The 111821-nt window shown below is 66.7% G+C and carries 106 protein-coding genes, 2 tRNA genes and 1 other RNA gene (1 of these 109 only partly in view); 64 read left to right on the forward strand and 45 right to left on the reverse strand.

From position 1 onward, the window contains the following. From LRH25_RS13105 to LRH25_RS13120, 4 genes are all read right to left on the reverse strand, one after another. On the reverse strand, positions 1-298 hold the 5' portion of the coding sequence (locus LRH25_RS13105) for a serine/threonine protein kinase (RefSeq protein WP_231011338.1). Its footprint begins 1283 nt before the window's first position; 298 of the gene's 1581 nt are visible here — the first part of the coding sequence; its start codon is at positions 296-298; its stop codon lies beyond the left edge, outside the window. A gap of 18 nt (positions 299-316) precedes the next feature. Next, positions 317-1060, reverse strand: a complete 744-nt coding sequence (locus LRH25_RS13110) for a metallophosphoesterase family protein (RefSeq protein WP_141287399.1) — start codon at positions 1058-1060, stop codon at positions 317-319. A 246-nt stretch (positions 1061-1306) separates the two neighbouring features. After that, positions 1307-2269: an ornithine carbamoyltransferase gene (argF, locus tag LRH25_RS13115; RefSeq protein ID WP_141287400.1), complete on the reverse strand. Its 963-nt coding sequence runs from the start codon at positions 2267-2269 to the stop codon at positions 1307-1309. Further along, positions 2266-3459 carry an aspartate aminotransferase family protein gene (locus LRH25_RS13120; RefSeq protein WP_141287401.1) on the reverse strand — a complete coding sequence of 398 codons (1194 nt, stop codon included), beginning with the start codon at positions 3457-3459 and terminating at the stop codon, positions 2266-2268. Before LRH25_RS13120 ends, argF begins: the two co-directional genes overlap by 4 nt. Before the next feature lie 388 nt (positions 3460-3847). On the opposite strand from LRH25_RS13120, the gene LRH25_RS13125 reads away from it, so the two are divergent. Then, positions 3848-4189 (forward strand): DUF3579 domain-containing protein, encoded by a 342-nt coding sequence (locus tag LRH25_RS13125; protein ID WP_141287402.1) that lies wholly within the window; start codon positions 3848-3850, stop codon positions 4187-4189. A gap of 71 nt (positions 4190-4260) precedes the next feature. Here LRH25_RS13125 and rpsT read toward each other — a convergent pair whose 3' ends face one another. Next, positions 4261-4557: a 30S ribosomal protein S20 gene (rpsT, locus tag LRH25_RS13130; protein ID WP_141287403.1), complete on the reverse strand. Its 297-nt coding sequence runs from the start codon at positions 4555-4557 to the stop codon at positions 4261-4263. A gap of 143 nt (positions 4558-4700) precedes the next feature. Here rpsT and murJ point away from each other — a divergent pair, with 143 nt between their 5' ends. The 8 genes from murJ (at position 4701) to LRH25_RS13170 (ending at position 12836) form a co-directional block, all read left to right on the forward strand. After that, positions 4701-6257 (forward strand): murein biosynthesis integral membrane protein MurJ, encoded by a 1557-nt coding sequence (murJ, locus tag LRH25_RS13135; RefSeq protein ID WP_141287404.1) that lies wholly within the window; start codon positions 4701-4703, stop codon positions 6255-6257. Between the two features lie 61 nt (positions 6258-6318). Continuing rightward, the gene (locus LRH25_RS13140) at positions 6319-7188 is read left to right on the forward strand and encodes a SirB1 family protein (protein ID WP_141287405.1); all 870 of its coding nucleotides are present in this window, start codon (positions 6319-6321) and stop codon (positions 7186-7188) included. 178 nt (positions 7189-7366) lie between these two features. Continuing rightward, positions 7367-8122, forward strand: a complete 756-nt coding sequence (gene hda, locus LRH25_RS13145; RefSeq protein WP_141287406.1) for a DnaA regulatory inactivator Hda — start codon at positions 7367-7369, stop codon at positions 8120-8122. Next, positions 8103-8777, forward strand: a complete 675-nt coding sequence (locus LRH25_RS13150; RefSeq protein WP_141287407.1) for a histidinol-phosphatase — start codon at positions 8103-8105, stop codon at positions 8775-8777. The genes hda and LRH25_RS13150 overlap by 20 nt, the downstream gene beginning before the upstream one ends. Beyond that, positions 8774-10411, forward strand: coding sequence for a polynucleotide adenylyltransferase PcnB (gene pcnB, locus LRH25_RS13155; protein WP_231011344.1), 1638 nt, complete (start codon positions 8774-8776; stop codon positions 10409-10411). Before LRH25_RS13150 ends, pcnB begins: the two co-directional genes overlap by 4 nt. Then, positions 10401-10904, forward strand: a complete 504-nt coding sequence (gene folK / locus LRH25_RS13160; protein ID WP_231011345.1) for a 2-amino-4-hydroxy-6-hydroxymethyldihydropteridine diphosphokinase — start codon at positions 10401-10403, stop codon at positions 10902-10904. The genes pcnB and folK overlap by 11 nt, the downstream gene beginning before the upstream one ends. Positions 10905-11158: 254 nt before the next feature. Beyond that, positions 11159-11806, forward strand: coding sequence for a DUF47 domain-containing protein (locus tag LRH25_RS13165; protein WP_141287535.1), 648 nt, complete (start codon positions 11159-11161; stop codon positions 11804-11806). A 19-nt stretch (positions 11807-11825) separates the two neighbouring features. Continuing rightward, on the forward strand, positions 11826-12836 hold the full coding sequence (locus LRH25_RS13170) for an inorganic phosphate transporter (RefSeq protein WP_141287534.1): 1011 nt from the start codon (positions 11826-11828) through the stop codon (positions 12834-12836). A 42-nt stretch (positions 12837-12878) separates the two neighbouring features. On the opposite strand, the gene LRH25_RS13175 is transcribed toward LRH25_RS13170, so the two are convergent. Beyond that, on the reverse strand, positions 12879-13340 hold the full coding sequence (locus LRH25_RS13175) for a hypothetical protein (RefSeq protein WP_141287533.1): 462 nt from the start codon (positions 13338-13340) through the stop codon (positions 12879-12881). Further along, entirely contained in the window at positions 13337-13888 is a 552-nt protein-coding gene (locus LRH25_RS13180) for a GNAT family N-acetyltransferase (protein WP_141287532.1), read from the reverse strand. Before LRH25_RS13180 ends, LRH25_RS13175 begins: the two co-directional genes overlap by 4 nt. A gap of 268 nt (positions 13889-14156) precedes the next feature. On the opposite strand from LRH25_RS13180, the gene rpsP reads away from it, so the two are divergent. The 6 genes from rpsP (at position 14157) to LRH25_RS13210 (ending at position 18318) form a co-directional block, all read left to right on the forward strand. Then, the gene (rpsP, locus tag LRH25_RS13185; protein WP_141287531.1) at positions 14157-14414 is read left to right on the forward strand and encodes a 30S ribosomal protein S16; all 258 of its coding nucleotides are present in this window, start codon (positions 14157-14159) and stop codon (positions 14412-14414) included. A gap of 29 nt (positions 14415-14443) precedes the next feature. Next, positions 14444-15121: a ribosome maturation factor RimM gene (gene rimM, locus LRH25_RS13190; RefSeq protein ID WP_141287530.1), complete on the forward strand. Its 678-nt coding sequence runs from the start codon at positions 14444-14446 to the stop codon at positions 15119-15121. 58 nt (positions 15122-15179) lie between these two features. Then, positions 15180-15932, forward strand: a complete 753-nt coding sequence (gene trmD, locus LRH25_RS13195; protein WP_141287529.1) for a tRNA (guanosine(37)-N1)-methyltransferase TrmD — start codon at positions 15180-15182, stop codon at positions 15930-15932. Positions 15933-16053: 121 nt separating this feature from the next. Further along, positions 16054-16407, forward strand: a complete 354-nt coding sequence (gene rplS / locus LRH25_RS13200) for a 50S ribosomal protein L19 (RefSeq protein ID WP_141287537.1) — start codon at positions 16054-16056, stop codon at positions 16405-16407. Between the two features lie 152 nt (positions 16408-16559). Next, a complete protein-coding gene (locus LRH25_RS13205; protein ID WP_141287536.1) occupies positions 16560-17255 on the forward strand; it encodes a CoA pyrophosphatase in 696 nt (231 codons plus the stop codon). Positions 17256-17322: 67 nt separating this feature from the next. Continuing rightward, entirely contained in the window at positions 17323-18318 is a 996-nt protein-coding gene (locus LRH25_RS13210) for a CobD/CbiB family protein (RefSeq protein WP_141287528.1), read from the forward strand. A 2-nt stretch (positions 18319-18320) separates the two neighbouring features. Here LRH25_RS13210 and rsgA read toward each other — a convergent pair whose 3' ends face one another. Further along, positions 18321-19262, reverse strand: coding sequence for a ribosome small subunit-dependent GTPase A (gene rsgA, locus LRH25_RS13215; protein WP_141287527.1), 942 nt, complete (start codon positions 19260-19262; stop codon positions 18321-18323). Beyond that, positions 19259-20536 carry a M48 family metallopeptidase gene (locus LRH25_RS13220; protein WP_141287526.1) on the reverse strand — a complete coding sequence of 426 codons (1278 nt, stop codon included), beginning with the start codon at positions 20534-20536 and terminating at the stop codon, positions 19259-19261. Before LRH25_RS13220 ends, rsgA begins: the two co-directional genes overlap by 4 nt. Before the next feature lie 55 nt (positions 20537-20591). On the opposite strand from LRH25_RS13220, the gene orn reads away from it, so the two are divergent. Next, the gene (gene orn / locus LRH25_RS13225) at positions 20592-21152 is read left to right on the forward strand and encodes an oligoribonuclease (protein ID WP_141287525.1); all 561 of its coding nucleotides are present in this window, start codon (positions 20592-20594) and stop codon (positions 21150-21152) included. Positions 21153-21246: 94 nt separating this feature from the next. On the opposite strand, the gene LRH25_RS13230 is transcribed toward orn, so the two are convergent. Beyond that, a complete protein-coding gene (locus LRH25_RS13230) occupies positions 21247-22287 on the reverse strand; it encodes a quinone-dependent dihydroorotate dehydrogenase (protein ID WP_231011346.1) in 1041 nt (346 codons plus the stop codon). 179 nt (positions 22288-22466) lie between these two features. Between LRH25_RS13230 and rpiA the strand changes: the two genes are divergently transcribed. Together rpiA and LRH25_RS13240 are read left to right on the forward strand one after the other, a co-directional pair. Continuing rightward, on the forward strand, positions 22467-23129 hold the full coding sequence (gene rpiA / locus LRH25_RS13235) for a ribose-5-phosphate isomerase RpiA (RefSeq protein ID WP_141290797.1): 663 nt from the start codon (positions 22467-22469) through the stop codon (positions 23127-23129). A gap of 137 nt (positions 23130-23266) precedes the next feature. After that, positions 23267-23461 carry a hypothetical protein gene (locus LRH25_RS13240; protein ID WP_141290799.1) on the forward strand — a complete coding sequence of 65 codons (195 nt, stop codon included), beginning with the start codon at positions 23267-23269 and terminating at the stop codon, positions 23459-23461. A 29-nt stretch (positions 23462-23490) separates the two neighbouring features. Here the strand turns inward: LRH25_RS13240 and mnmC are convergent, their stop codons facing one another. From mnmC to earP, 5 genes are all read right to left on the reverse strand, one after another. Beyond that, positions 23491-25515, reverse strand: coding sequence for a bifunctional tRNA (5-methylaminomethyl-2-thiouridine)(34)-methyltransferase MnmC2/FAD-dependent 5-carboxymethylaminomethyl-2-thiouridine(34) oxidoreductase MnmC1 (gene mnmC / locus LRH25_RS13245; RefSeq protein WP_231011350.1), 2025 nt, complete (start codon positions 25513-25515; stop codon positions 23491-23493). Beyond that, positions 25512-26486, reverse strand: coding sequence for a heme-dependent oxidative N-demethylase subunit alpha family protein (locus LRH25_RS13250; protein ID WP_141288114.1), 975 nt, complete (start codon positions 26484-26486; stop codon positions 25512-25514). The genes mnmC and LRH25_RS13250 overlap by 4 nt, the downstream gene beginning before the upstream one ends. 78 nt (positions 26487-26564) lie before the next feature. Further along, positions 26565-27443, reverse strand: a complete 879-nt coding sequence (locus LRH25_RS13255) for a glycosyltransferase family 2 protein (RefSeq protein WP_141288115.1) — start codon at positions 27441-27443, stop codon at positions 26565-26567. 88 nt (positions 27444-27531) lie between these two features. Beyond that, entirely contained in the window at positions 27532-28086 is a 555-nt protein-coding gene (gene efp / locus LRH25_RS13260; protein ID WP_141288116.1) for an elongation factor P, read from the reverse strand. 210 nt (positions 28087-28296) lie between these two features. Beyond that, complete coding sequence (earP, locus tag LRH25_RS13265; protein WP_141288117.1) at positions 28297-29385, reverse strand: elongation factor P maturation arginine rhamnosyltransferase EarP; 1089 nt, start codon at positions 29383-29385, stop codon at positions 28297-28299. Positions 29386-29462: 77 nt separating this feature from the next. Between earP and uvrC the strand changes: the two genes are divergently transcribed. The 8 genes from uvrC to LRH25_RS13305 all read left to right on the forward strand — a co-directional run bounded on the left by uvrC (position 29463) and on the right by LRH25_RS13305 (position 36621). Then, positions 29463-31550, forward strand: coding sequence for an excinuclease ABC subunit UvrC (gene uvrC / locus LRH25_RS13270; RefSeq protein ID WP_141288118.1), 2088 nt, complete (start codon positions 29463-29465; stop codon positions 31548-31550). Further along, positions 31537-32157 (forward strand): hypothetical protein, encoded by a 621-nt coding sequence (locus tag LRH25_RS13275; protein WP_231011351.1) that lies wholly within the window; start codon positions 31537-31539, stop codon positions 32155-32157. The genes uvrC and LRH25_RS13275 overlap by 14 nt, the downstream gene beginning before the upstream one ends. Before the next feature lie 59 nt (positions 32158-32216). Next, entirely contained in the window at positions 32217-32783 is a 567-nt protein-coding gene (pgsA, locus tag LRH25_RS13280; protein ID WP_141288119.1) for a CDP-diacylglycerol--glycerol-3-phosphate 3-phosphatidyltransferase, read from the forward strand. Positions 32784-32871: 88 nt separating this feature from the next. Next, positions 32872-33729 carry a DMT family transporter gene (locus tag LRH25_RS13285; RefSeq protein WP_231011352.1) on the forward strand — a complete coding sequence of 286 codons (858 nt, stop codon included), beginning with the start codon at positions 32872-32874 and terminating at the stop codon, positions 33727-33729. 349 nt (positions 33730-34078) lie between these two features. Beyond that, complete coding sequence (locus LRH25_RS13290; RefSeq protein WP_141287698.1) at positions 34079-34351, forward strand: HU family DNA-binding protein; 273 nt, start codon at positions 34079-34081, stop codon at positions 34349-34351. Positions 34352-34369: 18 nt separating this feature from the next. After that, a tRNA-Val gene (locus LRH25_RS13295) sits at positions 34370-34445 on the forward strand. A 127-nt stretch (positions 34446-34572) separates the two neighbouring features. Then, complete coding sequence (locus LRH25_RS13300) at positions 34573-36486, forward strand: SurA N-terminal domain-containing protein (RefSeq protein WP_141287695.1); 1914 nt, start codon at positions 34573-34575, stop codon at positions 36484-36486. 59 nt (positions 36487-36545) lie between these two features. Further along, positions 36546-36621: transfer RNA gene (locus LRH25_RS13305), tRNA-His, on the forward strand. Positions 36622-36794: 173 nt separating this feature from the next. Here the strand turns inward: LRH25_RS13305 and LRH25_RS13310 are convergent. From LRH25_RS13310 to LRH25_RS13320, 3 genes are all read right to left on the reverse strand, one after another. Continuing rightward, positions 36795-39101 carry a sensor histidine kinase gene (locus LRH25_RS13310; RefSeq protein WP_141287694.1) on the reverse strand — a complete coding sequence of 769 codons (2307 nt, stop codon included), beginning with the start codon at positions 39099-39101 and terminating at the stop codon, positions 36795-36797. 71 nt (positions 39102-39172) lie between these two features. Continuing rightward, positions 39173-39928 (reverse strand): LuxR C-terminal-related transcriptional regulator, encoded by a 756-nt coding sequence (locus LRH25_RS13315; RefSeq protein ID WP_141287693.1) that lies wholly within the window; start codon positions 39926-39928, stop codon positions 39173-39175. A 124-nt stretch (positions 39929-40052) separates the two neighbouring features. Beyond that, complete coding sequence (locus LRH25_RS13320; RefSeq protein ID WP_141287692.1) at positions 40053-41030, reverse strand: NADPH:quinone oxidoreductase family protein; 978 nt, start codon at positions 41028-41030, stop codon at positions 40053-40055. Between the two features lie 135 nt (positions 41031-41165). On the opposite strand from LRH25_RS13320, the gene surE reads away from it, so the two are divergent. The 4 genes from surE to rlmD all read left to right on the forward strand — a co-directional run bounded on the left by surE (position 41166) and on the right by rlmD (position 45209). After that, positions 41166-41948 (forward strand): 5'/3'-nucleotidase SurE, encoded by a 783-nt coding sequence (gene surE / locus LRH25_RS13325; RefSeq protein WP_141287691.1) that lies wholly within the window; start codon positions 41166-41168, stop codon positions 41946-41948. Then, positions 41945-42772: a protein-L-isoaspartate(D-aspartate) O-methyltransferase gene (locus tag LRH25_RS13330; protein WP_375140576.1), complete on the forward strand. Its 828-nt coding sequence runs from the start codon at positions 41945-41947 to the stop codon at positions 42770-42772. Before surE ends, LRH25_RS13330 begins: the two co-directional genes overlap by 4 nt. A gap of 25 nt (positions 42773-42797) precedes the next feature. Then, positions 42798-43703 (forward strand): peptidoglycan DD-metalloendopeptidase family protein, encoded by a 906-nt coding sequence (locus LRH25_RS13335; RefSeq protein ID WP_375142170.1) that lies wholly within the window; start codon positions 42798-42800, stop codon positions 43701-43703. 93 nt (positions 43704-43796) lie between these two features. Beyond that, a complete protein-coding gene (gene rlmD / locus LRH25_RS13340; protein WP_141284832.1) occupies positions 43797-45209 on the forward strand; it encodes a 23S rRNA (uracil(1939)-C(5))-methyltransferase RlmD in 1413 nt (470 codons plus the stop codon). A 42-nt stretch (positions 45210-45251) separates the two neighbouring features. Here the strand turns inward: rlmD and LRH25_RS13345 are convergent, their stop codons facing one another. Then, a complete protein-coding gene (locus LRH25_RS13345) occupies positions 45252-45950 on the reverse strand; it encodes a Bax inhibitor-1/YccA family protein (protein WP_141284830.1) in 699 nt (232 codons plus the stop codon). A gap of 249 nt (positions 45951-46199) precedes the next feature. Here LRH25_RS13345 and LRH25_RS13350 point away from each other — a divergent pair, with 249 nt between their 5' ends. The 7 genes from LRH25_RS13350 to LRH25_RS13380 all read left to right on the forward strand — a co-directional run bounded on the left by LRH25_RS13350 (position 46200) and on the right by LRH25_RS13380 (position 54707). Next, positions 46200-46625, forward strand: coding sequence for a post-PEP-CTERM-1 domain-containing protein (locus LRH25_RS13350; protein WP_141284828.1), 426 nt, complete (start codon positions 46200-46202; stop codon positions 46623-46625). After that, the gene (locus LRH25_RS13355; RefSeq protein WP_231011354.1) at positions 46618-48063 is read left to right on the forward strand and encodes a PA domain-containing protein; all 1446 of its coding nucleotides are present in this window, start codon (positions 46618-46620) and stop codon (positions 48061-48063) included. Before LRH25_RS13350 ends, LRH25_RS13355 begins: the two co-directional genes overlap by 8 nt. A gap of 387 nt (positions 48064-48450) precedes the next feature. Further along, on the forward strand, positions 48451-49638 hold the full coding sequence (gene carA, locus LRH25_RS13360; protein ID WP_141284825.1) for a glutamine-hydrolyzing carbamoyl-phosphate synthase small subunit: 1188 nt from the start codon (positions 48451-48453) through the stop codon (positions 49636-49638). A gap of 36 nt (positions 49639-49674) precedes the next feature. Further along, entirely contained in the window at positions 49675-50319 is a 645-nt protein-coding gene (leuE, locus tag LRH25_RS13365; RefSeq protein ID WP_141284823.1) for a leucine efflux protein LeuE, read from the forward strand. Between the two features lie 36 nt (positions 50320-50355). Beyond that, on the forward strand, positions 50356-53613 hold the full coding sequence (carB, locus tag LRH25_RS13370) for a carbamoyl-phosphate synthase large subunit (RefSeq protein ID WP_141284821.1): 3258 nt from the start codon (positions 50356-50358) through the stop codon (positions 53611-53613). 156 nt (positions 53614-53769) lie between these two features. Further along, positions 53770-54246 (forward strand): transcription elongation factor GreA, encoded by a 477-nt coding sequence (greA, locus tag LRH25_RS13375; RefSeq protein ID WP_141284819.1) that lies wholly within the window; start codon positions 53770-53772, stop codon positions 54244-54246. Next, positions 54243-54707 (forward strand): DUF4149 domain-containing protein, encoded by a 465-nt coding sequence (locus LRH25_RS13380; protein ID WP_231011355.1) that lies wholly within the window; start codon positions 54243-54245, stop codon positions 54705-54707. Before greA ends, LRH25_RS13380 begins: the two co-directional genes overlap by 4 nt. A gap of 19 nt (positions 54708-54726) precedes the next feature. Here LRH25_RS13380 and LRH25_RS13385 read toward each other — a convergent pair whose 3' ends face one another. Continuing rightward, positions 54727-55206 carry a YhbY family RNA-binding protein gene (locus LRH25_RS13385; protein WP_141284817.1) on the reverse strand — a complete coding sequence of 160 codons (480 nt, stop codon included), beginning with the start codon at positions 55204-55206 and terminating at the stop codon, positions 54727-54729. Between the two features lie 20 nt (positions 55207-55226). On the opposite strand from LRH25_RS13385, the gene LRH25_RS13390 reads away from it, so the two are divergent. From LRH25_RS13390 to phoR, 11 genes are all read left to right on the forward strand, one after another. Beyond that, positions 55227-55901 (forward strand): RlmE family RNA methyltransferase, encoded by a 675-nt coding sequence (locus LRH25_RS13390; RefSeq protein WP_141284815.1) that lies wholly within the window; start codon positions 55227-55229, stop codon positions 55899-55901. A 189-nt stretch (positions 55902-56090) separates the two neighbouring features. Continuing rightward, complete coding sequence (ftsH, locus tag LRH25_RS13395; protein WP_141284813.1) at positions 56091-57995, forward strand: ATP-dependent zinc metalloprotease FtsH; 1905 nt, start codon at positions 56091-56093, stop codon at positions 57993-57995. An 89-nt stretch (positions 57996-58084) separates the two neighbouring features. Next, on the forward strand, positions 58085-58915 hold the full coding sequence (gene folP / locus LRH25_RS13400; protein WP_141284811.1) for a dihydropteroate synthase: 831 nt from the start codon (positions 58085-58087) through the stop codon (positions 58913-58915). A gap of 66 nt (positions 58916-58981) precedes the next feature. After that, on the forward strand, positions 58982-60325 hold the full coding sequence (gene glmM / locus LRH25_RS13405) for a phosphoglucosamine mutase (RefSeq protein WP_141284809.1): 1344 nt from the start codon (positions 58982-58984) through the stop codon (positions 60323-60325). A gap of 189 nt (positions 60326-60514) precedes the next feature. After that, entirely contained in the window at positions 60515-61549 is a 1035-nt protein-coding gene (gene pstS, locus LRH25_RS13410; RefSeq protein ID WP_141284807.1) for a phosphate ABC transporter substrate-binding protein PstS, read from the forward strand. 128 nt (positions 61550-61677) lie between these two features. After that, positions 61678-62655, forward strand: coding sequence for a phosphate ABC transporter permease PstC (gene pstC / locus LRH25_RS13415; protein WP_211361280.1), 978 nt, complete (start codon positions 61678-61680; stop codon positions 62653-62655). Then, positions 62652-63518, forward strand: a complete 867-nt coding sequence (gene pstA, locus LRH25_RS13420) for a phosphate ABC transporter permease PstA (RefSeq protein ID WP_141284803.1) — start codon at positions 62652-62654, stop codon at positions 63516-63518. The genes pstC and pstA overlap by 4 nt, the downstream gene beginning before the upstream one ends. Before the next feature lie 18 nt (positions 63519-63536). Next, on the forward strand, positions 63537-64322 hold the full coding sequence (gene pstB / locus LRH25_RS13425; RefSeq protein ID WP_141284801.1) for a phosphate ABC transporter ATP-binding protein PstB: 786 nt from the start codon (positions 63537-63539) through the stop codon (positions 64320-64322). 38 nt (positions 64323-64360) lie between these two features. After that, complete coding sequence (phoU, locus tag LRH25_RS13430; protein WP_141284799.1) at positions 64361-65077, forward strand: phosphate signaling complex protein PhoU; 717 nt, start codon at positions 64361-64363, stop codon at positions 65075-65077. Positions 65078-65093: 16 nt separating this feature from the next. After that, positions 65094-65801, forward strand: a complete 708-nt coding sequence (gene phoB, locus LRH25_RS13435; RefSeq protein ID WP_141284797.1) for a phosphate regulon transcriptional regulator PhoB — start codon at positions 65094-65096, stop codon at positions 65799-65801. 58 nt (positions 65802-65859) lie between these two features. Next, on the forward strand, positions 65860-67197 hold the full coding sequence (gene phoR, locus LRH25_RS13440; protein ID WP_231011356.1) for a phosphate regulon sensor histidine kinase PhoR: 1338 nt from the start codon (positions 65860-65862) through the stop codon (positions 67195-67197). Between the two features lie 7 nt (positions 67198-67204). Here phoR and LRH25_RS13445 read toward each other — a convergent pair whose 3' ends face one another. The 4 genes from LRH25_RS13445 to trxA form a co-directional block, all read right to left on the reverse strand. Next, positions 67205-68917, reverse strand: a complete 1713-nt coding sequence (locus tag LRH25_RS13445; protein WP_231011358.1) for an ArnT family glycosyltransferase — start codon at positions 68915-68917, stop codon at positions 67205-67207. Between the two features lie 166 nt (positions 68918-69083). Next, positions 69084-69344, reverse strand: coding sequence for a type B 50S ribosomal protein L31 (locus LRH25_RS13450; protein WP_141289814.1), 261 nt, complete (start codon positions 69342-69344; stop codon positions 69084-69086). 184 nt (positions 69345-69528) lie between these two features. Then, positions 69529-70794, reverse strand: a complete 1266-nt coding sequence (gene rho, locus LRH25_RS13455) for a transcription termination factor Rho (RefSeq protein WP_141289815.1) — start codon at positions 70792-70794, stop codon at positions 69529-69531. A gap of 274 nt (positions 70795-71068) precedes the next feature. Then, a complete protein-coding gene (gene trxA, locus LRH25_RS13460; protein ID WP_141289816.1) occupies positions 71069-71398 on the reverse strand; it encodes a thioredoxin in 330 nt (109 codons plus the stop codon). 321 nt (positions 71399-71719) lie between these two features. Here trxA and LRH25_RS13465 point away from each other — a divergent pair, with 321 nt between their 5' ends. From LRH25_RS13465 to LRH25_RS13475, 3 genes are read left to right on the forward strand one after another with little or no spacing between them, the layout of a single operon-like run. Beyond that, the gene (locus LRH25_RS13465) at positions 71720-73537 is read left to right on the forward strand and encodes a serine/threonine protein kinase (protein WP_231011360.1); all 1818 of its coding nucleotides are present in this window, start codon (positions 71720-71722) and stop codon (positions 73535-73537) included. Positions 73538-73565: 28 nt separating this feature from the next. Next, positions 73566-75923 carry a protein kinase domain-containing protein gene (locus LRH25_RS13470; protein WP_231011361.1) on the forward strand — a complete coding sequence of 786 codons (2358 nt, stop codon included), beginning with the start codon at positions 73566-73568 and terminating at the stop codon, positions 75921-75923. Positions 75924-75949: 26 nt separating this feature from the next. Next, the gene (locus tag LRH25_RS13475) at positions 75950-77281 is read left to right on the forward strand and encodes an MFS transporter (RefSeq protein WP_211361314.1); all 1332 of its coding nucleotides are present in this window, start codon (positions 75950-75952) and stop codon (positions 77279-77281) included. A gap of 112 nt (positions 77282-77393) precedes the next feature. Here the strand turns inward: LRH25_RS13475 and LRH25_RS13480 are convergent, their stop codons facing one another. Together LRH25_RS13480 and lexA are read right to left on the reverse strand one after the other, a co-directional pair. Continuing rightward, the gene (locus tag LRH25_RS13480; RefSeq protein WP_141286035.1) at positions 77394-77732 is read right to left on the reverse strand and encodes a helix-hairpin-helix domain-containing protein; all 339 of its coding nucleotides are present in this window, start codon (positions 77730-77732) and stop codon (positions 77394-77396) included. A gap of 53 nt (positions 77733-77785) precedes the next feature. Beyond that, positions 77786-78457: a transcriptional repressor LexA gene (gene lexA, locus LRH25_RS13485; protein WP_141286037.1), complete on the reverse strand. Its 672-nt coding sequence runs from the start codon at positions 78455-78457 to the stop codon at positions 77786-77788. Positions 78458-78527: 70 nt separating this feature from the next. On the opposite strand from lexA, the gene LRH25_RS13490 reads away from it, so the two are divergent. Further along, positions 78528-79487, forward strand: coding sequence for an asparaginase (locus tag LRH25_RS13490; protein ID WP_141286039.1), 960 nt, complete (start codon positions 78528-78530; stop codon positions 79485-79487). Between the two features lie 98 nt (positions 79488-79585). On the opposite strand, the gene LRH25_RS13495 is transcribed toward LRH25_RS13490, so the two are convergent. The 3 genes from LRH25_RS13495 to LRH25_RS13505 form a co-directional block, all read right to left on the reverse strand. Then, complete coding sequence (locus LRH25_RS13495; RefSeq protein ID WP_141286041.1) at positions 79586-80947, reverse strand: esterase-like activity of phytase family protein; 1362 nt, start codon at positions 80945-80947, stop codon at positions 79586-79588. 131 nt (positions 80948-81078) lie between these two features. After that, on the reverse strand, positions 81079-81504 hold the full coding sequence (locus LRH25_RS13500) for an organic hydroperoxide resistance protein (protein WP_141286043.1): 426 nt from the start codon (positions 81502-81504) through the stop codon (positions 81079-81081). A 41-nt stretch (positions 81505-81545) separates the two neighbouring features. Further along, on the reverse strand, positions 81546-82040 hold the full coding sequence (locus tag LRH25_RS13505) for a MarR family winged helix-turn-helix transcriptional regulator (RefSeq protein ID WP_141286045.1): 495 nt from the start codon (positions 82038-82040) through the stop codon (positions 81546-81548). Between the two features lie 107 nt (positions 82041-82147). On the opposite strand from LRH25_RS13505, the gene dnaE reads away from it, so the two are divergent. The 3 genes from dnaE (at position 82148) to LRH25_RS13520 (ending at position 87593) form a co-directional block, all read left to right on the forward strand. Continuing rightward, positions 82148-85678, forward strand: coding sequence for a DNA polymerase III subunit alpha (gene dnaE / locus LRH25_RS13510; RefSeq protein WP_141286047.1), 3531 nt, complete (start codon positions 82148-82150; stop codon positions 85676-85678). A gap of 125 nt (positions 85679-85803) precedes the next feature. Further along, the gene (locus LRH25_RS13515; protein ID WP_141286049.1) at positions 85804-86316 is read left to right on the forward strand and encodes a hypothetical protein; all 513 of its coding nucleotides are present in this window, start codon (positions 85804-85806) and stop codon (positions 86314-86316) included. A gap of 92 nt (positions 86317-86408) precedes the next feature. After that, on the forward strand, positions 86409-87593 hold the full coding sequence (locus LRH25_RS13520) for a patatin-like phospholipase family protein (protein ID WP_141286051.1): 1185 nt from the start codon (positions 86409-86411) through the stop codon (positions 87591-87593). Here LRH25_RS13520 and LRH25_RS13525 read toward each other — a convergent pair. After that, positions 87590-87910: a ComEA family DNA-binding protein gene (locus LRH25_RS13525; protein ID WP_141286053.1), complete on the reverse strand. Its 321-nt coding sequence runs from the start codon at positions 87908-87910 to the stop codon at positions 87590-87592. The two genes, LRH25_RS13520 and LRH25_RS13525, sit on opposite strands and share 4 nt — an antisense overlap. Positions 87911-87968: 58 nt before the next feature. Between LRH25_RS13525 and LRH25_RS13530 the strand changes: the two genes are divergently transcribed. Further along, positions 87969-88805, forward strand: coding sequence for a glycosyl transferase (locus LRH25_RS13530; RefSeq protein ID WP_141286055.1), 837 nt, complete (start codon positions 87969-87971; stop codon positions 88803-88805). Between the two features lie 18 nt (positions 88806-88823). Here LRH25_RS13530 and LRH25_RS13535 read toward each other — a convergent pair whose 3' ends face one another. From LRH25_RS13535 to gyrA, 12 genes are all read right to left on the reverse strand, one after another. After that, complete coding sequence (locus tag LRH25_RS13535) at positions 88824-89912, reverse strand: glycosyltransferase (protein WP_170200765.1); 1089 nt, start codon at positions 89910-89912, stop codon at positions 88824-88826. After that, positions 89909-90658, reverse strand: coding sequence for a glycosyltransferase (locus LRH25_RS13540; protein WP_141286059.1), 750 nt, complete (start codon positions 90656-90658; stop codon positions 89909-89911). Before LRH25_RS13540 ends, LRH25_RS13535 begins: the two co-directional genes overlap by 4 nt. After that, on the reverse strand, positions 90658-91806 hold the full coding sequence (lapB, locus tag LRH25_RS13545) for a lipopolysaccharide assembly protein LapB (RefSeq protein ID WP_231011362.1): 1149 nt from the start codon (positions 91804-91806) through the stop codon (positions 90658-90660). The genes LRH25_RS13540 and lapB overlap by 1 nt, the downstream gene beginning before the upstream one ends. Before the next feature lie 11 nt (positions 91807-91817). After that, on the reverse strand, positions 91818-92132 hold the full coding sequence (locus tag LRH25_RS13550; RefSeq protein ID WP_141285400.1) for a LapA family protein: 315 nt from the start codon (positions 92130-92132) through the stop codon (positions 91818-91820). Positions 92133-92223: 91 nt separating this feature from the next. Beyond that, positions 92224-92556, reverse strand: coding sequence for an integration host factor subunit beta (locus LRH25_RS13555; RefSeq protein ID WP_141285402.1), 333 nt, complete (start codon positions 92554-92556; stop codon positions 92224-92226). Between the two features lie 124 nt (positions 92557-92680). Then, positions 92681-94396 (reverse strand): 30S ribosomal protein S1, encoded by a 1716-nt coding sequence (gene rpsA, locus LRH25_RS13560; RefSeq protein ID WP_141285404.1) that lies wholly within the window; start codon positions 94394-94396, stop codon positions 92681-92683. A 146-nt stretch (positions 94397-94542) separates the two neighbouring features. Beyond that, complete coding sequence (locus LRH25_RS13565) at positions 94543-96561, reverse strand: bifunctional 3-phosphoshikimate 1-carboxyvinyltransferase/cytidylate kinase (protein ID WP_141285406.1); 2019 nt, start codon at positions 96559-96561, stop codon at positions 94543-94545. Positions 96562-96568: 7 nt separating this feature from the next. Continuing rightward, positions 96569-97444, reverse strand: a complete 876-nt coding sequence (locus LRH25_RS13570) for a prephenate dehydrogenase (RefSeq protein WP_141285408.1) — start codon at positions 97442-97444, stop codon at positions 96569-96571. A 14-nt stretch (positions 97445-97458) separates the two neighbouring features. Beyond that, positions 97459-98601 (reverse strand): prephenate dehydratase, encoded by a 1143-nt coding sequence (gene pheA / locus LRH25_RS13575; RefSeq protein WP_141285410.1) that lies wholly within the window; start codon positions 98599-98601, stop codon positions 97459-97461. After that, on the reverse strand, positions 98594-99697 hold the full coding sequence (gene serC, locus LRH25_RS13580; RefSeq protein ID WP_141285412.1) for a 3-phosphoserine/phosphohydroxythreonine transaminase: 1104 nt from the start codon (positions 99695-99697) through the stop codon (positions 98594-98596). The genes pheA and serC overlap by 8 nt, the downstream gene beginning before the upstream one ends. 69 nt (positions 99698-99766) lie before the next feature. Next, the gene (locus LRH25_RS13585; protein ID WP_141285414.1) at positions 99767-100378 is read right to left on the reverse strand and encodes a DUF2059 domain-containing protein; all 612 of its coding nucleotides are present in this window, start codon (positions 100376-100378) and stop codon (positions 99767-99769) included. Continuing rightward, positions 100375-103014: a DNA gyrase subunit A gene (gene gyrA / locus LRH25_RS13590; protein WP_141285416.1), complete on the reverse strand. Its 2640-nt coding sequence runs from the start codon at positions 103012-103014 to the stop codon at positions 100375-100377. Before gyrA ends, LRH25_RS13585 begins: the two co-directional genes overlap by 4 nt. A gap of 257 nt (positions 103015-103271) precedes the next feature. Between gyrA and ompA the strand changes: the two genes are divergently transcribed. From ompA to LRH25_RS13630, 8 genes are all read left to right on the forward strand, one after another. Next, positions 103272-103922 carry an outer membrane protein OmpA gene (ompA, locus tag LRH25_RS13595; RefSeq protein WP_141285418.1) on the forward strand — a complete coding sequence of 217 codons (651 nt, stop codon included), beginning with the start codon at positions 103272-103274 and terminating at the stop codon, positions 103920-103922. Between the two features lie 70 nt (positions 103923-103992). Next, entirely contained in the window at positions 103993-104694 is a 702-nt protein-coding gene (gene ubiG / locus LRH25_RS13600; protein ID WP_141285420.1) for a bifunctional 2-polyprenyl-6-hydroxyphenol methylase/3-demethylubiquinol 3-O-methyltransferase UbiG, read from the forward strand. Next, complete coding sequence (gene gph / locus LRH25_RS13605; RefSeq protein ID WP_141285422.1) at positions 104691-105368, forward strand: phosphoglycolate phosphatase; 678 nt, start codon at positions 104691-104693, stop codon at positions 105366-105368. The genes ubiG and gph overlap by 4 nt, the downstream gene beginning before the upstream one ends. Positions 105369-105380: 12 nt before the next feature. Next, positions 105381-105752: a transfer-messenger RNA gene (ssrA, locus tag LRH25_RS13610) on the forward strand. Between the two features lie 211 nt (positions 105753-105963). Then, positions 105964-106149 (forward strand): hypothetical protein, encoded by a 186-nt coding sequence (locus LRH25_RS13615; RefSeq protein ID WP_141285424.1) that lies wholly within the window; start codon positions 105964-105966, stop codon positions 106147-106149. Further along, positions 106146-106946, forward strand: coding sequence for a M4 family metallopeptidase (locus tag LRH25_RS13620; protein ID WP_141285426.1), 801 nt, complete (start codon positions 106146-106148; stop codon positions 106944-106946). The genes LRH25_RS13615 and LRH25_RS13620 overlap by 4 nt, the downstream gene beginning before the upstream one ends. A 185-nt stretch (positions 106947-107131) precedes the next feature. Continuing rightward, entirely contained in the window at positions 107132-108304 is a 1173-nt protein-coding gene (locus tag LRH25_RS13625) for a hypothetical protein (RefSeq protein WP_141285428.1), read from the forward strand. 325 nt (positions 108305-108629) lie between these two features. Then, positions 108630-109853: a hypothetical protein gene (locus LRH25_RS13630; protein WP_141285430.1), complete on the forward strand. Its 1224-nt coding sequence runs from the start codon at positions 108630-108632 to the stop codon at positions 109851-109853. Between the two features lie 121 nt (positions 109854-109974). On the opposite strand, the gene LRH25_RS13635 is transcribed toward LRH25_RS13630, so the two are convergent. From LRH25_RS13635 to LRH25_RS13645, 3 genes are all read right to left on the reverse strand, one after another. Then, the gene (locus LRH25_RS13635; protein WP_141285432.1) at positions 109975-110442 is read right to left on the reverse strand and encodes a nuclear transport factor 2 family protein; all 468 of its coding nucleotides are present in this window, start codon (positions 110440-110442) and stop codon (positions 109975-109977) included. A 95-nt stretch (positions 110443-110537) separates the two neighbouring features. Then, complete coding sequence (locus LRH25_RS13640; RefSeq protein WP_141285434.1) at positions 110538-111254, reverse strand: response regulator transcription factor; 717 nt, start codon at positions 111252-111254, stop codon at positions 110538-110540. 137 nt (positions 111255-111391) lie between these two features. Continuing rightward, entirely contained in the window at positions 111392-111580 is a 189-nt protein-coding gene (locus LRH25_RS13645; protein WP_231011363.1) for a hypothetical protein, read from the reverse strand. Between the last annotated feature and the right edge of the window lie 241 nt (positions 111581-111821).

A 111821-nucleotide genomic window follows, 5' to 3' on the forward strand; every position in this document is an offset into this window, starting at 1 on the left:
CGTGCGGGCCGGAGAGGGTCGGCATGATCATGCGCTCGACCTCGAAGCCGACGATGGCGGCCGGGTCCTCGCCGCCCTTGATGCGCGGCACCTTCATGATCAGAGGCATGGTGCTGTCGGCCACCGGCAGCGCGTCGGCCCCCACCCGGGTCACCCGCCACAGGCTGGCCATGCCGCCCTGGTGCAGGCGTTCCTCCAGCCGGAAGCCATCGATCACCTGGCCGATGCGCAGCGCCGAGCCGTGGGCGTCAGCGCCGCGGTAGCGGCTGGGTCCCTTGAAGGAGGCAGTGCTTTCCATCCAGGCCCGCCGGCGGGTTCAGTGGCCTTGGGCCAGGCGCTCTGCCAGGCGCTCCGGCAGACCGGCGGCGCGGATCTTGTCGCCGGTCATTTCGTGGTCATAGGGCACGCGCTGGAAGGTCAGCGTCTGCTCGGTGGTGTCGAAGATCGCGTAGCAGGCAGCTGGGTTGCCGTCGCGCGGCTGGCCGGCCGAGCCCGGCACGATCAGCCACTGGCGCAGCGGCGGAATCGGAATGGGCACGCCGGGCGAAGGGATGAAGTCGCCCGCCTTGCCGGTGCCTGAAAGGTGGAACAGCTTGGGCTCGTGCATGTGGCCGCAGAAGGTGTAGTGGCAGGTCGTGGCATGCAGGCTGCGCACGGCCTCGATGCGGCCCTGGATGTACTCCCACTCGGCCGGTGCAAACGCATTGGCATGCACGAACAGCATGTCGCCCTCGGTGACGGACAGCGGCAGCCGCTTGAGGAAACCGATCTGCGCGTCGTCCAGCTGCGAGCGGGTCCACTCCACGACCTGGCGCGCTTCGGGGCGCATCGACGGCGAGATCACGTCGGCCACACCCGAGTCGTGGTTGCCGCCCACTGCGATCGCGCCATTGGCCACGTATTCGCGCACCGTGTCGATGACCCAGCCCGGGTCGGCTCCGTAGCCGACGTAGTCGCCGAGGAAGGCATAGCGCTCGGCGCCTTGCGCTGCGGCATGGTCCAGCACGGCCTGTACCGCTTCGCGGTTGGCGTGCAGGTCTGTTACCAGGGCCAGTTTCATCGGGATGGGCAGTGCAGGACGGGACGGGAAAGGGCGGGGCGATTGTCGGTCACGTTTGGCCAGGGGGCAGCGTGGCCACCGGTGCAGGCTACTACCAGAACGCCGAGGTGCGCATCGACACCAACCAGAACGCCTGCCGCAACGGCGGCGCCTCAGGTTGGCGGCAACCCGGCGGTCAGAGGCGCCGCGGCCGGGGTCGGCCTCTTGCAAAAGGGGGCAAAGGGGGTTGCAGGGAAGCGTTGAGCCTCAGCCGATGCGCCCGAGCAAGAGGTACTCCATGAGCGCCTTCTGCACGTGCATGCGGTTCTCGGCTTCGTCCCAGACCACCGACTGCGGCCCGTCGATCACTTCGGCGCTGACCTCTTCGCCACGGTGCGCCGGCAGGCAATGCATGAAGAGGGCGTCGGGCTGGGCCACGGCCATCATCTCGGCGTCCACGCACCAGTCGGCAAAGGCCTTCAGGCGTTCGGCGTTTTCGGCTTCGTAGCCCATGCTGGTCCACACATCGGTGGTGACCAGGTGGGCGCCGCGGCAGGCTTCCAACGGGTCCTTGAAGACCTTGTAGCAGTCGCTGCGGGAAATGCCGGCGACTTTCGGGTCGACCTCGTAGCCGCTGGGCGTGCTCACGTGCACCGTGAAGCCCAGGATCTCGGCGGCCTGCAACCAGGTGTTGGCCATGTTGTTGCCGTCGCCCACCCAGGCCACGACCTTGCCCTTCAGGCAATCCAGGTCATAGCCGCGGGCATGCACCGGCGCACGGTTTTCGAGGTAGGTCAGCAGGTCGGCCAGGATCTGGCAGGGGTGGAATTCGTTGGTCAGGCCGTTGATGACCGGCACCCGCGAGTGCGCGGCGAAGCGCTCGATCTTGGTCTGCTCGAAGGTGCGGATCATCACGATGTCGACCATGCGGCTGATGACGCGGGCCGAGTCCTCGATCGGCTCGGCGCGGCCGAGCTGGCTGTCGCCGGTGGTCAGGTGCACGACCGAGCCGCCCATCTGGTACATGCCGGCTTCGAAGCTGACGCGGGTGCGCGTGCTGGCCTTCTCGAAGATCATGGCCAGCGTGCGGTCGGTCAGCGGCTGGTAGCGCTCGTAGTTTTTGAAACGCTGCTTGATGACGCGGGCGCGTTCGAACAGGTAGGCGTATTCCTCGGCCCGAAAGTCCTTGAACTGCAGGTAGTGCTTCATGAGGCTGAAACCCGGTTTCATGCGGAGGGTTCCGCGAGGAAGGCCTTGATCAGCGGCACCAGCAGGCTGACGATCTCGTCGGCTTCGGCCGTGCTCAGGATCAGCGGCGGCAGCAGGCGCACCACGCTGTCGGCCGTCACGCTGATCAGCAGCCCGGCTTCGGCCGCGCGGCCCAGCAGCACGCCGCAAGGGCGGTCCAGCTCGATGCCCAGCATCAGCCCATGGCCGCGGATTTCCTTGACGCCCGGCAGGCTGCCCAGTTCGCGCTCGAAGGCCTGCTTCAGGCGGCTTCCCACCTCGGCGGCATGCGCCAGCAGGCCGTCGGCTTCCATCACGCCAATGGTTTCGATGCCGGCGCGCATGGCCAGCGGGTTGCCGCCGAAGGTGCTGCCGTGGTTGCCCGGGCCCAGCACATCCTTGGCCTTGGGGCCGACCAGGATTGCGCCGACCGGCACGCCAGAGCCCAGGCCCTTGGCCAGTTGCATCACGTCCGGCTTGATGCCGGCCCACTGGTGGGCAAACCACTTGCCGGTGCGGCCAAAACCGCTCTGCACTTCGTCGAACATCAGCAGCCAGTTGTTCGCGTCACAAATTGCACGCAACTCGCGCAGGTAGTCCAGCCGTGCCGGCACGATGCCGCCTTCGCCCTGGATGGGCTCGACCAGCACCGCGACGATGTTCGGATGCGTGGCGGCGGCACTGTGCAGCGCGTCCACGTCATTCAGCGGCAGGCGCACGAAGCCTTCGACCAACGGGCCGAATCCTGCCTGGATCTTGGGGTTGCCGGTGGCCGACAAGGTGGCAATCGAGCGGCCGTGGAAGGACTTGTCGAAGACGATGATCTCGGGCCGGTCCACGCCGCGGTCATGGCCGAATTTGCGGGCGATCTTCAGTGCGCCCTCGTTGGCTTCCAGGCCGGTGGAGCAGAAGAACGCGGCCGACATCTGGGCGCGTTCGCAGAGCAGCTCGGCGAGCTTTTCCTGCAGCGGGGTCTGATAGTAGTTGCTGGTGTGGATCAGCTTGGTGAGCTGGTCCTGCAGCGCGGGTACCAGCACCGGGTGGTTGTGGCCCAGCGTGTTGACGGCAATGCCGCCCAGCGCGTCCAGGTAGCGTCGGCCCTCGGTGTCCCAGACGGTGCAGCCTCGGCCGTGCGACAGCGCAATGGGCAGTCGGCCGTAGGTGTTCATCACATGGGGCATGGGGGCGGACATGGGCAGGCTCCGGGTCGGTATGAGCAAAGGAAGAAGTGGAGAAAACAAAGGGCGGCTGTGTCTTGTCGATCACAGGCTGCCCCGGGGTGAATTCTAAAGGCCGGCATGGGGCATGCCACCGCTTCTCAAGCCTTTGGCTGCCGTGCCGAAAACAGGGCTGGAAGGTGGGCGGCAGACGCCGTGCCGGAGGCCGTCCAGGGCTTCTGGCCGGCCTGCGCTGCCCTTCGCAAATCCTTGCATGCTGCATCGCAGCACCCGCAAGGCACAATACGCTGTTCGCGCCAGCCGCTACCGGTTGCCGAGCAGGCGTTGAGCCCGCGTCGAGACGCGAACGTCGTTGTCAAAACTGCAGGCCGGCCTTGCCGGCCGGCGTCCCGCCACGTCACCCATGTCATTGTCCAAGCCGCGCGAAGTGTTCATCCAGGGTCTCACCATGGAAGGCCGCACGTTTCGCCCCAGTGACTGGGCGGAGCGGCTGGCAGGCGCGATGTCCTGCTTCCGCCCCGGCGGCAGCAAGGCCGGCATTGGCGCCTTCATCGGCTATTCGCCGTATTGCGTGCCGCGAGTGATCAACGGCGTGAAGTGCGTGATCGTCAACGAGGCGCTGAAGGACATCGAGCCGATGGCCTGGGACTTCGTGATGAACTTTGCCCGCGACAACAATCTGCAGGTCACCGATGCGTGCCTCTTGCCCGAGGCGCCGGCAGCCGGCGGCGAGAAGAAGGCCTGATCGCCAAAGTCGCCCGGCCATGAAAAAAGCCCCGCGACGCGGGGCTTTTCACTTTCCACCTGGAGGTTGCGTCAGGCGGCGAGCGCCTTGACTTTGGCTGCCAGGCGGCTCTTGTGACGAGCTGCCTTGTTCTTGTGGAAGATGCCCTTGTCAGCGATCGAGTCGATCACGCTTTGGGCGGTCTTGAAGGTTTCGGCAGCCTGTGCCTTGTCGCCGGTGGCAACAGCCTTCAGGACGCTCTTGACGGAGGTGCGGAACTTGGAGCGCAGCGAAGTGTTCGCGGCGTTCAGGTGAACGTCCTGGCGGGCGCGCTTGCGGCCCGAGGCCAGGCGCACGGTGCGCTTCTTGGCTTTGGAGGAGGTGGCCATGCTGTATGGTTTTCCAGGTGGGGAAAGACTGTCGAGTATATCTGATATCTCCTACACAAGGCAAGCTGGCGCCCGCTTGTGCTGCAGGCTCCCCCATAATTCGCGGTTTCGCCTGCTGCCGGCGCCCAGGTGCCGGCCCTCCCATGAATCTGTTGAAGGCTGCGTCCACTGTTTCGCTTTGGACCTTGTTGTCTCGCATCACCGGGCTGGTCCGGGACCAGTTGATTGCCGCGAGTTTTGGCGCCAGCGCGGTGACCGATGCCTTCAACGTCGCGTTCCGCATTCCCAATCTGCTGCGCCGCCTGTTTGGCGAGGGCGCTTTTTCCGCGGCCTTCGTGCCCATCCTGGCGGCCACCCGCGAGCGCGAGGGTGATGAAGTCACCCGCCGGCTGATTGACGCGGTCGGCACGGTGCTGCTGTGGGTGCTGGTGGCGACCTGCGTCGTTGGCGTGCTGGCGGCGCCGGCAGTGGTCTGGCTGTTCGGCGCCGGGCTGGAGGAATTCGACCTGGCGGTGGTGTTGACACGTTGGATGTTCCCGTACATCGGCTTCATGTCGCTGGTGGCGCTGTCGGCCGGCGTGCTCAACACCTGGAAGAATTTTGCGCTGCCGGCCGCCACGCCAGTGCTGCTGAACGTGGCGATGATCGGCTGCTCGCTGGGGCTGACGCCTGTGCTGAGGTCGCATGACATTCAGCCCATTCACGCACTGTCGGCCGGCGTGCTGCTGGGTGGCGTGCTGCAGCTGGCGGTGCAGATCCCGGCGCTGGCGCGCATTGGCGCCTTGCCGCGCATTGGCGTGCTGCCGGGCGCGCTGCTCGCTGCCTGGCGTCACCCTGGCGTGCACCGCGTGCTCAAGCAGATGGCGCCGGCGCTGCTGGGCGTGTCGGTCGCGCAGGCGTCGCTGCTGATCAACACCCAGATCGCTTCGCACCTGCGCCCGGGTGCGGTCTCGTGGCTGGTTTATGCCGACCGGCTGATGGAATTCCCCACCGCGCTGCTGGGCGTGGCGCTGGGCGTGGTGCTGATTCCCGGGCTCTCGGCGCTGCGGGCGCGTGGTGACCACGCAGGGTATTCGGCCCAACTGGACTGGGGGCTGCGGCTGATGATGCTGCTGGCCACGCCGTGCGCGGTGGCGATGCTGGTGTTCGCCAAGCCGCTGGTGGCGGTGCTGTTCCACTATGGCAAGTTCAGCTCCGAAGCGGTGGACATGACGGTGCTGGCATTGCGCGGCTACGGCTGCGGCCTGTTGGGTTTGGTGGGCGTCAAGGTGCTGGCGCCCGGGTTTTTTGCCCAGCAGGACTTGCGCACACCCGTGCGCATCGCGGTGATGGTGCTGATCTGCACCCAACTGATGAACGTGATCTTCGTGCCCTGGCTGGGCCACGCCGGCCTGGCCTTGTCGATCGGCCTGGGCGCCATGGTCAATGCTGGCTGGTTGATGGTCGGCCTGCAAAAGCGCGGGCTTTACAGTCCCGGGCCGGGCTGGCCGGTCTACCTGGCGCGGCTGGCGCCGGCCAATCTGGCGCTGGGGCTGTGGCTGGGCTGGAGTGCGCAGGCGGTTGGGTGGCTGGACCTGCAGGCGCACGCGGGTCAGCGGGCAGGGCTGCTGGCCGGCGTGATCGGCGTGGGTGCGCTGCTGTATTTCGGCGCCTTGCGCCTGGCCGGCCTGCCGCTGAAGCAGTTCCTGCGACGGACTTGAGGCCGACGCCGCGCGGCAATTTGCAAACCCGCGCTGGCCGCTTCGGCCTACACTCCGCGGCATGAGTGTGCCCCTGAGCCTCGTGCCCCAAAGTGCGCTGGACTATTTCTCGGCACTGGTGACCCGGGACGATGAATTTGCGCTGCTGGAAGCGGCCATCCTGCTCGGGCAGGATGCCCATCCTGCCCTGGACGTGCAGGCCGTGCTGGCCGAGATCGACCGGCTGGGCGAGCAACTGCGCCGCCGCCTGCCCGGCGATGCCGCGCCGCTGCACCGGCTGCGGGTGCTGAACCGCTATTTCTTCAATGAGCTCGGTTTTGGTGCCAATGCCAACCATTTCTACGACCCGGACAACAGCTACGTGCACCGCGTGCTGGTCACGCGGCGCGGCATACCCATTTCGCTGGCGCTGATCTTCATCGAGCTGGCCGAGCAGATCGGCCTGCAGGCGCGTGGCATTTCCTTCCCCGGGCATTTCCTGGTCAAGCTGCGCATGCCGGCGGGTGAGGTCATCCTGGATCCGATCAACGGCCGCTCGCTGTCGCGCGAGGAGCTGGAGGAGCGCCTGGAGCCCTTTGTCCAGCAGCAAGGCCTGATTGGCGAGTTCGAGACGCCGCTGGGCCTGTTCCTGCAGGCCGCGGCGCCCCGCGACATGCTGGCCCGCATGCTGGGCAACCTGAAGGCCATCCACCGTCAGTCCGAGGACTGGGTGGCGCTGCTGGCGGTGCAGCAGCGCCTGGTCTGCCTGCTGCCCGAGCAATGGGAGGAGCGGCGTGACCGTGGCCTGGTCTACGCCGAGCTGGGGCAGGCCGGCGCCGCGCTGAGCGACCTGGTGGCCTATCTTCAGCATTGCCCGGCAGCGCCGGACGTGCCAGCGCTGGAGGCGCGGGTCGAGGCCTTGCGCGGCAGCCCGCGCCCGCTGTTGCACTGAAGCATGCGGCTGGCGGCGCGTGTTGGCGTCCGTCCTACAATCCGGCGCCCGGCCGCGCTGCTCGTGCAGCAGGCCTTCCTTCCGTTCTCACCATGAACCGCTCCGCAGAACTTTTCGCGTTGCGCGGCCGGCCGCTGGCTGGCGGCGATGCCTGGTTGCGTGCTGCGGCGGGCCGCGCATGAAGCAGATGCCGCTGGCCATCGGCCTGGAGGCCGAACCCGATTTCCAGAACTTCGTGCCCGGCGACAACGGCCTGGCAGCCCAGGCCATGCGTGACCTGGTGCTGCCGGGACCGCCGGTCTACCTGTGTGGCCCGGCCGGCAGCGGCAAGACGCATTTGCTTTCAGCGCTGGCGCACCAGGTGCACGCCCAGGGTGGTCGCAGCGGCTGGTTCGATGCCGACCATGCCTTGCCCTGGACCTTCGATGAAGGCTGGTCGCTGATCCTGATCGATGGCGCCGAGCGGCTGGATGCGGCACGCCAGCATGCCGCCTTCACGTTGTTCGTCGAAGCGGCCACGCACGGTGTGCAAATGGCTTCCGCTGGCCGGCTGCCGCCGGTTGACCTGCCGGTGCGCGAAGATTTGCGCACCCGTTTCGGCTGGGGGCCGGTTTTTGCGCTGCAGCCGCTGGGCGACGACGGCGTGCGCGAGGTGCTGGTCCGCGAGGCCCGTCACCGTGGCCTGGCGCTTTCCACCGAGGTGCTGGACTACCTGCTGACCCATTTTTCGCGCGAACTCGGCTCGCTGATGGCCTTGCTGATCCGGCTGGACCGTTTCTCGCTCGCGGAAGGCCGGGGCTTGAGCGTGCCGCTGCTGAAGAAAATGCTGGCCGAGGAGCCCGGGCAGCGCTCGCAGCCGGTCACGATCACCGCTCAACCTGACCCGGACCCCGCTTCGCTGGACCTGTTCCCCGATGAAACTCGCGCTTTTTGACCTCGACGGCACGCTGCTGCCCAACGATTCCGACCACGCTTTTGGCGAGTACATGGTGAATGTCGGCTGGGTTGACGGCGATGCCTGGCGCCGCCGCAACGACGGCTTTTATGCCCAGTACCAGGCCGGCACGCTGGTGCTGGCCGATTACCTGGACTTTGCGACTGCCGCCTGGCGTGAGCGGCCCACGGCCGAGGCCGAGGCCATGCGCGCGCGCTTCATGCAGGACGTGATCGAGCCGGTGCTGCACCCTGCGGCGCGTGAACTGGTGCAGGGGCACATCGACGCGGGTGATCTGGTCGCCGTGGTCACCGCCACCAATGAATTCGTGACCCGGCCGATTGCCACCGCATTTGGCGTCGAGCACCTGCTGGCCGTCGAGCTGGAGCGCGATGCGCAGGGCCGCGTGACCGGCAGGGTGCACGGCGTGCCAACCTTCCGCGAAGGCAAGGTGACCCGTGTGGATGCCTGGCTGACCGAGCTGGGCCGCGCCTGGCAGGAATTCGACGAGGTGCTGTTCTACAGCGATTCCACCAATGACCTGCCGCTGCTGGAGCGTGTGAGCACGCCGGTGGCCACCAACCCCACGCCCGCGCTGGCCGCGATTGCCCGCGAACGCGGCTGGCGCATCCTGAATCTATTCGAGACCCCATGATCCGCAAATTCATTGACAAGCTGCTGGGCAAGCCGGCAGACGGCTCGGCCAAGGCGGCCAAGCCCGCCAAGACCGGCGGCATTCCGCTGGGCAAGCGCACCGAGGTGCCGGAAAGCGAGCATGGCATCGACGCTTCGCTGCTGGACGAGCGCGCGGTGCGCGTCGTCACCACGCTGCAGCAGGCCGGTTACGAGGCCTACATCGTCGGCGGCGCGGTGCGCGACCTGATGGTCAACCGCCGGCCCAAGGACTTCGACGTGGCGACCAACGCCACCCCCGAGCAGGTCAAGGGCCTGTTCCGCCGCGCCTTCATCATCGGCCGGCGCTTTCGCATCGTGCACGTGATCCATGGCCGGGGGCGCGACCACGAGGTCATCGAAGTCTCGACCTTCCGCGCCTACATGGACAACAGCGCTGCCGAGCAGGTCGAGGGCAACGAGAAGACCTCGCGCGACGAAATGGCCGGCAAGAGCCATGTGGTGGATGCCAGCGGCCGGGTGCTGCGCGACAACGTCTGGGGACCGCAGATCGAGGATGCCGCGCGGCGCGACTTCACCGTCAACGCGATGTATTACGACCCGTCGACGCGCATCGTGATCGACTACCACGGCGGCATCAAGGACTCGCAGGCGCGGGTGCTGCGCATGATCGGCGACCCCGAGACGCGCTACCGTGAAGACCCGGTGCGCATCCTGCGCGTGGTGCGATTTGCCGCCAAGCTGGGCTTCACGATCGAGGCCAAGACGCAGAAACCACTGAAGGCGATGGCCGCGACGCTGGCCAACGTGCCGGCCTCGCGCATGTTCGACGAGATGATCAAGCTGCTGCAGACAGGTCACGCGCTGGACAGCCTGGCGCAGCTGAAGGCGCAGGGCCTGGACCGCGGCCTGTTCCCGGTGCTGGACGCGGTGCTGACCCATGCGACCGCCGGCAGCCCGCGCGAGAAATTCGTGCACCTGGCGCTGAAGGACACCGACCGCCGCGTCGCCGAAGGCAAGGCCGTGGCGCCGAGCTTCATGCTGGCCTGCATGCTCTGGCACGACGTGCAGGAAAACTGGACCCGGTTGCGCGACGCAGGCGAACACCCGATGCCGGCGCTGTCCCAGGCCATCGACGCGGTGTTCGACGCCCGCATTGGCGACATTTCCGGCCGCGGCAAGCTGGCGACCGACATGCGCGAGATCTGGATGATGCAGCCTCGCTTCGAGCGCCGCACCGGCGCCCAGGCCTACGGGCTGGTCGAGCAGCCGCGCTTCCGTGCCGGGTTCGACTTCCTGCGCCTGCGCGCCGACGTGGGCGAAGCCGCGGTTGATCTGGCCGAGTGGTGGGAGGACTTCTCGCTGGGCAACGACGCCGAGCGCGAGGCGCTGGTGGACGCCGTGCGCGATGCGCCGCGGCCGCGCCGCGCTGCCAAGCCGCGCCGTGCCCCAGGCGATCAGGCGGAAGGCAGCACGCCAGCCGAGGCTTCGGATGAGCCGGGCGAGGACGAATCAGACGAGCTGGAGCCGGCCGAGCCCGGCGCCGGCGACGCGCCGCGCAAGAAGCGCCGCCGCCGTCGCAAGCCTTCCGGCGCCCGGACTGGCGCGCGCAGTGGCGAGGCGGGCGGTGGCCCGGCCGGCGGTGGTGAGGCCTGAGCCAGCGCGCGCCTATGTGGGCCTGGGTGCCAACCTGGGTGATGCCCGCGGCCAGCTGAGCCTCGCCTTGCAACGCCTGGCGGCATTGCCGGGCGTGCAAGGGCTGCGTGCCTCGTCGTTCTACCGCAGTGCGCCGGTCGACGCGACCGGCCCTGACTACGTCAACGCCGTGGCCGAGCTGGACACCACGCTGGCGCCGGGTGCGCTGCTGGCCGAGTTGCAGGCCCTGGAGCAGTTGGCTGGCCGCGAGCGTGCCTACCGCAACGCGCCGCGCACGCTGGACCTGGACCTGCTGCTGCATGGTGAACAAGTGCGGACCGACCCGCTGCTGACGCTGCCGCACCCGCGGCTGCACCTGCGCGCCTTCGTGCTGCTGCCCCTGGCCGAATTGGCACCCGGTTTGCGCCTGCCTGGCCTTGGGCTGCTGGCCGATTGGTTGCCCGGGGTGGCAGACCAGGCCATTGAGCGCATGAACAAGGATGTGACCGCGTGATCCAGATGCTGAGCAATCTGCGGTTGGTGATGCCGAGGCAACACTGTAAGCGCGGGTTTACTACAATGCGCGTTTTGACTCGCCGATGACAAATCGGTGAAGTTTTCGTGACGCCACGGCAGGCGGGCAGGGTGCTGGCAAGCTAGCCGGCACCGTATCACCGCTGCACCGTGGCGTTTTGTCGCGCCGGCTGCCCATTCATCGGGCCTGCTGCCGGGCGGCTGCGAACCCCGCGCACCCATCAGGAGATCCGGATGATTTTCGGCAAGCTGTTGCCCCAGGACGGCAACTTCTTCGAGCTGTTCAACGAACACGGCAAGTACATCGCCGAAGGTGCGCGCGCCTTCCTGGCCATGATCCAGTATTACGACACGCCGGATCTGCGCGAGAAATACGCGGGCGAGGTGGATGCCAACGAGCATGCCGCCGACAAGGTCACGACCGAGGTCAACCGGCTGCTGCACCGCACCTTCATCACGCCGATCGACCGCGAACAGATCCACAGCCTGATCAATGCGATGGACGACATCATCGACCTGATGCAGGACTCCTGCGAGGTGATGGCGCTGTACGACGTGCAGCGTGTCAACGAGGACGTGCGCCGGCTGGGTGAGATTTCGCTGAAGTGCTGCGAGCGCGTCCAGCATGCGGTGACGCTGCTGCCCAGGCTGAACCAGGCCGAGGTGACCGAGGCCGCGCTGAAGACCTGCGAGGAAATCGACCGTCTGGAGTCGGACGCCGACCGGGTGATGCGCAGCGCGATGTCACGCCTGTTCCGCGAGGAGCAGGACACCCGCGAACTGATCAAGATGAAGGCCATCTACGAGCACCTGGAGACCATCTCCGACCGCTGCGAAGACGTGGCCAACCTGATCGAGGGCATCGTCCTCGAGAACTCCTGAACGGCGAGGCGCAGTTCGCATGGCATCGGTTTCGATAGCGCTGTGGGTCGTCGGCTTGCTGGTGATCCTGGCACTGCTGTTCGACTTCATGAACGGCTTCCATGACGCGGCGAATTCCATTGCCACCGTCGTTTCCACCGGCGTGCTCAAGCCGCAGCAGGCGGTGTTGTTCGCGGCCTTCTTCAACGTGGTGGCCATCGGCATCTTCCAGCTGAAGGTGGCCAGCATGATCGGCAAGGGCATCGTCGAGCCCGGCGTGGTGGACCACCACGTGGTGTTCGGCGCACTGATCGGCGCCATCACCTGGAATGTGATCACCTGGTGGTACGGCATTCCGTCGTCCAGCTCGCACGCGCTGATCGGCGGCATCATGGGTGCGGTGATGGCCAAGGCCGGTGTCAGCAAGCTGATTGCGGGTGGCATCCTGAAGACGGTGCTGTTCATCTTCGTCTCGCCGCTGCTGGGCTACCTGTTCGGCTCCCTGATGATGGTGGCCGTTGCCTGGATCTTCAGGCGAACCTCACCGATCAAGGTCGACCGATGGTTCCGCCGCCTGCAACTGGTCTCGGCCGGGCTGTATTCGCTGGGCCACGGCGGCAACGATGCACAGAAGACCATCGGCATCATCTGGATGCTGCTGGTGGCCGGCGGCTACATGGCGAGCGACGCCAGCGCTCCGCCGACCTGGGTGATCTTCTGCTGCTACATCGCCATTGGCGCCGGCACCATGTTCGGCGGCTGGCGCATCGTCAAGACCATGGGCCAGCGGCTGACCAAGCTGAAGCCGGTGGGCGGCTTCTGCGCCGAGACAGGTGGCGCGGTGACGCTGTTCATTGCCACAGCGCTGGGCATCCCGGTGTCGACCACTCACACCATCACCGGTGCCATCGTCGGCGTAGGTTCGGTGCGCAGCCCGTCGGCGGTGCGCTGGGGCCTGGCCAGCAACATCGTCTGGGCCTGGATCTTCACGATCCCCGCCGCGGCCTTCGTGGCCGGCATGTTCTACTGGCTCAGCATGTCGCTGTTCTGAATCGGCAGCTCAGCATCAAGTGGCTCGCTTCGGCGGGCCTTTTTACTTGCTGGGCTCGGCCTCGGCCTGCAGTTGTTGCCATTCGAAGAACTTCTGTCCGCCAAAGGCGATCGTGCCCATCAGCACCGCGCCGCCGATCAGCAGCGCGACGATCACGCCCAGCACAGGTCCCCAGGCGGTGGCCTGCATGGGTTGACCGGCGCCATGCCGCTCAGCCCAGCGCTCGTCCGGCGTCAGCCCGATGACGATGGCGCTGACCATGCCCCATGAGAGCATCAGTCCCAGGAAAGGGATCAGCACCCAGGACAGCATGTCGTCCTGGCCCAGGTTGCGCATGCGCACCACGCCGGCCAGGCCGATCAGGGTGGGCCACGGGTGTAGCCATGCCAGCCAGTCCTTGTGGCCGTAGAGGTAGAACCGCTGGGCGCCAAGCGCGCCGCCGGCCACGGCCAGCCAGGTCGCCAGTGTCTTGGACCGGGGCTGGCGCAGCGGCGCGGTGCTCATTGGCCGGCCGCTGGCGGCAGGCTGTCGCCGTTGCCCAGGGCTTTTTGCATCATCACCACGTCCAGCCAGCGGTCGAATTTCCAGCCGGCGCTTTTCAGCAGCCCGGTGTGCTCGAAGCCAGCGCGGCGGTGCACGCCGACCGAACCCAGATTCTGGCTGTCACCGATCACCGCGACCATCTGCCGCACACCCAGGGCCTGGCAGCGTGCCATCAACTCGGCCAGCAGCAGCGAGCCCAGGCCCTGACCGCGGGCGTCGGGGTGCAGGTAGATCGAATCCTCGACGCAGAAGCGGTAAGCGCGGCGCGGCCGGAAGTGGTTGGCGTAGGCATAGCCCAGCACCTGCGCGCCGCGCTCTGCCACCAGCCAGGGCAGTCCCTTGCCCAGCACTTCAGCCCGGCGCTTGCCCATCTCGGCTTCGTCCTGCACTTCCAGCTCGAAGGTGCCGGTGCCGTTCAGCACAGCCTCGGCGTAGATCGCGGTGATCTGGGGCAGGTCGGCGTCGGTGCTCGGGCGGATCAACAGGCGGGCAGATGAAGGCTCGGACATGGCAACTTGGATGTTTCTGTTCAGCCGCTTATAATCTCATGTTTCGGTCACGGTCGACGTCTTGGCGCGCGCTTGTTCTGGCAACTCCAGGGGGCGCACAACGCGGGATGCACGGCGTATCTACGGGGCCGGAAAAACATGCAACGTGCCGCACGTTGGCGAGGGGTTTCGGGTGAAACACCATCGTGTGCGGCAGATGGCCAGCTTTGTCTTGCGGTGTCTCCTGGGCAAACGGTCGACCTTATTTTTGATCCTGAAGGAACGACAAATGGTCGTGATTCGTCTTGCTCGTGGCGGCTCCAAGAAGCGCCCGTTCTACAACATCGTCGTCGCTGATTCGCGCGTCCGCCGTGACGGCCGCTTCATCGAGCGCGTCGGGTTCTACAACCCGATGGCCAAGGAAAGCGAAGAAGGCCTGCGCGTGGCCCTCGACCGCGTGACCTACTGGCAAGGTACCGGCGCCCAGGCGTCCGAAACCGTGACCCGCCTGCTGGCCACCGCCAAGGCCAAGGTCGTCGCAGCCTGATGGCTGTTGCCGGCGAGCGCATGAGTCCGATGCCGTCTCAAGACCTCTCGGACGCGGTCGCCTGGCCCGAGGATGCAATCGAGGTCGGTCGCATCCTCGACGCCTGGGGCATCAAGGGCGGATTCAAGGTCCAGCCTTTTTCCGCCGACCCCCAGGCCCTGTTTTCTTCCCGCCGCTGGTTCCTGAAGCCAGCCGCGGAAACGGCGCGCCGCCCCACGGGCGTGCCGCCGGTGGGCAAGGCTGCCAGCAAGCTGGCTTCGGCTGCCGCAGCGGCCAAGCCCGCGAAGGTCGTGGCCGCTGCGGTCGCGCCTTTGCCCTCGCTGCTGAAGATCACGCATGCCAAGGAGCAGGGTGACGTTGTTGTCGCCCAGGCCCAGGAAGTGCTGGATCGCAATGCGGCCGAGGCCTTGCGTGGCGCCAGGGTGTTTGTCTCGCGCAGCAGTTTCCCCACCGCCGACAGCGACGAGTTCTACTGGATCGACCTGATCGGCCTGAACGTCGTCAACCGCGAAGGCGAATCGCTCGGTGTGGTCTCCGACCTGATCGAAACCGGGCCGCACTGCGTGCTGCGCATTCGACGTGACGATGCGACGCCCGAGATGAAGCCCGACGAGGCGGAACGCCTTGTGCCGTTTGTGGCGGCCTTCATCGACAACGTGGACCTACCCGGTCGCCGCATCACGGTCGACTGGGGCCTGGACTACTGAGGCCGCCTGCGCAGTTGCCCATGGGGCTCTGCGTATTTTTCCTTGCGCCGGAGCCTGCATGCGTTTCGACGTCATCACCTTGTTCCCCGACCTGTTCGGTCCGTTCCTGCAGCAAGGCATCACGCGCCGCGCGTTTGAGTCGGGCCAGGTGGACGTGCACCTCTGGCCGCTGCGCGACTTTGCCGACGACAACTACCGCCGCGTCGACGACCGGCCCTATGGCGGCGGTCCCGGCATGGTGATGCTGGTTGAGCCGCTGGAGCGGGCGCTGGCGGCGGTGCGTGCGCAGGCCGGCGCGGCGCCGGTGATCCATTTCAGCCCGACCGGCCGCAAGATGGATCAGGCCTTGCTGCGCGAGATGGCCGGCGGCCCTGGCGCCGTGCTGCTGTGCGGCCGCTACGAAGGCATTGACCAGCGTTTCCTGGACCGCCATGTGGACCTGGAGCTGAGCCTGGGCGACTTTGTGCTCTCCGGTGGTGAGTTGCCCGCGCTGGCGCTGCTGGACGGCATTGCGCGCCTGCAGGCCGGCGTGCTGTCGGACGCGCGCTCGCATGAGCAGGACAGCTTCGAAGATGGCATGCTGGACTGCCCGCACTACAGCCGGCCCGAGCAACTCACCACGCCGGAGGGTCAAAACCTGCCGGTGCCGCCGGTGCTGCTGTCGGGCCACCATGCCCAGATCGCGCAGTGGCGACGCGAGCAATCGTTGCAGCTGACGGCTCGGCGCCGGCCTGACCTGATTGCGGTTGCCAGGGCGGCGGGGCGCCTGTCCAAGGCCGATGAGCGGTTCCTGGCAACGCTTGTGCTATGATCAAAGGCTTTTCGATCCTCTGCCGGGCGAAATTGACAAGCAACAGGGGCCTTTTCCTGTTGCGGGCGACTTCGATGCGCCACACCACCAACCGCGCCGGCATGATCCTTTGGAGAACCCTGTGGACCTGATCCAAACCCTTGAGCAAGAAGAAATTGCTCGCCTGAACAAGACCATTCCGGTGTTTGCCCCTGGCGACACCGTGATCGTCAGCGTGAACGTCGTCGAAGGCACCCGCAAGCGCGTGCAGGCCTACGAAGGCGTCGTGATTGCCAAGCGCAACCGCGGCCTGAATTCCAGCTTCATCGTGCGCAAGATCTCCAGCGGCGAAGGCGTGGAACGCACGTTCCAGCTGTACAGCCCGCTGATCGCGTCGATCGAAGTCAAGCGCCGCGGCGACGTCCGCCGCGCCAAGCTGTACTACCTGCGCCAGCGTTCGGGCAAGTCGGCACGCATCAAAGAGAAGCTTTCCTGAGCATTGCTCAGCTGCAGCCCTCGGCTGCCTGCGGCCCAGCACCGCACACAAAAGCCGCCGTCGAGCGGCTTTTGTTTTTTCTGACGTAAGCTTCCCGGGTGACCGAATCCCAGCCCCCGGCGACCGGCTCGCCAGCCGAACCCTCGGCGACCTTGTCCCGGCCCACGGCCATCCTGGACCCCAGCGCCTGCCCGGTGACGCGCAGCGACGCCGACCTGCCGCCAGTGCCTCCAGAGCGCCTGCAACCGGCCTGGCTGCGCCAGCATCTGGCCGCCAGGGCACACACCACGCCCTTCCTGCAAGGCGACGGTCCCAGGCCGGATTTCATGCCTGACCGCAGTCCTGCCGCCGCTTCGGTGCTGGTGCCGTTGGTGCAGCGCCCGGACGGCCTGCAGGTGCTGCTGACGCGGCGCACCGCGCATCTGCGTTCCCACGCCGGCCAGATCAGCTTCCCCGGCGGCAGGCAGGAGCCCGGCGACGCCGACGTGGTCGCCACTGCGCTGCGCGAGGCGCAAGAGGAAATCGGGCTGCTGGCAAACGAGCTGGAAGTCATTGCGAGGCTGCCGGTGTATGCCACCGTGACGCGATTCCAGGTCACGCCCGTTGTGGCGCTGGTCTCGCCGGACCACACGCTGCAGCTGGACGCCTTCGAGGTGGCGGCAGCTTTCGAGGTGCCGCTGGCTTTCCTGATGACGCCGGCCCATCACCAGCACCACAGCTTCGACAACGGCGGCTTGCAGCGCCAGTTCCTTTCCATGCCCTGGCAGTCACCCGGTGGAGAGGAATACTTCATCTGGGGCGCGACCGCGGCCATGTTGCGCAACCTCTACCACTTGCTCGTCGTCTGACCCCGCCGGTAGATTCCGACTGCTGCCGCGACGGGAAACATACGGCCGGTGGTTATCATGCTCGGCGATGAGCTTTTTCGCCGTTCTCCTTGCGTTGCTGCTCGAGCAGATCAAACCCCTGCCTCGGGACAACTGGGTCCATGACGCGTTGGCTTCGTGGGTGCGGTGGGCCGGGCGCAATTTCGACGCCGGCAAGCCGCACCATGCCAAGGTCGTCTGGTTTGTTACCGTGATCCTGCCGGCCGCGCTGGCTGCCGGCCTGCACTGGGTGTTGGCGCGCTACATCAGCTTCATGCTGGCGTTGGCCTTCGACGTGACCATGCTCTACCTGACGCTGGGCTTCCGCCAGTTCAGCCACTTCTTCACCGACATCCGCGAAGCGCTGGAGCGCGGCGACGAGGACCAGGCGCGCCGGCTGCTGGCCGAATGGCGCCACCTGGACGCCAGCGAGCTGCCGCGCACCGAACTGCTGCGCCATGTGATCGAGCATTCGCTGCTGGCCGCGCACCGACACGTGTTCGGCGTTTTCTTCTGCTATGTGGTGTTCTCCGCGCTGGGCCTGGGTCCGGCGGGCGCTGTGGCCTACCGCATGGCCGAGTTCGCCAGCCGCTATTGGACCTACGAGAGCCGCTCGCTGGGCCTGGCGGTCAACGAAGGCTTGCGCGACCTGTCGCAGCAGCTGTTCAGCCTGATCGACCACGTGCCGGCCCGGCTGACGGCCTTCGGCTTTGCAGTCGTTGGCGACTTCGAGGAAGCCGTGGCAGGTTGGCGGCGCGACGCCGAGCTGTGGAAGCGGGCCAACGAAGGCATCATCCTGGCCGCTGCGGCGGGCGCCGTAGGCGTGCAGCTGGGGGGCGCGACCGCACCGGGCGTCACGCCCGACCGGTCGATGAGCTTCTCTGCCGGCGCCGCCGAGACCGATGCAGCCGACGCCACCGGCTCCACGCCTGGCCTGCCGCCACAGCTGGGCCACCTGGGCAGCGTGGTCGGCCTGGTGTGGCGCTCGGTCGTGCTGTGGATGCTGCTGTTGGCGCTGCTGAAGCTGGCGAACCTGATCGGCTGAACTCAGCCCTTTTGCTGACCTTCCGACAACTCGGCCCACAGGCCTTCGTACAGCCGGTAGCGTGACGGGCTGATCTCGCCGCGCTCCACCGCGCTGCGCACACCGCAGCCCGGTTCGTGCAGGTGGGTGCAGTTGTAGAAGCGGCACTCGCCCAGGTGCTTGCGCAGGTCTGGCATCAGCTCAGGCAGGCGCTGGGGCGTGATGTGCATCAGGCCGAATTCCTGGAAACCGGGCGAATCCAGCAGCGCGCCGCCGTTCGTGCGGTCGTCTGCGTCCAGCCAGTACCAGGTCGTCGTCGTCGTCGTGTGGCGGCCGGCATTCAGCGCCTGCGAAATCTCGCCGACCTGGGCCTGCGCCAGCGGCAACATCAGGTTGATCAAGGTGCTCTTGCCCATGCCGCTGGCGCCCAGCACCAGCGTGGTCTTGCCGCCCAGGGCCGGCGTGAGCAGCGCGATGGAGGCTTCAGGCTGCGTGGTGAGCGCCGTCTCCAGCACCGTGAAACCCATGGCCTTGTACGGCAGCAGGCGTTCGCGGGCCAGCGCTGCGGTCGGCAGGTCGATCTTGTTGAGCAGCAGCGTGGCGGAAATGCCGGCGTCTTCGGTGGCGATCAGCGCGCGCGTGAGCTGCGATTCGCTGAACATCGGCTCGCCCGACAGCACGACCAGCAACTGGTCCAGGTTGGCCGCGAAGGACTTGCTGCGCCATTCGTCCTGGCGCATCAGCAGGTTGCGCCGCGGCACCAGCGCCTCGACCACCGCTTCGTCGCCCGCGGGCTGCCACTGCACCCGGTCACCCACCACACAGGCGGACTTTTTGCCGCGTGCATGGGCCAGCATGCGCTCGCCCGAAGGGGTTTCGATTACCACGTGGCGCCCGTGCGCGCCGACCACCAGCGCGGTGTCGCCTGTCGCCGCCGCCTTGGCCTTGCTGCCCGCGGGCTTCATGTGCGCGCCAGCGCAGCCAGGCGCTCGGAGGCGGGTGGATGCGAGTAGTAGAAGCGAGCGTAGATCGGGTCTGGCGTCAGCGTCGAGGCGTTGTCCTCGTAGAGCTTCAGCAGCGCGGACGACAGCTGGCGGCCGCTGGCCTGCTGGCAGGCATAGGCATCGGCCTGGAACTCGTCCTTGCGCGAGGAATGCGCCATCAGCGGGGCGACGAAGAACATCAGCGGCGGCGTGGCCAGCATGAACAGCAGCAGCGCCAGTGCGTTGTTGGGCGCCGCCTGGGCGTCGACCAGGTTGGGCGTGACGCCCAGGCCCTGGTAGAAACCGGCCTGGCCAGCCAGCCAGCCCAGCGCGGCCATGCCCAGCCCGCTCATCGCGATCACGGTCCACATGCGGTTGCGCACATGGCGGTGGTGGAAATGGCCCAGCTCATGGGCCAGCACGGCTTCCACCTCGGCCGGCTGCAGGCGCTCCAGCAGCGTGTCGAAGAAGACCACCCGCTTGGCGCGGCCCATGCCGGCGAAATACGCGTTGCCATGCGCCGAGCGGCGGCTGCCGTCCATCACGAACAGGCCGCGCGACTGGAATCCGCAGCGCTGCATCAGCGCCTGCACGCGCTCGGCCAGCTCGTTGTCGGCCAGTGGCTTGAATTTGTTGAAGATGGGCGCGATGACGGTCGGGTACAGCACCTGCATCAGCAGCATGAAGCCCACCATCAGCCCCCAGGCCCACAGCCACCACCAAGTCCCGGTGGCGGCCATCACCCACAGCACGGCAGCCAGCAGCGGCAGGCCGATCACGGCGCCCAGCAGCGTGCTCTTCAGCATGTCGGCCAGGAACAGCCCAGGCGTGATGCGGTTGAAACCGAAGCGCTGCTCCAGGCGGAAGGTGCGATACCACTCGAAGGGCAGGTCCAGCAGCCCGCTGATCAGCCCGAAGCCGGCAAACAAGGCCAGCTGGTAGGCCATGCCGCCCCAGTGCGGCGCGATCCAGTCGCGCAGGAAGCCGTTCAGCAGGTCCAGCCCGCCGAGCAGCGTCCAGCCCAGCAGCGTGAGCACGCCGAAGGCCTCGGTCAGCAGGCTGAAGCGGTTGCGGGCGACGGTGTAGTCGGCTGCCTTCTGGTGCGCCGGCAACGGGATCACCGCGTCAAACGGCACCGGCACCGCGTCGCGGTGCTGGTGCACATGGCGCATCTGGCGCGTGGCGAGCCAGAACTTGACGCCCAGCGAAGCGAGCAGGGCGGCACAAAAGGCCAGGGAAACGACGGCGGCTTGCATGGGGGCGAAGTGTATGTTGTCGGACAATGGCAGCCGCCCCGTATCAAGGAATCCCATGAGCACCGACACGCTGAGCAAGAACGACCAGAACCTGATCTGGATCGACCTGGAAATGACGGGCCTGAAGCCCGAGTCGGACCGCATCATCGAGATCGCGGTTGTCGTGACCGATCCGCAACTCACCGTGCGCATCGAAGGCCCGGTCTTCGCAGTCCATCAGAGCGACGCGGTGCTGGACGGCATGGACGCCTGGAACAAGGGCACGCATGGCCGCAGCGGGCTGATCGACCGGGTCAAGGCCTCGACCATCAGCGAAGCCGAGGCCGAGGCCCGCGTGATCGAATTCCTGGCCGCCTACGTTCCGGCAGGCAAGAGCCCGATGTGCGGCAACTCGATCTGCCAGGACCGGCGTTTTCTCGCCAACTACATGCGCGGCCTGGAAGCCTTTTTCCACTACCGCAACCTGGACGTCAGCACGCTGAAGGAACTGGCCCGGCGCTGGAAGCCGGCGGCGATGGAAGGCTTCAAGAAGGCCCAGGCGCACACCGCACTGGCGGACATCAACGAGTCCATCGACGAACTCATCCACTACCGCACCCACCTCCTCGCGGTCTGAGGCACCCGGCTTCGTGAGTAACCGAAGCCACCCGCCGAGCGGGTGGCGGGGCCGCTTGGGAGCGGCCCGGCGCTGGCCCCGCTGACGGCCGCGTTCAGCCGCGGGCCATCGCGCTGGCCGCCTCGGTCACCAGCGGCGGGCCGGCGTAGATGAAGCCGGTGTAGACCTGCACCAGGTCGGCACCGGCGGCCAGCTTGGCGCGGGCGTCCTCGCCGCTCATCACGCCGCCGGCGCCGATGATGGGGAAGCCGGCGCCGAGTTCGCTGCGCAGCGCGCGGATCACCTGGTTGCTCATCTCGCGCACCGGCGTGCCCGAAAGGCCACCGGTTTCCTCGGCGTGGCGCAGGCCCTTGACCGCGTCGCGGCTCAGCGTGGTGTTGGTGGCGATCACGCCGTCCATGCCGTGCTTCTTCAGCGTCGCGGCAATCACGCGGATCTGCGTTTCGTCCAGGTCCGGCGCGATCTTCAGGAACACCGGCACGCGCCGGCCATGCTGCGTGGCCAGTTCGGCCTGGCGCGCCACCAGCGCGCCCAGCAGGCCGTCCAGCGCTTCGTCGCTCTGCAGCGCACGCAAGTTCTTGGTGTTCGGGCTGGAGATGTTGACGGTGACGTAGTCGGCATGCGGGTAGACGCCGGCCAGGCCGATCAGGTAGTCGTCGATCGCGTTTTCGATCGGCGTGCTGGCGTTCTTGCCGATGTTCAGGCCCAGCACGCCGCCGCTGGCGCGGAAGCTGTGGGCGCGGCGCACATTGGCAATGAAGGCATCCAGGCCGTCGTTGTTGAAGCCCAGCCGATTGATCAGCGCCTGCTGCTCGGGCAGGCGGAACATGCGCGGCTTGGGGTTGCCCGGCTGCGCCTTGGGCGTCACCGTGCCGACCTCGATGAAGCCGAAGCCCATTGCGCCAAAACCATCGATGCAGCGGCCGTTCTTGTCCAGCCCTGCGGCCAGGCCCAGCCGGTTCGGGAAGCGCAGCCCGGCAACCGTCACCGGGTCCGCCACTCGGCGCTGTGACCAGGCCAGCCGCGCGGGGGTGTGCTGCAGCCTGGCAATGCTGTCCAGCGTCAGTTCGTGGGCGCACTCCGGATCCAGGCCGAACAGGAACGGGCGGGTCAGGGCGTAGGGAATCAGGGCCATGGACGAGGGCGGGCAATGCGGTGAACGGGGCCGCGATTGTCTCAGACGGTGTGTTCTTGGCGCCCCCAGGGCCGGGCTGCGCCCAGCCCGCCCCCCGTGGGGGTCAAGGAACCTTGGGGCGGCCCTGCGGTTCCTCGCGCCTCGGGGCTTGCCTGGAGGTGGCGGCGATAATCGCGCCTATGACGCAAGACGAATTGAAGGCCCTGGTTGGCCAGGCCGCTTTGGCCTATGTGGTGCCTGGCAGCATCGTTGGGGTGGGCACCGGCTCCACCGTGAACTGTTTCATCGACGCGCTGGCGACGATGAAGGACCAGATCCGCGGCGCGGTGTCCAGCTCGGTCAAGAGCACCGAGCGGCTGCTGGCGCATGGCATCCCGGTGCTGGAAGCCAGCGAGGTCGAATCGCTGCCGGTCTACATCGACGGTGCGGACGAAATCGACCCGCAAGGCAACATGATCAAGGGTGGCGGTGCGGCGCTGACGCGCGAGAAGATCGTGGCCGACCTGGCCGAGCGCTTCATCTGCATCGCCGACGCATCCAAGCTGGTTGACGTGCTGGGACGCTTCCCGCTGCCGGTCGAGGTCATTCCGATGGCCGCCGCCCAGGTCGCTCGCCGCTTTGCCAAGGCCTACGGCGGGCAGGCGACGGTGCGCGAAGGTGTGTTGACCGACAACGGCAACCTGATCCTGGACGTGCGCGGCCTGCAGATCCGCGAGCCGCTGGCGATGGAAGCCGAGGCCACGCTGTGGCCGGGCGTCGTGACCGTGGGCATCTTCGCGCGCCACAAGGCCGCAGTCTGCCTGCTGGGCACGCCAGAAGGTGTGCGCACGCTGCAGTTCTGAACGTCTTCGGCCCAGCAAACCCGGGCTTGCAGGGCCCGTGCATTCCGGCGTTTTCAGGCCGTGGGTGTATCGTCGGGCCGACACCGTTCGCACGATCCCACCGTGCGGGCGTTTTTCTCAGATCAAAGGATTCACTGATGGCCACTCCGAACTATTCCTACGAAAAGCGCCAACGTGAACTTGCGAAGAAGCGCAAGAAGGAAGAGAAAGCCCAGCGCAAGGCCCTGGGGCTGCCGCCGGAACCTGAAGACGGCGAGGCGGAGGCCGGCGCCGAGGGTGGACCCGCAGAAGGCGGCGCACCCGCCGCGGAAGGTGGCTCACCCGCCGCTTGAACAGCCAGGCAGGGCGACTCGCTCTGCCTTCAGCCGCCGCGCCTTGCGGCCCGCGCCACGAAGCGCGCCGGGTCTATCGCATCCAGCAGGCTGGACGACAGTGGCACCGGTGCGCCGGTGATCCACGCAGCCAGCACCTCGCCCAGCAGCGGCGACAAGGTGATGCCGCGCGAACCCAGCGCGGTCAGCAGGTAAAGCCCCGGCACCCGGGGCACCTGCCGGGGTTGCTCCAGCCGGCGATGGCCGACGAGCAGCTCGGCTGGCAGCGGCACCGGACCGGTCACAGGCATGCGGTCATCCGCAGTCAGCCGCCAACCCACGCGACCTCCCAGCGTCGGCGCCATCTGTTCGCGCATGGCCACTTCCGTGTCCGACGCTTCGCGGCCCAAAAGTCGGTCCAGCTGGGCCAGGTTCGCCAGATGATCCACCGCACGCGGTGAGGCGTCACGGTCTGCGTCGTCGCTCAGCTGGTTGGTGGCGCCGCACAGCAGGCCGTTCGGCCCGAGGTCCAGCAAATACGCACCGCTGGCCACCGGATGGGCTGGCGCTGCAAGGCCCAGTGCAGCAGCCTGCTGGCGGTCCAGCTGCGTGACCTGGCCGCGGCGGCGGTTCAAGGTCCAGCTCGTGTGATCGGTCCACGGCGCCAGCAGTGGCAGCGCATCTGCCGCGCCAGCCAGCACCACCACATCGGCCTCGGCCAGGCTCTGGCCTGGCATGTCCTGCGCGTGCCAACGGGCATCCTGCCGGCTGAGCCGGGCAACGGCCTGGCCGGTGCGCAGCGTCACGCCAGGCGTGGCCAGCCAGTGCCGCACCAGTGCGGCCGGGTCCACCCAGCCGCCGCCGGGATACCACCAACCCGGTCCCGGCAAGGCCAGCTGCGCCAGCGCGGACGCCTGCGCTGTCGACAGCGCCTGCACGTACGCGGCAGGCAGGCCCTGGTGCTCGGCCATGGCGAGCATCGCGGGCAGGTCTTGTTCGTCGCTGCCGGTGCGCAGCAGGCCGTCCGCCTGGCCAGGCAACTGGCCGCTGGCGACCAGCGGCGCCAGCACCTGGGTGGCACGCAGGGCCGCGGCACGCAGCAACTGCGCATGCGCGCCATCTTGCGGATGCAGCACACCGTGGAACAGCCCGGCTGCGTTGCCCGAGGTTTCGCTGGCGGGTGCGGGCTGGCGCTCCAGCACGGTCACCTGCAGGCCTTGACGTGCCAGCGCCGCTGCAGCCGAAGCACCGGCCAGGCCGGCGCCGATGACCAGCGCCTGGGCGGGCCGCGCGCTGCGCGGGGGCAGCGCGGCGCCGCGGCGGCCAGGCGGTGGTGCGAGCAGGCGCGCAGGCGCATCTGGCAGTGGGCGACGGCGCGCGCTCAGCATGTCGCGCTTGGTGCCGAAACCGGGGCGCCGTTCCGGCACGAAGCCGGCGGCGGACAGGCCGTCGCGAACCGGGCGAGCCCAGGTCCAGGTGGCGAGCGTGGTGTCGGCCGTGCCCAGGCGGCTGCACTGACGCCACAGCGCCGGCTCCCACATCGCGGGGTTGTTGGCGGGCGAAAAGCCGTCGAGGTAGAACGCATCGACCAGCGCCACCCATTCGGACATCCAGGTCGCCACGTCGCCCAGGGCCAGCAGCAGTTGCACCCGGCCTTGCTCGAAGCTCAGCGTGTGCATGTCCGGCGTGGCGGGTGGCCATTGGGCCAGCAGTTCGGCGGCCAGTGCGGGCTGCGGGCAGGCGGCGTGCGCCTGGGCCAGGTCTTCGCGCCGGGCCGGGTGTTTCTCGACCGAGAGGAAGACCAGCTGGTCGCAGCGCGCCGGATCTTCGCGCCACGCGGCCCAGGTGGCGAGGAAGTTGTTGCCCAGGCCGAAGCCGGTTTCGAGGATCACGAAGCGCGTGCGGCGCTGCCAGCGCGCCGGCAGGTCGTTGCCTGCCAGGAAGACATGGCGCGCCTGCTGCCAGGCGCCAAGGCGCGCATGGTAGGCGTCGCCGAAGTCGGGCGCGTAGGCCTGGCCCGGGTGTGCAGGGTCGTTGAAGACGATGTGCGCCTGCTGCAGTGGCTCGGTCTTCACGGCTCGGCGGCTTGCTTGTCGCAGAAGGCCAGCAGGCGGGCCTGGGCACTCGCCAGCCCGCGGTAGGCCAGCACGGCAGGGCTCATGGTCGCGATGGCAGCGCGCAGCAGCGCAGCTTTGCGGGGATCGGCCACCGCTTCGCAGAGCGGATGGGTCTGCACGTGGATGGTGAACACGGCTTGCTGCAAGTCGGGCAGTGGCAGGAAGGTCTGGCGTTCGGTGCGGAACCAGGCCATGGCGGCGAGTTGGTCTGCATCTGCGTGCTCGGGCCAGCCGGCGGGCGTCTCGCCTGCGGCCTGCGCTGCGACCAGGCGGCCGGGGTGCTGGTCCAGCAGGGCGTGCGGCGTGATGTTCCAGACGAAACGCTCCCAACGCTCCGGACCGCAGACCATGCGCAGCAGGTGCTCGCCGGCGGCCACCAGCACCCGGTTGTCAGCCACCGGCGCATGCACCTCGGCGAAGTGCCTGCCCAGCTTGTCGGCCGGCGCCCAGTGCGAAGGCAGGGCCACGGCCAGCCAGGGCAGGGCGGCGCAGCTGCCGTCGACGATGGCCAGGTCTTCTTCCAGTGCCAGTGCAAGCAGCCCGGCCAGGCGCCATTCAGCAGACAAGGCTTGCAGGCACGGGTGGACTTCAGGCGACGACGTGTCTGTCGGCGGCAGCAAATCCCCCTGGCCATTCACCGCCACACCCAGCCAGCGCGCCTGAAGTCCACCGTCTGGCAGCGCCGTGAACGCGTCCGGATGCTCCGCGGCGAGCTGCGCCACCACGGCTGCCAGCGCCGGGCCGGAATCGAAGCCCTCGATCTGCATCAATGCTGCCAACGGCGTGCTGCTCAGCACGCGCAGCTTGGCCGCCAGGTGATGCGTGCCGGAGCGGTTGGGGCTGAACTGCCGCGCGCCGGGCGCTAGGCGGCGCAGGCCGGGTTGCATGCGAAACGGGGCGGTGACGGCGTGATCGAAATCGAAGGCCATGGGCAACGGGTTGGACAAGAAAAAGCACCCGAGAAGGCGCCGGCATGATCGCGGGGATCCGGCTCGGCGGTTGGTGGCTCAGGTTTGCGGCGTTTTGTCAGTGCCTGCCTGCACCAGCTGTGCCAGACGCGCGATCTCCTGTTGCAGCAAGGGCTGGCGGCGTTGCAGGCTGAGCTCGCGCTGGCGGTTCTGGTTGTGCGCGCGGAACTTGTTTTCGGCGTAGTGGTACTTGATCTCCGGCTTGTTCTGGCCGATGCCGCCACGGCCGCGCGCGGCCTTGTGCTGGTATTCCTCCAGCGTCTTGCCGTAGTAGTGGTTCAGCTGGGCCACCGAAAATTCGATGCGCCGCGAACGCCCCGGCATCTCCATCGTCTCCATCGGCAGCCCGGAGGCATGCACCACCCGGCCTCGCGTGCGCCACAGGTGGATCTGCGCGGGCGGCAGCGCGGCCGCCACGCGCACAAAGCTTTTCACATGGTGCTGGACCGGGAAATCGTCGGCCGCGGCCATCTGGAAGCGTTCAGTCACCGGGCGGGGGTCGTAGATCGCGAGACCGTTGTCACCGAACAGCCGCCAGTTGACGACGACCACGCCTATGCCCAGGTCGGCATGGTGATCGGCAAGGAATTCAGCCACGGTTTCGTGCTGATGCAGCACCAGGAACTCATCGGCATCGATGAACAGCATCCAGTCGGTTTCGGACCGGGACAGCGCATCTGCATAGGCGGTGGTCTGCGGCGATTCAGTGGCACCCAGCGACCACAGGCGCCTTTCCAGCAGGCCGTGCTGCTGCAGCGGTGCGAGCAGCGCTGCGGTGTCGTCATCGCTGTCGTTGTCGTAGATGACGATCCGGTCAAAGCCCAGCAGCCGGTGATAGGCCACCCATTCGAGCAGGTAGCGCCCTTCGTTTTTCGCGATCAGGCACAGGGTGCAACTCGCGCGGTTCGCAGCGTTCATGGGTGACAGCGAGAAGGCTAGAAGCGGGGGCACCAAGACAAAGGGCACCCGAAGGTGCCCTGATGATGCCGTTGAATCCGAAAGAGGATCAGACGCGCTTGCGGTATTCGTGGGTGCGGGTGTCGATTTCGATCTTGTCGCCGTTTTCCACGAACAGCGGCACGGCGATCTCGAAACCGGTGCCGACGATCTTGGCCGGCTTCATGACCTTGCCCGAAGTGTCGCCCTTGACGGCCGGCTCGGTTTCGATCTCGCGCACCACGCTGGTGGGCATTTCGACCGAGATGGCCTTGCCGTCGTAGAACACCACTTCGACGGTCATGCCGTCTTCCAGGTACGAGATCGCGTCGCCCATGTTCTCGGCTTCGACTTCGAACTGGTTGTACTCGTCGTCCATGAAGACGTACATCGGCTCGGCGAAGTAGGAGTAGGTGCAGTCCTTCTTGTCGAGGACGATCTGGTCCATCTTGTCGTCGGCCTTGAAGACGGTTTCAGCGCCGAAGCCGCTGAGCAGGCTCTTCATCTTGATGCGCACGGTGGCAGCACCGCGGCCACCGCGGCTGTATTCAGTCTTGAGCACGACCATCGGGTCCTTGCCCTGCATGATGACGTTGCCGGCGCGGATTTCCTGAGCGAGTTTCATGGTGATATTCCAGTAAGGGCGGCGCCACGCTGCACAGGGCACCCAAATGCATCGGGTGCGCGCCATGCCTGCAAAGCCGGGGTGCTGAAGCGTCTGAAGCTTGCCAGCCATTCCCGATCCACAGGGCATCGCAGGGCCTGCGGCGCCGCGTGAGAGTTAGGGTTGTCGGAAATCCAGGCCGCCGGGCTGATTTCCGCAAAGCCTTGAATTTTAACGCTTTCCGGCGACGAAATCGAGCAGCTGCTCGACAAGAGGGGGCTGGCCGAACAAATGTGCACGCCAATGCAGCACTCCTGCCTGCCAGTCCGGCAGTGTTGGGAGTGCAGGAAAAGGCCCTGCCGGCGCCAGACCGTTCCAGGCCCACATGGCCTGCCGCACCTGGGTGGCCAGCGCTTCGGGCGCTGCAGCCAGATGCTGGTCCAGGAAGGCGGCCAGCTTGCCGGCATGCACGCCGTCGTCCTGCGGGTAGATCTGCCACAGGAAGGGCCGGCCGGCCCATTGGGCGCGCACGAAGGAATCTTCGCCGCGCACCAGGTTCAGGTCGCCGGCCCACAGCAGCCGGTCGTATTCGGGCTGGCTGAGCCAGGGCAGGGGCTGCCAGCGCAGGTTGGCCGGCAGCACCAGGCCATCGCAGCCTTCGGTCGCGGGGCCGGGCGCCGTCAGCAGCAGCGTGGGCTGTTCGGCCAGGCGGGTGAGCAAGGGCTGCAGTTGCGGGTTCTCGTAGCAGAACAGGCTGACCAGGCGCTCATCCGGTCGCGGCGCAATGCCGTGTGCGGCCAGCCAGGTTGCGGCGTCGAATCGTGCCTGCTCGGCGTCCAGGCCGGGTTCACGCAGCAGCCCACCGGTCGCCGCGGTGAAGCCCGGGTAGAAAAACCATTTGTCCAGCCACAGGTCATCAGCCAGGCGCTGCGGTGAGCGCAGCCGGTGCGAGCGCTCGACATAGGCTTCGGCGCTGAGGTATTCGAGGTTGATCCAGACGGGCGCCCGGCCAGCGGCCGCGGCCTGGGCGATGCGGTCTTTCAAGGCAGGCGGCGGGTCGCAGCCGAAGGCTTCGACGACGACATCGCCCGGCGAGCCGTCGAACAGTGCCGGCAGGTGCTCACCCGTCGGCCAGGGCAGGACCTGCAAGCCGGGCGGCGGACCGTCGGGTGCCATCCAGCGCAGTGCGCGTTCGTCGTCCAGCCACAGCCGCACGTGGTGGCCGCGGGCGACCAGGTCGCGCGCCAGCCGCCAGCACACCCCCAGGTCGCCATGGTTGTCGATCACGCGGCAGAGCAGGTCCCAATCCCATCGCGGCATGCGGCGCATTATCGGCAGGGCCTGCCAGGTCCACCACGCAGTGAACGGCACAATGCGCAGCCTAGCCTTCGCCACCCATGACGTCCCAGGATTCCGACCCTTCCGTTCCAGGCGCAGCCGATCTGCCACCAGTCGCGCTGCCAGCGCCGCCATCTCCCGTCGATGCAGCGGAGCAGCGCGCCCGCTTGCTGCTCGAAGTGGCGGCGCTGCCTGGCTTGCCCGGCGTGTACCGCTATTTCGACGCCCACGGCGGCGTGCTGTATGTGGGCAAGGCACGCGACCTGAAGCGCCGCGTGTCCTCGTATTTCCAGAAGGACCATGGCGGCACACGCATCGGGCTGATGGTCTCGCGCATCGTGCGCATGGAGACCACGGTGGTGCGCAGCGAGGCCGAGGCGCTGCTGCTGGAAAACAACCTGATCAAGGCGTTGAACCCGAAGTTCAACATCCTGTTCCGGGACGACAAGAGCTACCCGTACCTGAAGATCACCGGTGCCCGAGGGCCGGACAGCGGGCTGGTGCCGCAGGCGCAGCGCTTCCCGCGTGTCGCGTATTACCGCGGCGCGGTGGACCGCAAACACCGCTATTTCGGCCCTTATCCCAGTGCCTGGGCGGTCAAGGAGACCATCCAGCTGATCCAGAAGGTCTTCCGGCTGCGCACCTGCGAAGACACGGTCTTCAACAACCGCTCGCGGCCCTGCCTGCTGTACCAGATCCGGCGCTGCTCCGGGCCTTGCGTGGGCCTGGTTTCGAACGAGGACTATGCCCGCGACGTGCGCGACGCCGAGCGTTTCCTGCTGGGCGAGCAGCAGCAGGTGGTGGACGAACTGCAGTCGCAGATGATGGCTCACGCCGAGATGCTGGAATTCGAACGCGCGGCCGAGTTGCGCAACCGCATTGCCGCGCTGGCCAAGGTGCAGCACCAGCAGTCGGTCGACGAAAGCAGCCTGTCCAGCACCGGCAAGGACGTGGACATCCTGGCCGTCAAGGTGGCCGGCGGCCGGGCCTGCGTGAACCTGGCCATGGTGCGCGGCGGCCGGCACCTGGGCGACCGTGCGTTTTTCCCGACGCATGTGGAAGAGGCCATCGCGCTGGCGGCCGACGAGGCCACGGCGGAAGTCGTCGAGGCGGCGGCGGACGATACCGAGGCAGGTAGCGCGCCGGTGGAGCCGTTGGAATTGCTGACGGCCGAGCAGCAGGTGCTGCAGGCCTTCATGGCGCAGCACTACCTGGGCACTGCGCCGCCGCCGCTGCTGGTGCTCAGCCACCCGGTGCAGCGCACGCTGCTGCAGGCGCTGAGCACGCAGGCGGGCATCAAGCTCAATGCGCTGCACCAGCCGCGCGAGCAGCGCCGCATCTGGCTGGACATGGCGATCAAGGGCGGCGAACTGGCGCTGGCGCGGTTGTTGGCCGAAGAGGGCTCGCAGCGCGAACGCACGCGGGCGTTGGTCGACGCGCTGGACCTGGCGGTCGACAACCTGGAGCTGTTCCGGGTCGAGTGTTTCGACATCAGCCACACGGCCGGCGAGGCCACGCAGGCCTCCTGCGTGGTCTACGAGGACCACAAGATGCAGAACAGCCTTTACCGACGCTTCAACATCGAAGGCATCACCGGCGGCGACGACTACGCCGCAATGCGCCAGGTGCTGACGCGCCGCTACGAGAAGCTGGCCGCGCTGGTGGCCGAAGGCCCGCTGCCGCCGGACGCCAAGACGCGGCTGCCGGACCTGGTGCTGGTGGACGGTGGCCGCGGCCAGGTGGCGATGGCACGCGAGGTCTTCCAGTCGCTGGGGCTGGACCTGTCGCTGATCGCTGGCGTGGAAAAAGGCGAGGGCCGCAAGGTTGGGCTGGAAGAGCTGGTGTTTGCCGACGGGCGCGAGAAGCTGACGCTGGCGCCGGACTCGGCTGCGCTGATGCTGGTGGCGCAGATCCGCGACGAGGCGCACCGCTTCGCCATCACCGGCATGCGGGCCAAGCGTGCCAGCGTTCGGACCGGCGGCAGCAAGCTGGAAGACATTCCAGGCGTGGGGCCGAAAAAGCGTGCGAAGCTGCTGCAGCGCTTTGGCGGGGTGCGCGGCGTGGCCCAGGCCGGCGTCGACGATCTGGTCACGGTCGAAGGCATTTCGAGGGATTTGGCGGAGGAGATCTACCGTGCATTGCATTGAGCCGCAAGACGACGACGAGATGCCTGGCGACACGGCCGATGTTGCCGATCCCGGGGCCTGGCGCATCAGTCCCGGCGCGTGGCGCGGCGGCTGGGCCACCACCATCAGCGTCACGATGATGGCCGGCCTGGTCACCAGCTTGCCAGGCGTGCTGACCGGTTGCACCACGCTACTGCCCGCCCCTGTGCCCAGCACCGAGGCAGCCGAGGCCACCAGGAGCGGCAAGGCGGTGGACGCGCCGGTGGCGGGCAACGCTTCGCCCTCCGTGCCGCTGCCGCCAGCCCGGAACTGGGACGAATACCGCGAGCGGGCCGCGCGCAGGCTGGTCGAAGCCAACCCGGAGCGCATCTACCACGGGGCGGTGCCCGAACCCTTGCTGGCCATTCCGGTGTTGGAGATCGAGTTGAAGGCCGATGGCCAGGTGGTCCACATCAATGTCCTGCGCCAGCCCAGCCAGGCCAGGGACACGGTGAAGATCGCGATGGATGCGGTGTACAAGGCAGCACCCTATGGCGACGTGCACAAGCTGCCCAAGCCATGGAAGTTCACCGAAGTCTTCCTGTTCAACGAAGACCGCCAGTTCAAGCCGCGCACGCTGGATCAGTGACATCCCGAGATTGAGGTGTGTCGCCCGCGGCAGGCACCAAATGCAGGCAGAATCGACAGATGTTTTTCACGATACCGACGTTGTTGACATGGGCCCGCATCGTGGCCATTCCGCTGATCGTCGGTGTGTTCTACCTGCCGTGGGAGGCGCCCACGCGCAACCTGCTGGCCACGGTGATGTTCATCGTGTGCGCGCTGACCGACTGGCTGGACGGCTACCTGGCGCGCAGGCTGAACCAGAGTTCGTCGTTTGGCGCCTTCCTGGATCCAGTGGCCGACAAGTTCCTGGTCTGCGCGGCCTTGCTGGTGCTGGTCGAACTCGGCCGCGTGCATGCGCTGATCGCACTGGTCATCATCGGCCGCGAGATCGCCATTTCTGCCTTGCGCGAGTGGATGGCGCAGATTGGCGCTTCGCGCAGCGTCGCGGTGCACATGCTGGGCAAGCTGAAGACGACGGTGCAGATGATCGCCATCCCGTTCCTGCTCTATGACGGCGAACTCTTCGGCCTGCTGCCCACGCGCATCTGGGGCACGGTGCTGATCCTGGTGGCCTGTGTGCTGACGATCTGGTCCATGGTGTACTACCTGCAGAAGGCATTGCCGGAGATCCGGGCCAAGGCCCGTTGAGCCTGCAGGGCGCCAGCGTTGGCGCTCTTTCCGCATGCGCCTCACGCCCTCTCCCGCACCTTCTGCGAACACTCGCCTGATTGCGGCGATGCCCTGGGTCTTCGTGCTGATCTGGAGCACCGGCTTCATCGTCGCGCGCTTTGGCATGCCGCACTCGCCGCCGCTGAGCTTCCTGGCCTGGCGCTACGCCTTGTCGGTGCTGGCCTTTGGCATCTGGGTCAGCGTTTCGGGTGCCAACTGGCCGCAGGGGCGGGCGCAGTGGGGTCACCTGGCGGTGACCGGCTTGCTGATGCAGGCGGGCTACCTCGGCGGCGTCTGGTCGGCCGTCAAGCTGGGCATGGGCGCTGGCACGATTGCGCTGCTGGTCGGCCTGCAGCCGGTGTTGACGGCGCTGTGGCTGGCCTCGCGCAGCGCTGCGGGGCCGGCGCGAAGCCCAGGTGCTGCGCGCAGGCAATGGCTGGGCCTGGGCTTGGGGCTGCTGGGGCTGTTCCTGGTGGTACGCCACAAGCTGGGCGCCGGTGAACTGCACGCGGCCAACCTGGCGCTCGCGCTGCTGGCGCTGGCCGGCATCACCGTGGGCACCTTGTATCAAAAAGCCCATGTGGCGGCTTGCGACGTGCGCAGCGCGGGACTGGTGCAGATGGGCGCTGCTTTCCTCGTCACCTTGCCGCTGGCGCTGCTGGAGCCCGAGGTCATGGACTGGGGCTGGCCGTTGGTGGCGTCCATGGCCTGGTCGGTTGGCGTGCTGACGCTGGGCGGCAGTTCCTTGCTCTACCTGCTGATACAGCGCGGTGCGGCGACGCAGGTCACCAGCCTGATGTACCTGGTGCCGCCTTGCACGGCCTTGATGGCCGCGCTGCTGTTTGGCGAGCCGCTGAGTGCCGACATGCTGGCCGGCATGGTGCTGACGGCGCTGGGCGTGGCGCTGGTCGTGCGGCAGCCCTGAAGGCTTGACGAAGGCCGGCTGGCATCGTCCTCTGGAGAACGGGTGTTTACGCATAGAATCCGCATCCGCGCTTGACACCGCCACGGGTGGACGCTGTAATGATTTTTTGCCCGGACAGCGGTTTTTCCCCAAGGCTTTTTCTCTCTCGTCTCGCCCCTTTCTTCTCTGGTCTGCATGGCCTGCAGCAACCGGGTCTGGTCAGGTTCTGGCCTGTCTTGGCAGCGGAAGCACTGGTGACAGGAGCAGCGCAAGCACGGCGCCTGCAGCCCAGCCGCTGAGCCGGTGGGGCAGCATGAAACCGATTGTTGTCCGGCGTCGTTGCTGCACCATTGAGAGAGGGGGTACTTTCGTGAACAAGTCTGAAATGATCGAGCACATCGCCCTGCAGGCCGACATCTCCAAGGCAGCCGCCACGCGCGCGCTGGAGGCGATGATCGGTGGGGTGAAGACCACCTTGAAAAAAGGTGGCAGCGTGTCGATCGTTGGGTTTGGCACCTTCGCGGTGACAAAGCGCGCTGCCCGCACCGGCCGCAATCCGCGTACGAGTGAGCCAATCAAGATCAAGGCGGCCAAGGTGCCGAAGTTCCGTCCAGGCAAGGGCCTGAAAGACGCGTTGAACTGAAGAATTTGTTGAAGCTGCGGGTGCTTAGCTCAGTTGGTAGAGCGGCGCCTTTACACGGCGTAGGTCGGGGGTTCGAGCCCCTCAGCACCCACCACCGCAGCGCCCCGCCGGGCATTGATTAGAATCCCGCGCGACGTGCGCAGCCAGGAACAAAAGGCGAACTCAACGGTTCGCCTTTGTTGTTTCCGGCGAGCGCCGTATTCCACCAAGGCACAAGTCACATGTTCGATTTCGTCCGTTCGCACAACCGCCTGCTGCAAGGCCTGCTGGTGTTGCTGATTTTTCCGTCCTTCGTCTTCTTCGGATTGCAGGGCTACTCCAGCTTCACCAGCGACGCCGCCGCCACGGTGGCCAAGGTGGACGGCCGTGCCATCAAGCAGAGCGAGCTCGATGCCGCGCACCGCCAGCAGATCGAGCAGATGCGCGAGCGCATGCCCAACATCGACGTGAAGTTGTTCGACACGCCCGAGATGAAGCGCCAGACGCTGGACGAGTTGGTGCGCGAGCGCGTCATGGAGACGGCAGTCGCCAAGCAGAACCTGGGGGTTTCCGACCTGCGGCTGCAGCAGCTGTTCGTGGCAGACCCGCAGTTCGCGATGCTGCGCAAGCCCGACGGTTCCCTGAACAAGGAATTCCTCGCGGCGCAAGGCATGACCGCGACCCAGTTCCAGGAACGTGTGCGCCAGCAATATGCGATGCGCCAGGTGTTGGCCGGCGTGAACGAGTCTGCCGTTACCGGCAAGGCCTTGCTGAGCGCCAATGTGAACGCCTTGCTGGACCAGCGCGAGGTGCAGCTGCAGCGCTTCGAGGCCGGCGCCTACATGGACAAGGTCAAACCCACCGATGCCGAGATCGAGGCCTTCTACAAGGCGCATGGCAGCCAGTTCCATTCGCCGGAGGTCGCCAAGATCGAGTATGTGGTGCTGGACCTGGCGCAACTGCAGAAGCAGGTCCAGGTCAGCGAGGAAGACCTGAAGACCTACTATGAGCAGAACAAGGCCTTGCGCTACACCGCACCGGAAGAGCGCCGCGCCAGCCACATCCTGATCGCGGCTGCCAAGGATGCGCCGGCCGCCGAGCGCGCCAAGGCCAAGGAAAAAGCCGAGGGCCTGCTGGCTGAGCTGAGCAAGCAGCCTGAGCGTTTTGCCGAACTGGCCAAGAAGAACTCGGCCGACCCCGGCTCTGCAGAGAAGGGCGGCGACCTGGATTTCTTCGGCCGTGGCGCGATGACCAAGCCGTTTGAAGATGCCGCCTTCGCGATGAAGAAGGACGAGCTGAGCAAGGTGGTCGAGTCCGACTACGGCTTTCACATCATCAAGCTGACCGATGTGCGCGGTGGGCAGGTCAAGCCTTTCGACAGCGTGCGCGCCGAGATCGTGGACGAGGTGAGCAAGCAGGCGGCGCAGAAGAACTATGCGGCCGCAGCCGAAGAGTTCTCCAACACCGTCGAAGACCAGAGCGACTCGCTGCAGCCTGTCGTCGACAAGCTCAAGCTGACCAAGCTCAACGCCTCGGTCCGGCGCCAGCCGGTGCCGAATGCCGCTGGCCCGCTGGCCTCGGCCAAGCTGCTGGATGCGGTGTTCGGCAACGAAGTGCTGAAGAACAAGCGCAACACCCAGGCGATTGAAACCGGCCCCAGCCAGATGGTCGCGGCCCGCGTCACCGAATACCAGCCCGAGCACCTGCGCCCCTTGGCGGAGGTGCATGACGACGTGCTGAAGCAGGTGCAGGCCGAGCAGGCCGCCGCGGCGGCCCGCAAGGAGGGCGAAGCCCGCGTGGCTGCGCTGAAGCAGAACCCGGCCGAGGCCTTGCCGCAAGCCGTGACCGTCTCGCGCGCCAAGGACCAGGGCCTGCCGCGCCAGGTGGTGGACGCAGCGCTGGCGGCTGACCTGAGCAAGGCACCTGCCGTTGTGGGCGTGGACCTGGGCGCCCAGGGTTTCGCGGTGCTGAAGGTGCTCAAGAGCTTGCCGCGCATTGCAGGCGACGCCGATGTCGCCAGCGCCCAGCCCGCCGTGGCCCGGGCCCTGGCCAGCGCCGAGACGGCGGCCTACTACGAGGCACTGAAGCGCCGCTACAAGGTCGACATCAAGCTCAAGGCCCCGGAGCCCGCGGCTTCCGCCGCCGAGGCAAATTAATTCGCCGCTGGCCTCTGCCAAGGGGCTAGATTGATGGCTATAATCATAGGCTTCCGGTGGTGGCTATAGCTCAGTTGGTAGAGTCCCAGATTGTGATTCTGGTTGTCGTGGGTTCGAGTCCCATTAGCCACCCCACCCAATGAGAAACGGCGACAAGATTCAGTTCTTGTCGCCGTTTTGCTTTGTGGCTTTGCATCCCCGCGAGGGCGGGTGCCCCAAAACGCAGGCCAGCGCCGGGCCGCTCCCAAGCGGCCTGCGTAACCCGCTCGGCGGGTGGCTTCGCGTACCCGCGAAGCCGGGTGTCCCAACTAATCGGGTCGGACGAGTTGTGGGATGTCTACGCTGCACAACGTGCCCACCGGGTCGCGCTCCTGCCAGCGCACGGTGCCGTTCAACAGCTTCACGCGCTTGCGAATGCCGCCCAGGCCCAGGCCGTGGGACCATTTGGCCGGTTCGCGGCCCACGCCGTCATCGGCCAGCTCGAAGCTGAAGCGGCCGTTGTGCAGCCGGCACTCGATGCGCACGTGCGAGGCCTTGGAGTGCGAGATCACGTTGCTGACCAGTTCGCGCAGGATGCGGGTCAGCGAGGACCACTGGATCATGCTCAGCGTCACTTCCTGGTCGAAGTGGGCATGCCATTCCAGTTCGCAGCGCACGGCTTCCAGCCGGGTCGTGATGTCGGTCTTCCACTCGGCAGCGGCCAGTGCCAGCGGGTGGTGCTTGGCGGCAAGGCCGCGGGTCAGGGTCTTCAAGTCCTGCAGCGTGTGCCGCACGTACTCTTCCATTTCCTTGCTCTGCGACTTGTACATCAGCGTCAGCAGGCGGGCGCCAATGTCGTCGTGCAGGTCTTGCGCGATGCGGGTGCGCTCTTCGCTGCGGCCGCGCTCGACCGCACGGTCGTGTGCCAGCGCGCGCATCAGCTGTTCCAGCACGCGGTCGGCCAGGCGCGCGTCTTCCTGCGTGAACAGGCGCTTGCCGCGCTCGGCAAAGCGCAGCGAGACCATGCCATCCACTGTCGGGTTGTCGGTCAGGTTGGGCAGCGGCACCTGCAGCACGGCGCCGTTGCCGGCAATCCGGCTTTGCTGTGCGCGGCCGGCACTGCGGTGGGTTTCCAGTGGTTCGAAGACATTGCGCAGCAGCTCGATCATGCGGTCTGCCGCGCGCTCTGGCCGCGCCTCCACCTCGCGCGCAATGCGGTACAGGTGCTGGAACATGCGCTCGGTGGTCAAGGCGCGCGCGCCCATCATCTGGCTTACCAGCCACTGGCGGATGGCCGCGTACGCGCCCAGCGCGAGGAACAGCGACAGCGTCAGCGAGGTGAACTGGCTGAACGAGAAGACTGCGACAAACAGCAGGTCCACCGAGGTGGCAATGGTGCTGATGCCGGCCAGCATCGCGAACTCACGCATCACGTTCTGCGAGCGCGAGATGAAGGGCACCAGCAGCACCACCGAGGCGAAGAACACGCCCCAGATCACCGGCCCGACCGAAGCCACCGGCTGCACTTCCGGTGGCAGGTGCGGGCGCATCGAGACGGCCAGCGTCAGCAGCGCCAGCGTGGCCACGGTGACCACGCAGAAGCGGCGCATGACCACCGCAAATGGATGCGGCTCGTTGCGGTGGGACCAGCTCAGCAGCGCGATGCACACCAGCCCGTCGCTCAGCAGCAGCGATTGGCCCCACCACCAGTCGTGCGTCAGCGTGCCGGACAGCGAGGGCAGGGCGTAGGCCAGCGTGGCGGCCCAGGCGGCCGCGGCGATCAGCCAGCGGCCTTTCAGCCGGGCCGGATGCAGGGACGCGGCATGCACGATGGCGGCGCCAGTGACGGCCTCCAGCACCGCGTGCACACTGGATTCACGCAGCACCATCAGCGACGGCAGCGCCAGCGCCGGCACCGAGGCGACGGCAGCCAGCAGCAGCTGCGCGGCCTGCGCATGCGCCATCACCGCGTACAGCAGGTTGCGCAACTGCGGTTGCACCAGCGGCACGATCCAGCCGACCAGGAACAGCACCATCGCAAAAGCGCTCATCAGCCAGAACATCGCGCCCAGGCTGCCGTAGCCACGTGGGCGTGGCTTGAGTTCGACCTGTGCGCCATCACGAAAGCGCAGCGTGACCTGGCCCGCTTCCAGCGATTGCGCCGTGGCCAGCCGCACCTTCACCAGGTCGCGCCGCACGGCGTCATCGGTGATCCAGCGGGCCGAATGCGAGATGGTCAGCACGCCGAACGGCAGCACTTCCCCGTCCGGCGATACCACTGCGTCCAGTTCGCGGCCGACAAAGGGCTTGAGCGAGAGCAGCGGCGTGTCGGCGAGCTCCAGGTGGCCGCTGGCCGTCGTGCGCCACTCGGCAGCGATGTGCGGGTTGTTGGCCATCGCGCGTGCCAGCATGAAGACCGTCAGGCAGCCGATCACGGCAGCCAGCAGCAGCGCCTGTCGCCGCCACGCGATGCGCTGGGTCCGGCCCGGGCCACCGTTGTCAGCCGGCGGTCGCTCAAGCTCCAGCGGGGGCAGGACCGAGGAGGGACCCAGCGAGTCGGACCAGTTCGTCGTGTTCATCGCGGTGGGGCCGGCGTTGCCTTGCGGTGCCAGCACCACGGCGGCCAGGCCGTACAAGGGTCAGAGGGTGGGCAACCCCAGATGGGGCGGCAGGAAGGGCGAGGCGGGGCTGCCGGCTCGCCGCTGCGTCATACCAGGCCTTGCTTGCTCGCCAGCACGGCGGCTTCTGCGCGGCTGGAGACGTTCAGCTTGCGGTAGATCGACTTGATGTGGTCGTTCACCGTGAACCACTTGATGCCCATCAGGTTCGCGATCTCTTTGATCGTGAAGCCCTTGCTCAGGTAGGTCAGGACCTCGATCTCGCGCGGCGTGAGGTGTGGCATTTCCACCGGTCGCTCGATCGGCACCGGCGGCTTGCTGCTGGCAGCCGGCGCGTTGACTGGCGGGTTCATCGGCGTGGTCAGCGGCGCGGGGGCCTGCGGGTCCACTGGCGTGCCGCTGAAGCGGAAGTGGGTCAGCAGCCGGCGGGCAATCGCCGGCGACAGCGGTGGCTGGCCCAGCACGATCTTGCGCAACTCTTCGACCAGCACCTCGAAGCGGTCTTCCTTCAGCAGGTAGCCGTCGGCCCCGCACTGCAGCGCCGGGAAGAGATGCTCGTCGTCGGAATACAGCGTGGTGACGACCTTGGTCGCCGGGTAGTTGGTGAGCTCGGCCAGCAGCTCCAGGCCATTGCCGTCGGGCAACTCGAGGTCCACCAGCATCAGCTTGAACGGATCGGCTCCGTGCAGGCCTTGCGGACCGGTCAGCGCGATCTGCGCGCGCGCGGTTTCCAGATCGCCGGCCTCGGTGATCGAGATCGGATCGCTGAAGCTTTCCCGCAGCACACGCGACAGGAAGTCGCGTGCCACCGGGTTGTCTTCGAGGATCAACACCTTGACTGACATGAACGAATCTCCCTGATGACTCCAAATACCACTGCGCATGCTAGCAGGCGCAGTGGTGGCACTTGCCCTCGATTGTGGGGGCTGCAAGCGGAGACCAGGGCGGAACAATGCCGCGGTCGGGGCGTCAATCCAGCGTCATCACCAGCTTGCCACGCACTTCGCGGCCGGCCATGCGGCGGTAGGCCCGCGGCAGTTCGGAGATCGGCAGCAACTCGTCGATCACCGGCTTGACCTTGCCTTCGGCATACCACTGGCTCAGCTCGGCCAGCGCACGCGCGCTGTTGCCGGGTTCGCGCTTGACGAAGTCGCCCCAGAACACGCCGACCACCGAGGCACCCTTGAGCAGCGGCAGGTTGAACGGCAGCGCCGGAATGCCGCCGGCGGCAAAGCCGATCACCAGGTAGCGGCCGCGCCAGGCAATGGAGCGAAAGGCCTGCTCGGCCAGGTCGCCGCCAATCGGGTCGTAGACCAGGTCCGGGCCCTTGCCGCCGGTCAGCGCGGCCAGCGCATCGCGCAGCTTCTCGCGGCCGTAGTTGATGGTGGCGTCGGCGCCCAGTGCTCGGCATGTTTCGCACTTCTCGTCGGTGGACGCGGCGGCGATCACGCGCGCACCAGCGGCCTTGGCGATCTGGATGGCTGCCGTGCCCACGCCGCCCGCAGCGCCCAGCACCAGCACAGTTTCGCCGGCCTGCAGCGCGCCGCGGTCGATCAGCGCGTGGTGCGAGGTGCCGTAGGTGAATGCAAAGGCCGCCGCGTCTTCCAGCTTGAAGCCGGGCGGCAGCGGCAGCACCTGGGCAGCCTTCACGCACGCGTGGGTGCCGAAGCCGCCAGTGCCGGCAATCGCCGCGACCGGCATGCCGGGCTGCAAGTGGCTGACACCGGGGCCGACCTTGTCCACGATGCCAGCGTATTCGGCGCCCGGCACAAAGGGCAGCGGCGGCTTGAACTGGTACTTGCCCTGGGTGATCAGGATGTCCGGGAAGTTCAGGCTGGCGGCCTTCACCGCGATGCGCACCTCGCCTTCGCCGGGCTCGGGCGTGGGGGTTTCCTTCCAGACCAGGGCCTCGGGACCGTCGGTGGTTTCGCAAAGCCAGGCATGCATGTCGTGTCTCCAGTGGATGAATGTGATGGCTCGGGCAGGTCTGCGGACCGCCTGCCGTGCAATCCTCGAACGATCATAGTCAGCAGGGTGCGACCCCAGCGTCTCGCAGGTGACGCGCTGCCTACAATGCGCCGCATGCGAATCCTGATTGCCAATGACGATGGTTACCTCGCGCCCGGCCTCGCCGCGCTGGCCGAAGCCTGCCGTGGGCTCGGCGAGATCGACGTGATCGCGCCCGAGCAGAATGCCAGTGGCACTTCCAACGCATTGAGCCTGAACCGGCCGCTGTCTGTCTACGAGGCGGTGGGCACGCAGCAGGCGGGTTTTCGCTATGTCAATGGCACGCCGTCGGACAGCGTGCACGTCGCGCTGACAGGGCTGCTGCCGCACCGGCCCGACCTGGTCGTTTCCGGCATCAACCAGGGTGCCAACATGGGCGACGACACGCTGTACTCCGGCACCGTTGCGGCGGCGATGGAGGGCTACCTGTTCGGCGTGCCGGCCATTGCGTTTTCGCAGGCCGAGAAGGGCTGGACCCACCTCGACGCCGCAGCCCGCGTGGCGCGCGCGGTGATCGAGTCGGTGCTGCCGCTGATCAAGCCAGGCGAGCCGCTGGCCGTGCCGTGGCTGCTGAACGTCAACATCCCGAACCGGCCCGACGCCGATCAGCTGCCCTGGGTCACGACCCGCCTGGGCCGGCGCCATGCCAGCTCGCCGGTGATCCACCAGACCAATCCGCGCGGCGAGCCGATCTACTGGATAGGCCCGGCCGGCGATGCGCGCGAAGCCGGCCCCGGCACCGATTTCCACGCGGTGGCCAACGGCCAGGTCTCGATCACGCCGCTGCAGGTCGACCTGACCGACCATGCCGCGCTGCCCGGCTGGCAGGCGCAGCTGAGCCGGATCGGCCGGCTGTGAACAAGCCGAAGGATCCGACCGACCGACCGAGCGCCAGATTTCCTGCGTCCTTGCACCAGGCCAAGCCTGCCGCCGCCAAAGCCAGGCCCGAACTGCTGCGGCCACAGCGCCTGCTGCACGAAGCGGCCCGTGATGCGCGCTTGCTCAGCACCCCTTCCGGCCTGGGGCTGGACAACCCGGCGGTGCGCGAACGCATGGTGCAGCGGCTGCGTGGCGAGGGCGTGCGCAGCGAGCCGGTGCTGCAAGCCATGCTTCGCGTGCCCCGGCACCGCTTTGTCGATTCGGCGCTGGCGGCGCAGGCTTATGAAGACACCAGCCTGCCCATCGGCCTGGGGCAAACCATCTCCAAACCTTCGGTGGTTGCGCGCATGCTGGAGTGGCTGTTCCTGGGCGAGTCGGCGCGCGGGCATGGTCACCTCGGGCGCGTGCTGGAGATCGGCACCGGTTGCGGCTACCAGACCGCGCTGCTGGCCGAAGTGGCGCAGCAGGTGGTGTCGATCGAACGCCTGCGCGCGCTGCATGACGTGGCGGTGCGCCAACTGGCCGGCTTGCAGACGCCGCGCTGCGAGTTGCTGTACGGCGACGGCATGCTGGGTCATCCGCTGCGGGCGCCCTACGACAGCATTGTCGCGGCGGCCGGTGGCGAGGACCTGCCGCAGGCCTGGCTGCAGCAGCTGGCGGTGGGGGGCAGGTTGATCGCACCGGCGCGCGCGGCCGATGGCCGCGGGCAGGTGCTGGTGGTGGTGGATCGGACCCCTCAAGGCTTTCGCCGGACCTTGGGCGAGGCGGTCCAGTTCGTCCCCTTAAAATCCGGCATCAGTTGACTCAGGGAAAAGAATCGCCATGACCATGTTCCGTGGCTGCCGTTGGTCCACGTGGCTTGCATTGGTGGCCGTCACCACGCTTGCGGCGTGCACCACCACCAAGAATCAGGCGCCGGTCGAAGATCGTGGTGCGGGTCGGGGCTCCGCTGCCTACAGCGCCAGTGCCGCCGCAGATCCGTCCAAGAGCGGCAGCGTCGTGCCGCCGGCCGAGGCCAAGCCCGGTACCTACATCGTGAAGCCTGGCGACACGCTGATGCGCATCGCGCTGGAAACCGGCCAGGCCTGGCGTGACCTGGCGCGCTGGAACAGCATGGACAACCCGAACGTGATCGAGGTGGGCCAGGTGCTGCGCGTTGTGCCACCAGGCCAGGAGCCCGGTGCTGCCGCGACCAAGCCGGTGGCGGCCGCCAAGGTCGAGACCCGGCCGCTGGACGGCAAGCCGGCTTCGGCGCCTGCCTCGGGTGCGGCATCCGGCGCCATCGTGCCTGCCTCGGGTGCGGGCATGGCCACGCCGCCGACCGCCAGCGGTTCGGCGGCCGCGGCTGCAGCCGCCGCTGGCGACGACGACGTGCAGTGGGCCTGGCCCGCAGCCGGCAGTGTGATCACCGGTTTTGACGACACCAAGAGCAAGGGCCTGGCGATTGGCGGCAAGGCGGGCGACCCGGTGCTGGCCGCGGCCGATGGCCGCGTGGTCTACGCCGGCTCCGGCCTGCGCGGCTATGGCAACCTGATCATCGTCAAGCACAACGCGACCTACCTGACCGCCTACGCGCACAACCAGACGCTGCTGGTCAAGGAAGACCAGGCGGTGCGCAAGGGCCAGAAGATTGCCGAGATGGGCAACTCTGATGCGGACCGGGTGCAACTGCACTTCGAGATCCGCCGCCAGGGCAAACCGATCGATCCTGCCAAATTATTGCCTCCAAGATGAGTTGAGCCTGGCGGCGACAAAGTGCCGCCTCGTCATGACCCACAGCCGCCTCAGGGCGGCTGTCCTCTTTCTCCGCCCGGATAATGCCGCCCCATGACACAGAAGGATGAATGGCTGAAGGTCGAGTCGCTCGACATGGAAGCCCAGGGCGTGGCCCGCAACAGCGAAGGCAAGGTGGTGTTCATCGACGGCGCCTTGCCGGGTGAGGAAGTGCTGGTCGAGGTGGGCCGGCGCAAGAACCAGTGGGAGCAGGCGACCATGGTTGCGATGCGCCGCGAGAGCGCGCAGCGCGTGCGCCCGGGCTGCCCGCACTTCGGCCTGCATGCGGGCGCCTGCGGCGGCTGCAAGATGCAGCACCTTCATGCTTCGAGCCAGGTCGCGATCAAGCAGCGTGTGCTGGAAGACAACCTCGCGCACCTCGGCAAGGTCAAGGCCGAGCGCCTGCTGCGGCCGATCGAAGGCCCTGCCTGGGGTTACCGCTTCCGGGCTCGGCTGTCGGTGCGCTACGTGGCAAAGAAAGGCACCGTGCTGGTCGGCTTCCATGAGCGCAAGTCCCGCTACGTGGCCGACATGAAGCAGTGCGAGGTGCTGCCGCGCCATGTCAGCAACATGCTGATGCCCCTGCGCGAGCTGATTGCCAGCATGCAGCAGCGCGACAGGCTGCCGCAGATCGAGCTGGCGATTGGCGACGGCATTACCGCGCTGGTGCTGCGCCACCTGGAGCCGCTTTCTACTGGCGACGCGCAAAAGCTGCGCGACTTCGCGACCGTGCACCAGGTGCAATGGTGGCTGCAGCCCAAGGGGCCCGACACGGTGCACCTGCTGGACGATGGCGGGCCGGTACTGGGCTACCGGTTGCCGGAATTCGGCGTGCACATGCCGTTCAAGCCGACCGATTTCACCCAGGTCAACCACGAGATCAACACCGTGCTGGTCGGCCGCGCGCTGCGGCTGCTGCAAGCCGGCAAAGGCGAACGCGTGATCGACTGGTTCTGCGGCCTGGGCAACTTCACGCTGCCCATTGCGACGATGGCGCGCGAGGTGCTGGGCGTGGAGGGCAGCGAGACGCTGGTGGAGCGCTCACGCCAGAACGCCAAGCACAACGGCTTGAGCGAGCGCACAAGCTTCGAAGCGCGCAACCTGTTCGAGATCACGCCCGATGACCTGGTCGCCTTCGGCTCGGCCGACAAGTGGCTGGTGGACCCGCCGCGCGAAGGTGCGTTTGCGCTGATCAAGGCGCTGGCCGACCTGCGCCAGAACCCGCGCGACGGCTGGACCGGGCCCGAGCGCATCGTCTATGTCAGTTGCAACCCGGCGACGCTGGCGCGCGACGCCGGCCTGCTGGTGCATGTGGCGGGCTACCGCTGCGTGTCGGCCGGCGCGGTGAACATGTTCCCGCATACGGCGCACGTGGAAAGCATGGCGGTGTTCGAGCGAGGCGAGGTACCGCCGCCCAGGGAGCTGCCCCAGGTTGAGGTATCTGAATCGCTTTCAGAAATGGAATGAAAAAGGGCGCCGAAGCGCCCTTTTTTCAGGCAGCAGCCCGTCTCAATCGCGGTCGCCGCCAAAGATGCCAAGAATCGCCAGCAGGCTCTGGAACACGTTGTAGATGTCCAGATAGAGCTCCAGCGTGGCGCTGATGTAGTTGGTCTGGCCGCCGTCGATCACGCGCTTGATGTCGTAGACCATGAAGGCCGAGAACAGGCCGATGCACAGCACCGACATCGTCAGCATCGCGGCGCTGGACTGCACGAAGAAGTTGATCAGGCCGGCGACCAGGATCACCAGCGCGCCGATGTACAGGAACTTGCCCATGCCCGACAGGTCGCGCTTGATCACCGTGGCAAGCGAGGCCATGCCGAAGAACACCAGTGCGGTGCCGCCGAAGGCGGTCATGATCAGCGAAGTGCCGTTCGAGAAGCCGAGGATCACAGACAGCAGGCGCGACAGCATCAGGCCCATGAAGAAGGTGAAGGCCAGCAGCACGGCCACGCCGACGCCCGATTCCTTGGTCTTCTCGATTGCGAACATGAAGCCGAAGGCGCCAACCATGAAGACAATCAGGCTCACCCCGGGCGTCATCATCGAGGCGATGCCGGTGGCCACGCCGATCCACGCACCCAGCACCGTCGGCAGCATAGAGAGCGCCAGCAGCCAGTAGGTGTTGCGTAGCACGCGCTGGCGCTGGGTGGCCAGCCCGTCGGCGCCGATGCTCGCGCCGTTGTAGGTTTGCAGGCTTTCGTTCATGAGGACCCTCCAAGGGGAAACAGAAAACAGCGGGCTGCAGCTTCTTGCCGCATGCCCCAGGCTAGGACGTTTTGCGACCCATTCTAGTTCCGTGGCCCAGGCCGCGGGCCGAAACGGGGCATGCGCCAGGCTGGCCTGCGAATCCCCCTAGATTGAACGGCGTAAAGGCAAACGTTACCAATTGATGAAGACAAATCGGCCACCTAGACTGGTCTTTCACTACTTCCTTCCCTATTCGGAGTTGTTTGAATGTCAGCTAGTTTTACCCTGTCGATCAGGGCGCTCATCGGCGCTTCCCTGATGGCGGTCGCGGTGGGCGCATCGGCCCAAGGCGACCTCGACACCTCGGCTTCTCAAGCCCCGATGGACGGCATGCGCGTCAGCATCGATCCGGTGACCAAGCAGCTGCGGCCGGTCACGGCCGCTGAAAGCAAGGCCCTGGACCAAGCCTCCGTGAGCGTGCAGCGCTCGGTGGCCAAGCCGCAGGCGATTGCCTCGCGCACCGTGGGCGCCAAGGGCCTGCGCCTGGGCGAAGAGCACCTGTCGTACTCGCGTGCCGCTGTCGGCGCCGATGGCAAGCTGGTGATGGACTGCGTGGAAGGCGATGAGGCTGCCTCGCTGCAAGCTCGCCCGGTTGCACAGAGCCTGAAGTCGTCGGAGGCGGAAAGTGAATAAGTTGTTCAAGCAAACCCTGCTGGCCCTGGCCGCGACCGTTGCCACGGTCGGCGCATCTGCCGCCACCATCAAGATCATCAACGCTGACCCGGCCGGTGTCGGCTTCAACGACACCACGCCGGCAACGCCGGTGGGTGGCAACGAAGGCACGACGATCGGCGAGCAGCGCATGAACGTCTACAAGAAGGTGGCCAAGACCTGGGGCAAGGTTCTGCCCGAGGGCCCGGCGATCAAGATCCAGGCGACCTGGGAAGCGCTGAGTTGCACCTCGACCTCGGCCGTGCTGGGTTCGGCTGGTGCTGTCAGCGTCTGGCGTGATTTCCCGAATGCGCCGGCGGCGGGCACCTGGTATTCCGCCGCGCTGGCCAACACCCTGGCGGGCAGCGACCTGGACGAAGGCACCGAGCCGGAAATCATCTCGCGCTTCAACGTCAACCTGGGCGCGGCCAACTGCCTGGCTGGCCAGAGTTTCTACCTGGGGCTGGACGGCAACGCGCCAACCGGCCAGATCGACTTCGCCGTCGTGCTGACCCACGAAGTGGGCCACGGCCTGGGCTTCCAGGCGCTGACCAGCGGTTCCACCGGTGCCCGCATTGCGGACGAGACCGGCGTCGCCTTCCCCTCGCAGTGGGAACGGATGATGTTCGACAACACCGCCGGCAAGACCTGGTTCGACATGACGGACGCCGAGCGCGCAAAGTCCGCCATCAACCCGCGTGGCCTGGTGTGGACCGGTGCCAACGTCACGACCGACATGCCCTCCGTCCTGAGCAAGGGCACGCCCATCCTGACCGTCAAGTCGGACAAGTTCCCTGCCATCGCGGGCGCCTACCAGGTCGGCCCGGCTTCGTTCGGCCCAGCCCTGAGCTCGTCGGCCATCAAGGGCACTATTGCCCGCGTGATCGACCAGGCCGACGGCGTGACGGGCCTGGCCTGCAATCCGCTGAGCGCCGAGAACGCCGCGCTGGTCGCCGGCAACGTGGCCCTGGTGGACCGCGGAACCTGCTCGTTCACCATCAAGGTGAAGAATGCGCAGGACGCTGGCGCGTTGGCCGTGATCGTGGCCGACAACACGGCAGGCGGCCCGCCGGCTGGCCTGGGCGGTGCAGATGCCACGGTGACCATTCCGTCGGTGCGCATCACGCTGGACGACGGCATCAAGCTGAAGACCGTGCTGACGCCCACCGACCCGGCCAAGCACGCCGTGCGCGCCGTGCTGGGCGTGGACAAGGCCTTCTACGCGGGTGCTGACGCCGCTGGCCGGGTGATGCTTTACACGCCGAACCCGTACCAGTCGGGCTCGTCGGTCTCGCACTGGGACACGCTGGCCACGCGCAACCTGCTGATGGAACCGGCCATCAACGCCGACCTGCCGACCTTCAAGGTCTCGGCACCGAAGGACCTGACGCTGGAACTGCTGAAGGACATCGGCTGGTAAGCCATGGCGCCGAGGTTGGGCCGTCAACCGGCTGAACCTCGGGCCACCTCGAACTGGTGGTTTCGGCCGCCGCTCCCAACAGCCCGCCAGGCTTGCCTGGCGGGCTGTTTCCATTGCTGTGGCGGCGTGGGCGCAGAAGGCGCCGGAAGGTCCGCCAAGCGCGGCACATGACGCACGAACACTTGGGTTGGCGCCAGGGTCGGGATCGCCTGATCGCGGACGATGGGTTATGATCGACGGGTTTACCCCAAAACAAAGCCGCCCAGCGAAACCTCGTTTCCCTTTTCCTTGCCGAGCCCTTCCAAACCGTTTTCGCTGCGCTGCTTGCGCCGGCCTGAACCTTGGCCAGGGCCCACGGGCTGGGCGCGCGAACACCGGAGTTCCCCCTTGCTGCCCGTCCTGCCCCCCGCAATCCTTGCACTCGCAGACGGCACGGTCTTTTCCGGCACCTCGATCGGCGCGCCCGGTCACACGGTTGGCGAAGTGGTGTTCAACACCGCGCTGACCGGCTACCAGGAAATCCTCACTGACCCGAGCTACTGCCGGCAGATCGTCACGCTGACGTATCCGCACATCGGCAACTACGGTGTCAACGTCGAGGACGTCGAGGCGTCTCAAGTCCATGCCGCTGGCCTGATCATCAAGGACCTGCCAGTCCGAGTCTCCAACTTCCGCCAGTCGCAGTCGCTGGACGCGTACCTGAAAGACCAGGGCACGGTGGCGATTGCCGACCTGGACACGCGCCGGCTGACCCGGGTGCTGCGCACCACCGGTGCCCAGAACGGCTGCATCAGCACCTTCCCGGCGGGCCATCAGGTGACCGAAGCCGACAAGGCCGATGCTGTGGCCCGTGCGCAGGCGGCGCCCAGCATGGCTGGCCTGGACCTGGCGCAAGTCGTCAGCAAGACCGAGCCCTACGAGTGGACCCAGACCGAGTGGCGCCTGGCACGCCCCGAAGGCGGCGACGGTGCCGGCACGCCGGGTTACGGTACCTTGGGCGACGCGAAGTTCCATGTCGTGGCCTATGACTTCGGCGTCAAGTTCAACATCCTGCGCATGCTGGCCGAACGCGGCTGCCGCGTCACCGTGGTGCCGGCGAAGACGACCGCGGCCGAGGTGCTGAAGCACCAGCCCGACGGCATCTTCCTGTCCAACGGCCCGGGCGACCCGCAGCCCTGCGACTACGCGATTGCTGCCGCCAAGGACCTGATCGCCAGCGGCATCCCGACCTTCGGCATCTGCCTGGGCCACCAGATCATGGCGCTTGCCGCAGGTGCTGGCACCTACAAGATGAAGTTCGGCCACCACGGCGCGAACCATCCGGTCAAGGACCTGGACACTGGCCGGGTGTCCATCACCAGCCAGAACCACGGCTTCGCGGTCGACGAGAAGACGCTGCCGGCCAACCTGCGCCCCACGCACATCAGCCTGTTCGACGGCACGCTGCAAGGCCTGGCCTGGACCGACCAGCCGGCTTTCTGCTTCCAGGGCCACCCGGAAGCCTCGCCAGGCCCGCACGACATTGCGTACCTGTTCGATCGCTTCACCGGCCTGATGGCCGAGCGCAAGCGTTGAAGATGGGCTGAAGGCGCGACAAGGGAAGAACAGACCATGCTGCTGGGCGTCACCGACATCTGGACCTATGTGCTGGGCACGATGGCCATCGTGCTGCTGCCGGGGCCGAACTCCATCTTCGTGCTCTCGGTGGCCGCGCGGCGCGGCGTGCGCCACGGCTATGCCGCGGCCTGCGGTGTGTTCGTGGGTGACGCCGTGCTGATGACCCTGGCGGCCCTTGGCGCTGCCTCGCTGCTGCGCACCGTGCCGGCGCTGTTCTTCGCCGTGAAGATGGTCGGCGCGGTCTACCTGGGCTGGGTCGGCATCCAGCTGCTGCGTGGCGCCGTGCGGCGCTGGCGTGGCGAGCTTGCCGCGGCGCAAGCGTCTGACGCCGAGCTGAGCCAGCCGTTTCGCAAGGCGCTGTTCATCAGCCTGCTGAACCCCAAGGCCATCCTGTTCTTCGTGTCCTTCTTCATCCAGTTTGTCGACCCGACCTACCCCTGGCCCGCGCTGAGCTTCCTGGTGCTGGGCAGCATCGCCCAGGCCTTCAGCGCGCTGTATCTGACCGTGCTGATCTTCTCCGGCGCACGCCTGGCTGCAGCCTTTGCGAAGCGGCGCCGTGCCGCCAGCCTGGCTTCGTCGGGCGTTGGTGCCCTGTTCCTCGGCTTTGGCGCCAAGCTCGCCACCGCCAGCCTGGGCTGACCCACAGCCAGTCCAGCCAGATCTCAAGAAAAGACCATGCCCAAGCGTTCCGACCTCAAAAGCATCCTCATCATCGGCGCCGGCCCGATCATCATCGGCCAGGCCTGCGAGTTCGACTATTCCGGCGCCCAGGCCTGCAAGGCGCTGCGCGAGGAAGGCTACAAGGTCATCCTGGTCAACAGCAATCCGGCGACCATCATGACCGACCCGGCCACGGCCGATGTCACCTACATCGAGCCCATCACCTGGCAGGTGGTCGAGAAGATCATCGCCAAGGAGCGGCCGGATGCGGTGCTGCCGACCATGGGCGGCCAGACGGCGCTGAACTGCGCGCTGGACCTGCACAAGCATGGCGTGCTGGCCAAGTACAAGGTGGAGATGATCGGTGCCAATGAGCAAGCGATCGAGAAGGCCGAGGACCGCCTGAAGTTCAAGGACGCGATGACCAAGATCGGGCTGGGCTCTGCCAAGTCCGGCATCGCGCACACGCTGGAAGAAGCTTGGGGCGTGCAGAAGAGCATCCAGGCCGACATTGGCGGCTCGGGTTTCCCGATGGTCATCCGCCCCAGTTTCACGCTGGGCGGCACCGGCGGCGGCATCGCCTACAACCCGGAAGAGTTCGAAGAAATCTGCAAGCGCGGCCTGGACCTGTCGCCGACCAACGAGTTGCTGATCGAGGAATCGCTGATCGGCTGGAAAGAGTACGAGATGGAAGTGGTCCGCGACAAGGCGGACAACTGCATCATCGTCTGCTCGATCGAGAACCTGGACCCGATGGGCGTGCACACCGGCGACTCCATCACCGTGGCTCCGTCGCAGACGCTGACAGACAAGGAATACCAGCTGCTGCGCAACGCCTCGATCGCGATCCTGCGCGAGATCGGCGTGGACACCGGCGGCTCCAACGTGCAGTTCTCGATCAACCCGAAGGACGGCCGCATGGTCGTCATCGAGATGAACCCGCGCGTGTCGCGTTCGTCGGCGCTGGCCTCCAAGGCCACCGGCTTCCCGATCGCCAAGGTCGCCGCCAAGCTGGCCGTGGGCTACACGCTGGACGAGCTGAAGAACGACATCACCGGCGGCGCCACGCCGGCCTCGTTCGAGCCGTCCATCGACTACGTCGTCACCAAGATCCCGCGCTTCGCGTTCGAGAAGTTCCCGGCTGCCGATTCGCGCCTGACCACGCAGATGAAGTCGGTCGGCGAGGTGATGGCCATGGGCCGCACCTTCCAGGAGAGCTTCCAGAAGGCGCTGCGCGGCCTGGAAACCGGCATTGACGGCCTGACCGAGCGTTCGACCGACCGCGAGGAAATCATCCAGGAAATCGGCGAGCCCGGCCCGGAGCGCATCCTGTTCGTCGGTGACGCTTTCCGCATCGGCATGTCGCTGGACGAAGTCTTCGCCGAGACGGCCATCGACCCGTGGTTCCTGGCCCAGATCGAGCAGTTGGTGACGACCGAAGGCCAGCTGGCCGGCCGCACGCTGGACGGCCTGTCGCGCGACGAATTGGTGTACCTCAAGCGCAAGGGCTTCTCGGACAAGCGCCTGGCCAAGCTGCTGGGCACCAACCAGCACCTGGTGCGCGCTGCGCGCTGGAAAGCCAATGTGCGCCCGGTGTTCAAGCGCGTGGACACCTGCGCCGCCGAGTTCGCCACGCAGACCGCCTACCTTTACTCGACCTACGACGAGGAGTGCGAGGCTGAGCCGACGAACAACAAGAAGATCATGGTGCTGGGCGGCGGCCCGAACCGGATCGGCCAGGGCATCGAGTTCGACTACTGCTGCGTGCATGCGGCACTGGCGATGCGCGAAGACGGCTACGAGACCATCATGGTCAACTGCAACCCCGAGACCGTGTCGACCGACTACGACACCTCGGACCGCCTGTACTTCGAGCCGGTGACGCTGGAAGACGTGCTGGAGATCGTGGCCAAGGAGAAGCCGGTTGGCGTGATCGTGCAATACGGTGGCCAGACCCCGCTGAAGCTGGCGCTGGACCTGGAGCGCGCTGGTGTGCCCATCATCGGCACCAGCCCGGATTCCATCGACGTGGCCGAGGACCGCGAGCGCTTCCAGCAACTGCTGCACGCGCTGGGCCTGAAGCAGCCGCCGAACCGCACCGCGCGCACCGAAGAGGCGGCGCTGCGCCTGGCGCAGGAAATCGGCTACCCGCTGGTGGTGCGCCCGAGCTATGTGCTGGGCGGCCGGGCGATGGAAATCGTGCACGGCGACAAGGACCTGGAGCGCTACATGCGCGAAGCGGTGCGGGTCTCGGAAAAGTCGCCGGTGCTGCTGGACCGTTTCCTGGACGACGCGATCGAGGTCGATGTCGACTGCATCAGCGACGGCGTCGACGTGATGATCGGCGGCATCATGGAGCACATCGAGCAGGCAGGCGTGCACTCCGGTGACTCGGCCTGTTCGCTGCCGCCGTACTCGCTGAGCCCCAAGCTGCAGGACGAGCTGCGCCGCCAGACGGCCGAGATGGCCAAGGCGTTGAAGGTCATCGGTCTGATGAACGTGCAGTTCGCCATCCAGGGCGAGGGCGATGAAGCCGTGATCTACGTGCTGGAAGTCAACCCGCGGGCTTCGCGCACCGTGCCGTTTGTCTCCAAGGCCACCGGCCAGCAACTGGCCAAGATTGCCGCGCGCTGCATGGCCGGCCAGAAGCTGGTGGATCAGAAGGGCATGGGCGGCAAGCCGCCGCACGAAGTGATTCCGCCGTACTTCAGCGTCAAGGAGGCCGTCTTCCCGTTCAACAAGTTCCCCGGCGTGGACCCGATCCTCGGCCCGGAAATGCGTTCGACCGGCGAGGTGATGGGCGTGGCCTACAGCTTCGGCGAAGCGATGCTGAAGAGCCAGCTGGGCGCAGGCTCGCGCCTGCCCTCGCAGGGCACGGTGGTCATCACGGTCAAGAACAACGACAAGGACCGCGCCGTGAAGATTGCCGGCGACCTGGTCGACCTGGGCTACAAGGTCGTGGCGACCAAGGGCACGGCAGCTGCGATTGCCGCCGCCGGCGTGCCGGTCACCGTGGTCAACAAGGTCAAGGACGGCCGGCCGCACATTGCCGACATGATCAAGGGCGGCGAGATCCAGCTGGTGTTCACCACCGTGGACGAAACCCGTACCGCGATTGCCGACAGCCGCTACATCCGCACCGCAGCCCTGGCCAACCGGGTGACGTACTACACCACCATGGCCGGCTGCGAAGCCGCTGTCGAGGCGCTCAAGCACCAGGACGACCTGCAGGTGCTGTCGCTGCAGGAATTGCATCTGGCGCTGAACAGCTGAGCGGCCGGCGGCCCGAGCCTTGTCGAAGGCTCGGGTGTTTCACTGGCCTGATCGGCCGCGGGTTGTGCTCTAAAATCCCGTTATCCGCATCCGCCGCCCTCGCGCCGTCCTGGCGTCTTGGCGGCGGATTCGTTTTGTCTGCCAAGGAGGGCCGCGATGGCCACGATTCCCCTCACCAAGCGCGGTGCAGAAAAACTCAAAGAAGAGCTGCACCAACTCAAGACCGTGGAACGCCATGCGGTGATCCAGGCGATTGCCGAGGCACGTGCCCAGGGTGACCTGTCGGAAAACGCCGAGTACGACGCGGCCAAGGACAAGCAAGGCTTCATCGAAGGCCGCATCCTGGAACTGGAGAGCAAGCTGGCCGCAGCACAGGTCATCGACCCGAGTTCTCTGGACGCAGGCGGCCGCATCGTCTTTGGCACCACCGTGGACCTGGAAGACGAAGATTCCGGCGCCAAGGTCACCTACCAGATCGTCGGAGACGACGAGGCGGACCTGAAGCTGGGCCTGATCTCGATCAGCTCGCCGATCGCGCGGGCCTTGATCGGCAAGGAATCCGGCGACGTGGCCGAAGTGGTTGCGCCCGGTGGCCTGCGCCACTACGAAATCGTCGGGGTGCGTTACCGGTGAATGGCTGGCGTGAGCGCCTGCGCTGCGCCTTGCCCGGTGTTTGGCTGGGCGGGTTGGCCTGCCTGGCGTTCGTGGCCACGCCGGCACCGTTTGCCACACTGCCCACGCCCGCCGAAGCCGGCAAGGTAGTGGGTTTCATGTTCGCGCGCGAAGCGCCCACCAGCCTGGTGCTGGCGGTGTTGTTGCTGTTGCTGGAGCGGGCCGCCGCGGCCGAACGGGCCGAGCGAGGCACAGGCTCGGGTTTCAGCGTCAACATGGGTTTGGTGCTGGGCGCCGTGGCCTGCACGGTGATTGGCTACTACGTGCTGCAGCCGATGATGGCGCCCGCCCGCTCAGGGCTGGGGCCGCTCAGTTTTGGCCAGCTGCATGGCCTCAGCTTTGGGCTCTTCGGGGTGAAGATGCTGCTGGTGCTGGCCCTGGCCTGGCGTGCAGGCGGCAGCAGGCTGGCCAAGGCGGGCTGATGACCGCCTGCCGCCAGGTTCAGTCCTGGCTTTGTGCGCGCTTCTTGACGCTGGTGACGCGGTTCTTCTGGCGCTTGACCATGCCGCCCGCCGTCACCCGTTCATTGCCGTGCACCTGCACCTTCTTCACCGTCGGCCGGCCGCTGCCGTTCTTGGAGAAGGTGACCAGCTTGACCACGCGTGAGCCCGGCTTGCGGTCTTCCACGACGGGCGCGGTTTTTTCGGGCATTGGGCGCCACAGCACCAGCAGCTTGCCGATGTGCTGAATCGGCGCGGCCGAGAGTTCGTCGGCCAGCTGGGCCAGCATGGCTTCGCGGGCTACGCGGTCGTCCGAGAAAACGCGGACCTTGATCAGGCCGTGGGCCTTCAAGGCCACATCGGCTTCCTTCACGATGGCAGGGGTCAAACCCTCGCCGCCGATCATCACGACCGGGTCGAGGTGGTGGGCTTCGCCCCGCTTTTCCTTTCGGGCAGCGGGTGTCAATTGAATCGCAGGCATCGCCGTATTATCCCCTCAACATGAAAACCCAGACCAAAAGCAAAAAGGTCAACAAGGCGTGGCTGCATGACCATGTCAACGACACCTATGTGCGCCTGGCCAAAAAAGACGGCTACCGGGCGCGCGCAGCCTACAAACTGAAGGAAATCGACGAGACTTTCCAGCTGATCCGCCCCGGCCAGGTGGTGGTTGACCTGGGTGCCTGCCCCGGCGCCTGGAGCCAGTACCTGCGGCGGCGCTTTGCCCCCAAGGTGGCTGGCGTGGGGGGCGCTGCCAGCGGTGAGCTCGACGGCACCATCATCGCGCTGGACATGCTGGATTTCGAGCCGATCGACGGCGTGACCTTCATCCAGGGCGATTTCGGCGACGACGCCGTGTTGCAGCAACTGGAAGCGGCGCTGGCCGGCCGGCCGGTGGACCTGGTGGTCTCGGACATGGCGCCCAACCTGTCGGGCATTGCCAGCACGGACGCGGCGCGGATCGAAAACCTGGTCGAGCTGGCAGTGGATTTCGCCGCCAGGCACCTCAAGCGCGACGGCGCGCTGGTCGCCAAGGTCTTCCACGGCGCGGCGCACGACCCGCTGGTCCAGCTCTTTCGTGACACCTTCCGGGTCGTGAAACCCGTCAAACCCAAGGCTTCGCGCGACAAGTCGTCGGAAACCTTTCTGGTCGGCATGGGTCTGAAAACCCGATGAGCCGCATGGCGCAAGGCCATTGGGCAAGCGACAGGCCGGCTGGTGGCCGGATTAAGCCGGTTTTCCTCCCGCAGACACGCGGCCAAAGTGGCCTATTGACTGCCTTAGAATCGACCCTATATGCGGTTAAGCAGCCGTGCCGGCATTTTCCGGCCGGTAGCGAGCGATGGATCATATGAAGGAGCCGCGGTGAACAATCAGTGGATTTCGAAGATCGCCGTTTGGCTGGTGATCGCCTTGGTGCTTTTCACCGTGTTCAAGCAATTCGACCGTGCGTCGGTGCAGGGCAGTCAGGTGGGCTACTCCGAGTTCCTGGAGCAGGTGCGCAACAAGCACGTCACGAACGTGAAGATCCAGGAAGGCCCGGGCAGCGTCGAGATCGAGGCTGTCACGACCGATGGGACGAAGATCCGCACCACCGGCACGCTGCTGGATCGGGGCCTGACCGGCGACCTGATCAACAACGGCGTGAAGTTTGAAGTGCGCCCACGTGAGGAGCCGTCGCTGTTGACCAGCCTGCTGCTCTCCTGGGGCCCGATGCTGCTGTTGATCGGCGTCTGGGTGTATTTCATGCGGCAGATGCAAGGCGGTGGCAAGGGCGGAGCATTCAGCTTCGGCAAGTCCAAGGCCCGCATGCTGGATGAAGCCAACAACTCGACCACCTTTGCCGATGTCGCAGGCTGCGATGAAGCCAAGGAAGAGGTCAAGGAACTGGTCGACTTCCTGAAGGATCCGCAGAAGTTCCAGAAGCTGGGCGGTCGCATTCCGCGTGGCGTGTTGCTGGTCGGCCCTCCGGGCACCGGCAAGACCTTGCTGGCCAAGGCGATTGCCGGTGAAGCCAAGGTGCCGTTCTTCTCGATCTCGGGTTCCGACTTCGTTGAAATGTTCGTCGGTGTCGGTGCCGCCCGCGTGCGCGACATGTTCGAGCAGGCCAAGAAGAGCGCGCCCTGCATCATCTTCGTCGACGAAATCGACGCCGTTGGCCGCCACCGTGGTGCCGGCCTGGGCGGCGGCAACGACGAACGCGAGCAGACGCTGAACCAGATGCTGGTCGAGATGGACGGCTTCGAGACCAACCTGGGCGTGATCGTGATGGCCGCCACCAACCGGCCGGACATCCTGGACCCCGCGCTGCTGCGTCCGGGCCGTTTCGACCGCCAGGTCTACGTGACCCTGCCGGACGTGCGTGGCCGCGAACAGATCCTGAACGTGCACATGCGCAAGGTGCCGGTCGGACAAGACATCCGCGCCGACATCCTGGCCCGTGGCACGCCTGGCTTCTCGGGTGCCGACCTGGCCAACCTGGTCAACGAAGCCGCCTTGTTCGCCGCGCGCCGCAATGGTCGCGTGGTCGAGATGGTCGACTTCGAGAAGGCCAAGGACAAGATCATGATGGGCCCGGAGCGCAAGTCCATGGTCATGGACGAGGAAGAGCGCAGGAACACCGCCTACCACGAGGCCGGTCACGCCATCATTGCGCAGTTGCTGCCGAAGCTGGACCCGGTCCACAAGGTCACCATCATTCCGCGTGGGGGTGCCCTGGGCGTGACGATTTCGCTGCCCGAGAAGGACCGCTACAGCGTCGACAAGGTCCGCATGCTGAGCCGCATCTCGATGCTGTTTGGTGGCCGCATTGCTGAAGAAGTCTTCATGGACCAGATGACGACCGGTGCCAGCAGCGACTTCGAACGCGCCACGCAAACGGCCAAGGACATGGTGATGCGCTACGGCATGACCGACGCGCTGGGCCCCATCGTGTACTCGGAAAACGAAGGCGAGGTGTTCCTCGGTCGTTCGGTCACGAAGACGACCAACATGTCCGAGGAAACCATGCGCAAGGTGGATGCCGAAGTTCGCCGCATCATCGATGAGCAATACAACATTGCGCGCAGGCTGATCGAGGACAACGCCGACAAGATGCATGCGATGGCCAAGGCGCTGCTCGAATGGGAGACCATCGACGGTGATCAGATTGCCGACATCATGGGTGGCAAGCCGCCGCGTCCGCCCAAGGACTGGACGCCTTCGGCCAGCAAGACCGGCACCGGCCCGACGCCGCCAGTCAATCCTGACAGCGCGCCTGCAGCCGCCTGAGCTTCATCGCACGGCGCATGACTTGTGCGCCAGACCTTCAACGGGGCTTCATGCCCCGTTGTGCGTTTCCGGACCGGAGTTCATCGCCCATGCCCTGGCAAACCACCCGCTTCCTGATCGACCTGCAGCGTCCGCAGGTGATGGGCATCGTCAACGTCACCCCGGACTCGTTTTCCGACGGCGGCCACCATGCTGCGCCCGAGCAGGCGATGGCCCACTGCGAGTTGCTGCTGGCCGAGGGGGCGGACATTCTGGACATTGGCGGAGAGTCGACCCGACCCGGTTCCGTCATGCCGAGTTGGCAGGATGAGCTGGCTCGGGTGCTGCCGGTGGTGCGCCATGCGGTGACGCTGGGCGTGCCGGTGTCGGTCGACACCAGCCGGCCCGAGGTCATCGCCGAGGTGCTGGCCGCGGGGGCCGACATCATCAACGATATCCGCTCGCTGACCTGGCCAGGCGCGCTGGCCTGCGTGGCCCAGGCGCCGCAGGCCGGCATCTGCGTGATGCACATGCAGGGCCAGCCCGGCACCATGCAGTTGCAGCCGCACTACGACGATGTGCTGGCCGACGTGCGGGCGTTTCTCGCTGAGCGCGTGCAGGTGCTGCGCGAGGTGGGTGTGGCCGACGCGCGCATCGTGCTCGACCCGGGTTACGGCTTCGGCAAGACGGCCGAGCACAACTGGGCCTTGCTGCGCGGCCAGGCCCAGCTCCTGGACCTGGGCTTTCCCCTGCTGGCCGGCTGGTCACGCAAAGGCACACTCGGCCAGCTGACCGGCCGGCCGGTTGGCGAGCGCATGGTCGCCAGCGTGGCCGCGGCGCTCGCTGCCGCAGCACACGGTGCACGTGTGCTGCGGGTGCACGACGTGGCAGCCACGGTCGATGCAGTGAAGGTCTGGCAGGCTGCCGGTCTGGTTGCGTGAAGCGGCGCTAATTTTTTTCTTCTCATCTCCATCAAGACGCTGCTTTCACGGCGCGGGAACACCTCCATGGCACGACAGTTTTTTGGCACCGACGGCATTCGCGGTACCGTGGGCACCTATCCGATCACCGCGGACTTTTCGCTGCGCCTGGGCCATGCCGTTGGGCAGGTGCTGGCCGCCGCCAGCCCGGGCCGCCAGCCGACGGTGTTGATCGGCAAGGACACGCGCATTTCCGGCTACATGATGGAGTCTGCGCTGGAGGCGGGTTTTGTCTCGGCCGGCGTCAACGTGCTGCTCACCGGGCCGTTGCCGACCCCCGGTGTCGCTTACCTGACGCGGGCGCTGCGCCTGGACCTCGGGGTGGTCATCAGCGCTTCGCACAACGCCTTTCCCGACAACGGCATCAAGTTCTTCTCGGCCCGCGGCGAGAAGCTGCCCGATGCGTGGGAAGAGGCGGTTGAACAGGCACTGGCGCAGCCGCCGGCCTGGGCCGACTCGGCGCACCTGGGGCGCGCCCGCCGGTTGAGCGACGCGCAAGGCCGTTACGTCGAGTTCTGCAAGAGCACGGTCAGCGGCGAGCTGACGCTCAAGGGCCTGAAGATCGTCGTTGACGCAGCGCACGGTGCCGCGTACCAGGTCGCGCCAGCCGTGTTTCACGAACTTGGCGCCGAGGTGATCAGCATCGGCGTGTCGCCCAACGGCATCAACATCAACGCCAACGTTGGCGCTACCGCGCCGGCAGCGCTGGTCGCCGCGGTGCAGCAACATGGCGCCGACTATGGCGTGGCGCTGGACGGTGACGCCGACCGGCTGCAACTGGTGGATGGGGCAGGGCGGCTGTTCAACGGCGACGAACTGCTGTTCCTGCTTGCCCAGGACCGGCAGGCGCTGGGCGAAGCGGTGCCGGGGGTGGTTGGTACGCTGATGACCAACATGGCGGTCGAGCTGGCGCTGGCCGAAAGCGGCATCGAGCTGGTGCGCGCCAAGGTGGGTGACCGTTACGTGCTGGAAGAACTGGGCCGGCGCGGCTGGCTGCTGGGTGGTGAAAGCTCGGGCCACCTGCTGGTGCTGGACTGCCACAGCACCGGTGACGGCATCGTCAGTGCGCTGCAAGTGCTGCAGGCGGTGCAGCGCAGTGGACGCAGCCTGGCCGAATTGGTTGCCCCGGTTCAGCTGTTCCCGCAGACCATGATCAATGTGCGGCTGGCCGACGGCAGCGACTGGCGCGCCAACCGCGTGCTGGCAGACGCAACCGAAGCCGCTGAAAAGGCGCTGGGTCGCAGCGGGCGGGTGCTGATCCGTGCTTCCGGCACCGAGCCGGTGCTGCGCGTGATGGTGGAGGCACGCGACCCGCACCAGGCTCGCCAGACCGCAGAGCAACTCGCCGCAGCGGCGGTTCAAGCCGCCTGAGACGCTGGCAAGCCGTTGTTTTGTCGAGGTTTTCTCCAGGAAGTAGGCGTTTCATGACGGTCTGGTGACGGCTTCGTGGCGTCGCCGGATCATTGTCATGAATGTCACAGCGGTGTCACAGACCGTTTCTACAGTGCAGGCATCGCGGGGCATTGCGCCCCGATTCCCCACTGACGAAGGGTCTGTTCCATGGTTTCCACTTTCGTTCGTTTCTCGCTGGCCAGCGCTGCGCTGGCATTTGCCTCCACCGCCTTTGCGCAAGACGTGACCGGCGCAGGCGCCTCGTTCCCCGCTCCGGTGTACGCCAAGTGGGCGGACCTCTACAGCAAGGCCAGCGGCGCGCACATCAACTACCAATCGGTGGGTTCGGGTGCCGGCATCAAGCAGATCAAGGCCAAGACGGTGGACTTCGGTGCCTCCGACGCGCCGCTGAAGGACGAAGAACTCTCCGCTGACGGCATGGTCCAGTTCCCCACCGTGATCGGCGGCGTCGTGCCGGTGGTCAACATCAAGGGCATCGCCCCGGGCCAACTGAAGCTGACGGGCCAGGTGCTGGGCGACATCTACCTGGGCAAGGTCACCAAGTGGAACGACGCTGCCATCGCCGCGCTGAACGCCGGTGTGGCGCTGCCGGACGCCGAGATCGCCGTGGTCCGCCGCGCTGACGGCTCGGGCACCAGCTTCATCTTCACGAACTACCTGTCCAAGGTGAATGCCGATTGGAAGGCCAAGGTTGGCGAAGGCACTGCCGTCAACTGGCCGACCGGCGCCGGCGGCAAGGGCAACGAGGGCGTGTCGTCCTACGTGCAGCGCCTGCCGAACTCCATCGGCTACGTCGAATACGCCTATGCCAAGCAGAACAAGATGGCGTTCGTGATGCTGAAGAACAAGGACGGCCAGTTCGTCGGCCCGGATGACCTGAACTTCAAGGCCGCCGCCGCGGGTGCCGACTGGTCCAAGAGCTTCTACCAAGTGCTGACCGAGCAGGCCGGCAAGGACAGCTGGCCCATCACTGGCGCCACCTTCATCCTGATGCACAAGGTGCAGGACAAGCCGGCCCAGGCTGCTGCCGCGCTGAAGTTCTTCGACTGGGCCTACAGCAATGGCGACAAGCCGGCGATGGAGCTGGAATACGTTGCGCTGCCCGACTCGCTCAAGGCCTTGATCCACAAGCAGTGGGCCGAGATCAAGGACGGTTCCGGCAAGGCCATCGCCTACAAGTGATCCTGCACTGAGCGCACAGCAGGGCGCGGCGGCCGGTGGCCGCCTCCGCCCCGCCTGTGCGCCGTGCCACTGGAGCCTCCAAAGTGACTGCTACGATGCCTGCACACTCACTGCCTTCCGACATCGAGATGGTCCGAACCTCTCCTGCGGGCCGTCCCGGTTCGCGGCGCATGCGCGCGCCCTGGGCCGATCGGCTGTTTTCACTGGCCGCCCATTCGGCTGCCTGGCTGACGCTGGCCCTGCTGCTGGGCATCCTGATTTCTCTTGTGGTGGGCGCGATGCCTGCCATCCGTGAATACGGGTTCTCGTTCCTCTGGCGCACCGAATGGGACCCCGTTGGGGACCACTACGGCGGCCTGGTGATGATTTACGGCACGCTGATGACCTCGGTCATCGCGCTGCTGATCGCCGTGCCGGTGAGCTTCGGCATCGCGCTGTTCCTGACAGAACTCTCGCCGAACTGGTTGAAGCGGCCGCTGGGCATCGCGGTCGAGTTGCTGGCGGCTGTGCCGTCCATCGTCTACGGCATGTGGGGCCTGCTGGTCTTCAGCCCGCTGCTGGCCACTTATGTGCAGCAACCGCTGCAGCACCTGTTCAAGGGTGTGCCCGTGCTGGGTGCGTTTTTCTCCGGCCCGCCGGTGGGCATCGGCCTGCTGTCGGCCGGCATCATCCTGGCGATCATGATCATCCCGTTCATTGCCTCGGTGATGCGCGACGTGTTCGAGGTGACGCCGCCGATGCTCAAAGAATCGGCCTACGGACTGGGCTCGACGACCTGGGAAGTGATGTTCAAGGTCGTGCTGCCGTTCACCAAGACCGGGGTGGTCGGCGGCATCATGCTGGGCCTGGGCCGTGCGCTGGGCGAGACCATGGCGGTCACCTTCCTGATCGGCAATGCGAACCAGCTGAACTCGCTGTCGCTGTTCGAGCCGGCCAACAGCATCACCTCTGCGCTGGCCAATGAGTTCGCCGAAGCCGGCGAGGGCCTGCACCAGGCCTCGCTGATCTACCTTGGCCTGGTGCTGTTTTTCATCACGTTCGTGGTGCTGGCCTGCTCCAAGCTGCTGCTGGCCCGCCTCAAGAAGAATGAAGGGAGCCGCACATGAGCTTGGCGACTCTGGACGCTGGCCGCCTGGCCATGCACAAGCGGCGCCAGCGCGTCAACACGGTGGCGCTGACGCTGTCGCTGGCGGCCATGGCCTTCGGCGTGTTCTGGCTACTGTGGATCCTGTTCGAGACCTTCCGGCTGGGCATTGGTGGTCTGAATCTGGCCGTGTTCACCGAAATGACACCGCCGCCGCAGGACGAGGGCGGGGGGCTGGCCAATGCCATCTATGGTTCCCTGATGATGGTGACCTTGGCCACCTGCGTCGGCACGCCGATCGGCATCCTTGCTGGTATCTACCTGGCCGAGTACGGCCAGAAGGCCTGGCTGGGCCGCATCACCCAGTTCATCAACGACATCCTGCTGTCGGCACCGTCCATCGTGATCGGGCTGTTTGTCGGCTGGGTCGTGGTGGTGCAGTTCAAGAGCTATTCGGGCTGGGCAGGCGTTGCCGCGCTGTCGCTCATCGTGATCCCGGTGGTCATCCGCACCACCGAGAACATGCTGACGCTGGTGCCGCATGCGCTGCGTGAAGCGGCCTACGCGCTGGGCACACCGAAGTGGAAGGTGATCTTCTCGATCACGCTGAAGTCGGCCCGTGCCGGCGTCGTCACCGGTGTGCTGCTGGCCGTGGCCCGCATTGCAGGGGAAACCGCGCCGCTGCTGTTCACCGCGCTGTCCAACCAGTTCTGGTCGTCCGACCTGAGCAAGCCCATGGCCAGCCTGCCGGTGACGATCTTCAAGTTCGCGATGAGCCCTTACGAGAACTGGCAGAAGCTGGCCTGGGCCGGCGTGTTCCTGATCACGATGGGCGTGCTGGCACTGAACATCCTCGCGCGGGTCTTCTTCCGCAAACAACACTGATTTCTGGCGAACACCATCATGGATGCAAAAGTCGAACTTCCCGTGACCGAGAAAGCCAAGATCACGGTGCGGGACCTGAACTTCTACTACGGCAGCTTCCACGCGCTCAAGCGCATCAACCTGGACATTCCCGAGAAGAAGGCCACGGCATTCATCGGTCCGTCGGGTTGCGGCAAGTCCACGCTGCTGCGCACCTTCAACCGCATGTTCGAGCTCTACCCCGAGCAGCGCGCCGAAGGCCAGATCCTGGTCGACGGCGAGAACGTGCTGGACAGCAAGCTGGATGTGTCGCTGATCCGTGCCAAGGTTGGCATGGTCTTCCAGAAACCCACGCCCTTCCCGATGTCGATCTACGACAACATCGCGTTTGGCGTGCGGCTGTTCGAGAACCTGTCGCGCGTCGAGATGGACGAGCGGGTGGAATGGGCGCTGAAGAAGTCCGCGCTGTGGACCGAGGTCAAGGACAAGCTGGGCCAGAGCGGCTCGGGCCTGTCGGGCGGCCAGCAGCAGCGGCTGTGCATTGCGCGCGGCATCGCGATCAAGCCGGAAGTGCTGCTGCTGGACGAACCCTGCTCCGCACTGGACCCGATCTCTACCGGCAAGGTCGAGGAACTGATCACCGAGCTGAAGAGCGACTACACCGTGGTCATCGTCACGCACAACATGCAGCAGGCTGCCCGTGTTTCGGACTACACCGCCTACATGTACCTGGGCGACCTGATCGAATTCGGCCCGACACGTGACCTCTTCATGAAGCCGAAGAAGAAGGACACCGAGGACTACATCACCGGTCGCTTCGGCTGACCGCCCCCGCGTCGCGGTGCCATCCAAGGGAACAGAACATGAGTGACAAACACCTCTCCACCCAGTTCGACGCTGAGCTCAGCGCCGTCTCCACCCGCGTGCTGGAAATGGGCGGGCTGGTCGAGGCGCAGGTGGCGCAAGCCATCTACGCGCTGACCAACTACAGCGCCGAAACCGCCACCCAGGTGCTGGCGCTGGAAGAGCGCGTGAACCGGCTGGAAGTCGAGATCGATGCCGACCTGTCGGCCATCATTGCCCGCCGCCAGCCGACCGCACGCGACCTGCGCCTGCTGATCGCCATCTCCAAGACCATCGGCAACCTGGAGCGCGTGGGTGACGAAGCCGCCCGCATCGCCCGCACGGTGCAGCGCCTGATCAACACGGGGGTGTTCAGCCGTCTGCGCCTGCCGGTGCAGGACGTGTCCTTCGAAGCCAGCCTGGCCACTGCCTCGCTGCGCAAGGCGCTGGACGCGTTTGCCCGCCTGGACACGGTGCAGGCGCTGGACGTGATCAAGCAGGACGGCCAGATCGACCAGGAGTTCGACGGCCTGATGCGCAAGCTGATCACCTACATGATGGAAGACCCGCGCACCATCTCGGCCAGCATCGACCTGGTGTTCGTGGCCAAGGCCATCGAGCGCGTGGGCGACCATGCCAAGAACCTGGCCGAGCAGATCATCTACATCGTCAAGGGCACCGACGTGCGCCACAACACGGTTGAAGCGGTGGAAACCATCGCGTTGACCCGCAACTGACCCACGGGACACCCACATGCCCTCCATTCTGGTGGTTGAAGACGAATCGGCGATTGCCGAGCTGATTGCCATCAACCTGCGCCATGCGGGTTTTGAGATCACGCTGGCTGAAAACGCCGACCAGGCGCTGGTTGCGGTGGACGCCGTGCTGCCGGACCTGGTGCTGCTGGACTGGATGCTGCCGGGACAGTCCGGCGTGGCCCTGGCCCGCCGCTGGCGTGCCGACGCGCGCACCAAGGAACTGCCCATCATCATGCTGACGGCGCGGGCAGACGAATCCGACAAGGTTTCGGGCCTGGACGCTGGGGCGGATGACTACCTGACCAAGCCGTTCTCGACCCAGGAACTGCTGGCCCGCATCCGCGCCGTGCTGCGTCGCCGCGTGCCAGAGGCGCTGGACGCTGCGGTCGAAGTCGGCGGCCTGCGGCTGGACCCGTCTACCCGCCGCGTTGCCCGCCTGGGCGTGGAGCTGAAGCTGGGGCCCACCGAGTTCCGCCTGCTGCATTTCTTCCTCACCCATCCGGAGCGGGTGCACAGCCGGGCCCAACTGCTGGACCGGGTCTGGGGCGATCATGTGTTCATCGAGGAACGCACGGTGGACGTGCACGTCAAGCGCCTGCGCGAGGCGCTGCAACCGGCGCAGTGCGCCCAGATGATCGAGACTGTGCGCGGCGCCGGCTACCGGTTGACGCAACAGGTCATGGCCTCCGCGCCTTCGGCCTGACCCCGCCTTTCGGGAAATCCGCATGTTCTGGTTGGGGCCGCGGGTCCTCTTCGCGGTGATGGCTGCGGTTGTCGGTGGCGCCTTGGGTCACCTGTGTGGCGAACGCCTTGGCATGCCGCAACTGGGCAGCCTGCTGGGCTCGGGCGTGCTGGTCGCGTTGGCTGCAGTGGTCGACAGCCTGCGTGGCGCCCAGCTGCTGGGCTGGCTGACCGGTGAGCTTGACGATGGCTGCCCGCGCCAGAACGGTTTCTGGGGCGAGGCCGGTGCGCGCATCGAGCGCGCGCTGCGGCAGCGCGAGAAGGCCACCGCGCGTGAGCGCGAGCGGCTGAGCCAGTTCCTGTCTGGCATCGAGGCTTCACCGAACGGCGTGCTGCTGCTGGATGCCCGGGAGCAGATCGAATGGTGCAACCAGGTCGCGGCCGAGCACCTGGGGCTGGACGCGCAGCGCGACCTGCAGCAGCGCATCACCAACCTGGTCCGCGCGCCGGCTTTCGTGGCCCACCTGCACGGCGGCCCCAGCGACCAGCCGGTGCAGATCCCCAGCCTGCATGGCCGCGGCCAACTCTCCATCCTCGTGCGGCCCTATGGCGACGGCCAACACCTGCTGATCACCCAGGACGTGACCGCGCGTGAGCGGGCCGATGCCACCCGGCGGGATTTCGTCGCCAACGTCTCGCACGAGATCCGCACGCCACTGACGGTGCTCGCCGGCTTTGTCGAAACCATGGCCACCTTGCCGCTCAGCGAGGTCGAGCGCCAGCGCGTCCTGTCGCTGATGGGCCAGCAGACCCGCCGCATGCAGGCCCTTGTGGGCGACCTGCTGACGCTGACCCGCCTGGAGGGCAGCCCGCGCCCGCCGTCGGATGCCTGGCTGCCGCTGCAGCGCCTGGGCGATGCAGTCGACACCGATGCCCGCAGCCTGTCCAACGGCAGGCACCAGCTCAGCTTCCATTGGGAAGACGAGGCCAACGGCGAAGCGGATGGCGCCAAAGGCCTGCAACTGGCCGGCAACGAGGTGGAACTGCAAAGCGGCGTGGGCAACCTGGTCAACAATGCGGTGCGCTACACGCCGGACGGTGGCACGGTCAGCGTGCGTTGCTGCCGCCGGCCGGATGGTGCGCTAGAGATCCGCGTCAGCGACACCGGGCCCGGCATTGCGCCCGAACACCTGCCCCGCCTCACTGAACGCTTCTATCGCGTCGACGGCAGCCGCTCGCGCGACACCGGCGGCACCGGCCTGGGCCTGTCCATCGTCAAGCACGTGGCGCAGCGCCATGGCGGCGAGCTGCGCATTGCCAGCGAGCTCGGCCGCGGCTCGACCTTCACGCTGTTGCTGCCTGCCTCGCGGGTCCGCCCGCTGGTCTCGCAGCCGCAAGCGGCCACCGCGTCCAGCTGAAATCCGGTCAGGAGCCGCGCCGGTACAACGCGAAGTATTCGCCGCGGTCCACCGGCCGGTGGAACTTGGCGAGCAGTTGCCATCCGGCCGGCGCTTCGGCCTGGGCGGTGCGCGTCAACAGCAGCTGGTAGTCGCAGGTCGCAGGCATCGGGATGTCCGCGGGTGGGGTAGTCGGGAGCAAGGCCTTGGCAGCGGCCACCTTGTCCTCTTCGCTGCGCGCGTCCACCTGGTAGTTGCCGAACACCTCCAGCCCGGCCACGTGCGTGCGGCTCAGGCCCGGCGCCAGCAGGCAGGCATGGGCCGGCACCAGGCGGGCAATCTGCTGCACCAGCGGGCGCGTGCTGCGGCCGTAGTCCAGCACCGGCAGCAGCAGCGTCATCAGCAGCAGCCAGGCCAGCGCCACGCCGCTGGCCGGCAGCACCAGGCTCTTCCACAGCGGGTGGCGATGCCGCGAGGTGCGCCAGCGCACCAGCCACAGCCAAGCCAGCGTGCCAGCCACGGCAAAGGCCAGCGCCAGCAGGGAGAACTCCGATTCGTAACCCGGCACCAAGCGCAGGATGTTGCGCAGCGGCTGCGGCGGCGTGCCGGTTTGCGTCGAGAAGTAGATCACCCAGATGGCGAGGCCGGCCACGCTGAAGAAGAACACCGAGAACCAGTCGATGGCCGCGCCGGTGCTGCGTTGCAGCGTGGGCAGCGCAAATGCCGCCAGGATGGCCAGCCCGGGCAGCGCCAGCATCAGCGCCCGGTCCGAGCCGCCCATCAGCACCGAGCTGAGCAGTGCAATCAGCACCGTGCTGGCCGGAATGGCAATGTGCCGGTACGGCCAATGGCTGCGCCAGCGCCACAGCGTCCACACGGCCATGGGCCAGGCCGGCCAGGTGAACCACAGCAGCAGGCGCAGCAGCCCCAGCCACTCGGCCGGCTGCTCGCGCAAGGCCACGCGCCATTGCCAGGCGTGAGTCAGGGTGGCGGCCAGTGCGGCCACCAGCAGCGAGGCCACCAGCCAGGGCCACAGCGCGCGCATGCCGGCATGGCTGGAGCGCTGGCTCAGCGGCAGGGCAGTCAGGCCCAGTGCGGTGGCAATGCTGGGTGCCCCGCTGAGCGCCAGCGCCGGCAGCGCAACCAGCACCGCCAGCGCCACCCGGCGCCGGCTGTAGGGTGCAGCGGCCATGGCCCAGATGAACAGCGAGACCAGGCTCAACTGCAGCAACTCGGGCGTGGTTTCGTGGCCCAGTTGCAGCAGGCCCAGGGTGGCAATGGTGGCCAGCAACGCGCCATCGGCCATTGCGCGGGCGTAGTCCACCGGCTCGGCCTCGCCGCCAAAGGCGAAGGGCACCGGCTGGGCGGCATCGGTGCGTGCCAGGTGGAACATCGCGTACCAGACCAGCGACAGCGTCAGCGCCAGCAGGAAGGTGAACGGCAGGCGTGCGGCCAGGGCAGGGTCCAGCCAGTGGCCCAGCAACTGCACCGACCAGGCGCCTATCCAGTGCGGCAGCAGCGCGGTTTCGGGTGACAACTGACCAAGCGAAGGCGCCCACCAGGAGGTGCGGCCCTCGGCCATGGCCTGCATGTAGCCGAAGGCGGTCAGATCGGCATTGCGCCAGGGGTCTCGACCGAACAGGCCGGGCAGCAGGTAGGCGGCGCAGAACAGCAGCAGTGCGATGCGTGGCAGTCGCTGCGCGGCACGCTGGGTCACGAGGGCAGGGGTCGGTTGATTCACGGCTGGATCATGCCAACAAGCGGGCCGATCAAGGTTTCAGAACGAGGCGGAAACCCAACGCCGGCAGGGGCGCGAGTCCTTGCGCAAGCCTGGGCGGGCAATAAAAAAGGCAGCCGGTGGCTGCCTTTCGGGGAGCGAGCGCTGTGCAGGACACAGGCCGCCAATCTCACTTCTTGATGCCGACGCGCGCAAACTTGTTGCGGAACTTCTCGACACGACCGCCCAGCGTGTCCACGCTCTTTTGCTGGCCGGTGTAGAACGGGTGGGATTCGCTGGTGGTTTCCAGCTTGAACAGCGGCAGTTCGCGGCCGTCTTCCAGCTTGATCGATTCCTTGGTCGGCGCGCAGGAACGCGTCACGAATTGGAAACCGTTGGATTGGTCCACGAACACAACGTCGCGGTAGTTCGGGTGAATGCCTGTTTTCATGGCGCTTTGAGGCGGAAACCGCCTTCCTTCGTCGCTGGTGAGCCAACAGCCACGCCAGCCCCATGCCAGCGCACTTTTCGACAGCGGAAAAACGAGCATTATAGCGCAGCGGGCTGCGCCACTGTCCGTGCCGGCATGTGTGCCAGGTCACGGACCTGCCTCCAGGATCGTCCTTGCGGTCCGATCAACCGCCTCTTCGCATCATGTCGAAGAAGTCGAGGTTGTTCTTGGAGGCCTTCATCTTGTCGAGCACGAATTCCATCGCCTCCATCTCATCCATGTTGTAGAGCAGCTTGCGCAGGATCCAGGTCTTCTGCAGGATCTCCGGCTTCAGCAACAACTCTTCGCGGCGGGTGCCGGACTTGTTGATCTGGATGGACGGGTAGACGCGCTTCTCGGCCATGCGGCGATCCAGGTGGATTTCGCAGTTGCCGGTGCCCTTGAACTCTTCGTAGATGACCTCGTCCATCTTCGAGCCGGTATCGACCAGCGCAGTACCGATGATGGTCAGCGAGCCGCCTTCCTCGACATTGCGGGCCGCGCCGAAGAAGCGCTTGGGCCGCTGCAGCGCGTTGGCGTCCACGCCACCGGTCAGCACCTTGCCGGACGAAGGCAGCACGTTGTTGTAGGCGCGGGCCAGGCGGGTGATGGAGTCCAGCAGGATCACCACGTCCTTGCCCAGCTCGACCAGGCGCTTGGCGCGCTCGATCACCATTTCGGCGACCTGCACGTGGCGCGCAGCCGGTTCGTCGAAGGTCGAGGAGATGACTTCGCCGCGTACGCCGCGGACCATTTCGGTCACTTCTTCCGGCCGCTCGTCGACCAGCAGTACGATCAGGTGGATCTCGGGATGATTGGCCACCAGCGCGTGTGCGATGTGCTTCATCATCACCGTCTTGCCGGTCTTGGGCTGTGCGACCAGTAGCGCACGCTGGCCTTTGCCAATCGGCGCGATCAGGTCGACGATGCGGCCGGTGATGTTCTCGTCGGCCTTCAGGCCGTCACGCTCAAGCTTGAACGCCTCTTTCGGGAAGAGTGGCGTCAGGTTCTCGAACATGATCTTGTGCTTGTTCTCCTCGGGCGTCAGGCCGTTCACGCGGTCGACCTTGACCAGCGCGAAGTAGCGCTCACCGTCCTTGGGGACCCGCACTTCGCCTTCGATCAGGTCGCCGGTGTGCAGGTTGAAGCGGCGGATCTGGCTGGGCGACAGGTAAATGTCGTCGGTAGAAGCCATGTAGCTGCTGTCGATGGAGCGCAGGAAGCCGAAGCCGTCTGGCAGCACTTCCAGCACACCGTCGCCGAACACCTGCTCGCCTGCCTTGGCGCGCTTTTTCATGATCGCGAACATCAACTCCTGCTTGCGCAGGCGCGAGACGTTGTCGATCTCCAGCGCTTCGCCCATCTCGATCAGGGCCGAGACGTGAAGGGCTTTCAGTTCTGAAAGATGCATCGGGATTCACCCTTGGGGTGGTTGGACCGCGCCCGCTCCGAAGGCGGCGGCCCTGGCGTGCCGCGTTGCGGAGGACGGTTTGCTGCCTTTTGGCAGCAGGCCGGACACCGACACGCGATACAAGAAACTGTTGTGGGAGCTGTGGGCCGTGAAACTCACGCGCCGGAGAACCGCTGGGTTCTGGGGCGTGGTGGCCTTGAGCCTGTTTGCAGCAGCGGGGCGGGGCTTGTGGATGACCAGCTTGCGGCCACCGCACCCGGTGCTTCAGGCGAGATTATAGATGAGCGTCGATCAGCGATTGGATTTTCGCCTTCGGATGGCTGCCGACCAGGGTTTCAGCAAACTGGCCGTCCTTGAAGACCATCAGGGTCGGAATGCCGCGGATGCCGAACTTGGCCGGGACTTCGCGGTTGTCGTCGACGTTCATCTTGGTGATCTGGATCTTGTCGCCGTAGTGGGCGGCAAGTTCTTCCAGCGCCGGGGCAATCGCCTTGCAGGGACCGCACCATTCAGCCCAGAAGTCGACCAGCACCGGCTTGCCGGATTGCAGGACGTCGGCTTCGAAAGAAGCGTCGGAAATATGCTTGATCAGTTCGCTGCTCATGGGAAGTTCCTGTGGGGAGACCGGACGGCACAGCCGGCTGCGATGCTGCACTGGCCGGACCCGGGACGCGAGGGAGGAAATTCAGAGATGGGGTCAACCCATGCCTGTTCAACCCTGCGGAAGCCTTGTTCTCGGCCCTGGGATCAGGGCCTGCAAAAAGGCAAGTTGATTCTGACACAAAGCCCGAGGACCCGCAGGCCGCGCGGATACCTTGCCGCAGCAGGGCAAACCATGCAGAAATAATGTGCACTTGTAGTGTTGATCCGGACATCGGCCGGTCGATGCAAGGGTTTCAATCGTGCCGAGCTATTCCATCGTCCCATGGTTGCCACCGCCTCCTCATCCACCCCTTCGCCTGCTTCGCCTGCTGCCTCTGCCGCCAGGGCCAAGCCGGTGCGCATGTTCGGCCGCTTCCAGTTGCTGCGCCTGGTGGGCAAGAGCGACCGCACGATGGGCTGGGCCGCCGTGGATACCCGCAGCCAGCAGGAATGCCTGCTGGTGATCCTGCGCCAGCAGCTCGATGCGGAGGCCGCTTCGGCCTGGCTGCAGGCTGCGCAGCGCGCCGCGCGGCTGCAGCATCCGCAACTGGCAAAGCCGCTGGAAATCGGCGTGCACGACCGCTGGCCGTTTATGGCCTACGACCGTTCCCGCGCCGTGTCCTGGCCCGAGAAGTTTTCGCGCCAGGGTGCGCCTGCGGCCGAACTGGCCGGCTGGGCCGCCCAGATTGCGCAAGGCCTGGCCTTTGCCCACGAGGCCGGCGTTGCCCACCGCGACCTGCAGCCCTGGATGCTGGCCATCGACGAACTGCAGCAGGTCAGCGTGATGGGGCTGGAAGCTGCTGCGCATCCGACCGAAACCCAGCATGACGGCGGGCTGGACGCCTTGCGTGCCGTGCGCGACGCGGCCCAGCAGGACGTGCTGGCGCTGGGCCTGGTGATGCACCATGCGCTGGTCGGCCAGCCGGCGCTGGACGAACCCGACGTGGTCCACGTGATACAGCGCATGCCGCCGCTGGGCCAGGAGATCGTGCGCCTGCCCTGGACCGTGCCGCGGCCGATCCCCGAGCCCTTGCGCGCAATCGTCAACCGCTGCACCGATCGCCAGCCGCGCCTGCGCTACCGCAGCGCCCGCACGCTACAGCGTGCGCTGGAAGGCTGGCTGAAGACGCAGGATGATGATGGCGGCCCGCTGGCGCTGCTGCGCGACCGCCTGCGCACCGTAGGCGTGTTGCCGGCCCAGCCCGGTGGCGCCGAGCGGGTGGCGCATCTGGCCTTGATGGAACGTGGCCGCACCAGCGAGCTGGCAGAGCTGGTGCTGGGCGACATTGCACTCGCCTTTGAACTGCTGCGCCGGGTCAACAGCGCCCAGCTGCGCGGTGGCCAGGTGTCGGATGACGGCCCGGTGCTGATGCTGCGCCGGGCGATTGCGATGCTGGGGCTGGACGGCGTGCGCCAGGCGGCGCTCGGCCTGCGCCGCTGGCCGGGCCCGCTGGACGACGCTGCTGCAGGCCAGCTCGACACCTTGATGCGCCGTGCCCACCGCGCCGCCCGCCTGGCCGTGCGGCTGGTGCCGGCTGGCTACGACGGCGAGGTCGTCTACCTGATCTCGCTGCTGCAGAACCTCGGCCGGATGGTGGTGCAGTACCACTTCCCGGAGGAGGCCGAGCAGATCCGCAAGCTGATGCAGAACGACGACGCGCCGGCGACTGCACCGGACGCACACGGGATGAGCCCCGAGGCGGCCTCGTTTGCAGTGCTGGGGCTGGACCTGGATGAACTGGGCGTGGCGGTGGCCCAGCACTGGGGGCTGGACGACAGCGTGCTGGCGCTGATGCGCCGCGTGCCGCCGAATGCCCCGGTGCGGACGGCGGACAGCGACACCGACAACCTGCGCACCACAGCCAGCTGCGCGGGTGAACTTGTCGATGCGCTGAACCAGCCCGCCACGCGGGTGCAGGCTGCGCTGCGCCAGGTCGTGCAGCGCTATGCGCGTGCGCTGAACCTCAGCGGGCGCGAAATGCAGGACGCCCTGCAACTGGAATTGCAGGGTGGCGACGCGACCGGCCTGCCGCATGGCAGCCCGCTGCCGGCCGTCGGAGAGAGTTCGTCTTCCGGGCTGCGCCGCCAAAACGTTTCTTGAAATTCACGCCCTTGCCGGCGTGCCATCCATGGCAGTACCCACTCCCGCCGCCACGCCGCAGCAACTGGGCCGCTTCACGCTGAAGGCCTTGCTGGGGCAGGGCTCGCAGGCCACCGTCTGGTTGGCCTGGGACCCATTGCTGCAGCGTGAGGTCGCCATCAAGCTGCTGCGCCCGGAAGTCACTGGCGACCAGCGCGACGCCTGGCTGGCCGAAGCGCGGCTGATGAGCGGCCTGTCGCACCCCAACATCGTGGCGGTGCACGAAGCCATGCAGGAAGGTGGCCGGGCCTGGATGGTGCTGGAGCGCGTCGAAGGGCTGACCCTGGCCGACCGCCTGGCGCGCCAGGGCGCGATGGCGCCGCGCGAAGCCGCCGAGATGATGCTGCAGGTGCTGGACGCGCTGGCCTGCGCGCACGGCCACGGCATCATCCACCGCGACCTGAAGCCCGCCAACGTGCTGCTGGCCCGCGATGGCCGCGCCCGTGTGATGGATTTCGGCATCGCGACACGGCTGTCGGCCGCGCCGGACGGCCGCATCGTTGGCTCGGTCGCGACCATTTCGCCCGAAGGCGCCAGCGGCCAGGCCGCCACGCCGGCGATGGACATCTTTGCCGCCGGCATGCTGCTCGGCCATGCGCTGCTGGGCCAGCCCATGCGCACCGGCATGGACGGCCTGACGCCGACTGCGATGCTGCAGCGGGCGGTGGCCGAGCCGGTCAGCTGGCCTGAACCGGCGCCGCAGCCGGTCGATGATCCCTTGCGTGCGCTGGTGCTGCGTGCGGTGGCGGCGCAGCCCGCCATGCGTTTCGAATCGGCCGCGGCCTTTCGCGAGGCGCTGGGCGGCTGGCTGAACCCCGAGGCGCCGCAGCCTGCGGCCAGCCACGCCACGCTGGAATTCCTGCTGCGCCGCATGCGACTGACCGGCGACTTCCCGGCGCTGTCGGATTCGGTGATGCGCATCCAGCGCGTGACCGCATCGGACAGCGAAAGCGTGCATGCGCTCTCGGCAGAGATCCTGAAGGACGTGGCGCTGACCCACAAGCTGCTGCGGCTGGTCAACACGGTGCACTTCAGCCACCTCGGCACTGGTGCCATCACCACCGTCTCGCGTGCCGCGGCGCTGGTCGGTTTCGCCGGCATCCGCAACATGGCGATGTCGGTGATGCTGCTGGAGCACATGCGCAACCGCAGCCACGCCCAGCGCATGAAGGAGATGTTCCTCGAAGCGCTGATGACGGCGATGGTGACCGACCAGCTGACCCCTCCTTCGCCGGAGCGCGAAGAAGCCTTCCTGGCTGGGATGTTCAGCCACCTCGGCCGTTTGCTGGTGGCCTATTACTTCCCGGACGAAGCTGAGCGCGTGCGTCTGCGCCTGGTGCCTCCCAGCGACGGCAGCAAGCCACGCCCGGCCTGGCACAGCCCGGCCGAAGCCCGCGCTGCGCGCGAAGTGCTGGGGCTGGACTTCGATGCGCTGGGCCTGGGTGTGGCCCAGGCCTGGGGCCTGCCAGACAGCTTGTGCCATGCCTTGCGCGTGGCCGAGGGCGACATGCCGCAGCGTGCGCTCGCCGGCACCGAGCGCTTGCGCTGGGCTGTGCGCGCCGCAGGTGAAATGGTGCAAAGCCTGCTGGCGGCCGATGCAGGCGAGGACCAGATCACGATGCGGCGGCTGGCCAGTGGCTACGTGCGTGGCCTGGCCATGTCGCAGGACAGCCTGGTGCAGGCGGTGCAGACGGCGCAGCAGCAACTGGCCGACCTGGCCACGACCATGGGCATCGAACTGCCGGCCAAGGCCCGCGCCCGGCGCCTGCTTGGCCAGGCCTCGGCGTCCGAAGCGACGGCCACCTTGGTGCTGCCCGATCCTGCCAGCGAAGCCCATGCGCAGGACCTGCTGGCGGCCGGCATTGCCGAGGTCACCGAAACCCTGGCGGGCGACGCTGTTGTGCTCAACGAAGTGCTGCGCATGATCCTCGAGACCTTGCTGCGGGCAATGAACTTTCGCCGCGTGGTGCTGGCAACGCGCAGCCCCCGCCAGACCGTGATGACCGCGCGGCTGGCGCTGGGGGAAGGTGCGCCGGAACTGGCGCGCCAGCTCAGCGTGAACCTGCAGCCGACCGGCACGATGGACTTGTTCGCCGCCGCTTGCCTGAAGGGCCTGGACACCCAGATCGCCGATGCCCGTGCGCCTGACCTTCAGGCCCGCCTGCCGGCCTGGTGCCGCGAGGCCGGTGCCAGGAGTTTTCTGCTGATGCCGCTGATGAGCAAAGGCGTGCCGCTGGGCATGATCTACGCGGACCGGGACCGCCCCATCGCGGTGGCGGACCGCGAGCTCAGCCTGCTGCGCACGCTGCGCAACCAGGCGGTGATGGCTTTCAAGACCGCGGGCTAACCCTAGGCCCAGTTAAACTTGAGCGGATGAGCATTTCCGACCCGAAGTCGGCTGGCAGCGCGCGATTGCGCGACCAGCGAGACTACCTGCGCTTGCTGGGCGCCCGTGTGACCGGCGGCGCCGCCAACCAGATGTTGATGGTGGCGCTGGGTTGGCAGATGTATGACCTGACCGGCAGCGCCTGGGAGCTCGGCATGGTCGGTCTTGCCCAGTTCCTGCCGGCACTGCTGTTGACCTTGCCGGCGGGGCACCTCGTTGACCGCCATGACAGGCGCCTGCTGGTGGCTGGCAGCATGAGCCTGCAATGCGTGGTGGCGGCGTGCCTGGCGCTGTCCAGTGTCGGCGGATGGGTCGGGGCCAACCTGATCCTGCTGCTCTCGATGCTGCTGGGCATGGCACGCGCGCTGCAGATGCCAGCCCAGCAAGCCTTGACGCCTACGCTGGTGCCGCCAGCGCTTTTGCCGCGCGCCGTGGCCGCCGCGAGTTCGGCCATGCAGGCCTCCATCATTGCCGGGCCGGCGCTGGGGGGCGCTTTGTATGCGCTCGGCCCCCGTGTCGCCAGCCTGTTCGGCCAGGGCGCAGCGGCGGATGCCGGTGTCGCCGGACAGGCCATGATTGGCGCGCACTGGGGTGCCGCGGTGGTCTACAGCCTGTCGCTGCTGCTGCTGCTTTCGGCGGTGTGGTGCGTGCTGGCGATCCGGCACCGGCCGGTCCAGAGCCTGCGCCCCGCGCCCGATCTGGCGCAGCTGACGGCCGGCATCCGTTTCATCTGGCAGCGGCCAGTGGTGCTGGGTGCCATTTCGCTGGACCTGTTCGCCGTGCTGCTGGGTGGCGCAACCGCCTTGCTGCCGATCTTCGCGCGCGACATCCTGCACACCGGCCCCGAGGGCCTGGGCCTGCTGCGGGCGGCGCCTGCGCTGGGCGCCGTCATCATCGGCGTATGGCTTTCGCGCATGCCCATCACCAGCCGGGCCGGGCATTGGCTGCTGGGCGCGGTGGCGGTCTTTGGTTTTGCGACCATTGCGTTCGCGCTGGCAACCTCGTTCTGGTTCGCCTTTGTGGTGTTGGCCATCAGCGGCGCGGCCGACATGTTCAGCGTGGTGATTCGCCAGTCACTGGTGCAGCTCGAGACGCCTGACGACATGCGCGGCCGGGTCGGCGCGGTGAATTCGGTGTTCATCGGCGCCAGCAACCAGCTCGGCGAGTTCGAATCGGGCGCCACCGCGGCCCTGCTCGGGCCGGTTGGCTCGGTGCTGCTGGGTGGCTTCGGCACGCTGCTCGTCGTGGCGCTGTGGTGGAAGCTGTTCCCGGCGCTCGCACAGCGGGATCGCCTGCAGCCCGAGACGGCACCGGTTTGACGCGGGGTCGGTTTGCGCTGTCAGGCCGCGGCCTGAGAGCGCGCCCAGACCTGCCGCTTCGCGTCAGGCCCCCCGAGGGGGATGAGAAAACTTGGGGCGGCCCTGCGTTTTCTCATGAGCCTTGTGGTTCCGCGTGCCGCGGCGCCGGGTGCAGCTCGCCGTGCACTTGCTTGCGCTGCGCGGTGTAGTCCCACCAGGGCCGGGGCGCGGCGCCCTGCATGAAATCGACAATCGCCATGAAGGTGTCCAGCACGCAAGGGTCCTGGTGCTTGCCGGTCAGTTTCTCCAGTTGGCGGTAAAGCTGCAGCGCGTCGTGCCGGGCCAGTTCGGCCGGATGCAGGATGCCCAGCGCGCGCAAGTCGCCGGCCATCGCCGGGCCCACGTTGGGCAGCTGCTCCAGCCGCTGGCAATCGGCTGCGGAGGCAGCTTTTGGGCTCTTGATCGCGCTCATGGGTTTTGACCTCGTCGGGGGCTCGCCTGCAGGAATACCTCCGGCCAGCGGGGTCAGAACATCATGTTCTGACGCAGCAGGCCCACCGCAATGCCTTCAATCTCGAAGGACTCGCCTGGCCTGACCTGGATGGGTTCGAAGTCCGGGTTCTCGGGCAGCAGCTCGATCAGCCCTGCGCTGCGCTGGAAGCGCTTGACGGTGACTTCATCGTCCAGCCTGGCGACGACGATCTGGCCGTTGCGGGCTTCGCTGGTCTTCTGCACCGCGAGCAGGTCGCCGTCGACGATGCCGGCGTCCCGCATGCTCATGCCCTTGACCTTCAGCAGGTAGTCAGGCCGGCTGGGGAACAGGCTGGCTTCGAGCAGGTAGGTCTGCGAGATGTGCTCCTGCGCCAGGATGGGGTGGCCGGCGGCCACGCGGCCAACCAAAGGCAGCGTGAGCTGCGCCAGGCTGGGCAAGGGCAGCGAAAACTGCTTGCCGCGCGCCTCGTTGAGCGCGCGTAAAGTGCCGCTCTGCAGACGAATGCCACGGGACGTGCCGCCCACCAGTTCGATCACGCCTTTGCGGGCCAGCGCCTGCAGATGTTCTTCGGCCGCATTGGGCGACTTGAAGCCCAGCTCGGTGGCGATTTCGGCCCGCGTGGGTGGGGCGCCAGTGCGTTCGATGGTGGTTTGCACCAGGTCGAGAATCTGCTGCTGCCGGGCGGTGAGCTTGGGACTGTCCATGAGCTTGCAGCCAGCGCGGGCGGGCTGAGGTTGTATCCAGTATCTGTATTTTTATCCAGACTTCCACAAAATGCAAAACGAATCAGTGGCCGTGTCCCATGTGGTGTTGCTGGGAACGGGCGGCACCATCGCCGGCCAGGCCGGCCGGGCCGATGACAACGTCGGCTACACCGCAGGGCAGATCGGCGTGGCGCAACTGCCGGCCGCGGTGCCGGCGCTGTCGCGCTTCTCGCTGCAGGCCGAGCAACTGGTGCAGCTCGACAGCAAGGACATGACGCACGCCGTGTGGCAGCAACTGGCGCTAGCCGTTGAACGACATCTCGCGCGGCCCGATGTGGCCGGCATCGTCATCACCCATGGCACCGACACGCTGGAGGAAACCGCCTGGTTCCTGCAGCGCACGCTGGCGCCGAGCAAGCCGGTGGTACTGACCGCGGCGATGCGGCCGGCGACCGCGCTGCTGGCCGACGGGCCGCAGAACCTGCTGGACGCCGTGACGGTGGCCGCCAGGCCTGGTGTGAGCGGCGTGCTCGCGGTGCTGGCCGGCCGGGTGCATGGGGCGCTGGATGTGCGCAAGTGGCACGGCTACCGCGTCGATGCGTTCAGCTCTGGTGATGCCGGTCCGCTCGCGCTGATCGAAGAAGGCGTGCTGAAGCCCTTGCGGCCCTGGCCGACGGACGAGGCCTTGCCGGCGCGCTGGCAGGCACCGGTGGCCGAGTGGCCGCGGGTGGAGATCCTCGCCAGTCATGCCGGCAGCGACGGTACCTTGGTCGAGGCGCTGCTCGGACTGGGCTGCCGCGGGCTGGTGGTGCAGGGCACGGGCAACGGCACGGTGCACCAGTCGCTGGAGCTTGCTTTGTGCAAGGCAGTCGCACAGGGCGTGGCTGTGCTGCGGGCCAGCCGCTGCCTGGGCGGCGGCGTGGTCGGTGCACCGGCCGACGCATTGCCAAGCGCCGCCGAGCTGACACCGGCCAAGGCGCGGGTGGAGTTGCTGCTGCGCCTGCTGGTGGGCGAGGGCGCAGGCGCTTGATGCGCCCATGAAAAAAAACGATGCGGGTGGCCCCGCATCGGCGCTCAGCTGTCAGCTGTCAAACGATACCGAGCGGCGCGTGATGCGCCGCCTCGGGCTCACTGAGCCGGCTTGAAGACCTGGTTCACGAATGGCGAGCCGCCCAGGTCGTTTTCGTCGAAGGCGAAGACGAAGATCTGGTTCGGGTTGTCCAGGCCGCCTACGTTGGCGAGGAAGTCGTTGTCGTTGGCGATGTAGAGGGTGTGCTTGGTCACGCCGTCGATCACCACGTCGTCGCCGAAGGCCATGCCTTCAAGCTTGGCGGGGATCTGCGTGTCGGCAAAGCCGGCGGCCATCAGCGTGGCGGCGATGTCCAGGAACAGCGTCTTGGTGACGGCAAACGGCTGCAGGTTGGCGGCGCCGCTCAGGTCGCTGATGTCGGTGGCACCGGCCAGGCTGAGCTTCCAGATCTGCTTGATCACCGCCTTGGAGCCATCGCCCAGGCCCTTGCCGTCGCGCTCCAGCACCAGGAATTCGTGGTTGTTCAGCGCCAGCAGTTCGCTGCTGTTGTAGTTCTTGTTGGTGGCGGCCAGGTGGTTGTCGTAGGCGTATTCGTGGGTCGCGCCGGTCTTCACGTCGATGGTGATGATGCGGTTCATGTTGCCGCCGTCACCGCCGTCCTGGATCAGCGGACTTTGCTCGAAGCCGACCAGGGTCTTGCCGTCCGGCGTGATGGCCAGGCCTTCCATGCCCTTGTTGGCCACCCGGCCCGAAGTGTTGCCGCTGATCTCGGCGGCACCTTGTGACGACAGGTTGGCCGCCGTGAACTTGGCCGGCAGCGTGAACATGCCCACGCGCTTGCCGGTCGTGCGGTTGAAGGTGTAGACGTAAGGGCCGTACTCGTCGGTGATGTAGACGAGGTTGGTGCTCTTGGAAACGCGAATGCCTTCCGGGTCAAGGCGAGCGTTCAACGCATCGGTCGAATTGCTGCCGGCAGCGAAGTTGTCCGAGCGGCCGGTGAAGTAGTGCTTCTGGCGGGTGTTCGCGGTGGGCACGGCCGGGCCGTAGTTCAGCGCGTCGGTCGAGAACAGTGGCGTGGTCTTCTGCAGCGTGATGCTCAGATCGAACGGCAGGCTGCCGCTGGTGGCGGGGCTCAGGCTCAGGTCCAGCGTGTGGAAGCGGGGGATGAAGGTGGTCGTGTCGTCCACGGCCGGATTCCACGCATTGGCGTTCGGGCCGCGGTCCGGCATGGCCAGGAAGGTGCTGCCGCCAGCCCAGGCCAGGCCTGAACCGATGCCGCCCAGCAGGTTGGCACTGACGCCGCTTTCCAGCGTGTTGGTGAAGCCGCTCAGGTCGGCGCTGGTGGCGGGCAGGCTGCCCTTGGCGATCAGCGTGACGGCGGCCTGGGCCGGCGACACGGCGGCCAGCGTGGTGAAGGTGGCGGCGGCCAGCGCGAGGGTCGAGATCGTGGCGTTTTTCATGACTGCTGAAGTTCCTCGTAAGAGGCCGGCAGTCTGTGGCGCCCGCGTGACGTCATCGTGACAACGCCGACCGAAGCGAGGCCTCGGTCGGCGCTGGATCGGGACCGCCCGGCGAGCCGGGCGCTTCGGCTTCAGACCACCGTGAGGCTGACGTCGATGTTGCCGCGGGTGGCGTTCGAGTACGGGCAGACCTGGTGCGCGGCGGCGACCAGCGCTTCGGCGGCGGCCTTGTCCATGCCCGGGATGCTGATGGACATCGCGACCTGGATGCTGAAGCCGGTCGGGATCGGGCCGATGCCGACCTTGGAAGTGATGGACACCTCGGCCGGCAGCGAGATCTTCTGCTTGCCGGCAACCGCCTTCATCGCGCCGATGAAGCAGGCCGAGTAGCCGGCAGCGAACAACTGCTCGGGGTTGGTGCCGGCGCCGCTGTCGCCGCCCAGTTCCTTGGGCGTGCTGAGGCTGAGCGACAGGCGGCCGTCGTCCGAAGCGGCGGTGCCGGTGCGGCCACCGGTGGCAGTGGCGGTGGCGGTGTAGAGGACTTTTTCGAGGGCCATGTTGATCTCCTGTTGAACGTTTGAGGGAGGAAGGGAAAGGTTCAGGCCTGGGCCTGTAGAAGTTGCTCCCGCAGCACCCTCAGGCGCTGGGTGAGCTGGGAAATCTCGTGCAGTTCGCACTGGATGGCGCACGCAACAGTGGGTGGGATGCGCAGTGCCTGCTCGCGAAGCTGGTGGCCGGCACGGGTGGGCTGCACGCGCACGCGGCGCTCATCCCCGGCGTCCCGCTGGCGGGTAATCAGGCCGGCGGCTTCCAGGCGCTTGAGCAGCGGTGTGAGCGTGCCGGAATCAAGGTTCAGCCGTTCACCCAACGCCGAGACGGTCAGCGCGTTGCCTTCCGGCTTCTGCTCCCACAGCACCAGCATCACGAGGTATTGCGGATAGGTCAGCCCCATCGGCTCGAGCAGCGGCTTGTAGAGCTTGGTCATCGCCAGCGAGGTCGAATACAGCGCGAAGCACAACTGGTGATCCAGCGCCAGCCAGTCGGCAGACGCGGTGTTCGCGGCGGCGGAGGTGGGGCCGTGTTCGGTGTCCATGAGTATTAATGTAGCTCGCAATTAAATTGCACACAACTTAAATGGTCTTTGCCTGACCACGTCGGCCGCAGCGCGGCTGTGCAGAGAGCGGCTCCGTAGAATGGGGGATGCCTTTTGTTCACCTGCGCAGCCACACCGAGTTCTCTGTTGTCGACGGCACCTTGCGGATCGATGACGCCGCCGCCGCTGCCAAGGCAGACCAGCAGATCGCGCTGGGCATCAGCGACCTTGCCAACATGTTCGGCACGGTGAAGTTCTACAAGGCTTGCCGTGGCAAAGGGGTGAAGCCCCTGATCGGCGCAGATGCTTGGGTCGAGCCGCTGGACAGCAGCGGCGACAAGCTGCCCAGCCGGCTGCTGTTGATCGTGCAGAACAAGCAGGGCTACCTGAACCTGAGTGAATTGCTGGCGCGCGCCTGGACAAGCAACGTGCAGCGCGCGCAGGCCTGGTTGACCTGGGACTGGCTGCGTGAGCTGGGCGAGGGTTTGATCGTGCTGTCGGGCGCCGAGTTCGGCGCCGTCGGCCAGGCCTTGCTGGCGGGTGATGCGGCCCGCGCCAGCGCTGCGGCGCAGGAGATCTCTGCCTTGTTCCCGCGCCGCTTCTACCTGGAACTGCAGCGTGGCGGGCTGCCGCACCACGAGGCGCTGGTGCGCGCCACGGTGCCGCTGGCGGCCGAGCTGGGCCTGCCGGTGGTCGCCACGCATCCGGTGCAGTTCCTGGAGCCGGCCGACTTCGAGGCGCACGAGGCGCGGGTGTGCGTGGCCGAAGGTGAAACCCTGGCCAACCCGCGCCGCGTCAAGCGCTTCTCGCGCGAGCAGTACTTCAAGTCGCAGGCCGAGATGGAAGCACTGTTTGCCGACATCCCGTCGGCGATTGCCAACACGATCAAGATCGCCGAGCGCTGCAGCCTGACGCTGGTGCTGGGCAAGCCTCAGCTGCCGAACTTCCCGACGCCGCTGCTCGAAGACGGCACGCACATGCCGATCGAGCAGTTCTTCCGCGAGGAAAGCTACGCCGGCCTGGAGCAGCGGCTGGCCATGCTGTACCCGGACCTGGCCAAGCGCGACGCCGAGCGCCCGCGCTACCTGGAACGCCTGGAGTTCGAGCTGAACACCATCCTGAAAATGGGCTTCCCGGGCTACTTCCTGATCGTGTCGGACTTCATCAAGTGGGCCAAGGCCAACGGCTGCCCGGTCGGCCCGGGCCGGGGTTCGGGCGCCGGCTCGCTGGTCGCCTACGCGCTGCTGATCACCGACCTGGACCCGCTGCTCTACAACCTGCTGTTCGAGCGCTTCCTGAACCCGGAACGGGTCTCGATGCCCGACTTCGACATTGACTTCTGCCAGGGCAACCGCGACCGCGTCATCGATTACGTCAAGGACAAGTACGGCCGCCAGGCGGTGAGCCAGATCGCCACCTTCGGCACCATGGCGGCCAAGGCCGCGCTGCGCGACATCGGCCGGGTGCTGGGCATGGGCTTCGGCCATGTGGACAGCATCGCCAAGCTCATTCCCGCGCCGCCCGGCAAGACGGTGACGCTGGCCAAGGTGCCGGAGAAGCCGGACGACAAGCTGATCTACGCCCGGCTCGAAGCGCCTGAGCTGGAAGTGCGCGAGAAGAACGAGGAGGAAGTGGCCGAGCTGCTGAGCCTTGCCGCCCGTGTCGAAGGCATGGTGCGCAACATCGGCATGCACGCCGGCGGCGTGCTGATCGCGCCCGGCAAGATCACCGACTTCTGCCCGCTCTACCAGCAGCCCGGCAGCGACTCGGCCGTCAGCCAGTACGACAAGGACGACGTCGAAGCCATTGGCCTGGTGAAGTTCGACTTTTTGGGCCTGGCCACGCTGACCATCCTGGAGCAGGCCAAGGACTTCATCGTCGCGCGTTACCCGGAACGCAAGGACTTCAGCTACGAGACGCTGCCGCTGGACGACAAGGCCGTCTACAAGCTCTTTTCCGATGGCCTGACCGAGGCGGTGTTCCAGTTTGAATCGCGCGGCATGCAGGGCATGTTGCGGGACGCCAAACCCAGCCGGCTGGAAGACCTGATTGCGCTGAATGCGCTGTATCGCCCGGGCCCGATGGACCTGATCCCCAGCTTCGTTGCGCGCAAGCACGGCCGCGAGCCTGTGGAGTATCCGCATCCGCTGGTGGAGTGGGTGCTGTCCGAGACCTACGGGATCATGGTCTACCAGGAGCAGGTGATGCAGACCGCCCAGGTGCTGGGCGGCTACAGCCTGGGTGGCGCGGACATGCTGCGCCGCGCGATGGGCAAGAAGAAGGCCGAGGAGATGGCCGAGCACCGCGAGATCTTCCGCAAGGGGGCTGCGGGCAACAACATCCCGCAGGACAAGGCCGACGAGATCTTCGACCTGATGGAGAAGTTCGCGGGCTACGGCTTCAACAAGTCTCACGCCGCCGCGTACTCGCTGCTGGCCTACCACACCGGCTGGCTCAAGGTGCACTACACGGCCGAGTTCTTCTCGGCCAACATGACGATCGAACTCGGCGACACCGACAAGCTCAAGGTGCTGCTGGCCGATGCGCAGAAGAACTTCGGCATCAGCTTCGAGCCGCCGAACGTCAACAACGGCGTCTACCGTTTCGAGCCGATGCCGGGCGCCGCCGGCCGCAAGCGCATCCGCTACGGCCTGGGCGCGATCAAGGGCACGGGGCAGGGCGCGATCGAGGCCATCGTCGCGGCGCGCGAGGCCGATGGTCCGTTCACCAGCCTGTTCAACTTCTGCAGCCGGGTCGACAAATCCCGTTGCAACAAGCGCGTGGTGGAGGCCCTGATCAAGGCCGGTGCCTTTGACGAGTTGCACCCCGACCGTGCCTGCTCGCTTGCCAGCATCGGCCTGGCCTTCGACTGGGCGGAGACACAGGCGGCCAATGCAAACCAGGGTGGCCTGTTCGATTTCGACGATGGCAGCTCGCACGGCTCGCACACCCAGGAGCCGCCGCTGGTGGCTGCCGAACCCTGGAGCGTGCGCGAGAAGCTGACGTTGGAGAAAGCGGCGATCGGCTTCTACCTCTCGGGTCACCTGTTTGACGAGGACGAGACGGAGGTGCGCCAGTTCTGCCGCCGCCGCATTGCCGACCTGATCGACGCCAAGGAGCCGCAGCTGCTGGCGGGCATCGTCAGTGACCTGCGGGTCATCAACGGCGCGCGCGGCCGGGTCGGCATCTTCAAGCTGGACGACAACAGCGAGCCCATAGAGGCGGTGGCCAACGAGGAAATGCTGGACCGCTACCGCGATCAGCTGCGCGACGACGAATTGATCGTCGTGCAGGGCAAGGTGCAGAACGACCGTTTCTCTGGCGGGCTGCGGCTCAACGTGGCCCAGGTCTGGGGCCTGGCCGGCGCAAGGGCGCGGTTTGGCCGGCACCTGAGCGTGGCGCTGGGCGAAGGCAAGTCACCGGCGATGGCCGAGGTGGTGCGCAGCCACCCCGCCAAACGCGAGCAGAGCGAGGAGGGCGACCTGGTGCATGGCCTGCCGGTCCGCGTGAAGCTCACGCTGCCGGGCGCCGACGCCGAACTGGAGCTGGGCGAGCAGGGCCGCTTCTGGCCTACCAACGAGGCACTGGCACAGTGGCGCGTGGTGACGGGTGGCCAGGCGCGCATCGTCTACGAATGAAGCCGGCGTAAGAATTGGTGTCTTTGGGCCTTGTCTGACAACGTGGGCGCCGGGTGCTGCGTTGGTCAGGCATGTTCAACACCGATGCCCCGACGCTCCGCCCCCAAGCGGCCCGTCGCCTCCCCATGAAAACAGCTTTTCCTGTGGCCGCGGCCCTGCTGGCATGTGGCCTGGCGGCATCCGCACCCTCGGCCCAAGCCTCGGTGGGCGTGTCCCTGTCGGTCGGCCAGCCCGGCTTCTACGGCCAGATCAACATCGGCGACTACGGGCGTCCGCAGGTCTATGCCGCAGCGCCGGTCTGGGTGAGCCCGGCGCCGCGCTGGGTTGCCCCGCCGCCGCCGATGTACCTCTACGTGCCGACGGTGCACCGAGCCAACTGGCGCTATTACTGCGGCCGCTACAACGCCTGCGGCCGGCCGGTCTACTTCGTGCGCGAGGACTGGTACCGCAGCCGAGTAGTGCCGGTGCACTACGAGCGCCGTGCATATCCGTACGAGTACCGCGACCGCTATCACGACAACTATCACGGTCACTACGACCATGGCTACGGCGGCGCACCGCGCCCGCCTTACGGTGGCCCGCCCCCTGGCGGCCCGTCCGGCCCGCCCACGATGCGCGGTGGCAACAACCCGTATTGATCCTTGGACCTGACCGCGAAAGCCCGGATTTGACGGGCTGTGGGGGGATTGTTCACGGCGCAGCGCCGCGCACCGCGGCCTAGACTGCGGCGATGTCCTCCCCTCCTGTCACCGGCCTGGTCCTGACGGGTGGCGGCGCGCGCGCCGCCTACCAGGTCGGTGTGTTGCGTGCCGTCTGCCAGATCCGCCGCGAAGCCGGTTGCTCGCGCAGCGAGAACCCGTTCCCTGTCATCACCGGCACCTCGGCCGGTGGCATCAATGCCGCGGCCCTGGCGGCGGGGGCGGACGAATTCGAGCTGGCCGTGGCCAGGCTGGCGTACATCTGGTCGCGCTTCAAGGCCGAGCAGGTCTACCGCACCGATTCGCTGGGCGTGATCCGCACTGGTGCAGGCTGGTTGACGATGATGTCCATCGGCTGGGCCATCAAGCGCTGGCGCAAGCTGCGCCCGCGCTCGCTGCTGGACAATTCGCCGCTGAACGAATTGCTGGACAATCTGGTGCCGGTGTCCCGGGTGCGGGAGTTGATAGAGCGCGGCCATGTGCGCGCGCTGGCCATCGCGGCGTCCAGCTACAGCACGGGCCACCACGTGACCTTTTACGATGCCGCCGAGCCGGTGCCGGGCTGGGTGCGCTCCCAGCGCCTGGCGGTGCACGGACCGATCACGGCCAGGCATCTGCTCGCGTCATCGGCGATCCCGTTCGTGTTCCCGGCGCAGTCGGTGAGTGTCGACGACGGGCCGCAGTGGATGGGCGACGGCAGCATGCGGCAGACCGCACCGATCTCGCCTGCGGTGCACCTGGGTGCCGACCGGGTGCTGGTGATCGGAGCCGGCCGCATGCATGAGCCGCCTGCCACCGAGCCGGTGGCCAGGGGCGAATATCCCAACATGGCGCAGATCGCCGGCCATGCGATGTCCAGCATCTTCCTGGATGCCTTGTCGGTCGACATCGAGCGATTGCAGCGCATCAACCACACGCTGGGCCTGCTGCCGCCGGAAGCGAAGCGCCACACGCATCTTCGCCCGATCGACATCCTGGTGATCTCGCCCAGCCAGCGGCTGGACGACATTGCCGCACGCCACATCAACACCTTGCCGCTGCCGATCCGCGCCTTGCTGGGTGGCGTTGGCGTCAGTGGCATGGGCCGCACGGCACGCGGCTCGGCACTCGCCAGCTACCTGCTGTTCGAGAGCGATTTCACGCGCGAGCTGATGGCGCTGGGCGAGGCGGACACGCTGGCTCGCCGCGACGAGGTCAAGGGCTTCCTCGGCTGCTAACGAGATGCCGCTGGCTTGACCGCCGCTGGGTAGGTTTGGCCCCGCACCGTCAGCCCCGAGGCCGACAACTTGCCGGCTCGCACCGGGCCGATGCCGGCCATGCGTTGCTGCAAGTCCAGCCAGTCCTTGAACGGCGCCTTTGCGCGCTCGGCCAGCAGCCGGCCCGACAGGTCCGGTCCGATGCCGATGACCATCTCCAGCTCGGCCTGGTTCGCGGTATTGACCTCGGTGCTGGCCGCGAAAGAGGGTGCCGCTGCAAACAGCGAAATCAGCAGCGCGAAGGCGAGCGTGGCACGAACAGGTTTGCGCGCGGTCATGGTTCCTCGCTTTCCACAGGGCTGCGGGGCCGGAATTTCTCGTCAAAATCAGCCAATGATGACCGACTCCGCCGACGCCGCATTGAAAGTCTATGTCGGCTGCGCGCCGCCTCAGCATGTGGCCGCGCAGGTGCTGGCGCACAGCATCCTGCGTCACGCCAGTTTGCCAGTCGAGATCCTGCGGCTGGACGATTGCCTGGCAGGCCAGCCCGTGCCCGCGTCCGGCCACACCCTGTTTTCGCTGCAGCGATTCTTCATCCCGCAGCTCAGTGGCCACCACGGCCTGGCGGTTTACCTGGACTCGGACATGCTCGTGTTCCACGATCTGTGCGAGCTGCTTGAGTTGCGCGCCGTGGGTTCGGCCGTGAGCTCGGCCGAAGCGCCGCCTGAGAGCGGCCGGCGCCGGCAGTTCAGCGTGATGGTGATCGACTGCGCATTGGCGCGATGGGACCCGGTGGAGATCCACCGCCTCGCGCAGCAGCGCTACCGCGAGGTGATGACCGAGCTCGAGTTCGAGCCGTCCAAGACCGTCTGCCTGCCTTACACCTGGAACTCTTTGGAGCGTTTCGAGCCTGGCAAGACCCGGCTGCTGCACTTCACCGCGATGAACCTGCAGCCCTGGCTGTCGTCGAGAAACCCGCTGGCGCCGGTGTGGATGGACGCGCTGTTCCTTGCGTTGCAGGACCACTTCGTCAGTGCCGATGCGGTGCGCGATGGCATTCGCCAGGGCTGGTTCCGGCCTGGCCTGCTGTGGCAGGTGGAGCATGGTGAACGCGACCCGCGCCAGTTGCCGCTGCGCCTCCGGCTCGCAGAGGCGGTTTACCGGCCGCCCCACAGGCCCGCGCTGCTGACAGCGGCCAGGCAGCGCCTCACACGGGCCCTGAAGCGGGCCTGATCCGCCGCGCGGCGTGCGTCACTTCGACGCGAGCCGGGTGAGCACTTGCTGCCATTGGTCGACCACCTGCGGCAGTTGCCAGCGTGACTGGATCAAGTCCACACCGCGGGCCACCTGGGACTGGCGCCACGCGGGTTCGCGCAGCAGGCGCTCAAAGCCCGCACCCCAGTCGTCCAGGCAGCAGCAGTCGGCAAATTCGCGGTAGCTCGGGATGCTGTCCGCCACCACGGCCAGGCCGTGCAACAGCGCGGTGGCCACGCGGTTGTTCGTCTTGCACAAGGTGAACGGGTTGGGCGTGATGGGGATCACTGCCACGTCGTGCATGGCAAGCGCCCTGGACACAGTGTGAGGCTGCCAGGGCAGGTAGTGCACCGGCACGCGCCAGCCCTGGGTGAGCGTGTTGAACTTGGGGCGGTGGTTGCTGATGACCGTGAGGCTCAGCGGCAGCGCGGCATGCAGCCGCTCCAGCACTGGCCTGAGCTTGGCCAGGTCCGCCATGCCGCCGCTGGCGTATGGCACCCCGTGCTGGCCGAACCAGACCAGCTTGCCGCCCGGCTGCCCGGCGAGCCAATGCTGCAGGCGCAGCAACTCCCATCCGTCCAGCGGATGCCGCCAGCGGGCGAGCGGCGCGGGCTTGTGGGGCGGCTCGGCCGCATCGCCGATCACGGCCATCTGTTGGCGGATGCGTGCCTCGGCCTGAACCACTTCGGCCAGCGCGTCGCTGGAGACGATGACCTGGTCCACCGCCGCCAGCGCAGCCAGCAACTGCTCGCGGCGAGCCTGCCAGCGCGGCGCGTCAGGTTCCGCATGCAGGTGGTTGTCGCACAGGTCCAGCACCAGCCGCGTGCCGTGTGTATCGCTCAGTGCGAGCGCATGGGCCAGGCTGGCGCTGTCGTAGCGTTTAGAGAGGACCAGCACCGAGGGGGGCGGCCGATTCGAGCCGGGTTGGTAGAGGACAGCCGAGGCACCGCGCTGCTGCAGCTGCTCGATGATCTGCGCGCAGCGCAGGCGAAATCCTGCGTTGCCGGGCTTGGTGGTGTGTGGCCACCAGGCCCAAGTGCTGGGCACGCCAGGCCGTGGCGCCTGAGCGATGCCCTGGTCGCTCATTCGTGCCAGTGCGCCGCAATCCAGCCGGCCGGCTTGGCGTGGCGCCAGTTGCCGTTGCTGCGGCCCACCAGCGCGTCCGGCGGGTTCATCACGCCGTGGAACACGACGATGCGGGCGCCGGCCGGCACTTGCGGTGCACGCAGGTAGTTCAGCGGGAACTTCGGGATGCTGTGGTACTTGAAGCTGCAGCACCACTCGGCCGGCCAGTAGGCCAGCTTGCCCTGGCGGTGCATGACCTCGGACAGGAAAGCCTGCTCGTTGCGCAACCGGGCGCGGATGTCGGCCTGGTCGCGCAGGAACTCGGCCAGCACGTCGGCATGCGCACCGAGCCGGAAGCGGTAGACCGAGGAGTTGCCTGTGATGCGCCAGGGGCGCTTCCAGTCGTGGATGATCAGGAACTCGCCCGGCTGCTCGAAGAAGGGTGTGATGTCGGCCACGATCACCACGTCCAGGTCCAGGAACAGCGCGGTGCCTGTGAGGCCGTGCAGGTCCGCCTCGAAAGTGGTCAGCTTGGTCCAGCCGCGCTCGGGAATGCCAGGCGGCAGTTCCAGCTTCGGGATGGGCAGGCATTCGACTTCGCTGCGCACGCCGCGGCCGTCGTCGGTCAGGCAGACGAAGCGGAAGTCGCCGCGCAGGTGGCGGCGCACCATCGCATAGAGCCGGTTGACGTACTCAGGGCCGTACTTGCTGCCCCACTTCATGCAGAGCACGACCCGCGGGTCGTCGCGCGCAGCGCCGGTCCTCATCAAAGCTCTTCCACGTGGTGTGGCGGGAAGCTGTCCCAGCCCAGGCAGCCAGGGCATTGCCAGAAGTAGCGCTGGGCCTCGAAGCCGCAGGCGGCGCAGCGGTAGCGCTGCAGCGGCTTGGCAGCCTTGTCCACGGCCGCCCGCAGGGCCTCGGTCTCTTCGGCGCTCCAGTGGCCGTCAGCGCGGGCCAGCAAGGCCTGTGCGGCGCTCAGCGTCGGCTTGACCTGCAGCTGGTGCAGCAGGCGCGGCGACTGCGCGACGGTGCTGCCGTCCAGCGTGGCCACGGCCCGCAGCAAGGCCAGGTCCGGGTTCTGCTCGTAGGCTTCGGTCAACACGACGCGGGCCGCGTCGGTCTTGCCCGCTGCCAGCGCGGCTTGTGCGTAGTCGGCGGCCACCAGGTGGAAGCTGGCAGGGTCGCGCAGCCGCATCTCGCCCCACAGCTCCAGCGCCGCGGCCGGGCGGCCGGCGCGCACTTCGCGCTGTCCGGCCAGCATCAGCGGCCGGGCGGCCTGCGGCGCTGCGGCACGGGCGTGCTGCAGCGCGGAGGCAGCTTCTTCACCCTGGCCGCGCGCGTCGGCCTCCTGCGCCAGCTCGCACCAGTGGTGCGCGATGCGGGTGCCGAAGGAACCGATGCCGCTGCGCTCCAGCGCGGCGGCGGTGTCGGCCGCGGCGCGCCAGTCGCGCGAGCGCTCATAGAGGTTCAGCAGCGCCAGGCGGGCTTCTGTGTCGAAGGGCGTGCCTTCCAGGGCTTTGTAGCACTGCTCGGCACGGTCGAACAGGCCGGCCTTCATGAAGTCCTGTGCCAGCGCGTGCTGGGCGCGGTCGCGCTCGGTGGCACCCAGGTCGGAGCGGCCCAGCAGGTGCTGGTGCACCCGCACCGCGCGCTCGAACTCGCCGCGGCGGCGGAACAGGTTGCCCAGCGCGAAGTGCAGCTCGGTGGTGTCGGGGTCGTTCTGGACGGCTTCGATGAAGGCGTCGATGGCCTTGTCCTGTTGCTCGTTGAGCAGCAGGTTCAGGCCCTTGAAGTAGGCCTTGGGTGATTCACGGTGCTCGCGCCGCACCTGGCGCAGGTCCAGCCGGGAGCCCAGCCAGCCGAGAGCAAACGCCACGGGCAGGCCCACCAGGAGCCACTGCAGGTCAAAGTCCATCGGCTAGTTGTTCAAACCACGTCGGGCAAGGGCGGCGTCGCCGGGGTCTCTGAGGGAGACGAAGAGGAGGTGGTGCCAGGCTGCTGAGCCGTACCGGTGGCCAGCTGCTGGCGTACACGGCGACGCTGGCGCCACCAGCTGGGTGCCATGGCCAGCACGCCAAAGGCCGTGCCGCCGGCAAAGGCGCACAGCACGATGATGACCATGGGCGCGGTCCACGCATGGCCGAAGAACCAGTTCACCGCAGCGGGTTGCTGGTTGTTCAGCGCAAAGGCGAACAGCGAGAAGAAGATGAAGGCCCGGAAGAGCCAGACGAAGATGTGCATCGGTGCTCCGCGATGGGGCCGATTCTACGGGGCGCGCCGCAATGAAAAAGGGCCCCGAAGGGCCCTTGTGCAACGGACGCCGAAGTGGCGTTCAAGCGGCTTGACTGCCGGCGCTGGCGCTTGCCACGTCTTCCTCGACAGGCAACTGGGCATCCACGCCTTCGCGCAGTGCCTTGCCAGGCTTGAAGTGTGGCACCAGCTTCTCGGGAATCGTCACCTTCTCGCCGGAGCGGGGGTTGCGCCCCACCCGCGGCGGGCGGCGATTGATCGAGAAGCTGCCGAAGCCCCGGATCTCGATGCGGTGGCCGCGCGCCAGGGCGTCGGACATCGCATCGAGCATGGTCTTGACCGCGAACTCGGTGTCTCGCTGCGTCAGTTGCGCGAATCGCTCCGCCAGCTTGGCAACAAGGTCGGATCGGGTCATTGGAGCCCCTCAGCCTGCGGGTACGCCGGCTGGTCCCCCGAGGGGACGCGGGCCGGCTTGGGAGCGGCCCGGCGCTCGGCCCGCTGCTCGAACGAATCGTGGAAGCGGGCCACGGCAGTCAGGATCAGTTGCCCGAGCTGTTGTCCAGCTTGGCGCGCAGCAGGGCGCCCAGGCTGGTGGTGCCGGCGTTTTCGCGCTCGTTGGATTGCGACAGACGCTGCATGGCTTCCTGCTGGTCGACCTGGTCCTTGGCCTTGATCGACAGCTGGATGTTGCGGGTCTTGCGGTCCACGTTGACGATCATCACCGAGACCTGGTCGCCTTCCTTCAGCACGTTGCGTGCGTCTTCGACGCGGTCACGGCTGATTTCGGAAGCGCGCAGGTAGCCCATGACGTCGTCGGCCAGCTGAACTTCAGCGCCGCGCGGGTCCACGGTCTTGACCACGCCGTCGACCACCTGGCCACGGTCATTGACCGAAGTGAAGGTCGCGAAGGGGTCGCCGTCCAGCTGCTTGATGCCCAGCGAGATGCGCTCGCGCTCGACGTCGATGCCCAGCACCAGGGCTTCGACTTCCTGGCCCTTCTTGTAGTTGCGCACAGCCGTTTCGCCGGTTTCGTGCCACGACAGGTCGGACAGGTGCACCAGGCCGTCGATGCCAGCCGCCAGGCCGACGAAGACGCCGAAGTCGGTGATCGACTTGATGGGGCCCTTGACCTTGTCGCCGCGCTTAACCGAGGAAGAGAACTCTTCCCACGGGTTGGCCTTGCACTGCTTCATGCCCAGCGAGATGCGACGCTTGTCTTCGTCGATCTCCAGGACCATGACTTCGACTTCTTCGCCCAGGGTCACGACCTTGGACGGGGCGACGTTCTTGTTGGTCCAGTCCATTTCGGAGACGTGCACCAGGCCTTCGATGCCCGGTTCGATCTCGACGAACGCGCCGTAGTCGGCGATGTTGGTGACCTTGCCGAACAGGCGGGTGCCCGTCGGGTAGCGGCGGGCCACGCCCATCCACGGGTCATCGCCCAGCTGCTTGATGCCCAGCGAGACGCGGTTCTTCTCGGCGTCGAACTTCAGGACCTTGGCGGTCAGTTCCTGACCCACCGTCACCACTTCGCTCGGGTGACGGACACGGCGCCAGGCCATGTCGGTGATGTGCAGCAGGCCATCGATGCCGCCCAGGTCCACGAAGGCACCGTATTCGGTGATGTTCTTGACCACGCCGTTGACGATGGCGCCTTCGTGCAGGGTTTCCAGCAGCTTGGCGCGTTCTTCGCCCATCGAAGCTTCGACCACAGCGCGGCGCGACAACACGACGTTGTTGCGCTTGCGGTCCAGCTTGATGACCTTGAACTCCATGGTCTTGCCTTCGAACGGAGACATGTCCTTGACAGGGCGCGTATCGAGCAGCGAACCGGGCAGGAAGGCGCGGATGCCGTTGACCAGGACGGTCAGGCCGCCCTTGACCTTGCCGGAGACGGTGCCGGTGACGAAGTCGCCGGACTCCAGCGCGGTTTCCAGGCTCAGCCAGGAAGCCAGGCGCTTGGCCTTGTCGCGCGACAGGATGGTGTCGCCGTAGCCGTTTTCGACGGCGTCGATGGCCACCGAGACGAAGTCGCCGACCTGGACTTCAACTTCGCCCTGGTCGTTCTTGAATTCGTCGATGGGCACGTACGCTTCGGACTTCAGGCCGGCGTTGACCACCACGTGGCTGTGTTCGATGCGAACGACTTCAGCCGAGATGACTTCGCCGACGCGCATGTCTGCGCTCTTCAGCGATTCTTCAAACAGGGCTGCGAAAGAGCCTTCGTCGAAGGAGACTTCTTGAGTCTTGGGCATTGGAATTTCCTGTACCGGCTGCGAACGCGGCCGGTTTGGCGGTTTGCTAGGCCGCGGGGTTGAGTTGATGAGTTCACCGTCCCCGGGGTGGCGCGGGCGCGCCAGCAGGCAGGGGCGGTGGGCCCGGCCGTCGCTGAGTCAGCGGTTCAGAACGGCCTGCGGGCCTGCCACCAGCCCAACACCTGTTCGACCGATGCATCGATCGACAAGGCGGAGTTGTCCAGCAAGACCGCATCTTCGGCCGGTTTGCAGGGTGCAACGCTGCGCAACATGTCGCGCTCGTCACGGGCCCGCAAGTCGGCCAATAGACCGTCGAGTGTAGCAGCTACGCCTTTTCCCAGCAATTGCTTGAGCCGGCGGCTGGCGCGTTGCTCGACGCTGGCCGTCAGGAAAACCTTCAGCTCGGCGCTGGGAAAAACCACGGTGCCCATATCGCGCCCATCGGCCACCAGCCCGGGCAGGCGGCGGAAGCTCAGCTGCAGCTGGAACAAGGCCTGGCGCACGGCGGGGTGGACCGAGACCCGCGAGGCCATGCCGCCGGTGGATTCCAGGCGCAGCGGGTCTGTGATGTCGCGCCCGCCCAGCAGCACGCGGTGACCGTCGAAACGCAGGTCCAGTTGGGCTGCCATCATTGCCAGCGAGGCTTCATCTTCCAGCGAGATGCCGGCGTCCTGCGCGGCCAGCGCGGTCGCGCGGTACAGCGCACCGGAGTCCAGCAGGTGGTAGCCCAGCTTGGCGGCGAGCTCGCTGGCCAGCGTGCCCTTGCCGGAGGCGGTCGGCCCGTCAACCGTCAGCACCGGCACGCTGCCGGCCAGTGGCTGCACCAGGTCGAACAAGGCCTCGAAGTAGTCCGGGAAGGTCTTGGCGACGCAGCGCGGGTCTTCGATGCGCACAGGCACCGGTTGTCCAGCGCCTGCGAGCGGATTCAGCGCGGCCAGCGACAGGCACATCGCCATGCGATGGTCGTCGTAGGTGTGAATGCTGGCGGCGCGCCAGGCACCGGCCGGCAGCGGTTGCACCTCGATGAAGTCCGCGCCTTCCTCGACCGTGGCGCCCAGCTTGCGCAGCTCGGTGGCCATGGCCGCGATGCGGTCGGTTTCCTTCACGCGCCAGCTGGCGATGTCGGTCAGCCGGGTCGGGCCGTCGGCATACAGCGCCATCACCGCCAGCGTCATCGCCGCGTCGGGGATGTGGTTGCAGTTCAGCGTGATGCCTTTCAGCGGCCAGGCGCCACGCTTGACTTCCAGCCAGCCATCGCCGCCCTTGACCTGCGCGCCCATGGCTTGCGCGGCGTCGATGAAGCGGATGTCGCCCTGGATCGAGTCCAGGCCCACGCCTTCGATGCGCACCGGCTTGTCTGTCGCGGCGATGGCGCCCAGTGCGACGAAATACGAGGCTGACGAAGCATCGCCTTCGACGTGGATGCGGCCGGGCGTGCGGTAGGCCGAGCCCTGCGGCAGCACGAAACGCCGGTAGCCATCGCGCTGCACGTCAATGCCAAAGCGCGCCAGCAGGCGCAGCGTGATGTCGATGTAGGGCTTGCTGATCAGCTCGCCGTCGACTTCGATGGTGACGGGGCCGTCGGTCGTGACCAGTGGCAGCGCGAGCAGCAGCGCGGTCAGGAATTGGCTGGAGACATCGCCGCGCACGCGGATCGGTGCGCCGGTCTGCAGCATGTGCGTGGCGCCATCGCCCACGCGCAGCGGCGGGAAGCCGGGTTGAGCCAGGTCGGCGACCGGGCAGCCGAGCTGGCGCAGTGCGTCGACCAGGTCGCCGATGGGCCGCTCGTGCATGCGTGGCACGCCCGAGAGTTCAAAGGCACCGCCTTGCGTGGCGGCCAGCACCGCCAGCGCGGCGGTCAGCGGGCGCATCGCAGTGCCGGCGTTGCCGAGGAACAGCTTGGCTTCGCGGGTGCGCAGTTGGCCGCCGATTCCGGTGACCAGCAGCGAGGCGCGGTTGCGCTGCAGCCTGCAACCCAGCGCTTCCAGCGCGGCCAGCATCACGCGGGTGTCGTCGGAATCCAGCAGGTCGCGCACGTCGGTCGTGCCTTCGGCCAGGCCGGCCAGCAGCAGCACGCGGTTGGAAATGCTCTTGGAGCCGGGCAGGCGCACCGTGCCGGCGGCATTCACCAGTGGCGGCAGGTCGAGGAAAGCGGTCGAGTACATGCGGGAATCAGGAACGGCGCGGTGCGCCCAGGCGCCATTGGGCGCGTGCTTCGGAAATGCCTTGCACCAGCGCTTCAAGGGACTCGCCCTGGCAGTCGCGCAAGGTCTGCTCCAACACGCCGAGTGCGCCTCGGAAGTACTCGGACTGGCGCAGCACTTCCTCGCGGTTGGCGATCAGGATGTCGCGCCAGACGGCGGGATCGCTGGCGGCGATGCGGGTGAAGTCGCGGAAGCCCGGGCCGGCCAGTGCGAGGAAGTCCTCGCTCTCTGGCTGCTGCAGGATGCCGGTGAAATACGCGAAGGCCAGCAAATGTGGCAGGTGGCTGACCGCGGCAAACGCGGCGTCATGCGCCTCGGGCGTCATCAGCCGCACGTGCGCACCAATGCCGGTCCAGACGGCGCGGGCCTTTTCCACCAGCGTCGGCAGCGTCTGCGGCAACGGCGTGAGGATGACCTGCCGGTCGCGGTACAGCTGCGCATCGGCATGCTGCACGCCTGAGAGTTCCTTGCCGGCGACGGGGTGCGCCGGCACGAAGGCCACCGCGCGCTCCTTCAGCGAGCGCCGCGCGGCGTCCACCACGTCGCGCTTGGTGCTGCCCACGTCCATGAACAGCACGTCCGGCGAGACCAGGTGGCGGATGGCGCGGAAGGTGGCATCGGTGGCGGCCACTGGCACGGCGATCAGCACGATGTCGGCACCAGAGACGGCCAGCAACGCGCTTTCCGCCGACTGGTCGATCACGCCGAGCTGCTTGGCGCGTTCGGTCGTGGAGGGTGACTTGCTGTAGCCGATCACGCGCTCGACCAGGCCGGCCTGTTTCATGGCCAGCGCAAATGAGCCGCCCATCAGGCCGCAGCCGATCAATCCCAATTGTTTGAACATCGTGTGGGGGTTGCTCAGTGCACGTCCAGCGGGTAGGTGCCCAGCACCTTGAAATAGGCGCAGGCCTGGCGGAGTTCCTGCATGGCGGTGTGCACATGCGGCTCGTCCGGGTGGCCTTGCAGGTCGATGTAGAAGTAGTACTCCCACTGGCCCGAGCGCGCTGGGCGAGACTCGAAGCGCGTCATCGACACATCGTGCGCCTTCAGTGGCTTCAGGATGTCGTACATCGCGCCGGGGCGGTTGACCACCGAGACGACCAGGCTGGTGCAGTCGTGCCCCGAGGCCTTGGGGGCAGGGTGGCGATGCGGGTCGGTGACGATCGCGAAGCGGGTGCGGTTGTGGGTGTCGTCCTGGATCGCGGGCGAGACCAGGTGCAGGCCGTATTCGCTGCCGGCGCGCACGCTGGCGATGGCGGCCAGCTTGGGGTTCAGGGCGGCCTGGCGCGCGGCCTCGGCATTGCTGGCCATGGGCTGGCGTTCGACGTTGGGCAGGTGGCTGGAGAGCCAGCCGTGGCACTGCGCCAGCGCCTGCGGATGCGCGGCCACCACCTCGATGCCTTCGAGCGAGTTTTCCTTGCGCAGCAGGTTGTGGCGCACGAACAGGCTGGTCTCGCCGATGATGAACAGCGGCGTGGTCAGGAAGATGTCCAGCGAACGGGCGACCACGCCTTCGGTCGAGTTCTCGACCGGCACGACGCCGAAGTCGGCGGCGCCAGCCGCGGTGGTGCGGAACACGTCGTCGATGCTGGTGCAGGGCACGCGCACGATGGACGAGCCGAAATAGCCGAGCGCAGCCTCTTCGCTGAAGGTGCCGGCCGGGCCCAGGTAGGCCACGCGGGTGGGCGTTTCCAGCGCACGGCAGGCCGACATGATCTCGCGCCAGATGGGCGCCACGCTGTCGAGCTTCAGCGGGCCCGGGTTCGAGGCCTTCAGGCCGTCGATGACCTGGGCTTCGCGCTCGGGGCGGAAGACCACCGAGCCTTCCTTCTTTTTCAGCTCGCCAACGGCCAGCGCCAGGCCGGCGCGGCGGTTCAGCAGGGCCAGCAGGTCCTGGTCCAGCGAGTCGATCTGCTCGCGCAGCGCCAGCAGTTCCGGCGCGATCGTGGCCGGGGTGGCGGCAGGGTTGGCGGCGGGAGTGCCGGAGGTCGGGTCAGCCATGGCGGCGCACAAAATCCTTCATGTACTCGACCAGCGTTTGCACGCCGGCGAGTGGCATGGCGTTGTAGAGGGAGGCCCGCATGCCGCCGACGGACTTGTGTCCTTTCAGCTGCAGCAGGCCTGCTTCGCGAGCGCCGGCCAGGAAGGCTTCGTTGTGCGAAGCATCGGCCAGGAAAAACGGCACGTTCATGCGGGAACGTGCGTCGGCCGCCACCGGGTTGCGGTAGAAGCCGCCGTTGTCATCGAGGTAGCGATACAGCAGCTGCGAGCGTTCGATCGCGCGCCGCTCCATTTCGGCCACGCCGCCCTGGCGCAGCACGTGCTGGAAGACCAGCCCGGCGATGTAGATGCCGTAGGTCGGCGGCGTGTTGAACATCGAGCCATGTTCGGCGACGACGGTGTAGTCGAAGGCGGTTGGGCAGATCGGCAGCGCGTGGCCCAGCAGGTCTTCCCGAACGAAGACGATGGTGAGCCCGGCAGGGCCGATGTTCTTCTGCGCGCCGGCAAAGGCCAGGCCCACGCGGGACCAGTCGATGCTGCGCGACAGGACGTGCGAAGAGCAGTCGACCACCAGCGGCGCGCTGCTCCCCAGCGCGGCGAGGTCAGGCAGCGTCTGGAACTCGACGCCGTGGATGGTCTCGTTGGAGCACAGGTGCAGGTAGCTCGCGCCTTCGCGCAGTTCCCAGCTGGCCGGCGCCGGCAGGGTGGTGAAACCGCTGGCTTCGTTGCTGGCAGCCGCGCAGGCATTGGCGTAGCGGCCGGCCTCTCCGAGCGACTTCTTGCTCCACGCGCCGGTGACGATAACGTCCACCAGACCGCCGCGCGACAGGTTCATCGGCACGATGGCGTTTTCACCCAGTCCGCCGCCCTGCATGAACAGGATGCGGAACTCGGGTGGTACCGCCAGCAGCGCGCGCAGGTTGCGCTCTGCCGTCTCGTAGATCTCGATGAACTCCCTGCCGCGATGGCTCATCTCCATCACGCCCATGCCGGAGCCATGCCAGTCCAGCATCTCGGCTGCGGCTTCGCGCAGCACCTCTTCAGGCAGCATGGCCGGGCCGGCCGAGAAGTTGAAGGGGCGGGTACGCGCTGTCATGGCGGGCGGGTCGGCAGGGAAACGGAGAGGGCCAGCAGCCGCGGGGCGCTGCCAGCCGGAGCGTGCAACTTACTTCTTGACTGGCGCCTTGGCAGCCGGCTTGGCCGCACCAGATGCCGCAGGCGCGGGTGCCGCCGCGCCGTTGATGCCCAGCTTCTTGCGCAACGAGTCTTCCAGCGCGCGCAGCTTGGGCTCCACCGTCGGCTTGGTGTCAGCCACCAGCTTCTCCTGCAGGTTGTTCAGCATCTGCGGGCCGACTTCGTTGAACTTCTTTGCGGCCGGTGATTCGAGCCACGCGACCAACTGCTTGAGCTCGTCCTCGCTCATCTTCTCGTCCAGCAGCGAGCCCATTGCGGTTGGCGCCAGCTTGGTTGCCCGGTCGCGCAGCAGCGGGGCCAGTTCGTCATAGAACTGCTTGATGTCGGCTTGCACCGACTTGCCGACGGCTTCCTGCTTGTCTGCTGGAAGTTGGCTGACCGCCTGGCCGGCAACCTGCAGCACCTGCTGGGCCGTCTGGCCCGCGATGTTCTGGCCGATCTGCTCGATCGACGGTTGCTGCAGCTGGATGACGCGCGCGATCAGGTCCTTCTTGGCTTGCGAGCTTTGGGCCTGGGCGGCGCCGGTCAGGGCAAAGCCTGCCAGCACGAGCGCGGCAAGCCGCGTGCGATGGTTCATCATCATCCGTTGGTGTCCTCTGGGCCGGTGTCGGCGTCGGTTTCAGGTTCGATGGCGTCTGCCGCATCGTTTTCGACGATGCGTTGCAGGCCGGAAAGTTGGGAGCCGTCGTCCAGCGCAATCAGGGTCACGCCTTGCGTGGCGCGGCCCAGTTCGCGGATCTCCGAAACCCGGGTGCGCACCAGCACGCCCTTGTCGGTGATCAGCATGATCTCGTCGTTCGGGCGCACCAGCGTGGCAGCGACGACCTTGCCGTTGCGCTCGCTTTGCTGGATGGCGATCATGCCCTTGGTGCCACGGCCGTGGCGGGTGTACTCGACGATGCTGGTGCGCTTGCCGTAGCCGTTCTGGGTGGCGGTCAGCACGCTCTGCGTCTCGTCTTCTGCGACGAGCATCGCGATCACGGTCTGGTTGTCTTCCAGCATCATGCCGCGCACGCCGCGCGCCTGGCGGCCCAGCGGGCGCACGTCGTCCTCGTCGAAGCGCACGGCCTTGCCGCCGTCGGAGAACAGCATCACGTCGTGCTTGCCGTCGGTCAGCGCGGCGCCGATCAGGTAGTCGCCCTCGTCCAGGTCCACGGCAATGATGCCGGCCTTGCGTGGGTTGCTGAATTCGTCCAGTGCCGTCTTCTTCACGGTGCCGCGTGCGGTGCACATGAAGATGAAATGGTCGGCCGGGAAGGCGCGGTTGTCACCGGTCAGCGGCAGCACCACGGTCACCTTCTCGCCAGGCTGCAGCGGGAACATGTTGACGATGGGCTTGCCGCGGCTGGCGCGCCCGCCCTGCGGCACTTCCCAGACCTTCAGCCAGTAGACGCGGCCGCGGTCGGAGAAGCACAGGATCCAGTCGTGCGTGTTGGCAATGAAGAGCTGGTCGACCCAGTCGTCTTCCTTGGTCGCGGTCGCCTGCTTGCCGCGGCCGCCGCGCTTCTGGGCGCGGTACTCGGCCAGCGGCTGGCTCTTGAAGTAACCGGTGTGGCTGAGCGTCACGACCATGTCGGTCGGCGTGATCAGGTCCTCGGTGCCGAGTTCCTGCACGTTGTGCTCGACCACCGAGCGGCGCGCGCCGATCTTGGTCTGGCCGAATTCCTGGCGCACGGCGGTCAGCTCTTCACCGATGATGAAGGTCACGCGCTCGGGCTTGGCGAGGATGTCCAGCAGGTCGGCAATCACCGACATGACCTCCTTGTACTCGCCAATGATCTTGTCTTGCTCCAGGCCGGTCAGGCGCTGCAGGCGCATCTGCAGGATTTCGCCTGCCTGGTCTTCCGAGAGTCGGTACAGGCCGTCCGGCTGCATGCCGAAGTGCGCTGGCAGGCCTTCGGGGCGGAAGGACTCGCGGCCGCCAGGCGCGTCCTGCTCGGCACGGGTGAGCATCTCGCGCACCAGCGAAGAGTCCCAGCTCTTGGCCATCAGTCCGGTGCGGGCAACCGGCGGCGTCGGCGAGTTCTTGATGATCTCGATGAAGTCGTCGATGTTGGCCAGTGCCACCGCCAGGCCTTCGAGCACATGGCCGCGCTCGCGCGCCTTGCGCAGCTCGTACACCGTGCGGCGCGTGACGACTTCGCGGCGATGCTCCAGGAAGATGTCCAGCAGCTGCTTCAGGTTGCAGAGCTTGGGCTGGCCGTCGATCAGGGCCACCATGTTGATGCCGAAGGTGTCCTGCAGCTGCGTCTGCTTGTACAGGTTGTTCAGCACCACCTCGGGCACTTCACCGCGCTTGAGCTCGATCACCACCCGCATGCCGGACTTGTCCGACTCGTCCTGCAGGTGGCTGATGCCTTCGATCTTCTTCTCGTGCACCAGCTCGGCAATGCGCTCCAGCAGCGTCTTTTTGTTGACCTGGTACGGCAGCTCGTCCACGATGATGGACTGGCGCGCGCCCTTGTCGATGTCCTCGAAATGCACCTTGGCGCGCATCACCACCCGGCCGCGGCCGGTTCGGTAGCCTTCGCGCACGCCGTTGATGCCGTAGATGATCCCGGCGGTCGGGAAGTCCGGCGCCGGAATGATCTCCATCAGCTGTTCCAGCGTCGCGTCCGGCACCTTCAGCAGGTGCAGGCAGGCGTCCACCACCTCGTTGAGGTTGTGCGGCGGAATGTTGGTTGCCATGCCGACGGCAATGCCGGTCGCGCCATTGACCAGCAGGTTGGGCAGCCGGGTCGGCAGCACCAGCGGTTCCCTCTCGGAGCCGTCGTAGTTCGGGCCGAAATCGACGGTTTCCTTGTCGAGGTCGGCCAGCATCTCGTGGGCGATCTTCGACAGGCGGATTTCGGTGTACCGCATGGCCGCAGCGTTGTCGCCGTCGACCGAGCCGAAGTTGCCCTGGCCGTCCACCAGCATGTGGCGCAGCGAAAAATCCTGCGCCATGCGCACGATGGTGTCGTACACAGCCGTGTCACCGTGCGGATGGTACTTACCGATCACGTCGCCGACGATGCGGGCGGACTTCTTGTAAGCCCGGTTCCAGTCATTGTTCAGCTCGTGCATCGCGAACAGCACGCGGCGGTGCACCGGCTTCAGGCCGTCGCGCGCATCGGGCAATGCGCGCCCCACGATCACGCTCATCGCGTAGTCGAGGTAGGAGCGCCGCATTTCCTCTTCGAGGCTGATGGGCAGGGTTTCTTTGGCGAATTGGGTCATGAAGCGACAGGGTGCGGCCAGCCTTGACGCAGTGCGCGCGGGCGAAGCGTCCATTCTAAGCTGCCGGGCTTGTGGCTCATGAACAACAAGTTCGGCGTGATTGGTCGGCCGCGCCCAGAGAATACGAGCCAGCGGAAGCCCTATGGCACAATCAGTTGTCGCTGGTGAATGCTAGGGAAAACTAGCATTTGCTGGGTATTTCGCTTCCGATTTGGACGTATCGCAGGCAACCTGCGGCTTTCCTTGAGAGGAGAATCATGAAGAAACTGAACAAGGTGGCGATGCTGTTCGCAGCTGCCGCACTTGCCGCGCCGATGTCGAGCGCTTTTGCCCAGACCGTCGATAACTGGCGCGCTTCCGATGGCACCGTTTGGAAGAACGGCACCAACGAACTGTGCTGGCGTGACAACTTCTGGACGCCTGCTACCGCGGCCCCTGAATGCGATGGCGCGCTGAAGCCTGAGGTGAAGCCGGTCGCTCCGCCTCCGGCCGTCGCTCCGGCGCCTGTGGCCCCGCCGGTTCCGCCGAAGCCGGTGCCTGTCGCTCCCGTGAGCGAGAAGGTGACCTACGCTGCTGACGCCTTCTTCGACTTCGACAAGTCTGTCCTGAAGCCCGAAGCCAAGGCGAAGTTGGATGACCTGGTCAGCAAGACCGCTGGTATGAACCTGGAAGTCATCATCGCCGTCGGCCACACCGACAGCGTTGGTTCTGACGCGTACAACCAGAAGCTGTCGGTTCGCCGCTCGGAAGCTGTCAAGGAATACCTGGTCAGCAAGGGCATCGAAAAGAACCGCGTGTACACCGAAGGCAAGGGCGAGAAGCAACCTGTGGCCGACAACAAGACCGCCGAAGGCCGCGCGAAGAATCGCCGCGTGGAAATCGAAGTGGTTGGTACCCGCGCCAAGTAATCGGTTTTCCGATCACATCGAAACCCCGCCCCGGCGGGGTTTTTTCATTTCTCGCCGTACCATTCGAGCCATGGTGAATGCAGATCCCCAAGAACTGAGCAAATTCGGCGAACTGGCCCACCGCTGGTGGGACGCTGAAGGTGAATTCCGGCCTTTGCACCAGATCAATCCCTTGCGGCTGGACTGGATCGCCGGCCTGGCGAAGCTGCCTGCCGCCGAGGTGCTGGACGTGGGCTGCGGCGGTGGCATCCTGGCTGAATCGATGGCGCGCCGCCAAGCCACGGTGCTGGGCATCGACCTGTCGGTCAAGCCGCTGAAAGTGGCTCAGTTGCACGCGCTGGAAGCCGGCGTCGAGAACCTCAGCTATCGCGAGGTCGCGGTCGAGGTCCTGGCCGAAGAGCGGCCGGCCAGCTTCGACATCGTGACCTGCATGGAGATGCTGGAGCATGTGCCCGATCCGGCGTCCGTGGTGCGCGCCTGTGCCACGCTGGTCAAGCCCGGTGGCCGGGTGTTCTTCTCCACCCTGAACCGCAACCTGAAGTCTTTTCTGTTTGCCATCGTCGGTGCCGAGCACGTGCTCAAACTGCTGCCCAAGGGCACGCACGAATACGCGCGCTTCCTCAAGCCCAGCGAGCTTTCGGCCTTCGCGCGTGAAGCCGGCCTGGAGGTCTCGGCGTTCAAGGGCATGGAATACAACCCTTTCACGCAGCGCTACTGGTTGTCCGCGCGCACCGACGTGAACTATCTGATGGCTTGCCGCAAGCCGGCATGAACCCGGGTTCACAAAACCGGCCGACGGCCGTGCTGTTCGACCTTGATGGCACCTTGATCGACAGCGCGCCCGACCTGGCCAACGCCGCGAACTGGCTGCGCGGCCAGCATGACTTGCCGCCGCTGCCTTACGCGCAGCTGCGGCCCATGGTGGGCAGCGGTGCCCGCGGCATGATCGGCGTGGCCTTTGGTATCACACCGGTAGACACTCGCTTCGAGGCCTTGCGCGATGCCTTTCTGGCTCGCTATGCCGAGGCCCTGCTGCAAGACACCACAATATTTGCCGAGGCGCAGCCGCTGCTGGCGGCGCTGGATGGCGCCAGCCTGCCCTGGGGCATCGTCACCAACAAGGCGGCCCGTTTTGCCGAGCCGGTGGTGCGGGGCCTGGCCTTGCACACGCGGGCCGGCACGCTGGTCTGCGGCGACACCATGCCTCAGGCCAAGCCCCACCCGGCGCCACTGCTGGAAGCTGCGCGCCGCCTGGGCGTGGCACCACATGACTGCGTCTACGTGGGCGACGACCTGCGCGACGTCCAAGCCGGCCAGGCCGCCGGCATGCGCACCGTGGCCGTTCGCTGGGGCTACCTCGGCGTGGGCGAGCGCATCGAGGACTGGGGTGCCGATCTTGTCGTCGAAAGCCCCGATCAGCTCTTGAACTGGCTGGATCTGGCTTAAACTAAGCCTCTTGGGGCCGACCTGGTTTCGACGTTGGTACTGAGTTGGGACAGGGCATGCCGAGCACCAGTTCGCTCGTAAAACCACTGGAAACAAAGTAACTGCAAACGACTCTACGTTCGCACTCGCCGCTTAATTGCGGTTGAGCCTCTCAACGGTTGGCCTATGGGCCGGGTCCAAGCCGCAAGGCAAGGACTGAGAGGTTAATCACATAGGCTGGTGTCCCGGTTGGCCATGGGCCGGGATGCGAGATCAAGTGGCTGGTTGGCTGGATAGCGTGCTGCTGCGCGATCCGGTCGGCGAGATCCAAATCAGACAGCTAAGCATGTAGATCTTCCTGGCGATGGCTGACGGACGGGGGTTCAATTCCCCCCGGCTCCACCATTCACACCGGTTCACAGCGAACCGAAAAAGGCAAAAAAGCCCTAGAGAATCAACGCTCTAGGGCTTTTTCTTTGCTTGGTCGCCGGAGGTGTGAAACGCGCCTTGTGGCCCCGCATGGACTGTCAATTCGCATGGAATTCGCATGCGAAAAGTCGAACCACCTGTCCACCACACACCGATTCGGTAGCAGGTCCGGCTTGCCTCTTGCTGTGTGGTCGCCACCGTGTCGGTGACAGTCATGGTCTGCGTCTTTGACGCTGCCGAGGCAACGGTGCCAGTTCGAAGCGGTGAGTTCAACGGTGTTTCGCAGGCACCGCAGCGTCGGCTGGACCTCGCCGTCGAACCCAGGCTGCCCGGTGCGTCCGCCGAAGCGCTGGCGCTGAAAAATCGGAGGTGAAAGACAGCTCTGTCCTTTCCCGACAACTGGTGATCTACGCGCCTGACGGGCAGGCCAGACTGGCCTGGGAGGTGGTGGTGAGCGGGAGCGACAGCGTTGGCGGCCCGGCGCGCATGCACGTGCTGGTCGACGCGCATCAGGCCCGATTGCTGGGTCGCTGGAACGACACCCACAGTGCCGACAACAAGGGCACGGGCAAGTCGCTGTACTACGGTACCGTGCCGCTGCACGACACGGTCAACAAGGCCGCCACCAAGTACACGCTGCAGGACAACACCCGCGGTGGCCACTATGTGGTCGACATGAACGCTGGCGCCGATCAGGAGTCGCTGTTCACCGCCACCGACAACATCTGGGGTGATGGCACGATGGCCGACCGCCAGACCGATGCCGCCTATGGCCAGAACGTCACCTGGGACTTCTACAAGAACCTGCTGGGGCGAAACGGCATCGCAGACGATGGCAACTGCGCCCACTCACGCGTGCACTCCGATCTCGACAACGCCTACTGGGACGACCAGTGCTTCTGCATGATGTACGGCGACGGCGGGGCGCAGTTCAAGCCGCTGGTGGCCCTGGACGTGACAGACCACGAGATGACCCACGGCGTGACCTCGCGCACCGCCGGCCTGATCGGCATCGGCCGGGACAAGGCCACCAGGATCTGGTACCGCGCGCTGTCGGTCTACATGGTTTCGACCGAAACGCTGGCGATGGCCCGCGTCGACACCATCAAGGCGGCAGAGGGCCTGTACGGCGGTGAACCGGCCCTGAACGACGGCGCCTTCGCAGGTTAGATTCCTTGAGTCCGCCGGCACGCCGGCGGATTCCCCGGGGTTGGCATCATTTGCCAGCGACAAGGCCTGTCATACAGTGTGAACAGACGGGCCGCTTGCTGTGGCAGACCTGTTGTTGTTCATCCGAGGAATTTGTGCGTAGCTCTCATCATCGATTCGCAGCGTCGTTGTCGCTGCTGGCTGGCTTGGCCAGCCTGGTTCCGGGCGCAGTGCATGCCCAGCTGAAGCCGGGGTTTGCGCCGAACGAGACCTTGGCGGCGCCGCGCAAGGACTTGCTGGATTCCGAGTTCAGCCAGTCGCGCAACCTGTTCACCTGGTGTGACAAGGACGGCCGGCTGTGGGTGGGCACGGTGGACCCGGCCAACGGCAACATCCTGAAGCCAACCTACAAGATGCTGGACGCGGACGCGATCACGCCGCAGGACATGAAGATCACCACGAACGGGCCGGAGTGGGTGAGCACCGCCACAGGCGACCAGGTGATCTACACCAAGTTCGTCGGCGACCCGAAGGCCTCGACGGCGCGGCTGGCGCTGGTCGAGGGCAGTGCGGACGGCAGCACCTGGGGCGCGCCCACCTTGCTGGGTCCGGACGCCGGCCGCAACGCGCCTTATGGCAGCGACGATGCGGACGATCCGAACCCCCGCATCAGTTATGTGGACGCCAAGAACAACCACTACTGGCGCTACCTCCATGACGCGGCGTCCGAGGTCAAGGTGCAGGGCATGAAAAAGACGCCCAAGCCGATCTCGGTGCGCTTCTCCAAGGGCTACAACGGGCTGGTGTATTCGCAGGCCGTTGACAGCGTCAACCAGGTGTTCTTCCTGCAACTGGACACCAACAAGCTGGTGCAGATCACCAAGGACGATGGCGCCAAGGACGCGCGCACCGTGCCGTGGATGTGGCGCGCACCGGAGTTCAACGACAAGCTGACGGTGCTGACGACCGTCAACGAAAACGAGCTGCGCTTCTACCGCAAGCAGGACGGTGGCGACGGCAGCAGTGCCTGGACGCAGATCAACAGCATCAAGCTGGCCGAAGGCGACACCGTGGCATCGCCCGAGCCGTTCACCTACAACGGCAAGTCCTATGTGGTGCTGGCGGTCAAGCGCAGCGGTTACGACTACCCCACTGCGGTCTACATCGCGGCCGTGGCACCGGACGCGCCAACCCCGTTGTGGAAAGTCAGCGACGACGCGGACAACCACGAGCGCATCGACCCGGAGGTCTACATCACGACCGCCAACGGACCGGTGATCTTCTACAACAAGTTCGACCCCTCGCTGGACACCACTGGCGAACATCCGAACTGCGCGGCCTGCTCCGAAGGGCTCTACCGGGCCAGCACAGGTCTTTGACCACCGCGCCTGGCAGGAAAGGAGGCGCCGCTCGGCGCCTTTTTTCCGCGCGCAAGCCGGTAGGACGCAGCGCTCCACCCCGATGAACTTGCCCGGTCTGTGCGATATGCCGCACGCGGCAGGGCTGTATCCCTAGTCTGCAGGGGTACGGGTAGACCCTGGTCGTCGGCCGTCCTCGGCCATACTTGTGACAAAGTGTTCAAAACACTTCCGATGGCCGGCGCTTCGCGGGTTGGCCAGGTCTGCCGCAGCGCGTTGGGCGCTGTGCCAGGCGCCCAGGAATCGATGTTGTTTCGAGGAAGTCGTGAGTCACAGCCCCATTCGAATGACCCGCAGGCCCGCGGCGGCCGCCACCCCATCCACCACCTTGTTCGCAATGCTGGCCAGTGTCTGCCTGATGGGCCCGGCCCTGGGCCATGCCCAGGTGAAGGCCGGCTTCGCGCCGAACGAGTCGCAAGCTTCCACCCGCAAGGACTTGATCGACAGCGAGTTCAGCCCCTCGCGCAACATGTTCACCTGGTGCGACAGCCAGGGCCGGTTGTGGCTGGGCACCGTCGATCCGGTCACCGGCAACATCCTGAAGCCGACCTACAAGCTGCTGGATGAAGACGCGATCACGCCCAAGGAGATGCTGATCACGACCAACGGCCCGGAGTGGATCTCCACCGCCACCGGCGACCACGTGGTCTACACCAAGTTCGTCGGCACGCCGTCGGTCGACACCGCGCAGTTGGCGCTGGTCGAAGGCAGCGCGGACGGCACGACCTGGAGCGCGCCCCAGTTGCTGGGCGCAGGCAATGCGCCCTACGCCAGCGACGATGAAGGCGACACCCAGCCCCGGATCAGCTACGTCAATGCCAAGGGCCAGCACCTTTGGCGCTACCTGTACGACGAGTCTTCCGAGAAGAAGGTCAAAGGCATGACGGCGACCAAGCAGCCGGTGTCGGTGCGCTTCGTCAAGGGCGACAAGAGCCTGGTCTATGCCCAGAAGGTCAAAGGCGGCACCAAGCAGGTCTTCAAGCTGGCGCTGGATGACAGCAAGGAGCCCGTGCAGCTGACCTTCGACGAAGGCGAGAAGGACGCGCGCACCGTGCCGTGGATGTGGCGCGCACCGGAATACAACAACAAGCTGGTCCTGATGACCACGGTCAACGAAAACGAACTGCGCTTCTACAAGGGCGACGGCAATGGCAACTGGGCCGTTGTCAACAGCGTGACGATGCCCGCGGGCACGGTGGTGCGCTCGCCCGAGCCCTTCACCTATAACGGCAAGTCCTACGTGTCGCTGGCCGTCAAGAGCGACGCCTACGATTTCCCGACCGCGATCTACATTGCCGCCGTGTCGCCCAATGCCAAGACCAAGCTCTGGAAGATCAGCGACGACACCGACCTGCACGAGCGCAGCGATCCGGAAGTGTTCGTGACCGCGAACGGCCCGGTGGTGTTCTACAACAAGTACGACCCGTCCTTGATGACCGGCGACCAGACGGACCCGGCGCGCTGCTCGGCCTGCTCCGAAGGCCTGTTCCGCGCCGCCAGCGGGCTCTGATTGCGGGCACGCTCATCGCAACCCCGCCAAAACTGCGTTCAGATGGCTTGCAATGTGGTGCAGCGGGCGGGGCTTTGCACCAGGGCTTGCCAGCTGGCTGTTTGCCACAAAAAGGCCGGGTTTACAGCCCCAGCTCGCTCAGGCCTGGATGGTCGTCCGGCCGGCGGCCCAGCGGCCAGCGGAACAGGCGCTGGTCTTCGGCGATCGGCCGGTCGTTGATGCTGGCGTGGCGCTGCGTCATCAGGCCGTCGCCGTCGAACAACCAGTTCTCGTTGCCGTGGCTGCGGAACCATTGGCCGGCGTCGTCATGCCATTCGTAGACAAAACGCACCGCGATGCGGTCGCCTTCAAACGCCCACAGTTCCTTGATCAACCGATAGTCCAGCTCGCGCGCCCACTTGCGTTCCAGCAGCGCCTGCGCCTGGTCGCGGCCGACCGGGAATTCGACCCGGTTGCGCCAGCGCGTGTCGGCGCTGTAGACCAGCACGATGCGCGCCGGGTCGCGGCTGTTCCAGGCGTCTTCGGCCAGGCGGATCTTCTGGACCGCGGTCTCGCGGGTGAACGGGGGCAGGGGCGGGCGTTGGGACATGGGGATGCTCGGCGGAAGTCAGGGGCCAGAGGATGCCATGCAGGCCATCGCCCGAAGCCGCGCCCGCCCGGCCGCCACCGCGGCAGCAGGGTGACTCAGCTCGCCGACGCCAGTGCCCGCGCCGGTTCTGCCTGCGGGCTGACGGCCGGCATGCGCCAGCGCGCTGGCGCGGCCTCCACTTCCGGTTCGTCCAGTGCTGGCAGGTCGATCAGCAGGCCGCGCTTGTCCGCGGCCAATGCCACCTCGGTGCGGTTGCTCGCGTCCAGCTTCTGGAACACCGATTTCAAATGCGACTTCACGGTGCCCAGCGCGATGTCCAGCCGCTTGGCAATCGCCTTGTTGCCGTGGCCGGCCACCAGCAGCCGCAGCACATCGGTCTCGCGGCTGGTGAGCAGCGAACCGGCCACGCTGTCGGCCAGGCGTTGGGCGGCCAGCGTGCCGATGCGGCGCATGCCGCAGTGCAGTGCGCGCACCGCGTCGACCAGCTCGTCGAGCCCGCAGCCAATCGTCAGGTAGCCGCGCACACCGCTTTCGAGTGCATGGCGGATCTCGCGCTCGCTGTCGCGGCGCGTCAGGATCAGCACCCGCGCGCCCAGTGAGCCGAGCGAGCGTCGTGCGGGTTCGGCCTTGCCGAGCGCGATGCAGCGCAGGCCTTGCGCGTAGTCGGCAATCACCACGTCGGCCTGGCCTGGGTCGGCCTGCGGCGACAGCAGCACCATGTCAGGCTGCGCGCCCAGCGTGGCCCGCAGGCCGGCGCACAGCAGCGCGTCGTCGTACAGGACAAGGACTTTGATCGTGAGCAGATCGAGCATGGCGGCCTCCAGGCAGTGGGTGAGCAGATGATGGAACCGGTTGTGCCGCGGCGCGAGTGAATCGACGTGAATCACCGTGAAGCGAAGAGGCTCGGCCGATGTGAATCGGCGTGAATGCCGACCGGTGGCGGGATGATTCAGATTCCTCTTTTTAGGGCCGCCAGCAGCGTGGCCGCTTCGCGCAGGTCGCGCGCGTCGTGGCCTTCGTCGAAGCGCGCCAGCATCGGTGCCAGCGTGGTCTGTGCGGCCTGCAGTCCTCGTGCGCGCGACAGCACGGAAGGCGTGGCGGGCCGCGGCTGCGGCCGTGCCGGGGAGGCAATCGTCACATGGCCGGCTGCCGCTGGGCGGCAGCTTGGGCGGCGGTGTTGGACTCGGGGCTTGCGGGGCGCCATGCTTCGGACGCTGAAGAAACGGCGGCCTGGGCAGCGGGCAAACCTGCCGTGCGGCGGGGCCGCCGTCTGCCGAGACATGATCGGCGAGCCACTCCGGCGGGTGGTGTGAATCGGTGTGAATTCGAGGCGCTTGGCGGGTTGGCAGGGCTCACGTTTGGCCGCGCGCGGCCTGCCG

This window comes from Ideonella azotifigens (assembly GCF_021043325.1).
In the GTDB taxonomy this organism is placed as follows: Bacteria; Pseudomonadota; Gammaproteobacteria; order Burkholderiales; family Burkholderiaceae_C; genus Ideonella; species Ideonella azotifigens.

Excerpts from the sequence above, each read along its gene's own strand:
- LRH25_RS13175 (WP_141287533.1), bottom strand. The coding sequence starts at position 13,340 with ATGAGCACCGCGCCGCTGCGCCAGCCCCGGTCCAAGACACTGGCGACC.
- LRH25_RS13220 (WP_141287526.1), bottom strand. The coding sequence starts at position 20,536 with ATGCAAGCCGCCGTCGTTTCCCTGGCCTTTTGTGCCGCCCTGCTCGCT.
- leuE (WP_141284823.1), top strand. The coding sequence starts at position 49,675 with ATGCTGCTGGGCGTCACCGACATCTGGACCTATGTGCTGGGCACGATG.
- LRH25_RS13170 (WP_141287534.1), top strand. The coding sequence starts at position 11,826 with ATGGCATCGGTTTCGATAGCGCTGTGGGTCGTCGGCTTGCTGGTGATC.
- trxA (WP_141289816.1), bottom strand. The coding sequence starts at position 71,398 with ATGAGCAGCGAACTGATCAAGCATATTTCCGACGCTTCTTTCGAAGCC.
- murJ (WP_141287404.1), top strand. The coding sequence starts at position 4,701 with ATGAATCTGTTGAAGGCTGCGTCCACTGTTTCGCTTTGGACCTTGTTG.
- LRH25_RS13480 (WP_141286035.1), bottom strand. The coding sequence starts at position 77,732 with ATGAGCGCGATCAAGAGCCCAAAAGCTGCCTCCGCAGCCGATTGCCAG.
- LRH25_RS13255 (WP_141288115.1), bottom strand. The coding sequence starts at position 27,443 with ATGAACGCTGCGAACCGCGCGAGTTGCACCCTGTGCCTGATCGCGAAA.
- efp (WP_141288116.1), bottom strand. The coding sequence starts at position 28,086 with ATGAAACTCGCTCAGGAAATCCGCGCCGGCAACGTCATCATGCAGGGC.
- orn (WP_141287525.1), top strand. The coding sequence starts at position 20,592 with ATGAGCACCGACACGCTGAGCAAGAACGACCAGAACCTGATCTGGATC.
- dnaE (WP_141286047.1), top strand. The coding sequence starts at position 82,148 with ATGCCTTTTGTTCACCTGCGCAGCCACACCGAGTTCTCTGTTGTCGAC.
- LRH25_RS13515 (WP_141286049.1), top strand. The coding sequence starts at position 85,804 with ATGAAAACAGCTTTTCCTGTGGCCGCGGCCCTGCTGGCATGTGGCCTG.
- argF (WP_141287400.1), bottom strand. The coding sequence starts at position 2,269 with ATGAAACCGGGTTTCAGCCTCATGAAGCACTACCTGCAGTTCAAGGAC.
- rimM (WP_141287530.1), top strand. The coding sequence starts at position 14,444 with ATGCCGTCTCAAGACCTCTCGGACGCGGTCGCCTGGCCCGAGGATGCA.
- rsgA (WP_141287527.1), bottom strand. The coding sequence starts at position 19,262 with ATGAAGCCCGCGGGCAGCAAGGCCAAGGCGGCGGCGACAGGCGACACC.
- LRH25_RS13495 (WP_141286041.1), bottom strand. The coding sequence starts at position 80,947 with ATGAAAAACGCCACGATCTCGACCCTCGCGCTGGCCGCCGCCACCTTC.
- LRH25_RS13335 (WP_375142170.1), top strand. The coding sequence starts at position 42,798 with ATGTTCCGTGGCTGCCGTTGGTCCACGTGGCTTGCATTGGTGGCCGTC.
- LRH25_RS13240 (WP_141290799.1), top strand. The coding sequence starts at position 23,267 with ATGGCCACTCCGAACTATTCCTACGAAAAGCGCCAACGTGAACTTGCG.
- serC (WP_141285412.1), bottom strand. The coding sequence starts at position 99,697 with ATGACAGCGCGTACCCGCCCCTTCAACTTCTCGGCCGGCCCGGCCATG.
- rpsP (WP_141287531.1), top strand. The coding sequence starts at position 14,157 with ATGGTCGTGATTCGTCTTGCTCGTGGCGGCTCCAAGAAGCGCCCGTTC.
- ubiG (WP_141285420.1), top strand. The coding sequence starts at position 103,993 with ATGGTGAATGCAGATCCCCAAGAACTGAGCAAATTCGGCGAACTGGCC.
- LRH25_RS13570 (WP_141285408.1), bottom strand. The coding sequence starts at position 97,444 with ATGTTCAAACAATTGGGATTGATCGGCTGCGGCCTGATGGGCGGCTCA.
- LRH25_RS13550 (WP_141285400.1), bottom strand. The coding sequence starts at position 92,132 with ATGCACATCTTCGTCTGGCTCTTCCGGGCCTTCATCTTCTTCTCGCTG.
- LRH25_RS13345 (WP_141284830.1), bottom strand. The coding sequence starts at position 45,950 with ATGAACGAAAGCCTGCAAACCTACAACGGCGCGAGCATCGGCGCCGAC.
- hda (WP_141287406.1), top strand. The coding sequence starts at position 7,367 with ATGAAGCAGATGCCGCTGGCCATCGGCCTGGAGGCCGAACCCGATTTC.
- LRH25_RS13150 (WP_141287407.1), top strand. The coding sequence starts at position 8,103 with ATGAAACTCGCGCTTTTTGACCTCGACGGCACGCTGCTGCCCAACGAT.
- trmD (WP_141287529.1), top strand. The coding sequence starts at position 15,180 with ATGCGTTTCGACGTCATCACCTTGTTCCCCGACCTGTTCGGTCCGTTC.
- LRH25_RS13110 (WP_141287399.1), bottom strand. The coding sequence starts at position 1,060 with ATGAAACTGGCCCTGGTAACAGACCTGCACGCCAACCGCGAAGCGGTA.
- gph (WP_141285422.1), top strand. The coding sequence starts at position 104,691 with ATGAACCCGGGTTCACAAAACCGGCCGACGGCCGTGCTGTTCGACCTT.
- LRH25_RS13565 (WP_141285406.1), bottom strand. The coding sequence starts at position 96,561 with ATGTACTCGACCGCTTTCCTCGACCTGCCGCCACTGGTGAATGCCGCC.
- LRH25_RS13640 (WP_141285434.1), bottom strand. The coding sequence starts at position 111,254 with ATGCTCGATCTGCTCACGATCAAAGTCCTTGTCCTGTACGACGACGCG.
- LRH25_RS13535 (WP_170200765.1), bottom strand. The coding sequence starts at position 89,912 with ATGAGCGACCAGGGCATCGCTCAGGCGCCACGGCCTGGCGTGCCCAGC.
- LRH25_RS13390 (WP_141284815.1), top strand. The coding sequence starts at position 55,227 with ATGAAAACCCAGACCAAAAGCAAAAAGGTCAACAAGGCGTGGCTGCAT.
- pstC (WP_211361280.1), top strand. The coding sequence starts at position 61,678 with ATGGTCCGAACCTCTCCTGCGGGCCGTCCCGGTTCGCGGCGCATGCGC.
- rpsT (WP_141287403.1), bottom strand. The coding sequence starts at position 4,557 with ATGGCCACCTCCTCCAAAGCCAAGAAGCGCACCGTGCGCCTGGCCTCG.
- pstA (WP_141284803.1), top strand. The coding sequence starts at position 62,652 with ATGAGCTTGGCGACTCTGGACGCTGGCCGCCTGGCCATGCACAAGCGG.
- LRH25_RS13315 (WP_141287693.1), bottom strand. The coding sequence starts at position 39,928 with ATGTCAGTCAAGGTGTTGATCCTCGAAGACAACCCGGTGGCACGCGAC.
- pstB (WP_141284801.1), top strand. The coding sequence starts at position 63,537 with ATGGATGCAAAAGTCGAACTTCCCGTGACCGAGAAAGCCAAGATCACG.
- rlmD (WP_141284832.1), top strand. The coding sequence starts at position 43,797 with ATGACACAGAAGGATGAATGGCTGAAGGTCGAGTCGCTCGACATGGAA.
- folP (WP_141284811.1), top strand. The coding sequence starts at position 58,085 with ATGCCCTGGCAAACCACCCGCTTCCTGATCGACCTGCAGCGTCCGCAG.
- LRH25_RS13120 (WP_141287401.1), bottom strand. The coding sequence starts at position 3,459 with ATGTCCGCCCCCATGCCCCATGTGATGAACACCTACGGCCGACTGCCC.
- surE (WP_141287691.1), top strand. The coding sequence starts at position 41,166 with ATGCGAATCCTGATTGCCAATGACGATGGTTACCTCGCGCCCGGCCTC.
- LRH25_RS13210 (WP_141287528.1), top strand. The coding sequence starts at position 17,323 with ATGAGCTTTTTCGCCGTTCTCCTTGCGTTGCTGCTCGAGCAGATCAAA.
- phoB (WP_141284797.1), top strand. The coding sequence starts at position 65,094 with ATGCCCTCCATTCTGGTGGTTGAAGACGAATCGGCGATTGCCGAGCTG.
- phoU (WP_141284799.1), top strand. The coding sequence starts at position 64,361 with ATGAGTGACAAACACCTCTCCACCCAGTTCGACGCTGAGCTCAGCGCC.
- ompA (WP_141285418.1), top strand. The coding sequence starts at position 103,272 with ATGAAGAAACTGAACAAGGTGGCGATGCTGTTCGCAGCTGCCGCACTT.
- LRH25_RS13250 (WP_141288114.1), bottom strand. The coding sequence starts at position 26,486 with ATGGCCTTCGATTTCGATCACGCCGTCACCGCCCCGTTTCGCATGCAA.
- LRH25_RS13530 (WP_141286055.1), top strand. The coding sequence starts at position 87,969 with ATGACCGACTCCGCCGACGCCGCATTGAAAGTCTATGTCGGCTGCGCG.
- LRH25_RS13585 (WP_141285414.1), bottom strand. The coding sequence starts at position 100,378 with ATGATGATGAACCATCGCACGCGGCTTGCCGCGCTCGTGCTGGCAGGC.
- LRH25_RS13465 (WP_231011360.1), top strand. The coding sequence starts at position 71,720 with ATGGTTGCCACCGCCTCCTCATCCACCCCTTCGCCTGCTTCGCCTGCT.
- LRH25_RS13555 (WP_141285402.1), bottom strand. The coding sequence starts at position 92,556 with ATGACCCGATCCGACCTTGTTGCCAAGCTGGCGGAGCGATTCGCGCAA.
- pstS (WP_141284807.1), top strand. The coding sequence starts at position 60,515 with ATGGTTTCCACTTTCGTTCGTTTCTCGCTGGCCAGCGCTGCGCTGGCA.
- lexA (WP_141286037.1), bottom strand. The coding sequence starts at position 78,457 with ATGGACAGTCCCAAGCTCACCGCCCGGCAGCAGCAGATTCTCGACCTG.
- LRH25_RS13505 (WP_141286045.1), bottom strand. The coding sequence starts at position 82,040 with ATGGACACCGAACACGGCCCCACCTCCGCCGCCGCGAACACCGCGTCT.
- rho (WP_141289815.1), bottom strand. The coding sequence starts at position 70,794 with ATGCATCTTTCAGAACTGAAAGCCCTTCACGTCTCGGCCCTGATCGAG.
- LRH25_RS13525 (WP_141286053.1), bottom strand. The coding sequence starts at position 87,910 with ATGACCGCGCGCAAACCTGTTCGTGCCACGCTCGCCTTCGCGCTGCTG.
- carB (WP_141284821.1), top strand. The coding sequence starts at position 50,356 with ATGCCCAAGCGTTCCGACCTCAAAAGCATCCTCATCATCGGCGCCGGC.
- rpiA (WP_141290797.1), top strand. The coding sequence starts at position 22,467 with ATGACGCAAGACGAATTGAAGGCCCTGGTTGGCCAGGCCGCTTTGGCC.
- LRH25_RS13125 (WP_141287402.1), top strand. The coding sequence starts at position 3,848 with ATGTCATTGTCCAAGCCGCGCGAAGTGTTCATCCAGGGTCTCACCATG.
- gyrA (WP_141285416.1), bottom strand. The coding sequence starts at position 103,014 with ATGACCCAATTCGCCAAAGAAACCCTGCCCATCAGCCTCGAAGAGGAA.
- phoR (WP_231011356.1), top strand. The coding sequence starts at position 65,860 with ATGGCTGCGGTTGTCGGTGGCGCCTTGGGTCACCTGTGTGGCGAACGC.
- LRH25_RS13450 (WP_141289814.1), bottom strand. The coding sequence starts at position 69,344 with ATGAAAACAGGCATTCACCCGAACTACCGCGACGTTGTGTTCGTGGAC.
- greA (WP_141284819.1), top strand. The coding sequence starts at position 53,770 with ATGGCCACGATTCCCCTCACCAAGCGCGGTGCAGAAAAACTCAAAGAA.
- LRH25_RS13500 (WP_141286043.1), bottom strand. The coding sequence starts at position 81,504 with ATGGCCCTCGAAAAAGTCCTCTACACCGCCACCGCCACTGCCACCGGT.
- uvrC (WP_141288118.1), top strand. The coding sequence starts at position 29,463 with ATGACGTCCCAGGATTCCGACCCTTCCGTTCCAGGCGCAGCCGATCTG.
- LRH25_RS13385 (WP_141284817.1), bottom strand. The coding sequence starts at position 55,206 with ATGCCTGCGATTCAATTGACACCCGCTGCCCGAAAGGAAAAGCGGGGC.
- glmM (WP_141284809.1), top strand. The coding sequence starts at position 58,982 with ATGGCACGACAGTTTTTTGGCACCGACGGCATTCGCGGTACCGTGGGC.
- LRH25_RS13635 (WP_141285432.1), bottom strand. The coding sequence starts at position 110,442 with ATGTCCCAACGCCCGCCCCTGCCCCCGTTCACCCGCGAGACCGCGGTC.
- LRH25_RS13630 (WP_141285430.1), top strand. The coding sequence starts at position 108,630 with ATGACCCGCAGGCCCGCGGCGGCCGCCACCCCATCCACCACCTTGTTC.
- LRH25_RS13180 (WP_141287532.1), bottom strand. The coding sequence starts at position 13,888 with ATGTCCGAGCCTTCATCTGCCCGCCTGTTGATCCGCCCGAGCACCGAC.
- LRH25_RS13350 (WP_141284828.1), top strand. The coding sequence starts at position 46,200 with ATGTCAGCTAGTTTTACCCTGTCGATCAGGGCGCTCATCGGCGCTTCC.
- LRH25_RS13300 (WP_141287695.1), top strand. The coding sequence starts at position 34,573 with ATGTTCGATTTCGTCCGTTCGCACAACCGCCTGCTGCAAGGCCTGCTG.
- LRH25_RS13230 (WP_231011346.1), bottom strand. The coding sequence starts at position 22,287 with ATGGCCCTGATTCCCTACGCCCTGACCCGCCCGTTCCTGTTCGGCCTG.
- LRH25_RS13520 (WP_141286051.1), top strand. The coding sequence starts at position 86,409 with ATGTCCTCCCCTCCTGTCACCGGCCTGGTCCTGACGGGTGGCGGCGCG.
- pheA (WP_141285410.1), bottom strand. The coding sequence starts at position 98,601 with ATGGCTGACCCGACCTCCGGCACTCCCGCCGCCAACCCTGCCGCCACC.
- LRH25_RS13490 (WP_141286039.1), top strand. The coding sequence starts at position 78,528 with ATGCAAAACGAATCAGTGGCCGTGTCCCATGTGGTGTTGCTGGGAACG.
- rpsA (WP_141285404.1), bottom strand. The coding sequence starts at position 94,396 with ATGCCCAAGACTCAAGAAGTCTCCTTCGACGAAGGCTCTTTCGCAGCC.
- LRH25_RS13320 (WP_141287692.1), bottom strand. The coding sequence starts at position 41,030 with ATGCATGCCTGGCTTTGCGAAACCACCGACGGTCCCGAGGCCCTGGTC.
- earP (WP_141288117.1), bottom strand. The coding sequence starts at position 29,385 with ATGCCGCGATGGGATTGGGACCTGCTCTGCCGCGTGATCGACAACCAT.
- LRH25_RS13165 (WP_141287535.1), top strand. The coding sequence starts at position 11,159 with ATGATTTTCGGCAAGCTGTTGCCCCAGGACGGCAACTTCTTCGAGCTG.
- LRH25_RS13470 (WP_231011361.1), top strand. The coding sequence starts at position 73,566 with ATGGCAGTACCCACTCCCGCCGCCACGCCGCAGCAACTGGGCCGCTTC.
- LRH25_RS13140 (WP_141287405.1), top strand. The coding sequence starts at position 6,319 with ATGAGTGTGCCCCTGAGCCTCGTGCCCCAAAGTGCGCTGGACTATTTC.
- LRH25_RS13285 (WP_231011352.1), top strand. The coding sequence starts at position 32,872 with ATGCCCTGGGTCTTCGTGCTGATCTGGAGCACCGGCTTCATCGTCGCG.
- lapB (WP_231011362.1), bottom strand. The coding sequence starts at position 91,806 with ATGGACTTTGACCTGCAGTGGCTCCTGGTGGGCCTGCCCGTGGCGTTT.
- pcnB (WP_231011344.1), top strand. The coding sequence starts at position 8,774 with ATGATCCGCAAATTCATTGACAAGCTGCTGGGCAAGCCGGCAGACGGC.
- LRH25_RS13475 (WP_211361314.1), top strand. The coding sequence starts at position 75,950 with ATGAGCATTTCCGACCCGAAGTCGGCTGGCAGCGCGCGATTGCGCGAC.
- pgsA (WP_141288119.1), top strand. The coding sequence starts at position 32,217 with ATGTTTTTCACGATACCGACGTTGTTGACATGGGCCCGCATCGTGGCC.
- LRH25_RS13540 (WP_141286059.1), bottom strand. The coding sequence starts at position 90,658 with ATGAGGACCGGCGCTGCGCGCGACGACCCGCGGGTCGTGCTCTGCATG.